A 104,239-nucleotide genomic window follows, 5' to 3' on the forward strand; every position below is an offset into this window, starting at 1 on the left:
CCGCCCCTTGTTTGCCGGAGACCCAGAAGTAAGGATACTGGGTTATGGGAAAGACGAAGAACGGAACACGTTATCCAGAGGAACTGCGCGCCCGAGCGGTGCGGATGGTTTTGGATCACGAGGCAGAATATGCGAGCAGATCGGCAGCAATCTTGTCGATTTCTCAGAAGGTTGGATGCAGCAGGGACAGCCTGCGCATCTGGGTCAAACAACATGAGACAGACACGGGTAAGCGTGATGGTCTGACGACGGTTGAGAGGGAACGCATCAAGGAACTTGAACGCGAGAACCGGCAACTGCGTCAGGCCAATGAGATCCTCAAAAAGGCATCTGCTTATTTTGCACAGGCGGAGCTCGACCGCCCATTCCGCAAATGATTGCCTTCATCAAGGAGCACCGAAGCGTGCATGGGGTCGAGCCGATGTGCCGTGTTCTGCAGATTGCCCCGTCGACTTTCTACGAGCATCTGGCCGTTGAACGCGAACCTGACCGTGCATCGGATCGCGCCAAGCGGGATGCGTATCTGCGCAAAGAGATGAAAGACGTTTGGGAGAAGAACAGATCAGTCTACGGCGCACGTAAACTGTGGCATGCAATGAAGCGCGAGAGGATCGATATCGCCCGCTGCACGGTTGAACGCTTGATGCGCCAGCTTGGTATTCAAGGCGTTCGGCGGGGCAAGAAGGTCAAAACCACCTATGGTCAGCCTGCCGATCAATGCCCACTGGACAAGGTTAATCGCCAGTTCCGGGCTGCGATGCCAAACGAGCTTTGGGTGTCCGACTTCACGTTTGTGTCCACCTGGCGGGGCTTCGTCTACGTGGGCTTTGTCATTGATACCTTCGCCAACCGGATCGTCGGCTGGAAAGCATCGACAACACAGGACACGCAGTTTGTCTTGGATGCGCTCGAACAGGCGATCCATGCGCGCAGACCTGCTGAGAAACTGATCCATCATTCAGATCGCGGATCGCAATATGTATCGATCAAGTACACAGAGCGTTTGGTCGATGCAGGATTGGAACCATCCGTCGGCAGCGTCGGCGACAGCTATGACAATGCACTGGCTGAGACAATCATCGGCCTGTTCAAAACGGAAGTCATCAACAGGCTGGGGCCATGGAAGTCCAAAGATCAGGTCGAATGGGAAACCCTGCAATGGGTCGATTGGTTCAATAGGGAACGCTTGCTCGAACCTCTCGGCTACATCACACCAATCGAAGCGGAGGAGAAATACGAACAAGCCTTGAAATCAAACAAAATCGCAGCTTGAAATACGAACTCAACAGTCTCCGGCAAAACCGGGGCGGTTCAAGTATATTGGCGTCGGGCACTCCGTAAAGTATCTGCAGAGTTGACGTATAGTTGAAGTTCAGAAAGCGCGCGCCGGGGTCGACGCAGTGCACCAATGGCACAGTGCGCGGTGCGGGTATCGGGAGGCCGCGTATCCATTCAGCGAAGCGCTTTCGCATCTTTGTTGCAAGACCTTCGACGATCTGCTCGATCTCATACTCGAAATTGTGATGGTCCGCGTCACTCCAATCATCGGCGCCATAAGAGACCAGGAAGTTTGTTGCATAATCAATGACCTGATCAGAGTCGAATGATGCTAGGCGGTCTTCGAACTCATTCCAGAAGTCTTTGTCAAAGAAGAGGTATTCGTCAATAAGACGATGCACATCCGGGTCTTCAGCTTCTAAATATCGACCAAAATCGCTATACCGTGAAGGTATCCCATGATGAAGGTCGAAGCCATTTCCAATAATGATGAGCCGGTGGGTCATGACTTCTGGGCTCGCCTGTGCAGTGCGGCTACATCCCCTATCCAATCGTCTAATGCCGCCACGACGATTTGACAAAGCCGTGCAAATTCTCGGATTTCGCTCCCCAGCAACTCTACTGTTTCGCCTAACCGCGTATTTCGCGCGTTCTCGGCAAATTTGGCGTCAACCACACCGAGATTGTGCCCGATGACGTGCCTTTTCTGGATGTTGAGTTCGAGCGCTTCCCGCTCCGCATCCGATAGTCCGTTGAACGGGTCGATGTTGAACTCTGCATAGCGTTTCTGAGCTTTTTCCACATTTTGAAAGTCGTTTCGGATGGCCTTGGTGGGAGCCGCACGGCTGGGGTCCAGAGAGACTTTGTGCGAATAAACCACCTTCTGAGCAGCTTCGAACGCTGTCAGAACGTCTTCGTGCGCGTTTCCCAGAAGGCGGTAGGCAAGTTCAGCTTGCTCTTCTCCCAGTCCTTCAGCGATCGAGACTTGCCGCCCAACCAACTCGACCTCTCGCGAGAAGTGCAGTGAGACGTTCGGGGCACCACAATCAGGACAATAAAGGGCAATCGCGTAGACACCGTAGTCGCGACCGCAGCAATCGCAGACTAAGAGACGCATGAGATCGCGTCTTCCAAATTGCGGCCTCGGGCGGCGGGTACGCGAGCCCGGTTTGTAAGTGATGCCGCCTCGGCTCTTTCTCGCAACCCCCTTGAGCATATCTGAGACGGCGTCTTGGGCATCTTGCATGGCAGCATGCTTGACGATCTTGATTGCAGCTTCCTTGTCCTTCGGATGCGTGAACTCGTCATCGTTGCCGACAACGCCACTGTAGGGGCATATTGTTTTGGACGAACCCGGTTCATGCATCATCCTTTCGCGCTTAGACTCCTCGGCAGCGGAATCGGCCACTTGTTCGCCAAGGACGAAATGTCGGGGGTGGGCGTCCTCGTTCGGAGAGAATCGATAAACCCGGCCCTCAGGTGTTTGAGGCAGTGGAATGGACAGTTGCATCTTCGACCGGGTGCCGCCGGTTTGAAATCTCTTGAGGTTCTTCATCTTCATCGGACGGCTCCTCCAGCTTTCAAATGATAACCCCTCGACAGCTTCTCATTCACGAGATTGGACAGCGCGATTTTCGCTTCAGCATCACCCCTGTACCAATCAAGCCGACGGCGACCGTGAGTTCGACGCCGACCCCACTGTCTTTCGACGCCAATCTCTCCAAACAGACTCTCTGTTAGCTGAACGCAGTAGAACCTATCCATATTCGCGTCCGGGTCCACGCGGGTCATATCAATCCTCATCAATCTCCTCCTCGGACATAGCCACGTACTCGCAACCAAAGCATTCCAGCCGGGGGTTCTCCTGATCGAGACCCCAACGACGCTTTGTGTAGAATTCGAGCGGCTTGCGAACGCGGATCTCGAGGCATTCGTCATCAAATCCAAACTCGATCCGGACGACACGCTTTTGGTCTTGTGTCAGGTCGCCATGCGGCCGCAGCTTTAAAACAGCCCAAGTGTACCAGTCATCGTCCCTCGGAACTCCGTCTGCATTGCGTCGCTCCGCGAAAGACTGGGTCGGATCGATGCGAGATGGAATAAAGTCGCGAAAACCTTGGCGGGTATAGCACCAGGCGCGCAGATGGAGGCGCACCCCGTCCGACGCGAAGCGCAAAGGCGCAATCCAACGGGTTTCCGGCTCCGGGTCGCGCATAGATTGGTAGACGATCTTGATCGCCTCCCCGGCCAGCATGGCACGATAGAGCGGCCTGAAAACGCGCACGTTCTGGGTGCGTTGGAGGTCTGGTAAGACGTCGTAGAAGGCACGCTTCTTGCCGCTGAGCAGCTCTTCGAGCTCATCTGTCGCCGCTCGCCCAGTCAGACGCGAGAAGTGCTCCGTCGTGAGATATTGTCTTGACGAAGCGTCGTACTCAAGACCGGCAGGCTTAGCAGCCTGTAAATACGTCTTGAAGTCTAGCGCGGCCTGAGGGTTCGAGATTCTGAAACGCTCGATAAGCGATCCGCGTGTCGCCGCGCCGTCCCAGAAGAGCAGGCGGTCCAGGTATTCTAGCCGCTCTTTTTGGGCGTGCTTCAGATCGTCAAAGGCCATGGTTCGAAACTATCTTGACTCTTTGGATTTGTCCATATTAAAAATATACGTATAAAAATTATTGGTGTAGAAATGAAAGTGCTCCACACAGCTGATTGGCATCTTGGAAAAACCCTGCGGGGCGTATCGCTGCACATGGATCAGGCGCACATTCTCGACCAGGTGTTCCAGACCATCGTTGATGAAGGCGTCGAGGTTCTGCTGATCGCTGGCGATGTCTACGACAAAGCCTCCCCATCCGAATCTGCGATGAAACTCTACAGCGATTTCCTGGAGCGCGTTCACGAAGAGACCGATGCGGCCATCGTTGTCATCGCCGGAAACCACGACTCTGGCCAGCGGCTTGGAACTGCGTCAAAGCTTTTCGACCGCCGACGTATTCTGGTCCGTGGCCCGATCGAGCGAGATGAGACGCCGCTGATCTTGGAGGATGCTCATGGCAAGGTGGCGATCTCGGCGCTTCCCTATGGAGAGATCTACGCCGCCCGTCGCGCCTTTGAGGCAGAAGGCATCCGGTCGCCGGAGGACGTTCTCCGGGCGCAGATCGAAGCCGCGAGAACGCGCGTGCCAGATGATGCTCGCTGGATCGTCGTGGCCCATGCTTTCGTAACAAACTGCCAACCGACGGAGACCGAGAGGCGGCTGTCGGTCGGTACGGTGGAGACCGTGTCGGCAGCGATCTTTGAAGGTGCGAACTACGTCGCGCTCGGCCACCTTCACCGTCCGCAAACCGCGGGTGGGAACACGATCCGATACAGCGGCTCGCCCTTGGCCTTCGGGTTCGATGAAGCGGGCACGACGAAATCGATGACCGTGTTCAATCTCGACGCGCACGGGCAAGTGATCGATCTGAAGATAGTGGATTTCGAGCCTTTGAGACAGGTGCGCGAGGTGCGTGGGCTTCTGGACGATCTCGTTTCCGAGGCGAAGGCCAATCCGAGCGAAGACTACATCCGGGCGATTCTGCTGGACGACGGGGCTTTGATCGAACCGGCCGCTCAGCTGCGGCCACACTATCCGAACATACTGCAGACCTTGCGAGAGAAAAAGCGGGACCTCGTAGTGAGTAGCGCCGGCCGGGCGCAGTCAAAGCTCGACGATCCCGTCGGCGTCATCGGAGAATTCCTGACATATGTCCGCGGCGAAGGCGCAACGGAACGTGAGGAAGGCGTAGTGAAGGGTGTTCTCGACCGCCCCGTGCTGGAGAATACGACATGAGGCCGATCCGGATTACGATGACTGCGTTTGGCCCTTACGCCGGGACCGAAGTAGTCGATTTTACGGCGGCGCTCGATGCCGGAATCTTTGGGATTTACGGAGAAACCGGTGCCGGAAAAACCACGATCTTCGACAGTATCTCTTTCGCCTTGTTTGGACAGTCCTCCGGGGCAGAGCGCAGCGCAGAGGATATGGTTTGCCATCACGCCCATGCAACCGACATCACGAAGGTCGAACTCGTTTTCGATCTCGGCAACGAACGGTATGTTGTTCAACGCGTTCCCAAGCAGCAGCGCGCGGCGCTTCGTGGGCAGGGCACAACGACCGAACCGCACCAGGCGTGCCTTTTCCGGGCGACCGGCATGTCACTGGACGAAATCGCAGGCGACAATCTCGGTGAGGTCCTGGCTGAGAAACAGGTCAACAAGGTCGATCCTGAGATAGAGGCGCTTCTGGGCTACAATGCTGCCCAGTTCCGTCAGATCGTTCTGTTGCCTCAGGGTGACTTCCGCAAAATCCTGACGGCGCCAAGCGATGAGCGCTCCCCGATCCTGAAGCGCCTGTTTGACGTCCAGCTCTACGAACGCTTTGCGGATCGCATCAAACGCGATGCCGCCGACATTTACCGTCAAATCAGTGATGAACGCGTCCGGCGCGACACGCATCTGGGTGCTCTGAGCGAAGAACAACTGGCCGACGAGCTTCGTTCGATGGGCGAAGAGGTCTCCGTACTCGAGACTGCCGTGAAAGCAGAGACCGATGCGCTGGTGCAATGTCAGAAGGTTTTGTCTGCTGGAGAGGGTCTGGCAGAAAAGTTCGAAGCGAGGGGAGCGGCTGAGACAGAGAAAGCAACGCTCGATGCTGCAAGTGAGGCGGTTGAAGAAACCAGGTCCCGTCTAAAAAAGGCGCGTGCGGCACAAACTGTATTGGTCGCCGAGTCTGCGATGCGGACCGCGGGCGAGGAGGCCGGTGCCGCTCAGACCCGTCACGCCACGGCTAAGGAAAGTTTGGCTTCTGCTCAATCGGCCCTGAGCGTGGCCCAAGAAGCGCTCAATCGGACGGAGCAGCAGAAGGATAGTCGCGACGCTGCCCATGCAAGAGTGCTAGAACTGCAACGCTTCGAACAAACGCTCGGCCAATCCCGCACCCTGTTGGAGGACCTTGAGGCGGCGAAATCTACAACGAAGGCAGCGGCTGAGAAGCAGGCTGTCGCAGAACGCAATCGGACGGACGCCGATCAAACACTTGCGACGCTCCGCAGCCTGCAGAAACAGCAGCCGACGCACGTGCGAGCCCTTCAGGAAGCAGGCAATGCGTTCACAACGGTGGAACGTGAAGTAGAGGCCTTGGGTCGTTTTGAAGTCGCGAAGTCCAAATGTAATGCGCGGGTAGCTGATGTTGAGAGGCAGCAAGCCGAGCACGAAAAGTGGAGAGCCCATCTCGAAGTCTGCAAGACCGCCCTGGAACGCGCGGAGCATGATTTGACCGAGATACAGGCGCTCCACGTGGCGCGAACACTTCTTCCGGGAGAGCCCTGTCCGGCATGTGGCTCGTTGGACCATCCCAATCCGGCGATCGGCGATCCGGAGCGCCGGGGTCGTCATGACCAGTTCGAGCAGGCGACGCGGGATCTGCGCGCCGCCGAACGTGATGAGGTCCAAGCGAAGACTAGACTTACCGCTGCGAAGTCCTCCCTGGCCGAACATCAGACCGAACTTGAAGCATTCGAGCCTCCAGTTCGGGATCGAAAGAGCCTCGATCTGGTTCTGGCAGAAGCGCTGGACAGGAAGACCGCACTGGAAGCAGATACCCGATTTGTCGATCTCGAAGACAAGATCGCCACTGCAGAAGTCTCCACGCAGGAGGCGGTTTCCAACTACGAGCGGGCACGTCAAGTCCTGTCGGAGGCCAGAGACGCGGAGACACGGGCACAGACGTCCTACGACACCCTACTGCGAGACGTGCCTGAGAACTGGCGGCAAGGAGATGTCTTGGCGACCGCACTATCGGATGCCGTAACCGCACGGAGTGAACTCGTTGCCGCTCACGAGAGAGCCGTAAATGGAGAAAAGGCGGCCGCTGTCGCCCTTAGTGCCGCCGAGCAAGGGGCTGCGAGTGCTGTCGTAGAGATCGAACGAACAGCCGAGGCCCTATCCAAGACTCAGGCGGAGTTCACACAGAGGCTTGCAGTGGTCGGGTTGGACGAAGCAGGTTTTCAAGTTGCAAGAGCTGACGTGGCGCAGTGCGATTCGCTCCAAGAACAGATCGACTCTTTCAATGAGCGCGCGGCTGCCAACAAGGCCCACCTTGAGCGGCTGGCGAAGGAAATCGGCGACCAAGACCCCCCGGACATCGAAACGCTAATAGCCTCGAGAGATGCCGCCCAATCGAAGCTGGAAACCAGCCAGCAGACCCAAACCCGTCTGAAACGGGACCAGGAAGCAAAGCTCGAGACACAACGTAAGGTCGAAGCGCATTCTGCTCGTATCACTGAACTGGAGGCGGAGTACGGTCCGGTCGGCGGCCTCGCAGACCTGGTCAACGGCAACAATGACCGCAAGGTCCGGCTCCCGGATTTCGCGATCGCCTCGATGTTCGATGAGGTGCTCGTCGCGGCCAACCAAAGGCTCGGGCCCATGACGGGCGGGCGCTATCAGCTTTTGCGTCCTGAAGATACCGTAGGGGGGCGACAAAAGCGCGGGCTGGACATTGCCGTCTTCGATGCCAACACGGAGAAGTCGCGACCCACAAAGACGCTATCCGGCGGCGAGGGATTCCAAGCCTCGCTTGCCCTTGCCCTCGGTCTCTCCGATGTCGTTCAGCAGAACAGTGGTGGGATCAAGCTCGATGCGATTTTCATTGATGAGGGCTTCGGCACTCTGGACGAAGACACCCTGAATACGGCGCTTGAGACGCTTTACGAACTGACCAACGACAAGCGGTCGGTGGGGCTGATCTCCCATACCGAGCAGGTGAAATCCATGATCACCGAAGGGTTTGACATCGAAGTCACGCCTTCTGGGTCCCACATCCATACGCGGAGATCCGCAGTATAACCACAGGAGTTCCCAATGCCGTATTCTACGAATCCCAAAGCCCAGCATGTCTGGAATAAAGCGCGCCCAGTCAAAGGAAAGAACCCAAACCTCTATCGACGGGATTCTCAGGGTAACGTGATCTACAAACCAGCCTACAACCGGAGCAGTCGTATGGGTTGGCAGGTTGATCATATTTGGCCACGATCTAAAGGCGGCTCGGATGCGGGAAGAAACCTTCAAGCCCTGCAAACGAGTGCCAATAAGCGTAAGTCCAACAAGATACCTGGAAGATCTAAGACTAGGTTTCGCAAGCGTCGGTGGTGACAGCCTGTGCCTGATGATGGACAGGATATGTCGTGCTGCATGATAGGAAAACTTCAGGTAGCGGAACATACAAAGATGTTGGTGGGGACGCATGGATATTGAGCGACTTGTTCGCGACAAGCTGATCTCTTTGTTGCAGAACGGGTTTGACTGTACACAAGAGGTTCAATTGCGCACGGTCAGTGGGCACAATGTGAGATGTGATGTTCTAGGGATCCCACGAAACGAAGAATTCTCGGGTTGCTGCCTGGCTTTCGAATGCAAACGTCCTAGCCAAGAATGGCACTACGCGCCTTGGTCACGAGCTATCAAACAGGCCTCAGACAACGTGGGGGCCGATGTCACTGACCAAAGGTTCCCTGATGCGGGAACCGTCACGGCCGCTTTTCTCTTTCCTGCACCTATGATTGTTCCACGAGGCAGTACGCAGCAAGCCAATGACTTGATCCGTGACGGATTTGAAGAGGCTGTGGCGGGGATGTTTCATCTCGCCCTGATGTTTCGAGTGGGAAAGGCTGGCACAACTAGTTTGGGGAAGGAAAGACAGTTGAGCTTAGTCCTTGGTCCAAACGAGATATGGAACGCGCGCAATGGCTTTACGAAAAATGGATACGATCTGCTGTTGAGCGGGAGACCGATTGGATCGAGCAATCGGAAATGAATGGTTCTGCTGACGCGCGTAGCCACCGCTCGTCCCGACTATTTGTATTTGGTAATGAGCACGGTTTCGACAATGGGAAGACACATTATCAGGTGGTAGTAGGTCGTGTCTGATCAACGCTAAAGACGACCGAAAACGGTTACCACATTGCCCAAACAGTGTTTTCTTGCGACTGCAATTGCAGGTTGTCGATCTGTTTCGTACCGTAGCCACCATCAAGATCAGTCTCGGTACGTGGGCTTCCTGCCCGCATCGGATGGTGTAACCTCCAGGCAAGGCGCAGCGCAAGAATGCACATTAAAAAGATCTACATAAAGAATTTCAAAAAGATACGGGACGACTATTTCGAATTTAACGACGACATCAACATTCTCGTTGGCGATAACGAAAGCGGCAAAAGCACGATCTTGGAGGCGATTGAGCTTTGCCTAAACTTGCGACATCGCGGTAAACCGCTTTCAACCAGTCTGTCCGCTGATCTATTCAGTGTAGACGCTGTCGCCGACTTTCTTGCCGGGCCGAAAGACCAAGGCTCCTTCCCGGAGTTACTGATTGAAGCCTACCTTGAGGGCGACAGCGACCTCAAGGGGAACAACAACACCCTAGGATCAAACTGCCCAGGTATCTTTGTCCGTGTTTTTTTTGATCCTGATCTGGCCTCTGCTTACCTCGAATACTCCAAGAAGCCCGAAGACATCCTTTCGCTTCCAATCGAATTCTATCGTTTTGAATGGTATGCTTTTTCTTGGGATAAATTATCGCCTTACAACAAGAGAATTTCCTGCCTGTTCGTTGATCCAACAGCGCTGCACCCAACAATGGGCGCACGGCGATACATTTCTGATATCCTCGAAACCGCTCTTGAGAGGGAAGACAAGACGCTCCTGAACACAAACTACCGACAATTAAAAAAGAAGTTTGACGCAGAGCCTGATGTCGTAAAGGTCAATAGCGAACTCGATAAGCAAGATGACATAACGGGTAAGAATCTCGAATTCTCAATCGAGAGTTCCCCTCAGACCAGTTGGGAAAACAATCTTCAGCTTACTCTAGATAGCATCCCTTTTTCGCAGATTGGACAGGGCGAACAACACCAAGTTCAGATGAAGTTGGCGCTGTGGAAGAAGTCAACAGCCGCCAATGTGGTAATGATAGAAGAGCCAGAAATTCACCTATCACATATGAATTTGGTAAAGTTGGTGAAGTTCATAGAAGACAGGCACCAGGGTCAGCAGATCTTTCTAACGACCCACAGTTCTTATGTTCTAAACAAGCTCAGCTTTGAGAAAATTTGCCTTTTGGCAGATGGCTACAAACGTTTGCATGAGATTGACCCCAAGACCGTGAAAACACTTAGGCGGCTACCAGGATACGATACATTGCGGGTCGTGCTCAGTAAAAGTGTGATCTTGGTTGAGGGCCCCTCGGATGAACTCGTCCTCAAGAAAATTTACCTCAAAAAATTCGGCAAGCTTCCCGAAGAAGACGGCATCGATATCATTGTCGTTCGTGGGATCGGCTTCAAAAACTTCTTGAACATTGCGCAGCATCTCGGAAATGCAGTGCATGTAGTCAAGGACAACGATGGAGATTGGCAAAAGAACATCGTGGATTGGAAGGCTCCATACGACGAGTATGGATTTATCAAGGTGTTCTCGCCCAAGCCTGCTCATGAAAACTCCCTGGAACCAGCATTCATTTACGCAAACTCAGGTTCACAGACTAAGTTGGATGTCTATGCCAAGGTGGTTTTGTCAACGCAAACATACAATGAATACGCCACTGGTGATTTGGCGGCGAGACAGGCTTTCCTAACCAATTGGTTCTCGGGCGAGGGAACAGGTGGCAGGAAGGTCGACTCCGCGATGCGAATCTTTGAATCGGACGATGAATTAACGGTACCGAACTACCTCATTGAGGCTTTGCATTTTGACTAAGGAGTTGATCATTGCGTGTGCTGGCGCGGGTAAGTCTGCCAAGATCATTAATGATGCCATTGCTCGGTATCGAGATCGGAAACGTTCTTTGATCTTGACGTATACCGATTGCAACCAACGCCAGATCATCCAGCGTCTTTCTTCCAAGTTGGGGGCCGTCCCTCCCGAAATCAAAGTCAAAGGGTGGTTTACCTTTTTGTTGGAGGACATGGTACGACCATATCAATCGTGCGTTCTAGAAGACAGAGTGAGCGGCCTAAATTTCAATGAAACTGATCCACACAAGCGAAATGGATACACTATTAGAGGCCGCGCTGAGCGCGCATCAGGCGGCAGCATCAACCAACAGCATTTCGTCACAAAAGAGACCCAAAAAGCCCACTCAGCATATCTGTCGAAGTTTGCTTGTAGAATTGCAGAAGAGACTAAAATCATAAGAAAGGTTGGGCGCAAATCCTACAAAGTTGGATGCGCAACCGAGCGCCTTGAAGAGATTTATGACGTCATCTTCATTGATGAGGTTCAGGATCTCGTCGGCTGGGACTTCGAACTGCTGCGGTTGTTCTCTGCATGCTCCGAACTAGACGTCATTTGTGTCGGAGATTTCAGGCAGACCATCTACCAAACCGCCAATGCTCAGAAGAAACCCAAGAGCAACGCTGAAAAAGTATCATATTTTCAGGACATCGGGTTTTCGCAATCCAGCCTGAATAAGAGTCGTCGTTCTGTCGCCTCCATCTGTACGTTTTCCGACAGAATACACCATGGCCTTGGATTTCGTTCCACAATCTCAGGCGTCGATGAGCGAAACCTACCAGCCGCGATTGCTGAGCATCTTGGCGTGTTCGCTGTGAAGAGAGCCGACTTCGAGGCTTACTACGAGCGCTATCGTCCTACTATTCTGCGGCAGAGCCATTCCACTGAGCAGCAGATTTGCTCAGGGCGCGAAGCGTTCAACTTTGGCAAGTCCAAAGGTATGACGTTTTGCCGAACACTTATTATTCCCACAGGACCGCAGAAAGCATTCTTGCAAGGCAACTCGAATGCAATTGCGGCTGGCTCTACTGACAAGGCAGTAAACGCATTCTACGTAGCCTCTACCAGAGCTCGATACAGCACCGGTTTCTTGTTAGATGAAGACGTTAGCATCGACGGCGTTACTGCATGGCGCCCGTAGTGCGGCAACGTCTATGTGAATGAGGCGACGCCTCCTTGTTGGCTGCTTCCATAGTTGAGGCCTCGTGCCTAGCTTCAGTTGCGCTGAACGTTGAGTATATCTGCTCGCTCTAGTGCTGATCGCAAGGCAGTGTTCGAAACCCGCACATAGATCTCCGTTGTCCTTAGGTTGGCATGTCCGAGCAGCGCCTGAACCATGCGGATGTCGGTGCCTTCCTCGATCAAGAGGGTCGCGGCAGAATGTCTGAACCGGTGCGGCGTCAGATGGGGTGCGATCCCTAAGCGATCTGACAGCACCCGAAGCCGTTTCCGAAAAGTTTGCGACCGAAGCCGACGACCAACAGCGTTCAGAAAGAGCGGCGACTTCCGCGAACTGTGCGTGGCCCGAAATGTGCAGTATTGCCGAAAGACCTCCTGCAACTCCGCATTCGGCACAAACACAATCCGCTCCTTGTTGCCTTTGCCGCGCACGATCATTTGGGCGGCGTCGGTGGAGACATCGCGGATCTTCAGGTTGGTGAGTTCACTGATCCGAAGACCGGTCACAATCAGCAGTTTGATGATCAAGATCGTGGCCTCCTGATCAGTGGCGATGGCTGAGTGAGCTGGCCGTGCACTGGTCGGCTCGGCTTCTGACTCCAAGACGGCTTTCAAGGTTTCCCGTTCTATCGGTCGAGGCAGGCGCCGTGGAATGCGGGCCGAAGCGCGGACGCCGGTAAATGGGGAGGGCAGGGCGCTGTTCCGATCTGCGCGCCAGGCGAAGTACGACTTGAGGGTGACGAGCCGCCGCTCGATGGTTGCGGGCTTGGCTTTCAGTTCATCGCGCAGATGACGATGGTAGGCGAGGATGTCGTCTTTCGATAGCGGATCCGAGAGCCTGTGGATCTGAGTGAAGCGCGCAAAGGTGCGCAGATCCTGGGCGTAGGCACGCAATGTGTGATGGCCGACGCCGCGTTCATCGCGGCGTGAGTTGACGAAAGCGGTGTGATCGAGATGGGACATGTTGGACTCCTGTTGAGGTGTCCTGCCAGTGCATCACAGTCTCGGGGATCGGCGAAATCGCCCGCCGAACCGGTAACGATAATGGAAATGTTATCGAACGCCACGCTTCAGTTCTTTAGACGCTCGTTCACACCGCGATGCCGATGACAGCAAAGGCTTGACTCGGGTCTTATTAAGGTAGTTGCGCAACGTGACTGATGACGAGAATTCTCTTTACTTGTAAAACTTCTTCGCCTGCGGATGGTCTTTGATTTGCTCGGGCCTGTAGGGTTTCATTTCCCCAACGTGTGACACAGCTTGCGCCTTGAGCCGTTCGAGAACGGATGGATGCAGTTTAAAGATGGGCTCAACTATACGCGGCTTGCTAGGCCACTTTTTCTTTATCGGCCCGAACTTGAACATGTAGGTTTCTTCATGTTGCATGGCCGTTGGATCCGGCGATCTGACCAGCATGTCTTCATTGATCTGTATTTCCGGCACACATTCCTGCAATTCTGTGACCATCCAATCCAGGGCGATATCGCTCAGGCGCGACTCCGGTTCCAGGTAGCTGCCGCCCACGTCACTGTGGCAACCGGAAAACCATACCTGCTTTAGCCACTCGGGCTTTCGCCCTACGGTCTTTTCGGCTTCCGCTCGCATTGCCCATTTTACTCTGGGAAAGTCTTTGCGATGTTCGTCGATCGCCAGAGCATGTCGAGCGAAACGGACATCAGAATCCAACCATTTGTCGTAGTTCTTGCGATTCCAGACGGCCCGATGCCCGTTTTTCCAAATGGCCCACCAGTCACGGGCGTTGGAAATTTTGAGCGGCTTGTCAGGATCGGGTGAAAAATACTTGAACTGCGACCAACGCAACTTTGCATACCAATAGGAGGTTATGCCCAATAGGACAGCGGGTGCCAGCCAAAATAACCAATGCCAAGACAGAAGAAGAGATACTGCAATCAAGCCCGCCATCATAATCAAACCCGCAACGATTAGATAACCCACGAGTACATTGCCAAGTGCTGCAACCGTATCGAAGACGCCAACGAATGTCGGTTGCACGTTTCCCTGAACGTCCTCGTCTGCATCTGGAACGAAACTCCCGTATTTGCGCCGAAACCGTCTGCCCAACTCTTCACGGTTGCTGAAATAGGGCTCCTGCCCGCGGGGATAGCCGTTTCCATGATTGTAAACATAGTTGACGGCATCGCTCGCGATTTTCCGTAGACGATCTCCATAGCGAGGAATTGGAGAGCCGTCGGGTATTTTTGTTGGTATACCGCAGAGGTTCATGACGTTTGTCACAGCTCTTGCAGTGTAGGCGCCGCGAGAAAAACCGAATACCAGTATGCGGTCACCGGGCTCGTAATATGAGATGATCTTTTCGTAGCAGTCGATCACGTTTTCATCGATGCCCGTACCAACTGCCGCTTCAAGCGTGTTTCGTATTCGTTTGAAAGTGAGGCCTCCAACTTCTCCTGCCCCAAGACCAGCGTCGTAGAAACAAACCTGATCACTTGGTTTGATGGGCGAGGAAGGTCCCGGCCTCATCGCTCGATACATCTTATAGACATTGGATAGACGTTGATCTGGTTTCAGACCCCCCACTTGGCCGGTCCCATCAGAGAAAATCAGTATGAGTTTTGACATCTGCTTGCCCGCCCGTCCTCGTTTTGATGTATCGATTCCTCAGAAATCCATGCCTTATCAACGTGGTTTTCGTTGGCTCAACTTAATAAAAAGGATAATTCCGACTATCCTTCTAAATGGGATTGAGAGATTCGATTTCGTTACACTTATTTCATTTGTTACACATATTTCACTTGCGTGGATAAGTCCAGCCGCCATATATGGTAGAAAAAGGAGGCCAGAGAGTTATGACCGCAGTGAACACAGACGCCGCTCAGAACGAGGTTCAGGGGCTTAAAGATCGGCTCCCGACGGAGGCTGAAATTGATAGTGCAGCACATGCCGCCACAGCGATTGCCGTGGCGATGGAGCTGGATGGTGGTTTGAAAATCTCCGGCGAGAATGGCGGCCCGGTGAAGATCGCGCCAGCCGTCGGTGACCTAATTATAGAGCTTCTTGGGCATGTTAGCGCCGGGAATATGGTTACATTGGTGCCGGTGAGCGCTATGCTGACAACTCAGCAGGCGGCGGATATGCTTAATGTATCCCGACCACATCTGACAAAACTGCTGAAGCAGGGCAAAATCCGGTTCGAAGAGGTAGGAAAACATCGCCGCGTACCACTACCTGCATTGATGCAGTACAGAGAAGAAAAGGCACGTCTGCAAGAAGAGGCGATGCAGGAACTCGCGCGCCTTGGCCAGGAGTATGACCAAGCGTGAGCCATGTAGCAAATCCCTTTGTCGTCGTTCTCGACGCAAATGTCTTGTATCCCTTCCGAACCAGAGATGTTCTCTTTACCTTTGCTCAGCATGGTTTGTTTCGAGCAAGGTTCACTAACCAGATCATGGATGAGTGGACCCGAAATCTGATTGAGAATAAGCCTGAGTTGAAAGACAGTGTGCGGCGCCAGGAGCGTGTAATCAGAGAAGTCTTCGAGGAATGTTTCGTTACCGGATTTGAACCGTTGGTAAGCGGCCTTAACCTGCCGGATAAAAATGATCGCCACGTACTTGCGGCAGCGATCAAATGCTCAGCTCAAGTCATCGTAACAGAGAATAAGAAAGATTTTCCGGAAGACATTTTGGAAGAGTACAGTGTCGAAGCCTTGAGTGCCGATGACATGCTTGCAAATACTTATGACTTGTTTCCGATAGATGGAGCCCGGGCCTTGAGAGCTGTTCGTCAACGGTACGGCAATCCACCCTTCACGGCGTCGGAATTTCTTCTGGATTTGACAAAGTGTGGCATGCCGAAACTAGCTGCCATGGCACGTTCTGGGATCGAGTATCTTTAAGTTTCACCCTGTGAGTGCATCAGCCGACAGTTACGAGTAAGGACGCCTAGAATGTTTATCGCCCAGCAGATGCTGTCCCTCCTGGAACACGGAGCCAAGTCGAACATTAGGATGGCCCTTGCACAGGTGGGACTTCTGTCGCGTTGGGTAGAGACAGCAAAACTCTTCCGAAGCGTGCTGGACGATTACGAGCTCTTTACCTTCGATCAGAGCGCTTTGGTTCCAGCCTCCGACATTCGGACCGACAACCATCGCGGATTGCTGGGGATCGCCGGTCATGTAACCAGGAAGCCGAGGCGCCTCTTTATCGAATGCTCACAATCCGATCTTGAGATCACGATGCCCCAGTTCGAGTTCAACTATGCGCTGCCTCCGGAGGAGCGGACAGGCAGATACGGGATTATAAAACGCCGGGGTGTCGTGATGGACATTCATGGAAATGGCACCTGCACGATCCAGACCATCAATCGCTCGGAATTCGAAGTAGAAAAGCGCCGAATGTTGAATGAGGGCCTCTCGCGAGAAGAGGTCAATTTTATCTCCAATATGGTGCAGCTTTCGCCATCCATGGGAGAGATCAAAGTTGACATGAACCGGGAGTTGGAGGTCACACATAAGGAATTCGTCTGCAATCTTCCCAAAGACCTCTCTAAGGCCGAGATCGAAGCCGAGTGGGCTCGCTACCAGGTCGATGAGAGATTTTGGGCGCAGACAAGTGAAACGACCTTGAACACGGACTATGCGGGCGGATTTCGCCCGCTCGAAGATCACATGGTCGAGTTGCTTGGCATCTTCCAGGCCGGGATCGCGATGGCGGCAGTGCTGGAGCTCAAGGGTACCGAGCAAACCCCCAGACCAGTTGTTCTCCCCCGTAAAACCGGCTCCGGCGCCAAGCGTCGTGTGCAAAACGGAACAAACTTAACCCAGGGCCCCCGGAAGAGGTCGATCAGCATCGTGACCATGCACCTTAGCGAGGAGATCCTGATTTCCATGAGAAACCGGGAGGATCGCGTTCCGAGGGACCCGCCAGCAGAAGGCCAAGGCACCTCGCGAGCGCTTCACTATGTCCGGGGCCACCTGTTCCTGGCTCGCAATGGACAGATCGTCTACCGAAAGCCCCACTTCAGGGGTCGGGCGGGACTCAGAACCCTTACTAAGGTTGTCGCTTGAAGCAAAGACTAAGGCTCGCGTCGCGTAAATGGCGATAGTAGCCGAGGAAATCGCCGGCCGGAACGGTCACGATAATGGCCCCGCTTATGATGATCGATTGGGGTGTGCTCACCGGTCCAGTTGTCTGCTTTCTTGTTGGTAGGTAAAGAATTCTACCGCTAACTCGACAAACCGCAGGTGGTAATCAGAATTCAACATCAGGTCCTGTTTGCACAGGACGACGGTTACTTCGTTTCAGTCAGGATAGCGAACGCTGGTCGAACTGCAATGCATGAGTATGTCGGAACGATTACGATGTATGGCATTGAGGACGACAGTATTGTCGATCCATGCAAGTCAGCAGTGAACATAAGTCTTCATGAGCCCACTCGGAAACGGCCTTAGCTGCTCTGGGCGCAAAGCGAAAGATCGCAGATCAATGAAAGCGCAGTGAAGGTTGCCCTCAAAAAAACCAACAATCGAACTTTCAGGAGACCCGGTACGCTGTTCCATTGCCGGAATCCACCTTACTCCTCGTGGATAGATGGTCCCAAATGCGCAGACGTAAGACAATTCCCTAATGGACTTTTTTTACGCATTCAGCGCTCCATCCGTATCCAAAAAAATAGCAACTTCACAGAGGCGCATTATCGAGATGGGAGGTGTTGGCCTCTATCTAGATAGAATTGAAGATTTTGACACGAGCTTGACTCGAATGCTCAATTGAAGAATTCTTCGGTCTGCGCGGCAGAGGTTTAAACTTAGCATTTCACCAGCAATTAACCGAACAAGGCCTCACTCTTATTTAGGCTTTGCCTAAAGATAATCTTCAACCTGGTGTTCCAGACATGAAAACAAAAAAACGGTCTCCGAAGAAAACACGAGTGACGTCCAGCCATTGGGGTGCCTTCGAAGTTATCACAGAAGGCAATCGGATTGTCGGCACCCAGCCGTTCGCTCACGATCCAATTCCCCCGCAAATTCCTGACATCGTTCCCGCCGCAGTGCATCACCGCTCGCGTGTCACACAGCCTTCGGTTCGCCGCGCTTGGCTCGCGCAGCGCGACAAGCTGCTACGTGGCAGAGACGAATTTGTCGAACTGCCATGGGACGAGGCTTTGGATATTGCTGCAGCCGAGTTGGACCGGGTGCGAACGGAGCACGGCAACGAAGCTATCTTCGGAGGCTCCTACGGGTGGGCGTCGGCGGGCCGGTTTCACCACGCGCTCAGCCAGGTGCATCGATTCCTGAATACTATGGGTGGCTATGTTTCCTCCTTCGGAAGTTATTCCACAGGTTGTGCCCAAGCGATCATGCCGCATGTGTTTGGTGTTAAATTTCTCAAATACACTTATGGGTCACAGCATAGTTGGCGCACCATCGCCCGGCATACCGAGACGCTGGTGATGTTCGGTGGGATTAATCTTAAAAACTCGCAAGTCAGCATGGGTGGGATCACGGAGCACGAGACAGCCGACTGGTTCAAGCGGTTTGCCGAAAAGGACGGGATGCGCTGCATCAATATAGGCCCGCAGCGTAGCGATGCTCCCGAAGGGTGTGAGTGGCTGCCGCTGCGCCCTGCCTCAGACACCGCCCTGATGCTGGCACTGGCCTGGGTGCTGGAAAACGAAGGATTGGTGGATCACGATTTTCTCGCGCGCTACACAACCGGATACGACCAGTTCCGACCTTACCTGATGGGAGAGGTGGACGGTATCGCCAAGACCCCCATTTGGGCAGCGCCACTTTGCGGGATCGACCCGGAGACGATCGTTGCACTGGCCAGGCGCATGGCGCGCACGCGCACATTGATCGCCGTGGCCTGGTCACTGCAACGGGCCGAACATGGCGAACAACCTTATTGGATGTCCGCCGTCTTGTCGGCCATGTTGGGGCAGATCGGTCTGCCTGGAGGCGGTGTGGGCTATGGATATGGGTCGATCGGTGGGATCGGCAAATCCCTCAACCGACTCAGCGGTCTGGCGCTAGACCAAGGGCAGAACCCGGTAGCTCGAGTAATTCCCGTGGCGCGGATCGCAGACATGTTGCTCAATCCTGGGCAACTCTTTGATTTTAACGGTCAGCGAGAGCCGTATCCTGACATACGTTTGATATATTGGGCGGGGGAAATCCCTTTCATCACCATCAAGACCTCAATCGCTTACACGAGGCCTGGTTGCGGCCCGAGACAGTCATCGTGCACGAGCCGTGGTGGACCGCCACTGCGAAGCGGGCCGATATCGTCTTTCCGGCCACTACCCCTTTTGAAAGGGAGGATATCGGGCGGGCAAATCTGGACAACTACCTGTTCTTTATGCCGCGCCTGATCGACCCGGTGGGCGCGGCGCGCAATGACTATGACATCTTTGCGGACTTGTCCGATAGACTGGGTACGCGAGAGGTCTTTACCGAAGGGCGCGATGTTGAGGGATGGCTACGCCACCTTTATGGAGACTTCAGGTCTGCGGCGGTCGAGGCCGGAATTGACCTGCCTGATTTCGATGGTTTGCGTTCGCGCAATTGGATGCACCTGCCGATTACGCCGGACGAGGATGTGCCGTCCGTCCTGTCGCGCTTCCGGGAAGACCCCGAAGGCCACCCGCTGACCACACCGTCAGGCCGAATTGAGCTGTTTTCCGAAACTGTGGACGGATTTGGTTACGAAGATTGCCCAGGGCATCCGGTCTGGTTACCGCCCTCGGAATGGCTGGGAACTGCGACTCGGCAGGCCCCACTGCATCTGGTGTCCCCGCAACCGGGTGACAAGCTGCACAGTCAAATGGAGGCCGCCTTGGCGGATGTTGAGGGCGCGCGGCCAGAGCGGATCGTGATCCACCCCGAGGATGCGCACGCGCGTGGTATTGCCATGGGCGATTTGGTGCGGGTGCACAATGCGCGTGGGGCGTGCCTGGCGCGAGCTCGGCTTTCGGATGACATTCGGGAAGGGGTGGTCGCACTGCCGACAGGTGCCTGGTATGGTGATCCGGGTGAAAACACTGATCCTCAGGGCAACCCCAACGTTCTGACGATGGATGTGGGGACCTCGTCGCTGGGACAGGGTTGCAGTGCGCACACCGCGCTGGTTGAGGTTAGCCTGTTGGAGTGATCAGGTCTAAGGATTCGTCATCCGGGGTGTTGCGCAGTCACGATGTCCGACAGAAGCGGCATCATCATTTTGAAAAGCTCGGCCTGAGAAGAGATCTGACACTTGCGATACAGCTGCTTGCGGAACACCTTGACCGTTTGTACGCTAATTCCGAGGCGGAGGCTGATTGACAGGGACGAGTGCCCCTTGAGAATGAGCAGCGCTACTTCCGCCTGTCGCGGGCTGAGTGACACGCCGCGTTTCCCCACCAGATGCCCGCGCAAGTCATGTTGCAGGCTCACATCGCTTTCGGGTTCACCGCTGCGGTAGTCCCGCCAGTGCTTTTCACACAAGGCGCAGACCACCGGGGAGAGCCGGCGCGCGGCGTCAATCTCACGTTTGGTAAAACGTCGGGACGAGGTGGCATCGCGACCGATGCTGATCTGGATGGAGAAATCGGGCCTTGGGTAGGTGGCAAAGACAAGCTCGTCGACCAAAGTGGTTTGTTTGAAATAGGTTGAATAGTACCGAGTTCGTAAGAATTGATCCGGAGCCACATCCGACAGCGCATAAAGACCGGGCGACGCACCATCCAGGTACAAAGTATAGAACGGATCTAGAAGGTATGCTCCGGCAAGGTAGTTAGAATCCAGTTTTTCATGGACCTCGGGTGCCATCGAGTTGCGATAGAGCGCCTTAGGGGGACGGTTGGCCGGGTAGACGAGGATCGTGTTGTTATCTGTGCGCACAAATGTCTCAAGCCATTTAAACAACGCCTGTTCGAAGTGATCGCCATGCAGGTTCGCAATTAGATCGCCCAGACGTTTCATGCTGGTGTTCCCGAAGCACAGATGCATACCCCTTTGGGGTTATACCCCTTCATACACCCATGAGTACACTTTTCAATACCTTGGGGGTGGTACGAGTGTGCCCGGTTTTCGGCAGCGATACTCGGCGGCCTTCCCGGGCAAAGAGACACCAAGGGAGGGCCAGCCAATGAAGCTTAATGCAACGACGGACGACATTCTGTCGGCGGACAATCACCTGATTCAATCCTTTTGCGATCTTGATGCTTTGAAGCAGAACACAGCCCGCACCGTGATAAACAGAGCAGAGGGCGCGTTTGTCTATGACAGCGACGGAAATGAATTGATTGACGGCATCGCGGGGTTGTGGTGCGTTAATGTGGGTCACGGGCGTCAAGAATTGATTGACGCAGTGACGCAACAACTTGGTCAACTGGATTACTACTCCACTTTCTACAATTTCACGCACCCATCGGCGGCCCATTTGGCCCAAAAGATAGCCGACCTTGCCCCTGCAAGCCTGAATCATGTCTATTTTGCCAACTCTGGGTCAGCCGCGAACGACTCAGCCATTCGCATCCTGCATCACTACAATGAGCGGCGAGGCAAGCCCGACAAGAAACGCGTCCTCAGCCGCCACGGTGCCTATCATGGCTCGACCTACCTTGCGATGGCAATGACGACGCCGGCCTTTTCTCAAACTTGGAGCAGCGCCAGCGACCTAGTACATCACCTCCGTTCGCCGCATCATTGGCGCGAGGGGGGCGGCATGACTGAGGCGGAGTTTCTTGATGCGCTGATGGAGGATCTGGAGCAATCAATCGCACATCTCGGTGCGGACAACATTGCGGCCTTTATCGCCGAACCGATCATGGGCGCGGGCGGTGTCATTGTGGCTCCAAAAGGCTATCATGTACGCTCCGCCGAAATTTGTCGCGCTAATGACATCAAGTATATCTCAGACGAGGTGGTAACGGCCTTTGGCCGCCTCGGGCACTTCTTTGCGTCGCAAGAGATGTTTGGTGTTGAGCCAGACATCATCACCTCGGCCAAAGGCCTGACATCTGGTTATCAGCCACTGTCAGCGACAATTATCTCGGATGAGATTTACGAAGTGATTTCTGCCCCGGGGGAGAAATTCTTGCACGGTTTTACCTATTCGGGCCATCCGGCAGCATCGGCAGTAGCTCTGGCCAATATTGAGGTGATGGAACGCGAAAAGCTGCCCGAACAGGTTCGAACCACCGGTAAGCAATTTGAGAGTACGCTGCGTGATCTCGGTGAATTGGATATAGTGGGCGAAGTGCGTGGCAGCCATTTCATGATGGGCATCGAACTCGTTAAGGATAAGGCCACCAAAGTTTCGTTCGATGACGATGTCGAAATCGGGGGTAAGGTAGCCGAGGCGGCGCAAAAACGCGGATTGATCGCGCGGCCCCTAGGCAACAGCTTGATCCTTTCACCAACACTGGTCATGCAGCCGGACCTGATTGAGAAAACAGGTGACATCCTGCGCGAAAGCATCACCGCTGTTGCCAAGACCGTCGGGCACTGAGCGCACAGCCTCAAGACAGACAAACAACAACAAAGGAGCTGTTATGCATTTTCACGCCGAAACAACGTGTTCTCGAAAGACTGGATGGGTGACCTCTGAGCTGTATTATTGGCACGACACACAAAACTGGTGCGGATTCATGGAGCCGAGTCTCGAGCTACAACCGGGTCTTCATTTTGAGAATCCCGAGACCAAGCGGCGTTTGCACAATCTGGTAGAGGCGACAGATCTTGCGCCTAAGCTGCATGCCTTTCGACCTAGGAAAGCATCAGATGAAATTATTAGAACGATCCATCCGCAAAGCCATATCGACCATATCGCGGCGGTCTGTGCTTCAGGCGGGGGAGATGCGGGTCAGCTGACACCGGTTGGCCCGGCCAGCCTTGATATCGCGAGGCTCGCCGTGGGCGGTGTGGTCGCCGCAGTCGACAACGTGCTAACAGGCGAATGGGACAATGCCTATGTTCTGTGCCGCCCTCCTGGGCACCATGCATTACCAGACGTTGCAATGGGGTTTTGCCTGTTCGCAAACGCTGCCATTGGCGTGAAATACGCCATGAATGTCCATGGCATTAAGCGCGTGGCTACGATTGACTGGGACGTGCATCACGGTAATGGCACCGAGACGATCTTCTATGATGATCCGTCGGTTTTGACGATTTCACTCCATCAAAACAACCTGTTCCCGCTGGATTCCGGCCCGATTGAGGCGTTGGGTGAAGGTGCGGGCAAAGGATTCAACCTGAACATTCCTCTGCCTCCAGGCACCGGCACTGGCGGTTACATACACGCCTTTGAAGAAGTGGTGATCCCGGCGCTGGAAGATTTCAAACCCGAGTTGATCATCATTCCCAGCGGTTTCGATTCTTGCGCGATGGATCCCTTGGGCATGCAGATGCTGAAATCCAGCGACTATGCCTTGATGACAACGCGCCTCATGGAAGTTGCGGACAAACACGCCAAGGGGCGGATTATAGTCACCCATGAAGGTGGCTATTCACCACAATACGTTCCCTATTGCGGTTTGGCTGTTCTCGAAGCGCTGTCCGGTACCAATAAGACATTCGAAGATCCTTTCAACGAATTCATCGGGTCTTACGGAGGTCAGACCATTAGTAAGGATCAGGAAGCCCTGATCCAAAGTGTCAAAGACATATTCTTCAAAACTTAAAAACTCAACAGAGGAGATCAATACAATGACAAAAGAAACACCGACCAAAATCCAAACGTCGCGCCGCAATTTCCTGCGCGGTGCGGGTGCCGTCACCGGATCAGCTGCGATGCTCGCCGGTCTCAACAGTACGGCCAGTGCGCAAGAAGGTGACCCGATCATCATCGGGTGCCCGGCCCCTCTGACCGGCATAGTTGCGGCAGACGGAATTGAATTTCGCAACGGTCTTGAAATGGCAGCGGAAGAAATCAATCAGGCGGGTGGTATTCTTGGGCGTCCCGTCGAGCTGGTCTTCGTAGACACTGAAAGCAAGGGTGACGACGTCGTAATCCAAGCCGCACAGCGTTTGGTCGATCGCAACAACGTGAGTGCAATCATCACTGGCTACAACCTTGAAACTGGGACTGCGATTCATGACATCGCAGCGGATGCCGGCATCCTCTATCTGCACGCGATGACAGTGGCAGTCCACGACGAGCTCGTGAAATCCGACCCCGACCGGTTCTGGGGCACGTTCCAAATAGACCCACCAGAAACCATGTATGGTGATGGGTTCCTCAAATACCTTGGTCAGATCGAGGAAAAGGGTGAATTTAAGCGCCCGAACAACAAACTGGCCATCATCAATGGTCCAGGCACTTATTCCGGCAACATCGCCAACGCCATCAATGAGGGCGCGTCGGAGTATGGCTACGAGATCTCGCTGTTTGACACAGTGAAGGTGCCGGTGACGGATTGGGGCCCAACACTGGCGAAATTGCGCGCAGACCCTCCTGCGGTCATTGCGATCACGCATTTCTATCCGCAGGACCAGGCACAATTCATGAATCAGTTCATGGCTGATCCGACTGACAGCCTTGTTTACCTGCAATATGGCGCATCGCTTGCCGCCTTCCGCGACATTGCCGGTGAAAATTCCGTCGGGACGATCTACGCCACTGTGATCGGCGCTCTGCAAGACGACATCGGCAACGCGTTTTCGAGCGCCTACAAAGCCAAGTTTGGCGACAACTCGTCGCCAAACAGCGGCGGTCAGACCTATCAGGCGCTGCATGCATATGCTGTTGCAGCAGCTTTGGCCGGTGGTCCGGGCGCTCCTTACGATGAAGATCAAAACCGGGCCGTGGCCGAGCGGATGCATTCCCTGATCTATCGTGGTCCAATGGGTACGCTGCGGATCCATGCCGAAACCCAATCGGCCGCGTCCTATCCCAATGAGACCAACGATCCGTCGCTCGGAATGCCGCATGTGTTCAGCCAGATTCACGACCCGGCGAAGGAAGGTGTGCTGATTGCGCCAGCACCGTATGACAAGTCGCCGTTCCAGACGCCACCCTGGATGAAAAGCTGACCCAGTTGGACAGCGGGCAAGATACCGTTCTGGAGTGTCGTGGCGTTGTAAAACGCTACGGTGCTCTGGCTGCTGTGGATGGTGTTGATTTCAACGTTAAGGTAGGGGAATGCGTTGGTATTGGCGGCCCTAACGGGGCTGGCAAGACAACTTTCTTCGACTTGATTAGTGGTCTTACACCGGTGACGGACGGTACGATTACATACAAAGGGTCTGATATTGTCGGAACTGCCCCACACTTACTTTGCCACCGGGGACTTGCCCGCACGTTCCAGCTCAACTCGGGTTTTGACGATCTGAGTGTGTATGAAAACGTCCTGGCCGCGCAGGCCTTCGGACGGCGCAGCGCGGGCGGTATAGTATTGGCCCACAAGGCGGACCATGAGGCGGCACGGCGCATTCTGGCTGACATCGGGCTCGAATGTATTGCCTCAGAGAAGGTGGCAGGTGTTTCTGTTCTGGCCCGCAAGAAACTAATGGTGGCAACTGCGTTAGTGAATGAGCCCGACATCATTCTCTTGGATGAACCAGTAGGAGGGCTGACGCCGCCCGAGATTGAGGAATTCATTGCGCTTGTACAGCGATTTAAGGCGCGGGGGTTGACACTAGTTTTCATCGAGCACGTGATGCACTTTCTGATGGCCGTTGCCGACCGCGCCATGATCATGCATCAAGGACAGATCATCTATGATGGATCCCCGCAAGGGTTGAGCACTGATAAGACAGTGACTGAGGTGTACTTGGGTTCCGCCGGGATCGGAGGTGCCGATTGAGCACTCTTCTAAAGGCAACAGATATCGTATCGGGTTACCTGAATCGGCCAGTGCTTCATGGTGTATCGCTCGAACTGGCAGCCGGCGAAGTACTGGCTTTCATAGGGCCAAACGGCCACGGCAAGACCACGCTCTTGCGCACATTGTCTGGCTTTGTGCCATTTCGAAGCGGAGAATTCGAGTTTGACGGTCAACGTCTTGAAAAAGCATCTGTTCATGACCGCGTCGGGGCAGGTTTGGTGCATGTACCACAAGGCGACCAGCTGTTTGCTGAAATGTCGGTCGAAGAGAATCTTTTGATGGGATCCTATTTGCTTAGGGATGGTGGTGAGATCAATCGCCGGCTGGACCAAGTCTTCACCCTTTTTCCAAAACTCAAAGACCGCCGTGGCCAGATGGCCAACGGGCTGTCCGGCGGCGAACGGCGCATGGTGGGGATTGGGCGTGGTCTAATGGCTGACGCCAAACTGTTGATGCTGGATGAGCCATCGCTTGGTCTCGCCCCTCTCCTGATCGAACAGATCTACGAAGCTCTGGGGGCTTTACGGGCAGAAGGTCGCTCATTCCTGGTGGTCGAAGAAAATCCCAGCCGTCTGTTGAATTTTGCCGACCGGTTTAGCTTAATGGATGCAGGGCATATCGTCTGGTCCGGCAACGCACAGGAAGCGCGCGCCTCTTCCAATATTCTGAAAACCTACCTGGGAGGGCACTGATTTGGAAATTGTCATCCAGATCCTCATCACTGGCCTTACTCTGGGGGCAATGTATGCGCTTGCCGCTGTGGGGTTGTCGCTGATCTACGGAACCCTGGGAATGTTCAATATGGCGCATGGTTTGTTTATGACACTAGGCGCCTATGCTGTATTTAGTCTTGCGCAGCTTACCGGGGTCCCGCTGATCCTTGGTATCCTGACGGCGATGACTGCGGGCGCCGTGATAGGGGTGCTGACTCATCTTCTCATCGTACGTTTCATGTTAAGCTCTGTGGAATTTGAAACGAATATTCTGGTCGCGACGGCCGGCCTGGCGATTCTGCTAGAAGATATCATTCTAAAGTTCTACGGCGGCTATCCCTATCCGCAGCCTGTGACTGTTTCAGGCAAAGTTTGGATCGGCGGTGTGGTGATGACTAACCAAGCGATAATCATTTTCGCGGTGGCGACTACATGCATTGGTGTCGTGGCCTGGCTCCTGCTCAAAACACGGTTTGGCCGAGCGATCCGGGCCACCGCAATGAATCGTGATGCCGCCCGCTTGATGGGGGTGCGTACTAATACGGTCTATCTTCAGGTCATGGCGCTGGCCGGCGCGCTTGCTGGAGTGGCCGGGCTGATGATCTCGACACAGGCAACGCTGTCGCCGCAAATGGGTGGCGATCCGCTTCTCAAGGCCTTCGTGATTTGCGTCGTGGCGGGGTTAGGAAATGTCTGGGGTGCAGGTGTTTGTGCCATTGTCCTTGCACTTATCGAAGCCGCCATCGGTTTCTATTTCGGTGTTCGGTTCGGATTTCCGACAATGCTCATGCTGGTCATCATTGTGCTGATCTGGCGTCCGTTGGGCCTTTTTGGCAAGGAAAGGGTGGTGCGGCTATGAGCATTTTGCAAAAACATCTTCTCATCGGACTGATGATCATAAGCGGTTTCGCCGCTCTACCGCTTGTGTTGAGCGAGCGATACCTTCTTGGCGAGGTTATTGTGTTCTTTATCTGGGGCATGGTCGCGATGAATTGGAACGTTCTGATGGGGCATGCAGGTGTGTTTTCTCTGGCGCAGATGCTGTTTCTTGCCTGTGGTGCGTATGGCGTGGCGATGGGTGTCACCTTTGCCTCTGTGCCGACTTGGGTGATGATTCCGATTGCGGCGATAGCCTCAGCGGCACTGGCATTGGCGATCGGCATGGCCTGCCTGCGGCTGACTGGGGCTTATGTGGCACTGCTCACCTATGCTATCGCGGAAATGACCCACGTTCTTATCATTACCGATACCGAATGTTTCTCGTTGGTGGCCAACAACTGTCAGCAACTGTTCGGTGGGTCGACTGGATTTTCCCGCTTTGAGGATTTTGGATTTCGCCCGCTACTCAAACGCCACTGGATACTAGGCAACTATTACGTTGTTCTCATCGCCTTCGCCATAACTGTCCTTACGGTTGTTGTGATCATTCACGGCCGTCTTGGTCTGGCCTTCCGCGCCATCCGTGACAACGTGGGCTACGCCAGCAGTCGCGGTATTGATCGCAAGAAGTATCAGGTCGCAGCCTTTGCCATCACCGCTCTGTTGACTGGCTTAGCTGGTGGGGTCTACGCCGCCCACTTCCGCTTTGCCGGACCAAGCCTGTTTGAGTTCTCAAGCCTGATGTTTGTGCTTGCCATGGTTGTTGTTGGTGGGCTTGGTTCGACTTGGGGGCCGCTTGTGGGCACCGGGTTGATGATGGTTGTCGTAGAAGTCTCTAAGGAAATGGGAGACGCGCGCAACCTTGTTCTGGGGCTGGCTCTGATCCTGTTTGTCATCTTTTTGCCCAAGGGTTTGGCCCACGGTGCAACGCTGGTGCGAAAAAGGATTTTGCAAGCTCGACGATCCTATCTTCCGGCTGATCCCCAAGAGTGACAGCTATGCCTCTGTGATCGAGCGGCATGTAAGTGGAATTCCATTTCAGGCTCCGCTTTGACTGTGAGGTACGTGGACCAGCGGGTGCACTGAATCTGGTTCCAAAAAGACCCGAACCGCTGAAACTTGGCAGGCCTGAATCTGGGACGCGGTGGCGGCCAATGTCCTGCTTGACATGACCGAACGATGGATAGTGGCTGTGTGAACCGCCCCGGTTTTGCCGGAGACTGTTGAGTTCGTATTTCAAGCTGCGATTTTGTTTGATTTCAAGGCTTGTTCGTATTTCTCCTCCGCTTCGATTGGTGTGATGTAGCCGAGAGGTTCGAGCAAGCGTTCCCTATTGAACCAATCGACCCATTGCAGGGTTTCCCATTCGACCTGATCTTTGGACTTCCATGGCCCCAGCCTGTTGATGACTTCCGTTTTGAACAGGCCGATGATTGTCTCAGCCAGTGCATTGTCATAGCTGTCGCCGACGCTGCCGACGGATGGTTCCAATCCTGCATCGACCAAACGCTCTGTGTACTTGATCGATACATATTGCGATCCGCGATCTGAATGATGGATCAGTTTCTCAGCAGGTCTGCGCGCATGGATCGCCTGTTCGAGCGCATCCAAGACAAACTGCGTGTCCTGTGTTGTCGATGCTTTCCAGCCGACGATCCGGTTGGCGAAGGTATCAATGACAAAGCCCACGTAGACGAAGCCCCGCCAGGTGGACACAAACGTGAAGTCGGACACCCAAAGCTCGTTTGGCATCGCAGCCCGGAACTGGCGATTAACCTTGTCCAGTGGGCATTGATCGGCAGGCTGACCATAGGTGGTTTTGACCTTCTTGCCCCGCCGAACGCCTTGAATACCAAGCTGGCGCATCAAGCGTTCAACCGTGCAGCGGGCGATATCGATCCTCTCGCGCTTCATTGCATGCCACAGTTTACGTGCGCCGTAGACTGATCTGTTCTTCTCCCAAACGTCTTTCATCTCTTTGCGCAGATACGCATCCCGCTTGGCGCGATCCGATGCACGGTCAGGTTCGCGTTCAACGGCCAGATGCTCGTAGAAAGTCGACGGGGCAATCTGCAGAACACGGCACATCGGCTCGACCCCATGCACGCTTCGGTGCTCCTTGATGAAGGCAATCATTTGCGGAATGGGCGGTCGAGCTCCGCCTGTGCAAAATAAGCAGATGCCTTTTTGAGGATCTCATTGGCCTGACGCAGTTGCCGGTTCTCGCGTTCAAGTTCCTTGATGCGTTCCCTCTCAACCGTCGTCAGACCATCACGCTTACCCGTGTCTGTCTCATGTTGTTTGACCCAGATGCGCAGGCTGTCCCTGCTGCATCCAACCTTCTGAGAAATCGACAAGATTGCTGCCGATCTGCTCGCATATTCTGCCTCGTGATCCAAAACCATCCGCACCGCTCGGGCGCGCAGTTCCTCTGGATAACGTGTTCCGTTCTTCGTCTTTCCCATAACCCAGTATCCTTACTTCTGGGTCTCCGGCAAACAAGGGGCGGTTCACAGACGGGCCGGGTGTGCCTCCGCCAACAGCAGCGATGAGTGATCCGGCTATGCTGTCGATGCCGTCCAAAATAGTTGAAGAGAGCGCATTAAACTGGGTCCAGTTCTGCGCAAATATCCCTATCAGAATTATTTTGACACCAAGCCAAAAAGCCGTCCGTCCATCCATGGCCCGATATTGGAACACCATGTTGATGCAAACGAGGATGACGACGAGACTGACGGCCACAGTCGTTATCGTTCCAACTGTTGCGGCCACCGCTCCAAACTGTGTCTCGGCTGAGTCTTCCAAGAAGCCTTGGGCGGTATCAACAAGGTATGAAACGACGCTCATGACCTTCTCCTAAATCACCAGTTGCCTTCTGCTTCACAGAGTTCCTGGACGGAACGACGCAAGGCAGAGCCTTGATCTTGAAAATCACGGCGGGTTTGCATCGCCTCGAACTGTTCGAGATGAAGGAAGTTGTCGTTGTAGTGCTGGACAGCACTGGACCATGGCGGAAACAAGGTTTCGCACCTGCAATCACCAGAGGCAGCGACACGCTGGTATCCTTCAAGACGGTAGATCGACTGGATTAGAAGCCGTTTGTAGCTCTCTCGCACGTGCAGATTTTGCACCCATTCAGGTTCGGGCGGGCGCTTCTGACAGAACTCATACTCGCTGTCCATTGCGGGTACCAAGCCCTGAGCAAAGGCAGTCGCCGAGGAAAAACTAATCGCCGCCAACAGGAGTAGGTTGCAGATCTTCATGCCCGCTTCTCCACTTTTGGCTGCATTTCCTCTTCGGAAAATTCATACTGCAAGAGAACCGTATAAATCGGCTGATGGCTCTGAAATTGCGTCATTGAAACAATTTTCCAGCCGTCCAGCGTGTAATTAGCGATCTCGTCTTCCATCTGCTGGTGGCTGAATTTTTTGCCACCGGTGAACGTCAGAATCTTTGGCATGTAACTTTTCATGTATAGGCCTCCTTTTCCAATTCAATGCCGGGCAAATAGAACTCCGTGATCCCCCGTTTTCCGTCTTCACGTCCGACTTGAATGATCACATCGATGGAGCTTTCGATGTAGTCTATCATGTCGCGATAAGGGATCGGGACCTCGGTCTTGAGGGCTGCGATGGCCAGGCGTTGGACTGCCAATTGGGGGGTTTCGGCGTGGAGAGTGGCCATCGAGCCGCCATGACCCGTGTTGATGGCTTCCAGAAAGGTCATGGCCTCTTTCCCGCGGACTTCGCCCAGGATGATACGGTCAGGCCGCATACGGAGGCTGGCGGTGAGCAACACGTCAGCCGTCTGGTTCATGGCATCTCGGTTTGAGATCAACGTCACGGCATTCGGCTGTTTCGGCAGAAGCTCGGCGGCTTCTTCGATCGTCACGATCCGTTCTTCGTCGCTTACGTAAGAAAGGATTATTCGAGCAGCGACGGTCTTACCAGTGGAGGTGCCGCCCGAGACGATCATATTGAGCTTGTTCTCGACGCAATGTGAAATCGCCGCATCGATATCACCGCTGACGACCACCTCGCGGAGTTGGCGGTTCTTCTCCTGACGCAACTCCTCCAACTTCCGCTCTTTGCCGTAGAGGAACCCCAGTTCGATGGACTCAAGCGGCAGGCTCGAGAAGAATCGCAGGCTGATCGACATGCCACGGCTGACGGCAGGGGGTGATGACCTGGGCACGGATCGGTCGGTCGCGATAGGCGATCGAGACGGATACTATGGGCCGGTCCTTGGAGAGGGGCGTGGCGGCGTCAGAGGCGATCTGGTTGCCTAGGTCCTTGATCTGATCCACGGTAAAGGTCTGACCGAGACGATGCATGAAGTGATCGCCCTGGAACTCGCCCCAGCAGGACCCGTCCGGATTGATGCAGATCTCGATGACATCCTCGCGTTTGGCGTCTTCCAGTTTGTCGATGGAGGCTTGGAGATAGCTGAGCGACATGTCAGAAAATCTCCAGATCGCGATCCACCATGACGATGATCCGCGCGCCTTGGTCGACATAGATGACAGGGCCGATCGAGAGGTATTCGCCGATCACGCTGTCGGTGGCATCCGCCAGATCGTCGCCGATGTCTTCGAGGACTTCTTCTGCGAGTTCGTCCTCCGTCTCGTTCGCCACCAAGGTGGGTGCCGCGGAGATCAGCGAGATGAGCGCGGCCGAGCCGAAGCGTTCGGCAAATCGCGTGTCAACAAAGCCTGTGGTGCCCGAGCGACCGAGCTCGTCGGCCCCGAAAGCGCTGATCTGGATCGTCTGGTCGCTCGGCAGGATGACCCTGTCCCAGGCGATGGTCAGACGGCGTTGCGCGATATCGGCGCCTGAGCGATACCGCCCGATCAGCCGGGATCCCGCGGGGATGAGAAGCCGCGCGCCGTCGTAGCTGTAGACATTCTCGGAGGTAATTGCGCGGACCTGGCCGGCCAACTCGCTAGTAATCGCGGTCTCGAGCGCGGCCTGGATCACCGTCCCCTGAATCACGGTGTTCGACGGGTTCGCGATGACCTCCGATTGGGTGACGGGGCTCGGGAAGGCCCCGTTCAGGACGAAGTCGGTGACTTCGCCGAAGGTACGTTCTGCGAGTTCGGTACCATCTGTGCCGCCAGTCGTGCCGCCGAAGGCGATGACGGGGGAGAGGATGCGGCGCTCCTGGAAGGCGCGCTCTTCCTCGGCCTCCGAGGCGGTCTGCAGTTCTGCCAGTTGGGCGGTCAGCGCGTTGATGGCCTCCTCTGCTGCCGTGTTTTCTTCGACCACCGGATCCGGGGCGTTCCGAAGCTCTTCGATCTGCGCTTGGAGCGCCGCGATCTGGGCGAGCAGTTCGGCACTCGGTTCCGGTGCCGGGGCAGGGACTTCCACGATTTCCGGTTCCGGCGGGGCAGGCGGCACGAAGGGCTCGATCGTGCCGAACCCATCCCCCTCCGGCTGGAACTCGTCTGGTGTGGCCGTGGGCAGGGCTACTTCCTCTTCGGGCTGGTTCAACAGGTAGAGGACGGTGCTGCCGAGACCGACGAGCGCGACGACAAGAAGGGCCGTCAGAGGCGAGCGGCGGGTTGTGGTCCCCGGGCTGCCCGAGGCGCTCGCCTCAAGCCGGGCGAGGCGTTTGGACATGTCAGGTTGGTTCGGCCTGTCGCTCATCACGTGCCTCCCGTCAGCAAATTGGCTTGAATGCAGACGACGGTATCGCCGAGGCGCAGCACCCATTGGGCATTCACGCCCGAGACCCGGATCACGCCGGGTTCGGTGGCTTGCGTATTGACGGTGCGCTCGCGCCCGTTCGCGTAGCGGAAGATCGCCGGGACAGGCGCATTGCGCGCAAACTGGAAATACGTGAACGTGCCATCGTCCCATACGCGCGCGGGCGTGATTTCAGTGCGGTCGCTGGCTCCATAGTTGTAGTTCGGAGCTTGAGCGGCGACTGCATTCTGGGGGCGGCGCTCTTCATTCGGATAGTGGAACTGCACCACGTAGAAGGTCGGCGTCGAGACTTCCTGGACGTTGAAATAGTAGCTGCGCCGGTTGGTATAGACGGTGACGTTGGTATGGACGCCGCGGGCGAGTGGCTTGATCGCGAAGGCCTGACCGCCGGGCACGCCGTCGAGCTCGAAGCCTTCGGTGTCGCCCGCAAGGATCGAGCGGATGGTTTCGCCTTCGCCGAACTCGATGGTGGTCACATGGGTGAGCGAGACGTTCAGGCGAAAGACCTGGCCTTCCTGATAGGTGGCAATCCGGACCCGTGCGTCATTGGGGCCGCGCCGCGGAGTAGCCTCGGCAAGTGCGATAGAGGCGGTGAAGATTAAGATCAAGATGCCAAGTCCAACGCGTGCCATATCAGTTCTCCAATCTGTCGGACCGGATCGCGTACTCGATCACTGTGAAGCCAAAGGGGTTGGTCCAGACCTGATCGATCGTGCGTGCGGTCTCGGGTCGGAACTCAAAAAGGAGCGTTGCGGTGAAGAGGCCCGCTTGGACGCCTTGTATCGAGGTAAGCCGTTTGCGTAAGCGGACCGTCGCGCGGTTGTCACCGATCAGGTTGATGCTCAGAACTTCTACATCGAGCGTGGAATCCTCGCCGTAGACCGTAGGTGGATATTGCTGGTTCGCGCTGTTCCATTGTGCCCGGACAGAGGTTTCTGCCCGGCCATCGGAACGTTGCAGAACGCTGCGGATCCGCAGATCATTGTCGAGCTGGTTATAGACCTCGCGGTCGGTCACATAGCGGAAAATCTCTGCTTCAATCACGGCCTGATTGCCGGTCACTTGCGTGGCCCCGACAGAGGCCTCAGGCAGGGCAAACCCGGTCTCGGGATCGTAGGGCACAACAACCGGCGGCGGATCGACGTCGAGAATGGCGACCATCACTGCGCCGAGGCAACCGACCAGCCCGAACATGATCCCGAGCAGGCCCAATCGCTGCCAAAGCCGTTCGCGACGCAGCGCCCCGTAGACCAGTTCCTCCTCAATAATTTCGCGTTCGCTGTTCAAAGTCTCGTGCCTCGATGGTCAGTCGCCCAGATCCGGAATGGTGAATTCCATGAAGTTCTGTTCCTCGGCGATGGTGGCGGCATCGATGACGCCGCCGGTGCCGTGGCCCACGGTCTGCACGGCCTCGAGCTGCCACATGGCAACAAGCGCGATGGCGAGTTCGGCGGTGACGCGGGTGTTGAGATCGACACTTTCCTTGAGCTCGTCCATGTCGTCGATGAGACCGACGAGCCGCTCCACCCGTTCGAGCGACTGGCCCGCATCGTCGTAGCTGTTCTGCGCGGCAGCCGAGACAAGCGCGCCGGTGGTCGCTTGGGTCGCGATGCGCTCTGCGCCTGCGTTGCCGCTGGTGGCCATCTCCCGGAGTGTGTCGTCGTCGAAACCAAGCTCGGCCAGGACACGGTCCATCTGGGTTTCGATCTCTGAAGCACCAGAGCCGCTGAGCCCCGAGAAGTCGCCTGTGCGAATGGCCTGGATCGTCGCCTGGATGTCCCCAAATTCCTGATCGAGGATGCCATTGAGTTCAGCTTCCATTTCAGTGGCGATGACTTCGGGGAGTTCCGCGAGGCGGGTCAAAGCCTCATAGGTGCGCTGAAGCTCGGCCAGTTGATCGGTAAGTGTGGTGAGTTGTTCGCGCAGCTGCAGGAGCTGCTCGTTCTGCAAGAGCTCGTCCTCGATCATCTGGCGCAATTGCTGGATGTTTTGGGCGATGTTCTGGGTGTCGACGACCGGGACGCCTTGTGCCATCCCGATTGAGGGTATCAGAGTAAGTGGCGTGACGATGCCACCGAGCGGCAGCAAAGCTGTCAAAGTGAGTATGCGTAGGGTCTTGAGACGCGGTTGGGCGGGCATCAGTCCAGCTCCTCTATGATGAAGGTCATGAAGTCTTGTTCCTGAATGCGGGCGGCAGCGAGCCGCATCTGCTCGGCGCTAAGAGGCTGCGTGCGGGCGGCCTGGAGACGCGTCATGGCAGCGATGAGCCGGACCAGTTCGGCCCGTGCGTAGGTGTTGAGCGCCATGGACTCCTGCACGTCAGTAGTGCTGCCGATCCGGGTCACGATATCGCGCACGCGAAGGGCGGCCTGTCGGACCGCGGTGGGGGAGTTGCTGCCGTAGAACGCTGCGCCTGCACCGGTGAGTGAGAGGTTCGAGTTGGCAAGCAGGGCCGGGTCGATGGTGCCGAGCGCCTCTATCCCCCCGATGCGGGCAAGGTATGCATTGTACTGCTGAGGGATGACGGTGACGTAGTGCTGGGTTTCCCGGAAAGGCGGGACGCCGCCATATTCGATCACGCGACCCGGCCCCGCATTGTACGCCGCAAGCCCGAAGATGATGTTACCATCGAAGCGCGCGAGCTGGTTTGAGAGATACCGCGCACCGCCGTCGACCTGCAGATAGGGGCTCGTGCGGTATTCCGGGTTGATCCCGAGATCGCTGGCGGTCCCAGGCATGATTTGTGTGAGCCCGTAGGCGCCCACGGGGCTTTCAGCACGGATCACGAAGCGGCTCTCCTGCCAGATCAACGCCTGGAGAAGCGCGCGCCACTGGACGACCGAGAGACCGGCGGCAGAGACACCGGGCCGCCCGTGGGTTTCCTGGGCGACGCGGATGATCAACTCTTCGATGTTTTCGGCGGCGTCGCCGAACATCTGATCACCGGCGGGATTGGGGTCGATCTCGGACGTCCCGTAGACAGCTGCGGCTGAGCGGTCGGCATCTCCACTTCCGTTTTCGAGGTCCGTGACCACGCCGGTGATCGATGCGTTTTCGAAGCTGGTCTGTGCGTCAAGAATTGCATCGAGCACCACAAGCTGCTCGCGTTCGATTGCGGTGATCTGTTCCTGGACAGTCAGCGTCTCGCGCTGCACCGCCAGATCAGCTTCGCGGTCCGCCGTCTCGATCAGATCGCGCGCGGTTAGCCCGCTATCATTGACCGGCACACCCTGGGCCAGCGCGGCAGACGACATGCCGATCAGTAGGAGCGTCGCGACGAGACGGTTATTCATTGGCAACGTCCTCGAGATCAGGACCACGAAGCACCTCGAAATCGCAGTCAAGTGGGGCAGGGCCTTGGGAAACGAAGGCAAAGCAGTTTGCCTGTGGTTCGCGGTAGTTGGAGCAGGCTGCAGCGGCACAGAGCAGCAGGGCGAGAGAGATTGTCTTCATGGCTGGAGCCTCCAAAAATCAGGTCGGTCGCGGTAATCGGCGCCGACGAGTTTTTCGCCTGCTTCCATGCCGCCAAGGATTGTGAGGTTGGGCCCGAGGGCGGTCAGGTCAGCATCGACGACCACCGAGCCCTGATCATCGCGTATGAGCGCGAGCCGGGAATGTGTGCCGGTGTTCAGCAGCGTATCGAGCTCTTTCTGGTAGAGATTGAGCATCTGATAGTCCGACGCATTGGCCCGGATGTTCGGCAGCAGCACTTGGGTTGGCACGGCCTCGACAATGGTCTTGCCCGTCCGCGTGCGTTCGAGCTGGCTCGCGTATTGGGTCATCATCACGGCCACGGTGTTCTGTTTCCGGGCCGTCACGAGCCATTGCGACAGCCGCTCCGCAAAATACGTGTTGTCGAGCGCCTTCCAGGCCTCATCGATGATGATGATCGTGGGCTGGCGGTCTTCGATCTTCCGTTCGATCCGGCGGAAGAGATAGCTCAGGACTGCCATGCGTTCCTTGTCGCTTTCGCTGTCGAGGATGCCCGTGAGGTCGAAGCCGACCATGTCGCCGTCGAGCGAGAAGGTGTCCTCGAGGCTATGACCGAAGATCCAGCCAAACCGGCCTTTCTCGGCCCATTCGAGCACCCGCTGGTTCAGATCCCCATCATCATCCATGGACATGAAGAGCGAGGCGAAGTTTTGCCAGTCGCGTAGACCCGGGTCGGTGGCTTGGGCGTTCTGGCGCACACACTCCATGATCCGGTTGGTTTGCGCCGGCGTCAGTGGCTTGTCTTCGCGGTGGAGCAGCGAGCCGAACCAGTCGGCGAGCCAGGCAATCCCACGGCTGTCAGTTTCGGTCCAGAGCGGATTGAGACCTGTCGGCATACCGCCCTCGATCGTCGTGTAGCGCCCACCATTGGCGCGCACGGCCATTTCCATGCCCTGCCGGTAGTCGAAGACGAAGACCCGCGCCCCGGCGCGCTTGGCTTGTGTCATCAGGAAGGCGGCCAAGACCGACTTGCCCGAACCCGGGCGGCCCATGATCAGAGTATGGCCGCTGGTGGGTTCTTTCTCCGGTGACCCGGCCTCGTGAAAAGAGAAGCGGTAGGCGCTCTTTTCCGGCGTGGGGAAGAGCGAGATCACCTTGCCCCAGGGCACTTCGTTTGCCTGCTTGCCAAGTTGCGTCCGGTGGAAGGCCGCGAAATCCGCAAAATTGCGGTTTGTGATAGTGCTAGGGCGGAGCCGTTTGGGCTGATTGCCCGGGTGCTGGCTGAAGTAGTGCGTATTGGCTCCGAGGCGGTCGCTCACCATTGTGACGCCTTCGGAGGCGGCGGCCGGCGTTCACGATCTCGGCGCCGAGGGTTTCCAGGGCGTCGAGCGTTTCGGCAAAGACAGTGACCACCATATGGTGATCGCCCATGCTGGCCCGTTTGGCTTCGAGATCATCAGCGAGAAAGGAGAGGTTTTCCCGGAGCGACATCGCGGCATCATCAGCCGCCTGCATCTGCTTCATCAGCCGCTTGATCCGCGAGATCGTCATGTTGGTGTTCACGGGCGTGAAGGAGTGTGTGACGATCATATCGACGGGCAGGTTGAGCGTGTCGAACATGGTGCAGCGTGTCTGCTCAGAGTAATCCTTGATCGAGTAGCTCTTGCCGTAGCGGCGGCCAGCGACGCCCTCGCTCAGCTCAAAATTATCGCCAAAGAAGGTCACGCGGGTGTTCGCGGCCGAGGAGGCCAGGAAGCCGAACTGCGAGGTATGGTAAAGCGGGCGTTCCTGGCCGGTGTTCAGGGCACCGAGGAAGCCGATCAGGTCCCCGGTCTCGGCGGAGAGCACGGACGGCTTCAGTTCAGTGAGACCAGAGGTGAAGATCCCGACCGCTTCATTCAAACGCCGAAGTCGCTTCGCTGTGTCGTCCCTCAAGCGTTCGGGGGACGGGCTTCGCATGAAGCTGAGGAAGCTTTTGGTTGGCGGGCGGTGGATGACGGTCAGCGTGAGCGTCTTGTCGCGTAGCCCGCTCGTTTCCATCTTCCCGCGCCACTGCGCATCCACCATGGCCGCGAAGGTATCACCTTCGATGGGCTCAAGGTCGACCTGGATGCCCTTGGAGACCTTGTGGACGTAGTAGCTGAATTCTTCACCGAGCTGTGCGACGATCCGGGCGAACAGCGCGCGCACCTTGTCGAGGTATTCGTCATCCTTGGTGTAGCTGTTGACTCCGGTGATCCGGATGCACTGGAAGAGCTCGTTCACTCGCGTTCGCACAGTGCGATCATCGACGAGACTTACGAATGGCAGCATATGTGCGAGGTGCCGTTCGTTCTGAAACCATTTTGGCATCAGCGTGCGCTCATCACGCTCGCCGCGTTCGCTGACGTCATCACGGGGCATAGCTGTCTCCCCCATGGGTTTTGCGGTTTCGGGTGGGCGGGGTTTCCTGAAGCGTGGTCATCACCACATCGATGAAGCGCGGATCCCAGTCTGCGGCCTTCCAGAGGATCGGGTAGAGAACGGCTGCGATGCCAAGGACGGCGAAGCTCTGAATCCAGACGAAGAGCAGGACGGAGCCGAAGAGCCAGACCACGGCATACATGATCGGCAGGCCGAAGAATCTCGGCGGGCGCACGAGGCCAAAAAAGGGGGGACCGTTCCGCCACGCCAACCTCCTCAGCTGAAGACCGCGGCCACGATTGTGGGCGCGGCAGCAACACCTGCGATGCCGACCAGAACCCAAAGGGCCTGGCGCAGGTCGATGATGTTGAAGAACCAGCTGAGGAAGACACCGATCACGGCGAGCGTGGCGATGACGACCCCAAGCGGCCCGGTGAGCGCATCGACAATGCCTTGCAGGAGATCCTGGATCGGCGACAGGTCGATGGATTGCGCCATGGCTGGTTCGGCCAGGGCAAGGAATACCGTCAGAACGGTCAGCAATGGGGGGTACGGCCTCATGAGGTCTCTCCTTCCAGCCTGTTGAACACGGCCAGCACCCGCTGAACGTGGTTTTGCGTTTCTCGATAGGGGGAATGCCATCATGCGCGCGGACGGCGTCGGGACCGGCGTTATAGGCCGCCAGCGCCAGTCGCGCGTCCCGGAAGGTCTCGAGCTGTGCGGCCAGATACCTTGCGGAGCCATCGAGATTGGCGCGCCAGTCAGATGGATCGACGCCGAGGAGGTCTGCCGTTTCTGGCATTAACTGGCCGAGGCCAATCGCCCCAATCCGCGACCGGGCGTTCGGATTGTAGGCGCTTTCGATTTCGATATTGGCGCGAAAGAGGAGGCGCCATTCCGTCACCGACAGGCCGGATCTACGCAAACCCTGATGCCCGGCATAGCGGAGCGCGGTCTCGTCGATCGCGGCGAGGATGTCGGGGCGCGGGGCGATCGCTGCGACACGAAACGTGCCATCGCCCGACCCAAGCGCAGCCTCGCCGCTATCTCCAAAGATATGGAGGGGCACGTCAGGATCGCCTTGGCCGATCCCGTCATTGTAGCTACGTGCGAAACTGTCTTGGGAGTTTGACGGGGAAAGCGAGCCGTCGCTTTCCATCGTGAAGACCATTTGTGCAGGTGCGGCATGTGCCGCGAGCAGCAGAAGAACGGCGCTAGCCGTCGCTGTCGTCGTCGGGCGTGTCAGCCAAGGTATATGTCCAGCGCTGTCCTTCGTAGACCGGGAAGGCCACCACCGAGAATCCGAGATCAATAAGGAAGGAGGTGAGGCCGGTGACGGTCTTGAAGACCCTGAGCTGGATGAAATCGCCATCGGGACGGGCTCGAGCGGTGACGAGTTCTTTCTCAGCACCATCTTCGTTGACAGCCCTGAGCAACCAGACGCCATGCCACACGGAGTTCTTCCGGTAGGCATCCTGCTTGCACACGACTTCGACACTGTATCCGGATTCAACGAGCATCTTGAATCCCGCTTCTGTAACCACATTCGGCGCTTCTTTTTGTAAATCTATCGCCACGGCGCGCTCTTCCTGTCTTTGGGCGCACCGGAGCAATTGGTTCCGATGAGCCATGATTACAATAATACTGTTTTGTTTGCAAGATGCGGTTTTGTCTTGCGCAAGCTTTCGCTTGACGCCAGTATTACGCATGGCGAGCGGCTTTCCTCAAGCATCGAAGGTCTTTACCTATGCGCAAACAGATCACCAGTATCTGCTATATTGCTGTATTTTTGTTCATATGGCTTCCAGGGGTTGCGATGGCACAAAGTTGCTATGCGCCGGAACGGCCCTTCGTGCCGACCGATGCCAATGACATTCGCGAATACGGAGACCTGATTCGGTCTGACATTGATCTCTATATTCAAGACATCCAGGCATACTTCCGCTGTCTAGATGGGGAACGAGTGCGGGCCTTTGAAGAGGCGCGGGAGGTGAGCGAAGACTACGGACGGTTTCTGCAGATTGTTGGCGAGTGAAGCTGGTCGCGCAGTTCGAGCTTGCAGGTATTCTTAAGAAATAAGGGCAGTTTGAGTTTAGTGGATTGACACTCAGACGGTCACATTGTTCATGTTATGTTCTTATCCCATAAGAACTATTATGTTAAGAGCGTGCGCCATGCTCGCTGTGCCATGCCGACTTATTTGCGAGCATACGCAGCATTTTACCAGAAGTTGTCCAGTAAGTAGTATGCAAGTGATTCACTTAGACGCTTGTCAGCAACATGCTCGTTTCGCTGTCATAAATGTTATCGATCTGACGTACTTCCCTCAGTGTTCTGTCAAATTCCGCCAAGGTCGCCACCCGGATTTCTGCAACCAGGCCCCACTTTCCGCTGGTGGTGTGAACGCGGCGCAATTCCGGTAGGCGGCGCAGGTTGGTGATGACTTGCGTGGTGCTTTTGCCGGATATCTTAATCATCATGATCGCGTTGATCTGACCATCCTCATAATCTTCGCGGACCCGCGCAGTGAACCCGAGCAAGGCCCCGGATTGCAACATGCGGTCAAGCCGGTTTTGCACCGTGCTGCGGGACACTGACAGGATATCCGCCAGTTTGGCGACCGGTGCGCGCCCATCCCGCATGAGCAGAGCAACCAGTCGGCGATCAAGGTCGTCAAATCTGTGTTTATCGAGCTTGTCGGAATCCATGACATCGCAATAGTTAGAGCTTACCTACACATAATGTATGAAAATGCAGCAAAATGACAGCCATTTGAGCATTTCCTCTACATTCTGAAAGTCAAAAATACCTGTGACCTTACAGGAGACGCCCCATGACCATTTCCAAGAGCCTGCAAGCCCCTTCATCCGTTGTGATGGTCCGACCGCATCATTTTGCGGTCAACTCGGAGACATTCGACAACGCGTTTCAATCCGCCACGCCATCCTCAGCTGATGATGCCACCCGTGCCTATCGGGAACTGACCGAGGCGGCTGACATATTGCGGTCCCACGGGGTCGATGTGCTTCTGTTCGACGGAGAAGACCCCAGAACACCAGACTGCGTGTTTCCGAACAACTGGTTTTCCACCCATACCGGTGGTCACATCGCCGTCTACCCGATGATGGCCCCGAACCGCAGATTGGAACGGCGTGCGGATGTGCTCGATATGCTGAAAACCAATTTCCGAGTGCAAGATGTCATGGATTATTCTGGTCTGGAACATGATGGCCTCTACCTCGAGGGAACCGGCGCGATGGTGCTCGATCATGTGGACCGAATTGCCTATGCGGTCGAATCCGAGCGGACGAGCCAAATTGCGCTGGAGCGATTCTGCACCCATTTCAACTACGAGCCGATGGCTTTTCGCGCCGCTGATGCGCAAGGTCGGGCCGTTTACCACACCAATGTCTTGATGTGCATCGCGACTGAATTTGTCCTGATCGGCAGCAGTATGATCGAACAAACCGCGCGTCGCGATGAGGTGCTGCAACGTTTGAGCCAATCGGGGCGGTCGGTTATCGAATTGACCGAAGACCAGATCAGCAAATTCGCCGGGAACGCAATTGAGCTGCAAGGTGCTTCCGGGCGCATTCTCGCGCTTTCCGAGACGGCTTTGAACGCGCTGGACGCCGACCAAAAGGCCTTGATCTCTGACAGCGCGACACTGGTCTCTCTGAGCATCCCGACCATTGAGCTATCAGGCGGGTCAGTGCGCTGTACGATAGCAGGAATTCACCTGACGCCACGCGCGTAGCTGCAATTTGGATAACTGCGGCGGCTACAGGATTGGGCAAATTCTCGTCGATGATGGACGTGATTTTGGGTGACGTCTGGCCTTTGCACGCCTTGTTATCAGAACGGACAGGTTTGGCTGATGCCGAACGCAGCGTACCAGCGTCAACTTCGAAGCCAGAAGGCGAGCGTCATCCCAAGACCGATGACGATTACAGTCATACGTATGAGTTTGACCGGCATTTTTCGCGCAATCCGCGCACCGGCGTAGCCCCCAGCTGTTGCCGCCAACATCATGATTGCGGCTTGCTTCAGGAAAACGATACCGGCCAACAGGAAGGTTACCACGGAAGCCGCAGATAAAATGAACGACAGGGCGTTTTTGAGCCCGTTCATCAAATTGATGTCCCGAAACCCAAGCCCCGAAAAAAGTGATAGAAGAAGAATGCCCAGGCCACCGTTGAAATAACCCCCATAGGTTGTGACAGCGAGGGTGGCTGCTGTTTTTCCGAATGTTGTGGGCCCGGCCTCTGTGCGTGTCCAGTCGCAGATCTTATGGTCCAGCGCGAAAAGAACGGTGGCAAAGAGCAACAGCCATGGCACGACAAAGCTGAAAAGCTCTGAGGGTGTCACGAGCAACAACACTGCACCTGCGATGCCCCCTGCGATGGAGAGACCGAGGAAGTAGATCAGCTCACGCCTATCAATCGCTTTGATTTCCGGCAGAAAGCCAAGCGCGCTGCTGAGATAGCCGGGGAAAACCGCGACTGTGCTGGTCGCATTGGCCGCAATCGGCGGCACGCCCACGAAGACCAATGCCGGGAACGTCAGAAAGCTGCCGCCCCCGGCGACCGCGTTCAGCACCCCCGCCAAGAACGCCGCAACGGCAATAATTGCCGCGTCAAGCATTCTGCATCAGATAGTCATATGCCGAAAACGCAAAGATATCGACGAGCGTTTTGAGTTCGTCAATCATGATATATTCATCCGGCGCGCCCAGATTATGTGGCGTGAGGCCGCAAACCACGGTTGGCACGCCGGCGTAGCGATACAGTCGCGCGTCGGAGGCCCCTACCCGCATGGTCACAGCTGGTTCCCGACTTAAGATCTTGGTGCAGTTCTTCCGCAATGTTTCGATTACGGGATGATCCGGCGCGGTCCAGCTGGGTTCGAACCGGCGGGTTACTTCCAATGTGACCCCGTCAACATCAGCGCAAATGCGCGTCATTTCAGCCTCGACATCAGCGACACTTACGCCAACCGGAAGGCGAATATCGCATGTGAATTCCGCCCTGTCCGCCACAAGGTTGGACAACCGCCCGCCCGAGAAGGTGCCGAATGTCACGGTCACGTTTTTGAGGACCTCGGTTTCCCCCGTACCCGAGATGGCTTCCGACTTCTCCGACCATCGATCAATGAAGGGGATCACATTGCTGCTGGTGACATCAACCGGGAAGTCGCGCAGAGTCTTCACGGCGTCCATGACCGAGGTAAGTTTTTCGATGGCGCTGTCGCCCTTGTGTACATGGGCGGCATGGGTTGACGTGCCGGTCGCGGTCACTTTTGCCCAGACCATCCCCTTTTCGCCAAACCGCAACACATCCGGCGATCCGACGTCCCCGCATATCATTGCGTCCCCCTTTGCGTGCGGGACGGTATCAAGCAGGAATTGGGTGCCTTTCAGACCCATCGATTCTTCATCACCGGCGAAGGTACATACGATCTCTCCGGGGAAGTCGGCACCCGTTTCCGCCAGACATTTCAGCGCCATGAGGCTTGCGGCAATGCCGCCCTTCATGTCGGAGATGCCAAGACCATAGGCCTTGTTTCCTTCAACCTCACCTTCGGGGTTGCGCGCCCATCCAGACAGGTCGCCTACCGGAAAGGTGTCCATATGGCCGTTGAAGATCAGACGCTTGCCTGGTCTGTTCCCCCGCAGGCGCAAGACGAGATTGTGAATGGGTTCCTCAGAAATATGTCTTTCGGTTTCAACGCCGGGGATCGACGCGGCGATTGCTTCGATGGCATCTGCGACGCCACGCACGTCGCCTTCGGGTTGCGGGCTCTTGATGCGCACCAGCTTCAAGGCCAGGTCCAGAACACCTTCACGGTTTTGCCCCAACCACACGTCAATTTTGTCCCGCATGGTTGTTTCAATTTGGGTGGTTGTCATATCAGGCCCTTACCGACAGTTGTTCGTTATTCTTCAATCGGCGACGCTGCATCACGATAACAGCTGCGTAGGCGAGCAGACCGAAGATATAGATGATCTCTTTCGGCATCCGACCGGACTGTTCCAAGCCCACTGCGGTGACATAGTCCCCCCATGTGATACCTAGCTTCTCTGCGGCACCGTTGAAAGCGATGTCAGTGACACTGAACCGCCCGTCTTCCTCAGGGCTGATGCTGAGGCCGACCGCTTGCAAAACGTTGTCCGAAGCCTCACCAGCCGTCGCGGTGAACAGCTTGTAGCGGTCACCGTATTCCGTCTCGCGCGAGACATAGAGCCGGACCTTTTGATCTGCACTGATCGGCGTATCTCCTGCAAGCACCTGTTCGAGCGGCGCATCACTGAAGGCAGGGCTGAACCTGTCGAGCACGAAATCCGGGCGGAACAGGCTGACGACAACGAAGATCAGAAGCAATGCCTCAATGAGTTTCAGGCGCACAAACATCCACTGCAATGTGAGCGAAGAAAACGCGAAGATTGCAATCAGTGACACCACAAAGACCAGGATCCCGTGCCAGATGCTCTCGACACCCACCAGCAACAGTTCTGGGTTGAAAATGAACACGATAGGAAGGATTGCGGTGCGGATCGCGTATTTGAAAGACTGCACGCCCGTTTTCATGGGATCCGCGCCAGAGATGGCCGATGCCGCAAATGCGGCAAGACAGACGGGCGGCGTCGCATCTGCCATCAACCCGAAATAGAAGACGTAGAGATGCACAGCGATCAGCGGCAGAACAAGCCCAGAGGCATTGCCAAGTTCGACCATGACCCCTGCCATCAGCGAAGCGACGACGATATAGTTTGCCGTTGTCGGCAGGCCCATGCCCAAAATGATGCTGACCACAGCCACCAATCCGAGCAGAATGTAGATATTGCCTTGGCTGAGCGCCTCAACAATGCCGAGCATGGCGTTGTTAAGGCCGGTCGAAGACACGATACCCACGATGATGCCTGCCGCCCCAACGGCTGCCGTGACGCTGGTCATGGATTTGGCACCGGCCACCAACGAGTAGAACACGATGATCGCGCCTGACCGGATCCCTTTGAGCGGCGACAACCGGTGCTGACGTGCCAAAATGATCTGTTGAATGATGATGATGCCGGCCATCATCATGATCGACCAAAATACGGCGCTGCCCGGACTCCAGCGCTTGACCAGCAGCAGATAGACCAGCATCCCAATAGGAATGAGGAAATAGGCCCCCTCTTTCATCGTCTTGGCCATTGCGGGAAGATCCGCCTTTGGCAGCCCGACCAAACCCAGTTTGAGGCTTTCCAGATGAGAGATGTAAAACAGCGACAGATAAGCGATGAAGGCCGGTATCATCGCATGAACGATCACATCGTAATACGAGATGCCGATAAATTCCGCGATGATAAAGGCGGAGGCTCCCATGATTGGCGGCATGAGCTGACCATTGATCGAGGCCGACACCTCGATGGCGCCTGCCTTGTCTGCCGGAAAGCCGGTTTTCTTCATGACCGGGATCGTGAAGGCCCCTGTGGTGACCGTGTTAGCAATCGACGAGCCAGAGATCATGCCCGTCATGCCAGACGCAAGAATTGCGGCCTTGGCGGGCCCGCCACGATACTTGCCAACGGCCGCAAAGGACAGATCGAGGAAGAACTTGCCCGCGCCAGCCGTATCCATGAAAGCGCCGAACAATACGAACAGAAACACATAGCTGAGGGAGACGGCAATCGGGATGCCGAAGATCGCTTCACTCGTCAGCCAGTTATATCCAACAAGGCGAGAGACCGAGACGCCGCGATGAGAAATGATGTCAGGCATGTACGGGCCAAACAGCGCGTAGACCATGAAGACCCCGCAGACGATCACCAGCGGAAGCCCCACACCACGACGCGTGGCCTCCAACAGCAAGGCCATCCCAATGGCAGATATCAGAACCTCAATCGGGATGCTGAGGCCAAGAAAGTCGACATTGAGCAGGATGCCAGCGCGCAGAACGATTCCGTCATAGCCAAAATACACATAAAGCGCGCTTGCGGCAGCAATGCCTGCCAACACAAGGCTCATCCAGGACCTGCCGGGCTGGGCTTCTTCGAATTTGGTCGGGAAAAGCAGAAAACACAGAAATAAACCGAATGCGAGATGGATCCCGCGGGCTGGCAGATCGACAAAAATGCCCCAACCCAGCGAGTAGGGCAATGGCGACGCGATCCAGAGTTGGTACAATGACCAAAGGGCGGCAACAGCGATGAACGTTTTCGGCCAAGGGCCAAAATAGTCCTGTCGCTCGACTTTCAGCGCATCATCAACCGCTGCCTGTTGCAGTGATTTATCGGTCATAAGTGTGTCCGGAAGCTAAAGGAGGTGTCTCTGCCCTATGGGGCAGAGACCGGTCTGGCATTGAGCTACAGGGAGAAGAAGCTACTCGATCCAGCCCTTTTCGCGGTAGTATTTTGCAGCACCCTCGTGCAGCGGTGCCGAGTTCCCGTTGTGGATCATGCTTTCCGGCGTGAGATTGGCGAACGCCGGGTGCAGACCCCGGAAATCGTCAAGGTTTTCAAACACGGCGCGCACCACCTCATAGACCAGCTCTGCATCAACGCTTTCGTGGCTGACAATAGTGGCGTAGCCGCCGAAGGTGGTCACATCGTTTTGCTGCGAAGAATAAACTCCTGCAGGAATTTCAGTCTTCGCATAGAAGGGCCGCTCGTCGATCAACGCTTGTTCCACCTCGGTATCAAGGCTGACGATCTGCGCCCCACACCCTTCGGTTGCGACCGCAACGCCAGAGTTGGGCACACCGACCACATAGGTGAACGCGTCAATATTGCCGTCGCAAAGCGCGTTGGAATGCTCTGACGATGTCATTTCGGTCACAAGGCCAAAGAAGTCCCTGTCGGTTCCGTACCGTTCCATCAGCAGTTCCGTGGTGCCACGTTGGCCTGACCCTGGATTGCCAATGTTCAGCCGCTTGCCTTCAAGATCCATCCAGGAGTTGATGCCGGAATCTGCCGAAACGATCAGTTGAAACGGCTCGGGGTGGACGGAAAACACGGCCCGGAACCCTTCGTCGTTGACCACCTTGTCGGACTCGCCGTTGACCGCATAGTGCTGCCAATCGGATTGTGACACGCCCAGCTCAAACTCGCCTTGCGAAATCTGGGCCAGATTATAGGTCGATCCGTTGCTTGAAGGTGCCGCACACCGATACCCGTGCTGCCGGCCCTCTTTTCGGCCTTCAGCGGCTTCCTTGTGGATCATCCGGCAAATCGCGTTGCCGGCCACGAAATAGACCCCCGTTGGGCCGCCTGTCCCGATGGTGATGAACTTGGTTTCTGCTTGCACCGACGCCGTTGTACCGACTGACATCAAGGCAGATATGGCTGCAGCTGTGAGATATTTCTTCATGAACGCCCCCTATGAATTTTCAGCTTGATCAAGACCACGGTAGGGGACAGCCGTCTATCATATCCAATAATTTTACTTCATCAAACTATAATTTTTAATTATAATATGCCTCTATGCAGATCCGAGAAATCGAGTGTTTTCAGGCAATCATGACGGCGGGGACGATGACCCGGGCGTCGCAAATGCTTGGAATTTCGCAACCCGCTGTCAGCAATACGATCGCCACTCTAGAGCACCGGCTGGGATTCAAGTTGTTCTTGCGAAAGTCGGGCCGCCTTCAGCCCACGCCTGAGGCATTGATCTTCAATGAAGATGCACAACGGATGCTTGAGGCCGTCGTTCGCACCAATGAGGCTGCGCTGAGGTTGCGCCATGGAGAGCGCGGGCATCTAACCATATCGGCCTTTCCCGGCGTCTCAATCCGGGTGCTGCCCGAAATTATCGGCCGCTTCCTTGAGACCCGGGAGGATGTCAAAATCCGGCTCTTGTCGCGCAGTTCGCATATCGTGATTGAGCAGCTTCCTTCCCAGATGTTCGACATCGCGATCGCTGAACGGCCGTCGCAATTCGTCGGCGTCGATGCAGAGACGGTTTCCTATGAATGTTGCTGCGTCCTTGCAAAAGACCACCCTCTTGCGAGGCATGACGTCTTGACACCTGAACTTCTGGATGGTGTTCCGTTTGCCGCTCTGTTCCGCGACCACATGACGACTTACCAGCTAAGGCAGGCCTTCTCCGCTGTGCAAGCAGTGTGGAATGTGACGCTTGAGGCTCAGTATTTTGCGTCCCTGATTGAATATGTACGTGCGAGCAATGCCGTCGCGTTGATTGACCCAATCAACAGCCAGGGGTTTACAGAAGGCCTTGTGACGAGGCCATTCAAACCAGCTGTGCAGTATCAAATCGGTGTTTTGACCCCTCAGGATAAGCCGCTCTCCAAGGTTGCTGAGAGCTTCCTGGAGCATCTTCGGGTCGAGCTCCGGCGGTAAAGAGGCGGTCAACTCGGGTAGATCAGTGAGGTGCTCCTCGTTTCCTGGACACCTGCCTTCTTCAGTTTGCGCTGCCTGTTTTCGAAGTCAACGGGCGACAGCATTACACTGTTCATATGCTCGCGTATTGGGTTGGAAAATAGCTCGATATATTCAAACACATCACGCCTTACCTGATCCCTTGTCCTGTATCGGTCCGCCTGATCTTCTCCCGTTTCAGCCGTTGGAAGACATTGGAAGCAATTGGAGAGAAGCAGCCCTTCGCGCGGATCGCAGCAAAGATTCCAGGGCAGGCCATAGTAGAGGTTTCAAATTCTTACTGCATGTCCTCGCAGCAAAAGAAGTTAGGAGTTGGGTGGATAACTCGGACCCGGTTCACTCGCACCAATCGAACAAGGCTCTGGCCATCATCAAATCGAGATGCGCACCGCCGCCATTCTTGAACAGAGTGATGGTATCGGGGTCGTCCCGGCCAGCGCGGCGCTGTGTCAGGTCGTAGAGATCACCGCGCAAATCGGCCCTCGTAATTGTGCCGTCGCGCAGTGGGATCAGCAGTTCTCCGATGTGATCAAGGGTGGTTTCATAGCTATCGACAAAAATCTTCGAGCGCCTCAGCAGCGTGTCGTCCGCTTCGCGCATGTCGGACTTGAACGCGCCGATGAGATCCACATGGGTTCCTGGCTTAACCCAGTCTCCCATCAGGATCGGTTGTCGGCTCATTGTCGCGGTAGAAATGATATCCGCCTCATGCGCTGCGCTCTTCAGATCGATGGCCGGTTCGACCACGAACGGACGACCTACGTGACGCGATGCCAACGCGCGGCTCTTTTCGATGTTCCGCCCCCAGATCATGACGCGTTCAAGGTCTGGGAATAGGGTTGAATAGGCATCGATTAGGCTATCAGCTACGACACCAGTCCCGGCGATGAGAAGCGCCTTGCTGTCTGGTCGGGCCAGAAGTAACGCTCCATAAACCGAATCTGGGGCCGTTTTCCAATAGGTCACGAGACCACTGTCGATTACCGCCAAAGGTGCGCCGGTTTGATCGTCGAATACCAGCATCGCGCCTTGTACGGACAGACGTTTGTGTTTGGCGTTGCCGGGAAAGACAGTGAAGGATTTTGCCCCGATGCCGAAGCCGTCAATCCAGGCCGCGCGATTGACGAAGGCGTCCGTTTCTCTGTTCAGAAATTGGTCGGCTATCTTTGCGCGAGGCCGATCGTGCCCCCGCGCAATCGCCTCAACGGCTTGCTTCCAGCCGAAGCCGGGCGGCAGGGATGCAGCAGTAATGAATGGTATGGTAGAGCTCATCGGACTACCGACGCGCGGCGACAACTATGACCTCGACCTTGTAGTCCGGCGTCGCCAGCCGTGCCTCACCGCAAGCACGGGTTGGGGCGTGGCCCTCGGGTACCCAAGCATCCCAAACTGCGTTCATTTCTTCGAAGTCCGCCATATCTGCCAGCCAAATGGTGGCCTGCAGCAAATGCGCGGTGTCTGAGCCAGTCTCTTCCAGCAACCGTTCGATTGAGGCTAGGCAATCCTGCGTCTGCTGGGAAACACTTGCCCCCGGGCTGCCGACCTGTCCGGCAAGATAAATGGTGTCGCCATGGATAACGACCTGGGACATGCGAGTTCCGGCTTGGGAACGGGATATAGGTGTAGTCATGAGTTTTGCCCTTTTTTGGATTTCAGGTATTTGAAACGAGTTTGAGACCAATTATCCCGGTAAGTATCAGCGCTACGCAGAAAACCCGTGCAGCCGTTGCCGGTTCGGCCAGGTAGATAACGCCGAAAACAACCGTGCCGATCGTGCCGATGCCAGTCCATATCGCATAGCCCGTGCCCAGAGGGATGCTGCGAAGCGCCAGCCCAAGAAGGATCAAACTGACGAGCATCGCCGCCACCGTCAGAACGGAGGGCAAAGGTCGCGTGAAACCTTCGCTGTATTTCAACCCCACGGCCCAACCGACTTCAAAGAGGCCTGCTAGGAAGAGAAACAACCATGCCATCCATCTGATCTTATGTCGTGGGGGAATTCACGTTTGCGCGTTCGAACATGCCGAAAAGGTCACGCGGATCGTCCGGGTCTGCAACCATGTCCAGGTTGTCGAAAAAGGATGTGCCCTGTATCGCCCGGAGTACGTATCGCAGCGCGCTGAAATCTTCGATCGCAAAGCCGACACTGTCAAAGAGCGTGATCTGTTTGGCGTCTGTGCGACCCTTGGCTTTGCCGGAGATCACCTGCCAAAGCTCCGTCACCGGGTAATCGCCTTCAAGCTGCTGAATCTCGCCTTCGATGCGGGTCTGCGGCGGATATTCTACGAAAATTTCGGAGCGTAGCAAGATGTCGCTATGCAACTCGGTCTTGCCTGGGCAATCGCCCCCAATCGCATTGATATGCACACCGCTGCCGACCATGTTGTCGGTGAGGATCGTGGCATATTGTTTGTCCGCAGTGCAGGTTGTGATGATCTCCGCACCCAGGATAGCGTCTTGGCTGGAGGTGCATTGCACGGCATTCAATCCGCGCCGCTTGAGGTTTGTTGCGCAGCGTGCGGTTGCAGATGGGTCAATGTCATACAGCCGGACCGTATCGATGCCACAGATTGCCTGAAATGCCAGACACTGGAACTCCGACTGTGCGCCGTTGCCGATCATCGCCATCGTGCGCGCACCCTTTGGGGCCAGATGACGCGCGGCCATGGCGGAGGTCGCGGCAGTGCGCAGCGCAGTCAGGAGGGTCATTTCCGACAGCAGAATCGGATAGCCAGAATTCACACCGGCGAGCAGGCCGAAGGCGGTGACAGTCTGCAGACCTTCATGCGTGTTCTTTGGATGGCCGTTGACGTATTTGAAGCCGTACATATCGCCGTCGGATGTTGGCATCAGTTCAATCGCGCCCACGTCGGAATGGCTGGCGACACGCGGGGTCTTGTCGAACAATTCCCAGCGTTTGAAATCAGCCTCGATATCGGCGGCGAGGTCGGTCAGCACGTTCTCAATGCCGATATGATGGACAAGACCCATCATGTTTTGGACAGAAATGAAAGGCACGTAAGCAAGTTCAGACGGCAGCGGGGGCATTTGTATTTTCTTTCTGGCTTATGGCCATCAGGATGCCGGAGGTCAGGATCACTGCGATCCCCGCCAAGGCAAGTGGATTAGTCGCCGTGCCCCAAAGCACAAACGCCCAGAGGCATGCGAAGATCAGGAACGTGTATTCGAATACTGCCACCACAGCCGGATTCCCGATCCGGTACGCCTGGGCGATCAGTGTAACGGCAACAACAGCGCCGGCGGCCTGAAACAGGGTCAGCCAGAGAAAGCGTGCGCTCGGTGGAGACCAGGGTGCGGTGATGAAGGTATCGCCAGGCCAAAACGTGACGACGATCAGCATGACCAGACCGGCCGCGCCGATGGTAGCAAAGATTCCGATCGCCAGCGCAATTGCGCTTTCCTCTCTGCACCAGTGACGGGTGAGCATCATGCCCAAGCCGTAGAATAACCCGGCAGACAGTGGCATCAGAGACAATGTTGTCAGGTTGCCAAAGTCGGGCTGCAACAACATCAACGCGCCCGCAAAGCCGATCACCACCGCGAAGGCGCCCATCCCGCCGATCTTTTGACGGAAAAAGATAACCGATAGCAGCGCTACCCAGAGCGGTGCACTGAACAGGCCAGCTCCCGCCTGTGATACGGGCAAGGCGCCGAGCGAGGCGAAATAGATCAAGAGCCCAACCGACACCGCAAGGCTGCGAACAACCAGCCGAGGTACATTGACCGGGCGGATCACACGCCTCGATATCCGTGCGGCTATCAGCAGCAGCGGGATGGCGAACAGGGTACGAAACACCTGAAATTGCCATAAACCCGCTTCCTGGCTAACGACGCCGACGAAGTTGTCGATGAAACTGAGGATGGCGGAGGCTGCCATCGCCAACCCGACCGCCATCAACGTCTTGTCAGGCAGCATGGGTCGCCGCTTGTTTCAGCATCGCGTCCAAAACCTCATCAAGCCCGCGCACGGCGCCGTGTTGGAGATACTCGACCGCATTGAGCGAAGCCTGATGCGCCGCGAGACTGGATCCGGCGACGCAATCCTCTATCACCCGGCAGAAATAGTCGCCTTGGTGGGCGTCGACAAAGGTGTAATGCACACAGACATCCGTCAAACCGCCAACCAGGATGAGGGTTTCGGCCTTCAGCCCCTTGAGCAGGATTTCCAGGTCAGTGCCGTAGAAGGCCGAATAGCGGCGTTTGGAAATGCGGTAGTCATCTGGACGCATTCCCAGTTCTTCTTCAGCGAAGTCAGTCAGCGGGTTGCTGTCGAGGCAATGTACATCCTCGTCGCCGTCGGTTTCGCGGCCCATGTCGATCAGGTTGGCGCGGTGGATTTCCTGTATGAAGATCACAGGTATGCCGACCTCGCGCGCCTTGTCGATGGCGACCTTTGAGCGCGCCATCCGCTCTGCGTAGTCAGGCATGTGGGCGATGGCGCGCTTGTCGTCGGGAATGGGTGCAAAGGTCGACTTCTGGATGTCGATGACGATCAAAGCTGCGCGGCCTTCGATCAAATCGCGTTTCTTGGAGATGGCCATGGGAATACCTTTCGATGTGTGTGACTCGATGTGAATGTTTCGCTGTGCGCCAGGTCAGGCTGGCGCCTCGACTTTTGACGGCTTGGCCTCAACGCGCGGGCGCAAGTGACCGAGAAAACGCTTTTCGGCCAGCTTGAACAGAATGGAGATCAAGAAGACGATGGCCATGTAAAACACCATCGCGGTTAAGAAGCCTTCATAGGCCAAGTAATAGCGCCCGTTCAGCCATCGCCCGACACCCAAGAGATCCTGAAGGGTCACCGTACTTGCGATGACCGACCCGTGCAGGGTGAAGATGACCTCATTCGAATAGGCCGGGAGTGCACGGCGAAAGGCATTCGGCAGGACCACCAGCCGCATCCGCGTAAAGGGCGACATGCCGCAGGCTTTGGCGGCCTCGATTTCGCCGCGGGGCGTGGTTTCGATGGCTCCGCGTAAGAATTCTGTCGTGTAGGCTGCTGTATTGAGCGTGAAGGCGATCATCACGCACCACCAGGGGCTGGACAGGATCGGATCCCATAGGAAGCTGGTACGGACGGCTTCAAACTGACCGAGGCCGAAATAGAACAGGTAGACCTGCACCAGAAGCGGTGTTCCGCAGAATATGTAGGTGTAGATTCGGATCGCCGGGCTGAAGAATGGTTTACGATAGGCTCGCGCGATGGCCAGTGGCACAGCGATCAATCCGCCCACCAGAAGCGCTAGGAACGTCAGTTGCAGCGTCACCAGCGCACCTTCAAAAAACCGGCCGATATTGTCGTAGATCAGCAGGAAGTTGATCGGCGAGACGTTTTCGCTGATATGCGTTAGGTATTCGAGGAAGGTCCGTTCAGGTTCCATGGCTCAGGCCCTTCTCACGCCAGCGGAGTATCTGCGGTCAATCCAGCGCAGGATCAGATCCGACACTCCGGTGATGATCAGATAGATCACCAGCACCGCAATCATGAAGGTGAAAAGCTGATGGGTGGACCGGCCCGCCGAAAACGCATTCCACACCAGATCATGCAGCCCGATGACCGACACCAGCGCGGTGGATTTGACCAAAACCAGCCAGTTGTTCGTAAAACTTGGCAACGCAAAGCGCACCATCTGCGGCCAAGTCACGATACGGAAGATCTGCCCCGGTGACATGCCTATGGCTTTGCCTGCTTCGATCTGGCCGGTCGGAATGGCGAGGATCGCGCCGCGGAAGGTCTCAGTCATGTAGGCGCCGAAAATGAAGCCCAACGTCAGCGTCCCGGCAACGAACTGGTTGATCTCGACATAGCCCCAAAGTCCGGTCAAGGCACCAAGCTGGCTTACCAAAGTCTGACCACCAAAGAAGATCAGCATCATCAACACCAAATCGGGCACGCTGCGCACAAAAGTTGTGTAGATACTGCCGGCACGCCGGATGCCGCGTATTTGTGACAGCTTTGCAAAGGCACCCATCAGCCCGAGAACGATCGAAAGAAGCAAAGACAGGACTGCCAACGAGATTGTGACAATCGTGCCTTCGATCAGGATCTGTCGATATTCGATTATCACGTCCATGGGTTCGGTCCGTCATCCGGCGAAAAGAGAGTGGCAGGGACCGGAACGGCCCCTGCCCTTATGCGGGGTTATTTGCCGTAGATGTCGACGTCGAAATACTTGTCGTTGATCGCGGCGTAGGTGCCGTCTGCGCGGATCGCCTCGATGGCCGCGGTCAGCTCGCCTGCAAGTGGATCACCCTTGCGCACGGCAATGCCGGTGCCTTCACCAAGGCATTCAGGATCATCCACGTTCTCACCGAGGAAGGCAAAGCCCTCGCCCTGAGGCGTATTCAAAAAGCCATCCATGGCCTGCAGCGTATTGTTGAGCTGCATGTCCAAGCGACCTGCCACGAGATCAGCAAAAACGTCCTCTTGCGTGTTGTAGAGCCGCAGGTCGGCGTTCGGAAAAGCCTTCTCGACGTGACATTGCAGCGTGGTGCCACGCAGAACGCCGATCTTGACTCCATCGGTACCTTCGACGGTCATGTCGAATTCTGCGCCTTCTCGGGCAATGAAGCGAGATGGCGTATCATAGTATTTCTCGGTGAAGTCCACCTGCTTCTTACGGTCTTCGGTGATCGACATGGAGGCGACGATGGCATCGTATTTACGCGCCTGTAGCGCCGGGATCATCCCGTCCCATTCCTGTTCAACCAGTTCGCATTCACGCTCGAGCTGCGCGCAAAGCGCCAGCGCTATATCGATGTCGAATCCCGAAAGCGTACCATCGGCTTCCTTCATCGAAAATGGGGGATAGGCACCTTCGACACCGATGCGAAGTGTGTCTGCCGCCGCAGCGCCCCCGATGAATGTCATCGCGCAGGCGACTGTTGCGAGGAGTGTTTTCTTGAAGCTCATTTTTTGATTTCCCTTATTTGGACTGAGTTGAAAGGACCTCCCGGTTAGTGCCGGGTGTTCGAGAGGAACTCTTTGAAACGTGTCGATTTCGGGTCGGTAAACATCTGGTCTGGGTGACCCTGTTCTTCGATCAAACCCTGGTGAAGGAAGATCACCTGTGACGAGACATCTCGTGCAAAGGCCATCTCGTGCGTCACCACAACCATGGTGCGCCCCTCTTCAGCCAGCGACCTGATGACTTTCAGCACTTCACCCACCAATTCCGGATCGAGCGCAGAGGTCGGTTCGTCAAACAACATCACTTCGGGTTCCATTGCCAGGGCGCGGGCAATTGCCGCGCGTTGCTGCTGACCACCGGAGATATGTGCCGGGAAGTAGTCACGCCGCTCGTACATGCCGACGCGCTCAAGCACTTCGTGGGCTTTTTCGGTGGCCTCGGAGCGCGACTTTTTCAAGACGTGCATCGGCCCGGCAATGACGTTTTCCAGCACGGTCATGTGTGACCAGAGATTGAACGACTGGAAAACCATTGCGAGCCGGGCGCGAATACGCTCGACTTGGCGGGCATCGGATGGCTTGAACACGCCATGACGGTCGGTCGTCATCTTGATCTCTTCGCCATGCACGCTGATTACCCCGGAATTCGGCGTCTCAAGCAGGTTGATGCAGCGCAGAAACGTGCTTTTTCCTGATCCCGAAGATCCCAAGAGAGAAATCACATCTCCCTGACAGGCGCGGAGCGACACACCCTTAAGTACTTCCAACGCGCCAAAGGACTTGTGCAGATCGGTGACCACAAGCGAGGCATCGGCGGAAGAAGGAGTGGTGATATCAAGCATATGGCGTCCGTCTGGTGTTGGTGTTTTCTGAGGGATGGTAGCCGTCCACCGAGGTTTCGAAAAACGCATATAACTTGCCCTCAGCGAAGCTTTTCGCTACGCTGAGGGCATGGGAAACGCGCTCCGACATATGAATGCACTGCCTGTCTTCGAGGCAGCTGCACGGCATTCGAGTTTTGCCAAAGCCGGGGCCGAACTGAACGTCAGTCACAGCGTCATTAGCCAGCACATCCGCAATCTGGAACAGTGGCTCGGCACCGATTTGTTTGTTCGCCACGGCAATCGCGTTGAGTTGAGCGATGAAGGGCGTAACTTGTTGCCGCAGATCGCAAGTGGGCTGCAAACCTTGACCGACGCTTGCGAAACGGTGTTGCGGAAAACCCAAGCGGGCATCGTCGTTGTCAGCGCAGAGCCGGCGTTCGCATCACTCTGGCTGCGGAAGCGGATTACGGAGTTCTGCGAACTCTTTCCGAGAGTTGAAATTGACTTGCGTCCGGCGTGGACACCCGCCCAGATCGGCGATGGCCATGCGGACATGATCATTCACTTCGAGACCCGGATTCCCAAACGCGGAGTGGACCGAGACAACCTTTTCCCGATTGATGGATATCCCGCGGCAACAACCGACGTCCGCGATGCACTGCCACTGGTGGGATCCGCAATTGACTGGCACCGCGCTGAGCTTGTGCACGACAATGGAAAGGAGACCTGGCACAAGTGGTATGCAGCACATGAGCCCAAAAGCGAGGGTTGGCGCAAAGGCCGCATCCATTCGGACCTGTCACTTGCAATTGATGCGGCAGTGGACGGCGAAGGCGTCATCCTTGCGGATGACATACTTTGCCAGCGCGAGATTTCTTCGGGGCAGTTGGTGCGTCTTGACGACCGTTCGGTCCGATGCATCTGGTACCAGATTGCAATACCTAGAGGCACATCAAAGTCAGCGGCGTCGTCGTTCTTTAGAGATTGGCTAGTAGGCCAGACCCAAGACCTTCGCGAATGAAATCGAGCCCTTCGCGACCTATCTGCAAAACGCATACCAGCCCTGCAAAAATGGCACTTCTATAGACTCAAAATCAGGCCTACGTGCGGCTCAGGAAACATGCACATAGCCTCGGAGCCAAGAAATGTCTAACACCCTGAAAATCATGAAAGAAGCATCCATCATGATCGCGCTGACAATCGCAGTGGTTGCCGGCAACGTCACGCTCATGGTGATGTAAATTCAACAGGATTGGGTCGGTTCTTCGCGAGAAGAGAGAAGGCCTGATACTGTTGCAGCTTATGGGCTGTGCGGGTGACCATCCGCGCAGCCATTTTTCTAATCTTCGAACTCTCCTCTGCAGTCAGCCTCACCTCGCCGGTTGCAACACCCAGCGATAACACCGGTAAGCAGTTTCAGAAGAGAATTGTGCAATCGCATCTTGGCCACATGCTGCCAAAGTAACGGCGCGCTTGGTGTCCGAATAAATGTTGGCAGATGAGCCAACTCACTCGCCCGACTTGGTCATACATCGTATCGATTCCAACACGAATTGGGTGATCGGGATGTCTTCTTGACAACTAGAGCAAGAATTGGTCAACGGCTTTGCCCTGACCTTGAAGTCCCCATAAACCTCTTTGTTCATAATGGCTTGGTCGCCTTTGCACGCTCGCGGCATTCCCTAAATGAAGGTTCATAGACATCTGGCTTGTACCGCTTCGCAAACAAAAACTTGCCACATTGGAGTTTATTGCCCTATGCTTGACCGTAGGGTAGCCTATGTTCTTACTGCTGCCGCCAAAAAAAATAGCTCTATCAACCGACAGGAGGACTAAATGTCATTCACTTCTCGCCTTACAATGATGACTGCGGCGGCAGCTCTGCTTGCATCAGCTGCAGTAGCAGACACACGCCTACGGATCGCCGGAACAGTGCCCGCTGAGCATTTCGGGAACGCTGTTCTTGAACAGATGGCAAAGGACATTGAAGACGCGGGCGTAGGTCTCGACGTCAAATACTTCCCCGCAGGCCAACTTGGCTCAGGTGAAGAGCTGCTTGAAAGTGCCATCCGTGGTGAAGTGCAGATGGTTCATGCGACCGTCTACGCGCAAAAGGACCCACGCCTGGAGATCAACAGCCTCCCTTTCATGGTCACCACCAAAGCAGAGCTCGATGCGGTCTATGGTGACCCAGACTCGGAATATAACAAGATTTTGGAAGAGATTCTGACCTCCTTTGGCATTCAGCCACTCGGGACAATTGGCGAAGGCCTTATCGGCATGATCGCGACCCAGCGTCCGGCTGACCCGACGAACATCGGCAGTCAGGGCATGAACGTCCGTGCCTGGTCGTCACAGATTGCAAAGCAAACGATGGAAGAACTCGGATACAATGTGACAACTCTCAATTGGGCGGAAGTCTTCCCAGCTGTTCAAGCTGGAACTATCGATGGTGCCATCTGCTGTACGCCCGAATGGGCCTATACGACTTTCGCCGCCAGCGGCGTTGGCAACACCTATGTGCCTTACAATGCCTTCATCGAAAGTACGATGATCTATGCCAACAAGCGCTTCTATGACGGTCTGACCGATGAGCAGCGCGAAGTTGTTGCAAGGGAATCTGCAGAAGCCGCTGCTGAGATTAGCAAGCTGGCCTGGGAACGGAGCCAGGGCTTTGTGGAACAGTTGAAAGCAGCTGACTGGGAAATCGTCGAGTTCTCGCAGGAAGAACGTGACGCCATCAAGGCGCATATTCAGGCAACAGTTTGGCCAAATGTGGCAGACGTTGTCGGACAGGACATTCTTGATCGCCTGACCGCAAACTGAAGCCTCGTGAAGTGGGTCGCTCTCCCCGGCCCACTTCGCCAATCCTGGAGCGGTCCCCGTGATAGAACTCGCTGATCAATTGCCTCCGAGAGTCGGGGCAACCGTCAAACAATTGTTGAAGATCAAGTCATTCTTTCTGATCATTTCGACCTTCATTCTGGCACTCACCTTTTTCTTGGTCGTTGTTTTTCGCTACATCCTCGAGAGCGACCTCTTTGCTTACGAAGAATGGCTTCTGCCAATGTGTTTTTGGCTGTTCTTTCTCGGCAGCGCAGTTGGCACTTACGACGATACGCAGATCAAGGCGGACATCCTCGAGGAGTGGTTCAAGAATCCCCGCGCCATTTGGATGCGTCGTGTGATCCTGACTGCAATCGAACTGATTATTACGATCTTCCTTGTTTATTGGGCCGTTCTCATGCTCCGTGACGAGCTGGCGTCCTATCCGCAATGGCAGACGACCATCGCATTGCGTATTCCCTTCTTTGTCCCGCGTCTGGGTATCTTTGTGGGTCTTGTGTTCATGGCGCTCTACAGCGCGCTCCACCTCTACGTCCTTCTGAAACTCGGCGTTGATGCTTTTGCCAAACAACTTGAGGCCGATGCAGAAGCCAAGCGCGTTGAACGGGAGGCCGAGCAATGATTATCGCATTTTCCGTTTTGCTGATCTGTGTTCTGCTCTTTGCAGGCATCTCCGTACCGTTGGCCTTTGGCGGCGTGCTGATCTTTCTGGCCTACACTGGTGGTCATGATGTCTCTGGTTTTATGCCCACCGGGCATTGGAAGCTGAATACCGTCGTCATCCTCGTGATCCCGCTCTTCATCCTTGCAGGCGATATCATGAAGAACGGCCGGATTGCCGCTCCGATCGTTGACTTGGCCGAAATGCTGCTTGGGCGTATCCGTGGTGGTCTTTCTGGCGCATCGGTGGTGGCAAGTGCAATGTTTGGTGCCATCTCTGGCAGCGGTGCTGCCACATTGACGTGCATCGGCGCTGTTATGATGCCGCATCTTCGCAGGGCGAAATATCCAGAAGGCTTCTCTGCTGCGCTGCTGGTTGCCGCCAGCCCGCTTGGCCTGCTCATTCCACCAAGCTCTGCGCAGTTGATCTACGCCTGGTTGACGCAGCAATCCGTTCTAAAGTGTTTTCTGGCAACGGTTCTTCCAGGGATTATCGTCGCTTCGCTGCTCGTGATCATCAACCTCATCATGATGCGTAAACAGACCGATATTGTCCTACCAGAACATCAGGAACAATTCGTCAAAGCCTTCAGCAAGAAATCCTTGGCGGCCTTCCCGGCGCTGATGATGCCCATCATCATTTTGGGCGGCATCTATGGTGGCATCATGACGCCTACTGAGGCCGCTGGTGTTGCCGTGATCTACGCAATCCCGATCGGGTTCTTTGTCTACAAAGGGCTAAACTGGAAGATCTTTATGGACACGTTGAAGGAATCATCCGTCACGATTGGTGTGGTCATGGTGATGATCTTCATGGTGTTGATCGTCAGCCGATTCCTGATCTTCGAAGACATCCCCGGATTGGCACAGGACTTGATCTTCTCGATTTCGGACAACCCGGTTGTGGTGCTCTTGATGATCAACCTCACAATGATCCTCATTGGCATGATCATGGATGACTTCAGCGGTCTGATCTTGAGCGCTACTTTGCTCTTGCCGATTGCCACGAGCGTCGGCGTGGACCCAATCCATTTCGCGGCGATCCTCGGTGTGAATCTTGGCATGGGAAACATCACACCGCCGACTGCGCCGCTGTTGTTCCTCGGAGCACGTGTAACGGGTGCACCGGTGCAGAAAATGCTTGGGCCGACGATGATTTTCATCATCTTCGCTTGGTTGCCGACGCTTGCGCTCACAACCTTTGTGCCCGGCGTGGCGCTTTGGTTGCCTGAGCTGTTGCTCGGATAAGAGAGGGAGCGGTATTGATGACGCGGCACTATTCTGCTCTCTCACTCCTTCGAGAAGGTCTCAAAGGGCATACAGGCTGGGCCCCGCTTTGGCGGAGCCCAGCACCCAAAGACACCTATGATGTCGTCATTGTCGGCGGCGGGGGCCACGGGTTGGCCACGGCCTATTATCTGGCCAAGAACCACGGCGTGACCAATGTCGCCGTGATCGAGAAAGGCTGGCTTGGTGGGGGCAATACCGGGCGAAACACGACCGTTATCCGCTCCAACTATTTCTACCCTGAAAGCACGGCGCTGTATGATCTTTCGGTGCGGCTCTATGAAGGCTTGTCGCGCGACATCAATTACAATGTGATGTTCTCTCAACGCGGCATGATGGTGCTGGCCCATTCCGATGCAGAAATGGAAATGGCTGCACGTACGGTCAATGCCATGCAACTGGGTGGCGCGGATGCCGAACTTCTGGGCGCCAAAGAGGTCCAGAAAAAAGCACCCGTCCTGAATTTCCGGAACGATGCACGTTATCCGATCCATGGTGCGATTTTCCAGGGACGGGGCGGCACCGGACGTCATGACGCTGTGGCCTGGGGCTATGCGCGTGCGGCGGACAGACTTGGTATCGACATCATTCAGAACTGCGAAGTGACCGGGTTTCTGATTGAAGGCGGTGTCTGTAAAGGCGTCGAGACAACTCAAGGCCTGATCCGGGCGGGCAGCGTGGGCGTTGCCACTGCGGGACATTCATCCGTACTTGCCAAAATGGGCGGCTACAAATTGCCACTGCATTCCTATGCGTTGCAGGCCTTCGTCACAGAAGCGATCAAACCCTTCATGGACACCGTTGCCTTCTCTCCCATGACGGGAAGCTATTTCAGCCAATCCGACAAGGGCGGGTTGGTGATTGGTGGCGGGCTTGATCGGGTTCCATCATACGGCCAGCGTGGCAACATGCCGATGCAGGAAACGGTATTGGCCGGCATCATCGACATGGCCCCTGCCCTCGCCAAGGTGAAGCTCTTACGCCATTGGGCGGGGATCGTGGATGTCAGCCCCGACAGCTCCCCATTAATCGGGCCGTCCGGGACTGAGGGGATCTATATCAATTGCGGATGGGGCACGGGCGGGTTCAAGGCCATTCCGGCGGGCGGATACCTCTTTGCCCATTTGCTTGCCAATGGCGCGCATCACGACATCAGCCGACCCTTTGATCCAGGTCGGTTTAACACCGGTCACCTCATCGATGAGGCCGCTGGTTCTGGCATTGCACATTGAGGATAGAATTGAATGCAGCAGTTCCCCTGCCCCTTTTGCGGATTGCGCGACGAGCGAGAGTTTCACTTCGCCGGTGAAGCCGGGAAAACCCGACCGGACACAACCAAAGAGATCAGCGACGCCGATTGGACGGCGTATCTGTATTACTGCACCAATGCCAAGGGTCCATCCCGCGAAATCTGGGTGCATACAACCTGCCAGGAATACTTTGCCATGACGCGGGACACGGTCTCGATGGAAGTCCTATCGACGGAAGCCTTGAACGAGGATGCGGCATGAGCGGGGTGCGGATCAAAGAAGCAGGTCTGATTGACCAAAGCAAACCCATCAAGTTCACCTTTGATGGCAAGACCTATCGTGGATTTGAAGGTGATACGGTCGCGTCCGCTTTGTTGGCTACTGGTCTGCGCGTCTTTGCGCGCAGTTTCAAATATCACAGGCCACGCGGCGTTTGGGGGGCCTGGTCAGATGATCCCAATGCGATTGTCGATATCGCGTTGAATGGAATTTCCTATCCCAATTGTCAGGCCACGACGACGGCTCTGGCCGAGGGCATGGAGGTCCGCTCGATCAATGCCTGGCCGTCGGCAGAGCGCGATGTGAAAGGCATTCTGGACCTGGCACACCGGTTCCTGCCGGCCGGGTTCTACTATAAGATGTTCATGTGGCCCGACTGGCACCTGTTTGAGCCAATGATCCGCAAGATGGCCGGTCTCGGAACGCTCGAAAGAGAAGTGTCGGACCAGTTCCAAGCCTCAATCCTGCACGAACATTGTGATACACTTGTGGTCGGAGGGGGCCCTGCCGGTTTGACGGCAGCGCGCGTGGCCGCCGAAGCGGGCAAGTCGGTTACGCTGATCGATGATCACGCGGAACTGGGGGGCAGTCTTTTCCGCATGGCCAACGCCAGTGGCTTGAACGCCTCGGATTGGGTCGCGGAACAAACCGTTGCCATCCAAACTGCAGGCGGTCGCATCCTGACCGCTACCACTGCCATCGGTGTCTACGACCACCGCATGATGTCGCTGGTCACAGATCGCGGTTTGGGCACAGCACCTATCATGCGTAAAATGCGGGCCGATCACGTCATCATCGCAACCGGTGCCATTGATCGACCCGTTACCTTCGTGAACAATGATCGCCCCGGCATCATGTCCGTTGATGCGGGCATTGAATACCTTGCGCGCTATGGAGTTCGGGCGGGAGGGAAAATTGCCATTCTGACCAACCGTCCCGATATGGCGGCGAACCTTGCGCAGTTAGAGGCAGCTGGCGCGTCCATCACTGTCGTGGACGCCGCTACGGTGCACATCCAAGCGACCGGCACAAAGTCCGTCACAGGCCTCGTTGCCGGTGGGAAGACCATCAGCTGCGACACAGTCTTGGCCTCGGCCGGACAAACCCCACTTATTCACCTTTGGCGTCATGCCGGTGGCAAGCTCGCGTGGGACGAGGACCGGCAAACTTTTATTCCGTCGGAAGGCCCGAACTGGATGCGCGTGATTGGCGCTGCTGCAGGCAAGTTTGATTTTGATGTTGCAGTTCAAGAAGCCACAACAGCGGCCCTGAAGGCCCCCGCCCCGCCGCGTTCAATCTACAAAGTCACGCCCCTTAAACCCGACTTGACGGGCAAGGGTCGGCAGTGGATCGATTTGCAACACGATGTCACGCTCAAGGACGTGGCGCTGGCACACCGCGAAAATATGGTTTCGGTCGAGCATCTCAAACGGTACACGACACTAGGAATGGCTGGGGATCAGGGCAAGACGTCTAACATCGCAGGCCTCTCGGCGATGGCCGAGCTAAAGGGGCAGAGCATCCCTGAAGTCGGCACGACGACCTTCCGCCCGCCATTTGTTCCGGTCCCGCTTGAAGCGTATCGCGGGGCGAAACGTGATCGGCAGATGGCCCCGCTGAAACGCCTTGCGCTTGAACCGGAGCACCGCGCGCTTGACGCTGCGATGGGGGAATATGGCGGATGGCTGCGGCCGGCCTGGTATGGCGGTGATGACGAAAAGACGGCAGTCGTGCGCGAATGTAAGATTGCCCGCGAAGCTGCCGCGATCATGGATGGGTCGGCTCTGGGTGCTATCGAGGTGATCGGCCCGGATGCACGAGACTTCGTCAATTTCGTCTACTACAACACCATGTCCAACCTGAAACCGGGGCGAGATCCGCTACGGCTTCATGCTGAGCGAGTCCGGGTTGGTCTTTGACGATGGGGTGATGGCCTGTGTCGACGATACGCGCTTCATTATTTCCTGCTCGTCTTCGCACGCAGACGCGGTCATGGCACATCTTGAGCATTGGCGGCAGGATTCCTTTGATCCCAAGCGCGTACATATCCACGACACGACAGTGAACTGGTCCACGGTGACAATCGCAGGTCCAAAGGCGTCAGACATCGTTGCAGAGCTCGGCGTGCTCGAGAACTTGCGCGACTTTCCACATATGTCGCTCAGATTTGGAGACTTTGAGGGCGAAGAAACCCGTGTCGCCAGGGTCAGCTTTACGGGCGACACGAGTTTTGAGATCTCGGTTCGCAACGACCATGCGACAGCGCTTTGGCGTAAGACGTTGGAAATTGGAACGAAACACGGCGCAGGCCCAGTTGGGGCAGAAGCCCTGACGGTTCTGCGTGCTGAAAAAGGCTACATCCTCGTAGGCAAGGATACTGATGGCGAAACCATGCCGCACGATCTGGGCTTTGGAGCACCACGTCTCAAGAAATCCGCGGCCTTCGTAGGCGACAGGAGCCTACATTCGGAAAAAGCCAACAGTGCAGCCCGCAAGCAGCTTGTTGGCCTCATCGTCAAGGATGGTGAGCCAATGCTCCCTATTGGTGCCCACATAGTGCGCAACAAAAACGGCAAACGCCGCTCTGTCGGCTATGTCACCACTAGTCACGATAGCCCAACATTGGGTCGGCCAATCGCCCTTGCCCTTTTGGAGGGTGGTGAACACGCGATGGGAGAACCAGTCGATCTTTGGCACTTGGGCCAAGCTCGCAGTGCCAAGATAGCGACGTCCTGCGCCTATGATCAAGAGGGGGCACGGATTGATGCGTGATGATCGCAACAGATGGCCCGTCGCGGTAGAATCTGAACGACCGAACTTAGTTCGTGACACGATCTCTTTACGCTATGTATCTCCGGCCAGACAAACCGTCATCAGCGGTAGCTTCGAAGACTGCTTGGCTCTGAGTGGACTTGAAACAGCTGTTGGCGGCGGCTCCGGTTTTGCCAGTGGCGAAACTTACGCTCTGCGTCAAAGACGTGATCGTGTTGTTGTGGTCAATGGCCCTGACATTGCCGATGGCTGGCATTCTGCGCACAACGTTGGGGTGTCGGACATGACATCGGCTTATTCTGTGATCGAAATGACCGGGGCCAGAGTCGAACAGCTGATCGCAACTGGAACCGAATTTAATGGTGATCACGCGTCGGCCTCCGTTTCTCGGCTTTGGCATGGTTTTGGCGTCCTTCTCTATCGGCACGGAGCGAAGGACGTGTTTCGGATGCATGTCCGAAGCGCGCTTGCTGAGGCGGTATGGGACATGTTTGAGCGTCAGATCGACAGTCTGGCCAGTGTCTGGGCCGATCAAAGAGATATTGGTGAGATGACAAAGGACATGGACGGCGCTAAATTGACCTGCAAAGAAGCAAGTTAAAAGAAAAGGATAGGGACTTCAGGTGAACGCCAGAAAAAGAGCACCAAAATCCGGCACGATCTCGGCTCAGGATTGGATCGATGCTTCGCGCGCCGTCTTGATCAAGCGCGGGATATCGGCGGTCAAGGTTGAACCTCTTGCAAAGAAACTTGGCGTGACCCCAGGCAGCTTCTATTGGCACTTCAAGAACCGTGATGCCCTTTACCGCGCACTGCTCAAAGACTGGCTGGCCACAAATGTGCATCCGTTTATCGAGGCACTGGAAGAAGCCGCAGAATGCCCCAAAGCACAGTATCTTGCGCTCGCATATGTCTGGGTATTGAGCCCTCAATTCGATGCACCGCTGGACGTTGCCATTCGAGAATGGGGGAAAACCTCCAAACTCGCGGCGCGCACCATGAAATATGTCGATCACAAGCGCATATCGCTTTATCAATGGGTGTTCGAAGGTTTTGGACATGATCCGATGTCTGCCATCGTCCGTGCGCGCACCATGTATTTTCACCAGATTGGCTATTATGCGATGCGTGTTGATGAAGACCCGGACAAGCGTCTCCTTCAGATCCCCCACTACGCCGAAATCATCGCCGGAGACACCTGGCTTCGTGATCTTGAAACGCCCGAAGCGATTGAAGCGGCTCTTGTTGAATTTCCGCGGCGAGAGAGCCTCGCAGATCGGATCGCGCGCCGCCGCCACGCTGGGGTCAGCTAGCTTTGCAGGTCCGGAAAGACGTGAGTCTGTTTGACCACGCCGTAGACGAAGCTTGTATCGATTGAATTGATACAGCCTATCTCGTGCAGGCGCTGGCGCACAAACCGCTCGTAATCCTCGAGATCTTCAACCACAACACGTAGGAAATAGTCAGCCGCCCCAGTCATCACAAAGCACTCGAGAACTTCGGGGATCTTACAGACTTCTGCCTCAAAAAGTTGAACTGTCTCGCCAGTGTGCGCGTTCAATGTGACCCGGACAAACACCATGATTGGAAACCCGTAAGCCTTCGCGTCGACATCGATGCTGTAGCCTTTGATGACACCATTCTGCTCAAGGTTGCGTAGCCTTCGCAGGCAAGGTGACGGGGACAAGTTGACGTTCTCGGCAAGATCGAGATTCGTGATGCGCCCGTTCTTTTGAAGAGCGCGAATGATCTTGCGATCCGTAGCGTCAATTTTGGCTTCTTTTGGCATAAAATGCTAATCTCACTATTCTTTGGGGCTAATATAACAACCTAATGCCTTTTGATCCATCCTAATATGCCTGACGTGTCAGGAGGATAGATCATGCAAACGGACAGGACAGGCTTTTCGACGCGGGCGATCCATCATGGGTATGATGCCGCAGCGCATCAAGGATCTCTCAACCCACCGGTCTATATGACATCGACGTTCACGTTTGAGACTGCCGAGGCTGGCGGGGCAATGTTCGCAGGGGAGCAGGCAGGGCACTTTTACAGCCGCATCTCAAATCCGACGCTCGACCAGTTGGAGCAGCGTATCGCAAATCTTGAAGATGCAGAGGCAGGTCTGGCCACCGCGTCGGGTATGGGGGCGATCAGTTCGGTATTCTGGACGTTCGTTGCCGCTGGCGACGAAGTCATCATCGATAAGACGCTCTATGGGTGCACCTTCGCCTTTCTGACTCACGGGCTGCCAAGGTTTGGTGTGACCGTCACGCCGGTTGATCTGACCGACCCTGCCAACCTGGAAAGTGCGATCACAGACCGCACCAAAATCGTTTACTTCGAGACCCCCGCAAATCCCAACAACCGTCTTGTGGACATCGCCGCAATTTCCCGGATCGCCCATGAGAAGGGTGCGAAGGTGGTTGTCGACAACACCTATGCGACGCCTGTCCTGACGCGACCGTTGGAACATGGCGCGGACATCGTTCTACATTCAGCGACTAAGTACCTTGGCGGCCATGGTGACCTGGTGGCAGGCCTCGTTGTTGGGTCCACCGAAGATATGAAACAGATTCGGCTTATCGGGCTGAAGGATATGACTGGGGCAGTTATGGCGCCCTTGACCGCCATGCTAATCCTACGCGGTTTGAAGACGCTCGAGCTGCGGGTCGAGCGGCACTGCCAATCGGCCAGGCGCATCGCGCGAATGCTGGAAGAGCATCCGGCCGTGGAGCGCGTGCACTACCCCGGTCTTGATAGCTTCCCACAGGGCGACCTTGCGCGCCGTCAAATGTCGGATTTCGGGGGCATGATCCCGTTTGAGGTGATCGGAGGCAAGGCTGGCGGTATCGCAATGATGAACCGCCTCAAGCTTATCCAACGTGCTGTGAGCCTCGGGGATGCTGAAAGCCTGATCCAGCATCCTGCATCAATGACCCATTCCACCTACACACCAGAAGAACGCGCCGAACACGGGATTGCTGAGGGTTTAGTACGCCTCTCCGTCGGTCTCGAAACCGCTGACGATTTGATTGACGACCTGATGGCGGCGTTGTCGCAACACAACGCCATTGCTGCCGAATAACGCTTACGTGCGGAGGACCCTATGACCGAAAAACGACTCTACGGCGATGCCACGAGCCAGCCTGCGAAACGCCAGACAGGGCGCTGGATCAACGAGCTGGACCGTGCCCGCAAATCGGGTCCCTTTCTGGAGGCACATCCCATGGACAACATGGGCATGTCGACCAAGGCTGTCCACGCGGGCACCCATGACGATCCGCGCACCGGTGCTGTCGGCACACCTATCTACCAGACATCGACCTTCATTCTGCACGAGGAGACCTATGGGTCGATCGAAGAGGGGTTCGGACGCGATCGCTTCATTTACACACGCTATGGCAACCCGTCCCAATGGGCTGTGCAAGAAAAACTGGCGACGCTCGAGGGCGCGGAAAGCGCAATTGTCTTCAGTTCCGGTATGGCGGCGATCACCGCAGCCGTGATGGCCATGGTCGATAAGGGCGCACATGTGGTGGCGGCAAGCGACCTTTACGGCGGCACCTATAACCTCTTCAATCAGGAATTTCCGTCGCTGGGGATGTCGGCAACCCTGGTCGACAGCTATGACCTCGAAGCCATCGAGGCAGCGATCCAGCCGAATACCCAGATCCTCTATTTCGAGGTGATCACCAATCCGGTGCTCAAAGTGGTCGATATCCCCGCGCTGGTGGATATCGCAAAACGGCACAACTTGCGCCTGATCGTGGACAGCACCTTTGCCCCTCCCCCGGTGATGAAGCCGTTGGAGATGGGCGTCGATCTTGTTGTGCATTCTGCCTCCAAGTACCTTAACGGCCACTCCGATCTCATCGCCGGTGTTGTGTGCGGCCCCCGCAAATTGGTCGACATGATTTGGCCAAGACTGCTCAACTATGGCGGCTCTCTCGACCCTCATGCTTGCTTCTTGTTGGAGCGCGGGCTCAAGACGCTCGATATTCGTATGAAGGCCCATGAAGCCTCGGCAACCGCCCTGGCGGAGTTCCTAGAAACGCATCCGGCCGTTGAAAACGTGCTCTATCCTATGCTGCCCAGTCACCCCGATCACACGCGCGCCAAAGAGCTGATGAAGATGGGGACGGGCAATGTGACTTTCTTTGTGAAAGGGGGCGATCAGGCAGCTCTTACGCTTATGGATAAGCTGCACCTGCCAAAACAGGCCACGAGCCTTGGGGGCATCGAAAGCCTGATCAGCCTGCCCTTTAACTCCTCACAGGCGACAATGACCAGCCGCCAACGTGCTGACATTGGCATTCACCCTGGCTGTGTCCGACTCTCTGTTGGTATCGAAGACCCCGCCGACCTGATCGCTGATTTTGATCAGGCTCTTACCGCCATTTCCACTATGAAAGGGGCCGCATAGTGCGCAACTCCATCCCCACCGCCGCCCTCAGTGAGTTCGTCAACGAAGTCGCAGGCAATCCCGAAGAAGGTCTGATGAGCTATGGTATCGAGGTCGATTGGGAAAGCGGCACCCGTGCGCGCACGTCTACCAAGCCGATGCTTGTCGGCCCCCACAAGGTCAGCCGTTCCTTTGTCTGGAAAGCGGATGAACCGCGCCAATTGATGGGCAACAACCACGGGCCGAACCCGCAGGAACTGCTGCTGTCAGGCCTTGGGTCCTGCATGATGGTGGCCTTTGTTGCGGGTGCGACAACCGAAGGCATCCAGCTTGAATCGGTGAAAATCGACTTTGATGGCACGCTGGACCTGCGTGGTTTTATGGGGCTCGGCACCAACGCGCCCGTCGGCTTCCCGGAGATCCGTTACACGATCCATGTGACCGGTGATGGCACGCCCGAACAGTTTGAAGAGCTTCACAAGAAGGCCGTCAAACACAGCCCGAATGCCCAGACGATTATCAATCCTGTCTCTTTGTCAGGCGATATCGTTGTGAGCCAGATCGAAGACTAAGACCCGACCGGGAGTCCCGCCATGACCGTTTCGCGCAATCATCTGAAGACCGTAGAACAACTGTTGCTGTGGCATTCGCATTGGATGATCCACCACGCCAACCATATCCGGCCCAAGGTCGACGGGATCAAGATCGGCGGGCACCAGGCCTCGTCCGCGTCCATGGTGTCGATCATGACGGCGCTCTATTTCTCGGCCTTGCGGCCCGAAGACCGCGTGGCTGTCAAACCCCACGCCTCGCCCGTGTTTCACGCCGCACAATACCTGATGGGCAATCAGACCCGCGAAAAGATGGAAGACTTCCGGGGTTTGGGTGGGGTGCAAAGCTATCCATCGCGTACCAAGGATATCGACGATGTGGATTTCTCAACCGGTTCTGTTGGTTTGGGTGTTGCGATCACATCCTTCGCGTCGATCATTCAGGATTACATCGCGGCCAAGGATTGGGGCAAAGGTGCGCCAATGGGGCGCATGGTCGCCTTGGTCGGGGATGCCGAGCTGGACGAGGGCAATATCTATGAAGCTCTGCAAGAGGGCTGGAAGAACGACCTGCGCAACACGTGGTGGATCATCGACTATAACCGCCAGTCGCTGGACGGAATTGTCCGTGAAGGCTTGTTCGAACGTGTCGAGAAGATCTTTGATGCGTTCGGCTGGGACGTGGTGCGCGTCAAGCACGGCGCTTTGCAACGCGCGGCCTTTGAGGAACCGGGCGGCGATAAGCTGCGCGACTGGATTGATGCTTGCCCCAATCAGGAATACTCGGCTCTGACCTTCATGGGCGGTGCTGTCTGGCGCAAGCGGCTCATGGACGATTTGGGCGATCAGGGCGATGTCACAGCGCTGATCGACCGGCGCAGCGATGACGAATTGGCCGCGCTGATGGAAAATCTCGGAGGCAACTGCGTCTCCACGATGGCCGACACCTTCGATGCCATCGACCACGACCGGCCAACCTGTTTTCTGGCTTATACGATCAAGGGCTGGGGGACGCCCATTGCCGGGCACAAGGACAACCATGGCGGCTTGATGAACAAGACCCAATTCGCGGAATGGCAAAAGCATATGGGTGTGGCAGAGGGTCAGGAATGGGAGCGCCTCGCAGGTGTCAAGGATATCGCGGCCATAGAGGCCTTCCTCAAGGAGGCTCCATTTTTCGCCAGCGGTCCGCGCCGCTTCAACGATGCCAAGATTGCCGTTCCTGCAATCGACTTCAGCAGCGACCGCGAAATCTCCACTCAGGCTGCCTTCGGCAAGATCCTTGATGATCTCTCCAAAGGTGACAGCGATTTGGCCGCGCGGATCGTGACAACTTCACCCGATGTGACGGGAACGACGGGCTTGGCGTCCTGGGTCAATCGTCGCAAGCTATTTGCACGCGCGGAGCAGGCGGATGCCTTCATCGAACACCGCATCCCTTCCACGGCGAAATGGGCCTTCACGCCAGAAGGACAGCATATCGAGCTTGGCATCGCCGAAATGAACCTGTTCCTGCTTCTGGGCGCTGCGGGCCTGTCGCATTCGCTCTTTGGCAAGCGTCTTTTGCCGATCGGTACGGTCTATGATCCCTTCGTACATCGTGGTCTCGATGCCATGAACTATGCTTGTTACCAAGACGCGCGGTTCATGATCGTCGGCACGCCCTCGGGTGTGACGCTTGCGCCCGAAGGCGGTGCGCACCAGTCCATCGGAACACCCCTGACCGGGATGAGCCAGGATGGATTGGCGAGCTTTGAGCCGGCCTTTGCCGATGAGCTGGCCGTGATCATGGAATGGGCCTTTGACTACATGCAACGCGACGGTGAGGGGGATCCCGATGAGCGTACATGGCTTAGGGATGAGACCGGCGGCAGCATCTATCTACGCCTGACGACAAACCCGATTGAGCAGCCTGGCAAACGTCACGACGACGCCTTTCGGCAAGGTGCCATCGATGGGGCCTACTGGCTGCGCAAGCCGGGACCAAACTGCGATGTTGTGATCGCCTATCAGGGTGCAGTGGCCTCTGAAGCGATCAAGGCAGCGGGCATGATCGGCGAAGGACGACGCGACATTGGCGTGCTGGCTGTGACCTCAGCGGACAGATTGAACGCGGGTTGGACAGCCGCGCAACGCGCGCGGTCACGGGGTAACGACCGGGCAAAGTCACATATCGAAACACTCATGGGAGACCTGCCCCCTCACTGCAAGATTGTCTCGGCGATTGATGGCCATCCTGCGACGCTGGCTTGGCTAGGCGGCGTGGCGGGTCATCAGACCATTTCACTGGGTGTGGAGCACTTTGGTCAAACCGGGACAATCGGCGATCTCTACAAACATCACGGGATCGATGCCGCGTCTATCGTGGAAAAAGTGCAAGGATTGACGGACGGTCGGCATATCCAGATTTCTGCGGCTGTTTGAGCGCGCCTACATCATTGCCTGGTGGACTAAAGGAAAGGAGGACTGCGACAAGCATGGTCACTTTCTATAGGTGCACCCTGCCCGCGGCCATCTAAGGCCAGGCGTCTGCGTGAGGCGCATGTATGCCCACTAAGCCTTGGTGTTTATTGCCGCTGTGATTTCAGATCATCAGAACCATTCGAACGCGATCTTCAAGATCGTCCAGGAGGCGTTCCGCGGTCCAACCCGCGCGGCTACGATGAACGTGACCCTGACGCATGTCATGGAGTAGTCGTGCTCGATCCTGGGATGGGAAGTCCTTTGGCAAATTGCCATGTGATTTTTCTTTTTCGAACCTTGCGGCAAGCCGAGTGTCCGTTTCCTGAATAGCCTTTTCCATGCGCTCCGCTACGCCCTCAACCTCACCCACAGTTGTGGCTACGCAGGACGCCAAAAAACAACCGCGCGGGGCACCCTCTTGCTGGGTGGAGTGTGAAACGACGGATGTCAGAAAGCCGCGGACGGCATCCTCAATCGATGCCGCGCCCTCAAAGGCAACGATCGGTGCGCAACCATCGACATCGGCGTAGCGGTCGATGGTCTTGAGGTAGAGCTCACGCTTGTCGCCAAACGCCGCATATATGCTTGGCCCGCTGATTTTCATCGCGGCGGTCAGGTCTTTCATGGAAGTTGCGGCATACCCCTTTGTCCAAAAAGCGTTCATCGCTGCCATCAGCGCTTCGTTCTCGTCGAATGTACGCGGCCTTCCTAATTTTTTTGTATCGTTCAAAATAAAAGTCCTTGACTGCCTTTGCGCTTTATTTATGTATCGATTGATAGATAAGTCAAGGAGCCCATTCATGTCATCCATAAAGCCCGCGCCCGGTGGATCATTTCCGGCTGTCGAAGTCCCCTCGCTCGACGGAGGTAGCATTCGGTTGGGTGAGGCGAGCGACGGATACGATTGGCAATTGATTGTCGTCTATCGCGGCAAGCACTGCCCGATCTGCACACGCTATTTGCGCGAAGTGAACGAGATCGTCCGATCGCTAAAGGAACTGCGTATCGAAGTTGTTGCGGTCTCTGCGGACAGCAAGGAACGGGCCACCAGTCAGATTGCCGACGTCTCCCCGAGTTACCCGGTCGCCTATGGCCTGACAATCGACCAGATGCAGGCGCTTGGCCTTTATATCTCCAGCCCGCGCCATGGCATTGATGTGGAGGGTCCATTTGCTGAACCGGGTCTTTTCGTGGTGAACGAGGACCGCGAGTTGCGCATGGTCGATGTTTCAAACGCCCCTTTCCTTCGCCCTCAGCTACCATCCGTGGTCAGTGGCCTCCGGTTTATGCGTAGGATGACTGAGGCGTTCCCGGCGAACGGTACATACGCTTGAAACACCGCCGACCCAATAATCCCCGAAAGGACACTTCAAATGACCATGACACCTGATCATGCAAATGCTGCGGCCGTGAAGGCGACACTCGATGACCTCATCAGTGGCGTTTCAGGGCATTCATTTGATGTGCTCGATCGCATCTATCACCGCGACATGCGCACCTACCTCTTGGCGGATGGTGGCGTTCTGATGCAGAATGACAAACTTGGCTTCATGGAGCACGTGAAAAGCGCCATGGCCCAGATGGGCGACCCGAACCCTTGGGCGGAATATCACCTGGTCGAAGCTGATGACACACATGGGCATATCCTGATCAGCCGCAAGAACAACGTCACAAATCGCAAGCAACTGCTGACGTTGAGCATCGACTTCGTGCTTGAGGATGGCCGCTGGCAGATCATTCGCGAAGTCATCATGACCCGAAACGATGATGCCTAACCAACTCCCCTCTCAAAATGTTCACGAGGGAGTCGAGGTTCCCCCTTTCATAAATAGGAAATTGCACATGAGAACTCTTCTACCTTTAGCCTCTTGGGCTATGACCACATCGATTGCACTTGCCGATGAAAATGCCGCCTCAAACCTGAACGCCGTTAATGATCGTTTCAACGAGGCGGCCGCAGCCCACGACGCTCAAGGTCTGATCGAGCTTTACGCTGATGACACGCTCTGGATTGCGCAAGGCGCGCCAGTAACGCAAGGTCTTGAGGGGCCGAGACAGCTCTTTGAATTCGTCACCGCGAACAAGGGAAACGTTACCCATACGCTTGACCACCTTTTCGTGTCAGAGGATGCAACGCTGGCGGTCATGATCGGCTCGGTTGACGCTGTGATCGAAAGTCAGGGCATGGACGCTACGGGTACGTATCTTTTCGTCCTGGAACCTGAGGATGACGGCTGGGAAATCGTCACCGACATGTGGCACCAACACGCACAACAGTAATGGCTCGGATGAGCCAGCCTGAAAGGCCTGGCTCATCCATCATATTCCATAGCAGTGCTTGGAAGAAACAACTCCAACGGCTGCTTAGGTGGACATCTTGAGGTTTGAAAGCCCTCGCTTCCATGTGAATGGTCGCGCGTTGTACTTGGCTCCATAATTGCGCTTGGATCGCGCTATAAATTGACACTACGCCAGTGTTCGGTTTGTCGCGGATCTGAACTAAGTCAAAAGAGCCCGGATTTCTTCTGATGCCTTCGAATTTATGATCTCGTTGAAACGCGCGGTAAATGGTTCAATCTCGTAAATTGAATCAATCTGCCCCAGGACCCTATCGTTTTCATGAAGCACAAGGATCGTCGGATATGCTTGGATCCCCAATTCAGCTGATTGCGCATAACTGGCGGCGACATCCGGGGTGTCCTCCGTGGCACCGGCAATCGCGTCAGTATCGAGCGCAGGGAACCCGTGGGCGGCGCTGATGTCATCGTAGGTTGCCGCGAGATTGACGTCTTTTCCCTCAAGAAAATGTGCATCCTGCAAGATATGGGCAAACTCAAGCGCCCGATCCGGGACCAGTTTTTTCATCTGCAGGATCGCAAGACTTGGCGGCGCAGAGATGCTCAATGGCGCATCTTCTTGCTGCAACATGTCCCGGAACGGCTGACCAATCGCACGGCCGGTCACCCCTGTCATTTTGACCTCAGCTTCGGCAATATAATCTGCCATGTCAGCGTAGCTGCCGACCCGCTCACCTTTGACAAGACCACCTGAGATGACATTGATTTCGATGTCAGGATGAGCTGCGGCAAATGCATCAAGCGTCGGGGTAAACCCAAAACACCATCCGCAGAGGGTGTCATGACCATAGATGAGTTTGATCTTTTTCATTCGTTATTCTCCAATCGTGAAGAAGTTTCAGTTTTTTCAGAGACATTTGCTGGGATGCGGCCACCAACAGACAGCCCCACTGGAAATGGGAGCCGTCTGGATCGCTTGTTTCGGCTACTCGATCCCTCTGGCAGCAAGGAAGGTCTTGATCGTTGAAGCAATGAACGGTCCCTCTTCCTCCAGTGGGAAGTGGCCTGTGTCCAGAAGATGGATCTCAACGTCCGATACGTCTGCGGCGTAGCCTTCCGCTCCCGCAGGCGCGAAGAACGCGTCATTTTGGCCCCATGTCACCAGAACTGGCGGCTGGTGTTCACGGAGGTAGGCCTGCCATGTGGGATAAGCTGCGATGTTGCTGGTGTAGTCCGTCAGGAGGTCCAGTTGCGCCTGATGCTGCCCCGGGCGCGAGACACGCTGAAAGTCCAAAAACCAGTTATCGGGCAGGATACCATCCGGGTTTCGCGTGCCGTGCGTATATTGCCACTTCAGCGCTTCGAGGTTGAACAGGTTCGCCGCGACCTGGGCGTCGACCTCAGGGGTGCGGTTTTCCCAAAGGGCCTGCAGCGGTTCAGACGCAGCCGGGTTCACACCTTCAATGTAGGCATTGCCGTTTTGAACCAACAAAGCCGTCACGCGTTCAGGATGTTCTAATGCGATCCGGAAGCCAACTGGTGCGCCGTAATCGTGTAAGACAAGTGCATATTCGGTGATGCCGCGTTGTTCGATGAACGTGTCCATGGAGTTGGCAAGATTGTCGAAGGTATAGTCAAAGTCGTCCGGCGACGGGAATTCACTGGCCCCGAAGCCAGGATAGTCCGGTGCGATCACGTGGTAGTCCGCGCTCAGGTCCCGCAACAGGTTCCGGTACTGGTGCGATGAGCTGGGAAACCCGTGCAGCATCACAATCGTAGGGTTCGCGGGGTCGCCGGCTTCCCGGTAGAAGATGTCGACGTCATCGACGTCTTCAAAGCCATAGGTTGTCGCGGTGGTCTCAGCATAGGCGGGCAGCGCCAGCGATCCAACCGCGGCGAATGCGGCTGCAAATAGCATTGCGGCACCCTTATGTGCGTCCAATGAGGTTGAGACGCTTTGGGTTTGTTCAGTACGTTTCATAGTTTTTCTCCTGATTGTATGCGGCAGGCGATCGACAGGATCACGCTGCATTACCCATGACCTCAGCCACGGTTTTGATTTTTGGGAAGCCATTCAGCGCCTCTATCCGTGCAAGCCAGGCCCGCACATTCGGGTAATCAGCCAGCGAAATTCCAGTCTCACTGGTCGCGGCGATGTAGCCGTAGTTGGCAATATCCGCGATCGTTGGGGCCGTACCGACAAGCCAGTCATTCTGCGCCAAATGCGGCTCAAAGAGCGTCTTCATCAGCATATGGGTCTTTTCAACGGCCCAATCAAAGTCGATGGGAGCGCCAAAGAACTTTGAGATACGCGCACCGCACGGACCCTCAAAAACTTCCTTTACGCTCGTCGCGAGCCATTCCTGGACCTTGCCAGCAAGCTCGGGATCATTGGGCAGCCAGGACCGGGCAGGATCATACTGAAGGGCCAGATAGGTCAGGATGGCGGTTGAATCGCGCAAGACCACATCGCCGTCCTGAAGGGTGGGCACTTGGCCCAGCGGATTTAGTTTCAAATACTCAGGTTGCTTGTGCGCGCCGCTTTGCAAATCAACGATGACGTTTTCATAATCCAAGCCCAGAAGTGACAGCATGGCGCTCGCCCGATGTGCGTGACCGGAGACGGGATGATCATAAAGTTTCATGTCGTTATCCTTAGGATTTGAAAGCTGTGGAGTGATCCGACACCCATTGAGAGAAGGATGTCAGTTTGATGTTGAAACGGTCTTCGATGGCGCCGGCATCGGTAACGAAGCCCGGTTGGAACTGATCGGGATTGGCCTGAATGCCGCCGTACATGCCGGCGATCATACTTGCGACATGCGGGCTTCCCATCTTGGCCAGATGAGCTTCAAACTCGGCAGCGGGCATCGTTTCAAACGCCAGATGCTGGCCAAGCACATCGCCCATGATCTGCGCAAGATCGTCGCCATCAAGTGCTTCGGGACCGCCGAGGGTGAGCACTTCGTTGGGTAACGCGCCCTTAAGGGCCTTATCAGCGACCCGCCCGAAATCGGCCGCAGCGCCCCACTGCATCTTGAAGGTTGCCGGCGTTGGATAAGGCAATTTAGTTTGCGCAAGACCGGCGGTGGTCCAGGGGCCAAGCAGGTTTTCCATGTAAGTGACGGGGGTCAGACCAAGGAACGAAAACCCGCCCTCTTGCAACGCTCGAAGCAATACAGCCCCTGGATCAGTCGTAGAAGAGGGGTCCATGATCGGACCGCCCGTGTTCCAGACGATTTTCTTGACACCCGTTGTTCTGGCGGCTCTCAGCGCGTTCATGCCATAGGCATTCCGGTCATCATCGGGATCGGTGATCAGCGGCACATGCAAGAAGAGCGCATCCCGCTTGTCACTGGCTTCAATCAGCGCTTCCTGATCCGCCATGTCACCAATAATGGCTTCGACACCAGCGGCTCTCCACCGTTCGGCTCCGGCCTCGGATCGGGTGAAGACACGAACGTCATGCCCGGCATCGACCAGCGCCTGCGTTCCGGCCGCCATCTGCGCGCCGTTGGCGCCAAATGCAAGAATTTTAAGGGCCATGAGGTTAATCCTTTTCTGGAGTGAGGTCTGGATTGACGGGAGAGTGTTCTACAAAGGTCCACCGAAGCGGCGTGGCCTTTGTGGTGCGGCGAACGCCGCTGATTTGGATGCGCAATAGGCGCAGAGCACCGGGGGTTTGGGCAACCTCGTCAGCGTCTTTGATTAGCGAGGCTTTGCCGTGCAGATGCAGCTGGTCACCGGTTTTAAAGTCGACAAAAAGCAGCCCTGCATCAGGGTTCAAAAGTAGGTTGCCGAAGGTGTTGAACAGGTTGTTGCCCCGATAATCCGGTATGGTGATCTGCGACGGGCTGTCCACTGAGACAAATCCTGGCTGGCCGCCGCGATGATTGACGTCGACACCCTCATAAGGTGCGCCTGATCCATCCTGCACGTAGGACGCGATTAGGAACGTGTCTGCGGCTTTGATGAGGGATGTATCGTAGGCGTTGAGTACATCACGCTCTTCGAATTCGCCCCCGGCGATGGGGTGCTCTCGCTCGGATATCTCGCGCAGGTTGATATATTTCGGACAATTACCGTAGCTTTGCACCACAGTAATCGTGACCGAGACGTCATCCAGATCGGTGATTTTGCCATGCATACGGTTGCGCCGCTGATTGGACAGATCCAGCCCCACAACGCCGACCGCCTGCCCCAAATCCAGCGCATCGAATGCAGGTGTTCCGGCACGGTCGCCCGTTTGGATCACCAGCGTTTTGGGACCGGGCGATGAGGCGAACCCCACAGAACCGGTCATGATAGAGGCATGGGGCAAGCCTTTTGCATCCACCGTGCCCAGAAAGATGTATTCAAGCCCCTCAAAAAACGCCCGATGTTGATCCGGCATGAAGTCATTCATCAGGTGCCGGGTCATCACCGCGATTTTCTCGCGATCACCGGTTTGCTCTTGCAAACGCAATTCGCCTTCGTGGAAATGCTCAGGTGTCATCGGAAGCTCCGTTTCAAGAGGAATTATGCGAGGCTTGGCGGGCCGTTCGGGCAATCGATCAGATAGCCCCAGCCGCCGTTCTCCAGCTTCTTGGCCACTTCGGTGGACTGGCCTTCCGCCATGACGGTGCCGTCCGGGGCGACGACGCTCCAGTTTGCGCGCACCAAAGCAATGTCGCCGATGATGACTTCGCTGAACACGTCGCTCTTGATTTCGGGCCGAAGGTCCATGAAACCCTCAAACGCGGCGCGTGCGCCGGCAATTCCGGTGGCTGGCGGCTGATCGGGCGGAAAGAACACCTGACAGTCTGGGTGGAACATGGAGGCGATGCCGTCGAGGTCACCTTCTTGCAGATAAGCACTGACGCAGTGGGCAATCTCACGGGGTTGGTGGGCAATACGTTTGGTCATGGTGTTCACTTTCATTTGGTGTGTGTGGAGGGTGGCAAGTTTAGAAATCAAAGGAGCCAGCGGCTCTCACGTTCTCTGGCAGCCAGGTTTCTTGGATGTGGAGCCAAGTGACCGGCGTCGTCATTTCCATCAGAACCGTCGTGATCCGGGCGTTGTTGGCATTGGCGGAGAGGGTCGCGCCGGTTTGCCATTCAGTGTAAGTTGCCAGCACCAGGTTCTCGCGCTCATAGCGCACATCCACGTCGCGGATCTGAATGCGGAATTCGGAGTTCGATCCGTAGCCGCGTGCAAAACCCTCTTTCAGAACGGCCCCGGTCATCACTTGTCCTTCTGGCGGAATGAAATGCACGTCCTCATGCAGGCGCGACAGGAAACGCGGTTCAAGCTGGTCACGATCTGCAGTGCCGTTGAACCATTCGGTGAAGAAATCATGCAGGTCGACGATTTCTTTTGTGACGATTTCCAAGGTTGTCATCAGTACAGCTCCGGTTAAGGCGTGAAAATTCTGGCCGCGCCATAACAGCGCGACCAAGGGAGGTTTTAGGCAGGACCGTTGTTGTCCAGATCAAGGAACATCTTCCACGCACCGCTCTCGTCGCGTTTGTAGCCCAGCACCAAACGGCCCTCTGGCTTTTTGACTTCGCCGGTCTCGCGCATTTTCATGGTGCCGTAGAAACGGCCGGATACGATTGCGGTGTCGCCGTAGAATTGCAGGTCTTCGATGTCATAGCCGGAGGTGATTTCGGCGGCAGCAATGCGTGGGTTGTACTTGTCACGGATGGCTTGGGTACCGACGGTGACAGGCTGGCGCTCGTTTACGGTCATAACATCGGGGTGGCATGAGGCGACCATCCGTTCGATGTCGCCGCCATCCAGGCCGCTGTTCCATTCATTGATAGCGGCTTCAATTTCTTCACGTTCGGTCATGGTCTTACTCCGATGTTTTAGGTTGGTGGGCGGTGAAAAACTGACCAACGATCATTTCGTCGATCTGGCCGAGGAAGGCTTGCGTGGCCGGGCGCTCCGCAAATTGCGGCGTCACGCGTTTGGCAGTTTCATGATCGGGGAAGGTGAAAATGTCGGCGTAGAGCGTGTCACGCGACTGGTCTGTCGTGACCAGCGTTTCCCAGGACATGACGCCCTCAAGTGCGACAAAGTCAGCCCGCGCGGCCTCGCGGATGGCATCGACATCGTCTCCCTTTTTCATCTTCAGGATGAATATTTCGGTGATCTTGGACATTTCGCTTTCCTTCTGATTACGGCTTGCAATGAAGTTAGGCCATTGCTATCGTAAGGATAACCAAGCAATATCCTAACACAGTGATCGAAAAAACGAACAATGAGCAGAAGCAGTTTTGGAGATATCCGCGTCTTTGTTGAAGTCGCCCGACGAGGTGGCTTTCGTGCTGCTGCAGAACACCTGCAACAGGCGCCTGCATCGGTAAGCGAAGCGATCCAGCGTTTTGAGGACCGGCTTGGTGTGCGCCTGTTTGAAAGATCGACACGATCCGTCGCCTTAACCCCAATCGGCGAACAATTCTATGCGCGCAGCCTTCCAGCCATTGCTGAACTGGAAGGTGCGATGAGCGATCTTGATGATCAAAAGGATGAGGTCAGTGGAACGCTGCGCCTGTCTGCCCCCTACAGCGCAGGGCCGTTTTTTCTGGATGATCTTGTCGCCCGGTTTGCAGCCGCCTACCCCGCCGTCGATATCGAATTGATTTACGATGATAAGAAAGTTGATCTACTGACCTCGGGCATTGATGCTGCCATTCGGTCCAACACATTGCTCGGCCCTGACACGCATGCAGTTGCCGTGGGCCCCGAGCTTTCAATGGCGATCGTTGCCTCAAAGGACTATCTGGCCGCCAAAGGTACACCGATAGAGCCGTGCGACATTCTGGAGCACGATGCGATCTGTTACGCATTTGGCGTCGGCGGCCACCATGCCCCTTGGGGTTTCGTCGGACCAGACGGGCCGTATACCATGCAACCCAAGCCCCGATTGGTCGCAAACGATATGCGGTCCCTATTGCACTATGCCCGCCACGGGCTGGGTCTCGCCTATGTCTACGCAGAGATTGCCGCCCCGTATGTGGCAAATGATGGACTCATTACAGTGCTCGAAAAGCATCTGTCATCCTTACCGCGTTACTCACTGAACTATCGCAGTAAACGTCATATGACGCGACGTCTCAGAGCATTTGTGGATTTGGCGAAAGAGTGCAAGACGCTTCATAGTACGCCGACAAGGATGACAGACGTCTGCGGAGTCAAATCAACCAATCAATCGTAGATCACATCTGATACTGCACTCGCTTTCCAGCGTGGAACTCGCTCGCCGGTGTTCCATTCGTACAGCCATCCAACCAAATCTCCAGTCTCTTTGTCCAGAATACGATTGATGGCGCGTGCGTGAAGCCGCTTTGGGTTCTTACCCGTAGGTCGTGTATTTCGCGGACGAACTGGCACGTTCAAAATGACAGTCGCACTGCCAAGTTTTCCAGAAATGTTGTCACCTTTGGGCATATTTTGTTCCCCAGTTTAAATGATCCACATGAGCAAGAACCCCCGCCTCCGCAGGAATAATCGGCGGGACTCCGCTTCGCGTCTTAGTTGTGATTACTAGAACTGATATTGCACGATAAACTACGCAAAGAGGCGCGAAAGAACGCGAAAAAGGCGCGTAAGATATTGATAAAAAACGGTAGATTCTTTGCGAAACCGCAACAGACAGAGGCGAATTTTAAGCAGCTTTTTGCTCGCTTAGCGGCAGCAGGTGCGGGGCGTCCGGTCGATAGTGACGGCTTCGCAGACGGTCCGTGGACGCCTGAACTGCTCGCAGACGAAATTTCTGCGATTGAGGGGAACGACGACGGCGTGGAACTCCGATCGGTTCAAGTCTGGTTCCAGGACAATGACAATGGTATCAGCGATGCAAATATCCGGTGGCTCGCGCGCGTCTTTGGCTGCGGTGATCCCGAAGCTGCTAGCCAGTGGCAGGCAGAACTGAAGGCTGCAAAAGAGCGATTAGCGAGCGAAAGGCGTGCGAAGAAGCGCCATCGATCTAGTTCTCGCGACAAATTAGATGACCCGAAACGGGCCGCGCGAACTACTGCTCCACAAATTGAAGCGATTATTTCTAACAATGAAATCAATTTGGATGAGCAGCTCTTACTGCAAGCAAAGACGTTTGCTGAAAAATGTGAACGGTTGCTCAGCGGGGCCACTGCGCTAAATTTGCAATTTGGCTATTTGCTCGCGTTCTGCGGGCTGGGCCTTATGAACTATGTTTTTGGGACACTGAGTGTAACTTACAGCCCGCAAGAAGGCCTAGATAAACAAGTCGGGTTCGTCTGGGCCCCCACCCTCACAGTACTTCCGCTCATCACGCTCCCGGCGCTCATTTTCTTCGTGAGCAACATGAACACCTATTGGCGACGCACAGGACGGGCGAAGTGCATCTCTGATCGTGTTATGTCCATCAACCCGAACAGCAACGCCGCATGGTATGCCAAGGTGAACGATTTTTCCTTCTCGTTCTGGGCAATCGCCCTCTTTTCATTCCTTTTTGTGTTTGGGTTTCAGTGGACCGGTATCTATCTGCCCGCCTATCATTCAGGTGACAGTAACGGCGTGCAGATCGACCGATACCTCGTTGCACTTGTAAGGCCGGACGTCATTTCCATTCCGCAAGCCATTGTGCTATCCGCCGTCGGCTATATCTACACCGCGTCCTACATCTCGATCTTCATGTTCGGATTGTTGTTTTCGATTATTGTGACCCTCGATTACGAGGACATTTGCACAACTGCAGAGCTGGAGGGCTCTGTGGTCGATCGCGCGCAGCTCCGTAAAGAGGGCCAGAAGATCGTTTGGGCTGTTTTTCGCGTCGTGGTCTTTGCGCTTTGGCTGGCGACATTGGTCAAGTTGCAGATCACGTATCTTCAATCGGACAGCAAAGACTTTGTGACGTGGCTGCGTGTCGATGCAGCAACTGCTTTTGGTGCGAGCATTCCGCCCAACGGATGGTTAGACAATAGTTCCATCAGCCACTTCACAACCTTCATGATGATGGTGGTGACGGTCACGATTTTCATTGTCTGTGTAATGAAAATGAGAAGTATCTTCAACAGATTGGCGCTGTACGACAGCGACTATCCCTTCACGCGAGACAAGCCGGCGATCACCAGCATGTTCCTGGTGATCATTCTGTTGTCGATAAACCTGGTGCTAGTGGGTCGCCTCAATGGGTTTTCATTGGTGCTCGCAGCGAGTGCGGTTGCGTCGGTGTATGTTCTTGCCGGTCCGAAATTACGAACATTCTAGGTGGGTAAATGGAAGAAGCAAAATTCTATAAAGAGATAGCCGAGGGTCCATCATCTGCGGGCGCTTACTGGATACAAACCGAAGACAAAGTCCGCCTGAGAGTTGGCGCTTATCACAGTCTGGGCGACAGCAAAGGGACGATCCTGCTGATGCTCGGTCGGTTTGGCTACGTAGAACGATATGGCCGCGTGGCGCAGAGTTTCGCAGACAACGGGTTCTCGACAGTCGTTGTAGATTGGAGAAGCCAAGGTCTTTCAGATCGCATGGCGGATGACCCGCAAGCTGGTCACATCCACCACTTCTCGGACTACCAGAAAGACGTGTCCGCGATGATGCAGGTCGTCGAAAACCTGGAGATGCCGAAACCCTACTACCTTGTCGGCGTTTCCATGGGCGCGTGCATCGGGCTCAGATCCATGCTCGATGGTTTGCCAGTGGCCTCAGCTGCGTTCATTTCTCCAATGTGGGGTATCAAAATGTCCGCAGTTCAAAGGATCGCGGCGTGGCCTTTGTCATGGGCGGCAAAGGCAACGGGCCAAGGCCACCGCTATGTGCCGGGCGAAAGTGGAGAGATCTACGTCCTCGAGACGCCTTTCGAGGACAACAACCTGACGCATAACGCTGGCATGTATGACTATTGGGTCGAGCAAGCCAAAAGCGCGCCCGAGTTGCAGATCGGCGGACCAACAATGACATGGTTGTTCGAAGCGCTGTCAGAGTGCCGTAACCTATCCTCCGCTCCCTCCCCAAACATAGCCTGCATCACTTTCTGTGGCGAGCTTGATCGCTTGGTCGACAATGACTCGATCAAAGCGCGCATGGCGAAGTGGCCAAATGGCGAATTTTCGATGATCCGAAACGCCAAACATGACGTTCTGACTGAGATCCCAGAGATTGGCGGCGACGTGATGAGCCAGATCTTTGCGTTCTTCTCAAAAATGGAAATACAAGGACAAACCCATGAAAATGTTTGAAGACGCTGCCCGCAGCCTAGCGGATGGCAAGCCGATCCTTCTCTACGATTTTGACGACAGAGAAGCCGAAACCGACCTCATCTATCTCGCTGAAAATATCGACGAAAGAGCCGTTGCCGATTTGCGCCTGAATGCAGGTGCACCGTTGACCGTCTACATCAGTTGGGACATGGGCCAAGCCCTCGGCTTAGATACATATCTCGACTTCGTGTCCGAGAATGCCGACGCGGACTCAATCTATGGGGCGCTGTCCAAACCCACTCCCGGCTTTGACCCTCGATTTTCCATCACCCTGGATTTCAGGGAGAACAAGACAGGCTGCTCCCATGTGGAGACCGCACGCACAATTCGTGAGCTTTGTGCGTTGCTGAAAAGTGGCGATGCCGAGAAGTTTGCTGAGCTGTTTCGCGCGCCAGGCCACATTCCCCTCATCATTGGCTCAAAAGGGCTTCTGAAAGAGCGCAACGGGCACACAGAACTGATCATGGCCTTTGCGATCAACCAAGGTCTGTTTCCGATGGTTGTCGCGTCCGAGATGATCGATGCCGACTCCGGCCATTCGACGTCTTATGCAGATGCTCGCAAGTATGGTGAAAAGCGCGGCCTTGATTTCATTGGCGGGATTGAGCTCATGGAGGTCTATGGATGACCGACACCTCCACAGCAGAAAAAACTCAAATCCCTGATGTCACCGCTGCAGAACCAATTCCGGCTTCGGCTATGTCCGAAGTGAACCGTTTATTGGGCAACGGGGATCTCTACCGCTACACAACCGCTGAGTCTCCCGTCACGCAGCTTGAGCGTGAGTTCGCCGCAAAGATGGGCAGTCGCTATGCGCTTGCTGTCTCGTCTTGTTCAGCGGCGTTGTTCATATCCTTGAAGGCTCTAGACCTACCACCTGGCGCCAAAGTCCTGATTCCCGCCTTTACCTTTGTGGCTGTGCCCTCGGCAGTGGTCCATGCAGAATGCGTGCCCGTCTTGTGCGAATGTGGTTCGAACTACCGAATAGATTTGGATGATTTCCATCGCAAACTGCCTAGCGTGGATGCCGTTCTGATCAGTCATATGCGGGGCCACACATCCAATATGGATGCCATTATGGCGGCATGTGACGCGGCAGGAATCCCCGTGATCGAAGATGCTGCCCATTCGCTCGGAACGACTTGGGACGGGCGCAAGGTCGGAACGATTGGCAAGATCGGCTGTTTTTCCTTCCAGTCCTACAAGCTTTTGAATTCAGGTGAAGGCGGGATCCTGGTCACCGACGATCCAGACCTGATGGCGCGTGCGATCATGATGCACGGCTCCTACGAAGATAAGTGGCAACACCATGATATCCCGTCTGAGGCTATGGACCGCGTCCAAAACAATCTGCCCATGTTCGGATTACGCTTGAACACACTCTCCGCCGTCCTGATCCGTGCCCAGATCGAGCATTTGGACAGCCGCGTGCTTGATGGTCGTCGCAATCATGATCACGTGGCCAACCGCTTGCGAGCCATCAATTCTGTTGAGGTGCCACCGGCCTACCCCGCCGAGCAGCGCGCTCCAGATTCCTTGCAGTTTAATCTGCCGCATATCTCAGATGACGCACTCGATGCCTTCGTCGCTGGAGCGAACCAGCGCGGTTTGCATATCCAGGTCTTTGGGCGCTCAAAGAACAACTCGCGAGCTTATTGGAATTGGGGTTTTCTGGACGATGTCCCGGATTTCCCCCAAACCCGGGCGATGCTCATGCGGGCCTGTGACCTCCGACTGCCTGCACGGCTATCGTTGGCCGAATGTGATCTCATCGCCGACACACTAATCGCGGTCTTAGAGACGGCAGTCGACACGCATTGATGTCCAAGCCCTTCTGGGTGTGAATTTAGCGGGGCGTTTTTTCCTACAGTGATTGATTGGATCATCTTTCTGCCAGCCTGCTTTGCGCTGAATCTTGCCTGTGGGCCGAGCAATCTGTTGGCAATGACCAATGGTGCCAGATCGGGCATTGGATTTGCTCAGAAAGCAGCAACCGGCAGGCTGATGGTTTTTGTTCCCATGATTGCAATTAGCGCTTTGGGGTTTGGGCTCATTCTCACGGCCTCACCCTTCGTGTTTGGCATCAGCAAACTGATCGGCGCGGCCTACATCATCTGGCTTGGCATCTCACTTTGGCGAAGCGCAAGTACCATCAACCCAGATGAATTTCTGGGTGAAACGTCTTCAATGGGAAGTGCATTCAGGGCAGAAGCTTTGGTGGCCCTCAGCAATCCCAAAGCGATTTTGACATTTGCTGCATTCTTTCCACAGTTCGTCGCTGTTGAAGCCTACTGGCAAAGCTATGCACTGCTTGGGGTTGCGTTTCTTGTCATGGAAGCGGTCGCGATCCTGGCATACGCATCTGGCGGCCAGCTTGCATCGACCTTTGCCGCCAGCAAAATCCCAACACTCCAGCGCATATCAGCGGCCGTGATGTGTGTGTTTGGCGCTTTGATCCTGGTTACCCCGCAACCAATCGCGCCATAACCTCGCCCCTCCTACTGAAGCAACGCGGCGCGGCAAACCAAAAGGATTTGCCAAAACATTATTATTTCGCCAAAACCGTAGTATTGTAAGATATCATACACCGCGCGCACAAGGAGGCCCCATGCTGAAACAGCTCAGAAACACAGCCTTGACCGTTGCAGCGCTCACAGCAGCCAGTCTCACTGCCGCACCGCAACGCGCCGAAGCACAAACCTATCAAATCGATTGCGCAATCCTCTTGTGCTTGTCCGGAGGGTGGCCCGCATCGGTCCCTTGCACAAGAGCACGCGCTGAGTTCATCCGTCGCATCACTCCCTGGCCCGTGGAGCCTCCACTGCAAATTTGGCGGTGCCCCATGGGTGCAGCTTACACTGTTGATCCCAACACACTGACCAGCGAACGGATTTATGAAATTCTGTTTGAGCTAGAACAACGTGCCCCTCTGCAGTCCTTCCCTGTGGATGAGGCAGGCACCCCTGTCACTGGCATTGATGGCCGGTTGGCCGGGGCCCCTGCCCCGACATTCCAAGCGCCCCCACTCACGGACGGCTTGGAGCCGCAACGCGCTGTCGTTCGCTTGTCGGGCGGCGACGCGGCTCCACTGCCGGAGGGCTTTGCCCTTCAGCTTGTTCAGGATCGTGCAGACATCGATATCAGCGGCGCAGAGTTCAATTTTGTGCGCAGCATCCGCGTCTTTGATGCACGATATGTCCGCCAACATGAATCTGGGCGTGACGGTGACTGCAACCGCTATGCCACGATCTATCTCGGCACCTACGGCACACAGGGCGATTTCTCATGGCGCCGGTCATCAGTTGGCGCTTTGCCGGAGGCGCATGTCGGAACAGAACGTTACGGCGATACTTGTCCAAGCATTTTTCACCGGTCGGTTTTCGTCGAATGGCGTGATTATGAAGGGAATTACGGTTACGAGCAGGTGAGCTACTAGATGTGGTGGCCCTGATCCGCGACAAAACCGTATTTACGGCAGGCAGCTAGAAATAGTATGCCTGTTGTACAAAACAAGAATCGAAAGGGGGCAGCGAGCAGCAGCTGAAAAAGCAAACCCCCCGCAAGGCGGTGAACCTTCCGGGGGAGCTGTGCATCAGAGCGCCAACTCTGAGATCTCTTAGAACAAGATTAGCATAGCACCCTCTGAATCATGCAGGCAAGAAAAAACGCATTTGTGCGCCCAGAGAAGTTTTGCCTGCCGCTGTCTTGTCCAACGAGCAGACGAGAGGACAAGAACATGAGAACAGAACTGTTCCCTTCCCTTCCACAGGGATTTTCGAGACGCGACGTGATCGCGCTAATGGCCGATATCGGCCGCGACATTGGCCTAGGCCCAAGACTGACAGACATTCTCACGCGGCTGATCGGGTGCACCGATCCCGACGCGTGGATCGACCCAACAAAGGAGCCGATTTTCTACGGGCGCCAAGAGAGCTTCGCCCAGAAGCTAGGCATCTCAACCCGTCAGCTCCGCACACATGAAAAGACTTTACTGAAGCATGGTCTCATGGAACGCCGCACCGCGGTCAACGGAAGCCGGCACGGCAGCACTGGCCTCGGTCTCGTCCTGACCCCACTCATCGAGATGTTCACCCAGCTTCTTGAGGTGCGCGAAGCACGCAATGCCCGCTATGCCCGGATGAAGACCCTGAAAGCCACACGCAGCGTCCGGTGGGCCACATTCCGCGACGAGCTGGCGCGCTTGTCAGCAGAAGATCTGCTTTCTGACGACGTTCAGGAGATGATTGCAGAACGCGAGACCTGGCCCCGCACCGACACGCTCCTAAGCATGGGCGAAGCCCGGCTTTCTCAGCACATCGACGCCGCCACTGAGCTGTGCATAAGACTCAGCAATTGGATTGAAACTGTCTAGGCCCCTCATACAGTACCACTAATTTGGCGTTTCTCTAATAAGGTTTCTGGTACTGGCGGGCGCATGCCTAGGGCATGATGTGGCCGGATTTGGTTGTATTGTCTGAGCCAGACATTGATGGCGACCTGGGCTTGTTTGGTGCTGTGGAACCATTCGGCGTTGAGCACTTCGCGACGGAGTGTTCCGTTGAAGCGCTCGTTGTAGCCGTTTTCCCAGGGTGATCCTGGGTAGATCTGCATCGGTTGGATGCCAACGCGTCTGAGCCAATCCTGAAGCGGTGCAGCGATGAACTCCGGGCCATTGTCTGAACGGATGACCTCTGGCTTGCCATGCTTCATCAGCAGCCGGTGCAGAACATCCAGAACATCATTTCATTCATCTTGGGTCGCACCGCCACGCAGAGCGCCTCACGGGTGTATTCATCGAGCACCGTGAGCATCTTGTAGGGTCGTCCATTGCTCAGTTTGTCATGTACAAAATCAATCGCCCAGACATGGTTGGGGTGCGTGGGCCTCAGCCTGATGACAGAGCTGTCCTTATGATAGAGCCGCCGTCGCTTCTTGTGCCGATGGGGCAGCTGCAAGCCTTCTTCACCCCATAAACGCTCAACCTTCTTGTGATTGACCTGCCAGCCTTCCATGCGCAGCAGGGCAGTCACCTTCCGATACCCATATCGCCCATATTGCTTGGCCAGCCGGATCATCGCCAAGCGCATGGCATCGTCATTCTGAGGTTTGGCCTGATATCGCAGGCTGGACCGTGCCACGCCAAGCACAGCGCAGGTTCGACGTTCCGATATGTCCAGCTTTTGGCGGGTGTGAATGACCGCCTGACGAAGCTCAGCCCGCGTCAGGCCTTGGGCTTTAAATGATCCAGGCTCTCCTTCAGGATCAGCTTGTCGAGCTGCAGGTCAGCGACAATCTTCTTGAGTCGCTCATTCTCTTTCTGCAACGCTCGCATCTCTGACAGTTGAGGCCGACCCATCCCACCAAACTTCTTACGCCAGTAGTAACATGTCTTGTCCGAGATTCCTGCTTTCCGACACGCGCTCACAACATCCATGCCATCATGCAAATGCACGTCAATCTCGCGCAATATCTTCAGCGCATCCTCATCCGAATACCGCTTCCGAGCCATCTTCCATCCCTCCTGTGACACACAAATAGTGGCACAGTTTTACGGGGCTAAGACAGTCGCCGCTATCGCTCGTGCCTTCGCGGTCAATGAAATGCACGTCTACCGCCGCCTTGCCTTGGCGCATTTGCCGGAGCCGGTGCTGGACGCCCTTGCGGCCAATGAAATCAGCCTTTCGAACGCCGCCGCCTTTACAGTCGGTAATGACGAGAAGGTCATGCTCGAAGTGCTGGAACAGGCGCTGGTTGGCAACTACAGCGACCATCACATCAAGCAGGCCCTCAAACCGGATTCCCTGCGCAACACCGACCAGCGCGTGATTTATGTCACCGAGGCAGGCTATGACGAGGCTGTGCGAGGTGAATTGGTCCGGTTCCTTGCCGCTCAATTCAAAGAGGGCGACGAGAAGCTGACTGCGCTGGTGGCGAAGGCCACGAAGCCCAAAACCCGCGAGGTTTGGACGCCGACAGCCGCCAATTTCTTTGGCCGCGTGGGCGGTCCCTACATGGTCGAGATTTGGCGCGATCTTCTCGAGCTGGCCGAGAATCACCCGACCGTCACGACCTTTGCAAAGCTGAAAAAGGGCGAGAAGGCCAAGAAGCTGGAAGACCTGTTCAGGCAATCCGACTTGCGCAGCGCCCTTGGCGTGACCGAGGCCCAAGCGGCCAAGATCGACGCATGGCTTCCCGAAGGCATGGAGTGAGAACAGAGGCAGGGCGTTCGCGCCCTGCCCCATTCCCGACATGAGAGCAAAAATGACCGCTTCAATCCTCGAAATGACAGTCTCACGCGGGAAACTCTGGGGCGCTACCTATACATGGTCAGAGGCCATCAAGAACCATGCTGAGGCATCGCATGATGGGTGCTGCCGCTTCATCGTAACGAAGAACGGGATTTGGCTGGAAGGCGATGACAGACATCGCAGCTATCGCACGAAGCTGCCGAAAGGGGCTGAGAGCCACGCGCGCGCCTGTATTGCCGATGAAAAGCTTGTTCAAAGCAGGCGCGACCCGCGCCTTTGGGTCGGCGCGCGTTACACGTGAGGGTCAGGGAAATGCGGTTCAAGAGAACACCCACATTCGCGTTTACGGACACGCCACGCAAACGCGCCGCCCTTCGGCGCAAGCAACAACGGGAGCGGGACGCCCTGCCGCTCTTTGCCGCGCAGGTTGCGGAGGAGCAGCCAAGCTAGGACGAGGAAATGGCCCGCCGGGCCATCTTGTCCGACACGCAGGAGGCTCGGTGGCGTGCGGATCGTGCCGCCGCGTGGCGCAAAGCCCGCCGCATGATCGACAGCCTCCCCGCCGAGGAAGGCTGCGCGATCCGGCGCGTCTGGGACTGCGCCCCCTAGCAACGTGCGGGAGTGGTGCGATTGCGGCTATGTGCTGAACGGGCGGCGGCTTTCGCACAAGCGCAACTGCGATCTGGAAACTCACGGCATGTGTATGCCACTCGATCTGATCTATCGCGAGACCGAGCTTGAAGCGGTCGATCTGGCGCTCTGGTTCTACCGGCATGGTCCCATTGGCATCCGTCGTCCGCAGCGCGGACATCGAGGCGATCACCCGTCTACGCCGATCTTTCAGGCACTCATGAACCGGCGTGCAGCCCTGGCGCGAAGCCAGGACGACATCCCCGAAGGCGACAACTGGCGCGCTGCTCATGACAACACCAACTGAGAGTTTCCAATACTTGTGGTTAGGATCAACTTGGCCCCGCTTCGGCGGGGTCTTTTTTTTGAGAGGCCGTGAAGTTTGACCCCTATGTTCACGTAGATTGCCTATTCCGGCAGGATCTCCGACCCTTTCGGGTGAAGCAGCCCTTCATTCAGCACACGGCGAAATAGGAAAAAGAGCCCAATTTGACCGATGCTGCGCTTTGCTCCAATGTCCGCTTTACTGGCTACTGAACTCGCAACCAACCCTGATTTCAATCGTTGGAAACCTCGAAGAATGTATCATCAGATTTCAAAGGAAGACTTAGCGCTTAGGCTAAGCAAGCTACCAAGGTTTTCACTGGCTCAGCTTCCAACACCACTTCAGCAACTAACGAACTTTGGGACTACCTTTGGAGGACTTAACCTTTGGATGAAGCGGGATGACCTGTCTGGGCTGGAAGGTGGCGGAAACAAGACCCGAAAGCTCGAATTTGTTGTAGGCGACGCAGTCCAACAAGGTTGTGACATGTTGGTGACCGTTGGCGCAATTCAATCCAACCACACGCGGCAAACCGCTGCATCGGCTGCAAAAGCCAATCTGAAATGTGCACTGCTACATTGCGCTTGGACGAAAGACGCAGGACCACACTACCGCGAGATTGGAAATGTGTTGCTCAGTAGTCTTATGGGAGCTGAACTATATGTCGACGAAACCGAACGGCCTATCGAGGATCAGGGGCCGCTAGGTGCATTCATGGCGCATCTCACCGCGCAGGGTCATAGGCCTTACCTGATCCCGGGCGGTGCATCGGAGCACCCTTTGGGCAGCATGGGCTATATCAATTGCGCCTTGGAGATCGCAACGCAGACAGAGCAGTTAGGAATTGAATTTGACTATCTCGTTCACACAACCGGATCGAGCAGTACACAAGCGGGGTTGCTCGCAGGGTTCAAGGCCCTTGGTATCAAGACACACATCATCGGGGTTGCCGACGATGGTGAGACACAGATCAAAACCAAGCGCGTTCGTGAGTTGGCCAATGAAGCTTTGCAAACACTAGAATTGCCGGCCTTGGTCAACGCCGAGGATGTGGAGGTAATCGCCTCCAACGATGCTGACTATGGGTATGCGGATTCTGCAATCAAAGAGGGTATACGTTTGATGGCAGCTAAAGAAGGGATTATCGCGGATCCCGTCTATGAGGGACGGGCAATTCGAGGGGTGATCGACCTCCAAGCGTCAGCACGTTTCCCTCCTGATGCAAAAGTCTTGCTAATGCATCTAGGAGGTTCACCGGCAATTCATGCCTATGCCGGGCAGTTCGATACTGTGGAACTGACGCCATTCAGTGGTGACTGACAGAAGCAGAGCGACACTTGGGTCAAACTGGACAAGCGGACGTTGGATAACTTGCGTAATATGTCTGGTTTGTTCCGCAAAGCGGTCGCGTGTTTGCAGTCGCAATGAATGTCTGCTTCGGTGATCTGAGGTTGTACCGATCGATCGTTCTTTGCCCATGAACGCCGACTTCGACTTGTTACAGGTTGCTCATAGTGCCGGAGTTGCAAGGCATTCTTTTTGCAGGGCCTGCCCTGAACACTAAGGGCGGTTGCCAGAATTGTCCCCTGCCCTTCGGGCATTCCACGCGTAACATAATTCAGGCCTCTGCCCTTCTCCGCTCCGCCTTCGGTGTGTTCAGGCCGTAGGCCTTTGCACTCTAACCATCATTGCAGCACTAAATGAAGGAGCACAGCAATGACCACCAACTGCATCAAATTCGAAGGTGCCGATATCAAGGCCGCCGGGGGTTTCGGTTCGATCTCCACCCTCACCGTCGGCATCGACATCATCGTCGAGCCTGTTGCCAGCGTCAATCCCATGGCTCCTACGCACCGCTTTTTCGGTCGTTCGCTACGTGGCCGATTGTTCGAAAGTGGCGGTATCTGGAAGAAGCGTCATCGTGAAAGCGGTGCTGACTATTTCACGCTGATAATCCGCGATTACAGCTTCAACGCCGATCCCGGCAATGTTGCGAATCAGGAAGATGCCGTGCTTCAGGCAATGATTCTCTTGGGGGTCGAAAGAAGTCTGAGCACAGTTCCCGGCGGGGCAATCTGCCTCGCTGGGGGGTTTACAGCTGTAAACTTGCATGGTTTGATGGACAGCGAATATAGTCCAATCTGCCAACTTAGACACTAAATAGGCGAAAATTCTTGACTTAAGTGGGTGAATCACACCTTTTATCCCCAAGTGGCGCGTAAAAAGCCACATGTTTGAATTTGGGGCAACCACATGATTCCAGTGACACCGCTTAATACCGAAAGACCATCAGCCCTCGCAACCGAAATTTCCGAACGGCTGAACGCAGCGATCAGAGAACACCTTCTTGCAGCTTTCGCACCAGACAACACCAAGTCGTTGCGTGCCTTCTCCGCTCCGGAGGTCGCTGAGTTGTTGGGAGTATCTGGCCAGTTCATGCGCAAAGTGCACGCCGAGGGAACGGTTCCTGAGCCAAGCGACATCCGTGGTGGCCGCCGGTATTACTTCGCCCAAGAGATTTGGAACGCCCGAGAGATCCTTGAGCGCTCGTCTCGTACGAAAGGCCGGTACGTGCCCTGCCGTTCCCCTGCAGAGAAGCTCCAGGTTTGGCAGCTGATGAATTTCAAAGGAGGCAGCAGTAAAAGTACCACGACCATTCACCTTGCCCATTTTTTTGCGCTACGTGGCTACAGGGTACTCGCTGTGGACCTTGACCCGCAAGGCTCGCTTACATCAATGTGCGGGATTAGTCCGGAGATCGAGTTTGATGGTCTGACGATCTACGATGCAATTCGTTATGATGATCCGGTGGACATGGCGGAGGTCGTGCAGCCAACCTATTTCCCGGGGCTATCAATCGCTCCGTCGCGGCTGATCCTTTCCGAGTTTGAAACGGAATCTGCGGTTCATTCGAACCCGGACCACCCTTTTTTCACACGTATTCGGAATGCACTTGCTCAGGTAGAAGGCGATTTTGATTTGGTTCTCGTGGATAGTCCGCCGCAGCTTGGTTTCCTGACAATTGCAGGTATGGCGGCAGCGAGTTCGCTGCTTGTGCCCCTCACCCCATCCATGTTGGACGTGTCGTCCACAGCTCAGTTTCTCGAACTTGCGGGAGCCTACATGGGGGTGATCGAAGACGCGGGTGCTAGCCTGCAATATGATCACTTCAAGTTTTTGATCACCCGTGACGAACCAACCGATGTACCTTCGCAGCAGCTCACATCCTTCATGCGCGCCTTATTCCAAGATCGGGTTATGTCAGCGACGGCGTTGAAGAGCACAGCAATCAGCGATGCTACGATGCTCAAGCAGTCGATCTATGAGGTCGTTCGTTCCGAGATGACGCGAGCGACATACGATCGTGCCAAGGGTTCTATGGATGCCGTTGGAGAAGAAGTCGAGATCATGATCCATCAAGCATGGGGACGTTCATAATGGCCAGGAAATCACTCCAAGAAATGTCCGGCATCGCTAGTACGATTGCGCGGTCCGGCGCAAAGCCAGCGGACAAAATAGCAAAGACAAGTGCTCCGGCTCTTGGTGCGCTGCAGGGGTCACTTGCCGCAATTCGTGAAATTGATCCGGATCTCATAGATGATTGGGGGCCTATCGACCGGCTCAACGAGTTTACAGTTGTAAACTCTGAGGATGACGGCGAAGGTTTTGATGCTCTCAAGAACAGCATTCAGGAAGGTGGACAACAGGTCCCAATCCTTGTTCGAAAAGCGAAGTCTGAGGGCCGATATGAGGCTATCTATGGTCGACGGCGACTAAGAGCCTGTCGGGAACTTGGCATCAAAGTTCGCGCCAATGTTCAAGACATAGATGACCAAACTGCGCTGCTCGCAAAAGGTTTAGAAAACGCCGCTCGCCGCAACCTTTCGTTCTACGAAAAAGCGCGATTTGCAGAGGCAATCCTTGAGGCTGGTCACGCTACCCCTATGGTGCGGCAGGTTTTGAGCCTATCCGCCTCGGGTCTCTCGCATTTGATGAAAGTGATTCAAAACGTACCGGTCAAAGTAGGTGATCTTATCGGGGCTGCTCCGAAATCTGGTAGACCCAAATGGACCGCACTTGCGGAGTTTTTCATCTCAAAAAACTCACAGAGAAGGCAGCCATTTCCATTCTGCAGAAGTGCGGAAAGGAAGTCAGTTCTGATGATCGACTGGATTTGGTGTTGAAAGAAGCTTCCAAGCGAGGTGCGAGGCAAGGCAGTGGCTCCTCGGAGGTGACACCGGTTGAGGGTGTGACGATCAAGACACGACGCGGATCGATATCGATGTTGGCCAAGAAATCGGGTGCTAACGCGAAGTTTGCGGAATGGCTCGACGACAACCTGGCTGAAATCATGAAGAAATCCTACGCCGAGTTTACAGCTGTAAACCGGACGGATGAGAACTGAGGACGAGCAGAAAGGAGGAAGGCGAGCAAAGAAAACCCCCGAAACCGGAGCTTCGAGGGCTGCTGCGCAGAGCGCAATTCTTAGATTAGACACCTAGAATCTAGCAGTCACCGAATCATCACACAAGAGAAAACGCTCCTGAGCGAATAGGTTTTCTTTGTCTGCTGGCAAAAAATGAAAAAATTCAACGATGCTCCGCACGGAGCGACTGGGACAGGCATGCCTCAGAACGGGGAAGGTATGTCCAACATCAACCAATCTTCGGGATGGCGTAAAGCAACGGCCGGACTCGCCGTCGCTGAGCAACTTGCCCAAGCCGGTGAACGGGTAGCTGTACCCAAAACACAGGCCTTTGTGGCCGTGAAGCGCGTGGGCGCTCATATTGGCCTCAAGGCCGGCGACATGCTGCTTCTGGATACGCTTGGGGCCTTCACACAGGCCCAGGACTGGGAAGAGGGGCGTCGTCCGATCGTTTGGGCGTCCAATGCCTATCTGATGGAGCAAACAGGCTTCTCGCTCTCGGCGCTCAAACGCCACGCACGACGCCTGGCCGAGATCGGCGTGATCTCCTTCAAGGACAGCCCCAATGGCAAACGCTGGGGCCGCCGGGACGCGGACGGCGTGATCATCGAGGCCTATGGCTTCGATCTGTCGCCGCTATCGGCTCGCGTCGAAGAGTTCGAGCAGCTCCAAGCCGAATTGCAGGCCGAGCGTGAGCTCTGCCAGCGCCTGAAGCGCCAGGTCACGGTTGCGCGCCGGATGATCCGCGCGCGGATCGAGTCAGCCGTCAGCGGCGCGCTGAGAGGTCCGTGGGCGCAGTTCACCGACCACTTCGAAGAGCTCCTGGACCGCCTGCCACGCCGCATTGTGGCCTCTGAGACGCTCGAACGCCTCCTGGCCTGGTTTAGGGAACTCCAAGAACGCGTCGAGGCGGCTTACCTCAAGGCAACGCGGGCAAATGTGGTTGTGGAAAACGCGGCTGAAACCAGCGAACAAGTTACTGAACAGACTCAAGAAATGAACCCCAGGGAGGACATTTCTGACCCTCATATACTAATTACAAACCAACTTAATCCTGTAACCTGTAAATGCTCTAAAAAAGAGAACGCGGCGGGCGTAGTGCCCAATGCGATACCGGAAGAGCAAGTGGATAGGGAGTTGGAAGATTGGGTGGACGAAACCCGCAAGAAACGCGGTGCAGCGCTTGATTTGCCGACAGTGATGCAGGCTTGTCCCGAATTCGCGACTTGGGCACGCAACATGGGCGGGTATTTGAAGGATTGGGGCGATCTGCACCGGGTTGCCGTGCAGCTGAGACCGATGATTGGCGTCTCGGAGCATGCCTGGAACCTCGCGCAAGACAGACTTGGGCCTCAAATCGCCACGGCAGCGCTGGTTCTTACCTTCGACAAGCATTGCGCCGGTGAAGTGGCTTCTCCCGGCGGCTATCTGCGAGGGATTGTCCAAAAAGCCGGGGCAGGGGAGTTGCATCTTGAGCGCAGCTTCTATGGCAGGCTCAGCGGACAGGCGGCGTAATGGGGCAGCGGATCAGAGCCCCGCGGCCTTGGTCAGGTTCACCCGGAACCGGTCCCGGCGGCGCTGGTAGCGGCGGGTCATTTCCGCCGAGGCGTGCCCGAGCTGCTTCTGGACATAACGTTCGTCGGCTTCCGCTGAACTGGCCAGACCCGCGCGCAATGAGTGGCCGGAAAACTGCGCCAGGCGGTCTTTCTCGGGCAGCTCGGCGCGGATGCCGGATTTCAACACGGTGGTTTTGATGAGACGGGCGACATGTTTGTCCGATAGACGCGCTTCCAGGGCCATTTTGCCGTTGCGCGAGGTGCGCACGAAGACCGGCCCGAAGTCGATCTTCGCAAAGTGCAGCCATTGCTCGAGCGCATGGACCGGGCAGGTTTGTTCCGAGGATCCACGTCCGATTTCCACCTCGCGCCAACCGGTCTTTGCGTTCAGCGTCAGAACCGCGCCGTCGTCCAGGATTTCAATCCAGCCGCCAGAATCCGGGGTGTCGTCTTTCCCGACATCAAGGCTGACGATTTCGCTACGCCGCAGTCCGCCGGCATATCCGAGCAGCAGGATTGCCCGGTCCCTGAGTCCACGCAGATCGAAACCCAGGGTGGCGACCATGGCGAGGATATCCTCGGGCAGGATAGCCTCTTTCTGTACTGGCGGGCGCGCATGCTTGCGCTTGATTCCAGCCAGCACGGTGGCGATGTGGCGGTCCTTGCGATCGAGTGAAAACCCACGCTGCGCATAGTTCCAGGCTAGGCCGGACAGGCGGCGGTCTATGGTGCTCACTGAAAGGGCAGGGGATCCATTGGTCGGCGCGGCCAGGTCGGTCAGATAAAGTCCGATCATCTCCGGTGACGGGGGCAGGGGATCCGTTCCCTTCAGCCTGCACCAGCGTGCGAAGTGCTTCCAATCGGCGGCGTAGGCCTTATTGGTGTTCTCGGCCGTCGAGGCCACCGCGTAGTCCCGGGCGGTGTCTACCAGCCGATCGAGGTTGCCGGACCCTGCCACATGGGAAGGGAGAGTCAGAGTCTCGCCAGTAGGCGGGTCTCTCTCGTCGCTTTCGTTGGGTGGAGGCCCAGCTTTTGGCTCTGAGCGCGATTTCTCGATGTTTCCTGACATGTCGCTGAGTATATTCTTTAACGTCCGATAAGGCAAACTTATTGGACATAGCAGAACACTGCAGGGTGGGGCGGTTTATGCACTATATGGTAGGCAAAAGCGCCGTGACAGGATAGTGTTGTGGTATGACCTATCAGTCCACGACCATCTCTAACGACTTAGATACCCTACCGAAGCTGCCTTCGTGGGTCACCTCCGGGCGTGCGGAAACCCTTGAAACTGTGGCTTTTCGGTCTGGCGCGGCGCTGACGGTGCTTGATCAGCTCGTAAGTGATCAACGTCATGGCGTGCCGGTCAAACTGCTCGCGAACCGGCTGGCCCTGAGCGCGGCGACGGCGACGTCAAAACTGGAAGGACGGCTGGCGCGAGAGGCGGATATTCGCGACGCCTACCACCTGACGCCGTCGGGCGAAGCGCGCGGCCCGGATGGCGATCTGTTGGCGTTCTGGCGCGAAGGTGCACGCTTGCGGGCAGGCGGGGCCGGAGAGACCGCCGACTTCGTTGATGCGGACTTCGCGGGCGAAGTGGACGTCTGGCTTGATGCGGGTTTAGAGCGGGCCAGGACCCATGGGCCGTTGGCCGGATGTGTGGCTGTTCTTCGTTTCGTTCTGGAGGCCGATGACCGAGCCGAGCGGGTTGCCTGTTTGTTGTCTGATATCGTCCTTGCACGTGCGCTGAACTGGAAAATCGTGTTGCCGATCACGGCACAGCACCTGACCAAGACGGCGCTGCGGGACCTGGTCGCAGAAGGGCAGGAGGCCGAGCTAGTGGCGCAGACACGGATCCTGGAGTCCATCGAAGAGAAGATCCGACTTGCGCGGGACCTAGCCCGTCGCGCCGAAGCGCTTCGTGCTGTGGCTCCAAAACTCCGGTCGAAAGGATCGGACGCTGCCGTCGACCTGTTCTTGGCCGAGGCTGCCGTGGCCCCGGCGTCGATGCTTTCACCGCATGTCCAAGGGACCACCATTCCGATGACCGACCGCGCGGCGCGGCGGTTCTGCGATCGGCTTGTCGAGCTCGGGGTTGCAAAAGAGCTGACCGGTCGCCCGACGTTCCGGCTCTACGGGATTGCGCCATGAGTGTTGCTGCCAAAAGGAAGTTTGCCGACGAAGACGCAGCGGTCTTCGACCGCGAACTCGACGAGCTGCCGCAGGATCTGCGCTGGCGCGAATGGATGGGGCGGATCGAGGCTGTGTTGTTTGCCAGCGCGACACCGGTGGGTCGCGACGACCTAGCGCGCGTGGTGGGGCACGGGGTCTCCGTCGAGATACTGATCGACGACATCCAGGCCGAACTCTCTGGGCGCCCATACGAGCTCGCCCAGGTAGCGGGCGGCTGGATGTTCCGCACCCGGACCCAGTTCGCCGATGCCATCAAGGCGGCCGCCGATCTTGGAGACCAGGCGCTCGCCTTCACAGAGATGGAGATGGGTGTGCTCTGCGCCATCGCCTACCACCAGCCGATTGACCGGGCGGGATTGAAGGACATCTTCGGCAAAGAGGTCAGTCGAGATCTGCTGGCACGGCTGCGCTACAAAGACTTGATCGCGAGCGGCCCACGTTCACCGCGGCCGGGCGCGCCGCATACCTTCGTGACGACGGAGACGTTTTTGGTGACGTTTGATTTGCAGACATTGCGCGACCTGCCAGAGTTGGATTTGGGTGTTGGAAACGCAGATGAGGCGACACAGACAGTTCAAGTCTGAAGCTCTTCGCTTTCAATTGGTCGGGCTTTGACTTTCAATCAGTCGGAGATGTGAGCAGGTTTTACGTGCAAATGCACAGCAGATTTTACGTGTGTTTGCACAACATAAAAAACGTGTATACAAACTACACACTTTACGTGTAAATGAACGAAAATGAATACGCGTGAATCACCGACAACTACTTTAGGAATGTGGCCCTCGTACAATGGCGTCCCCGAACGAAAAACTTGCAGCCTCGCTGGAACTTCTCAAGGAGCGACAAGCGGAACACGGCAACGTCCTGCGGAGCAGTGAGCTCAGCCGAACCCACAGAGAAAGGCTCAAGAAGAATGGCTTCCTGAGCGATGTCATTTTGGGTTGGCTGATCGTGACCCGACCACAGGACAAACCGCATGACTCAACCTTTTGGTACACATCGTTCTGGGATTTCTGCCGCCGGTACTGCCACGAACGCTATGGTCTGGAGTGGTGCTTCTCGTCTGAGCAATCTTTGCTTTTGCATGCCGAGAGTACGCACATTCCGAAGCAAGTGATCGTTTGGACACCCAAGGGGTCTGGCAACAACACGGTGCTGCCGTTCGACACCTCGCTGTACGACCTCAAGAAGGACCTGCCTCCGAAGAGTGACATCGCAACAAAAGACGGGCTGTTTGTTCTGTCCGTCGAAGCGGCACTGATCAACGCCCCCGAAGCATTCTACCGATCCTACGCAATGGAAGCGCAAATTGTCTTGAGCGGTTTGAAGAACACAGGTCCTCTGCTTGTCAAATTACTTGATGGTGGTCACGTTTTGGCGGCAGGGCGGATCGCGGGTGCTTTGCGTCGCGTGGGACGCGATAGTGAGGCTGACACCATTCTCAAGAAGATGAAGGCCGCTGACTATGATGTCCGGGAAAGGGATCCTTTCGCGGATGTTGCCCAAGTGATGCCTCTTGAGGTCGGCAGCTCACCACTCGCGGCTAGGATCAATGCGGCATGGGACACCCATCGCGATGCCATCGTGGAGATATTTCCGGACGAACCAGGTATGCCAGACGACAAGGATGCTTATCTTGCGAAGATCGACGACATCTATGTCAATGATGCCTATCACTCGCTGTCGATCGAAGGCTATTCCGTCACCGAGGAGTTGATCGAGCAAGTGCGGCAAGGGTCCTTTGACCCTCTTGGAAACGCGGAACACAGGAAGGATGTCGACGCGCTTGCCGCCAGCGGCTACTGGCAAGCCTTTCAAGCCGTCCGGGCTTCGATAGAGAAAATACTATATGGAGAACCGGCGGGGCAGGTGGTTAGACTGGATCATGACGCGTGGTTTGAAGAGCTGTTCCGCCCGTCTGTGACAGCTGGCATCTTGAAGGCAGGCGCATTGGCGGGCTACCGCAATCATCCCGTCTATTTACGGGGTTCGAGACACACGCCGCCGCGGGTAGAAGCGATTGCCGACGGTATGGCGACACTGTTCGAACGGCTCGAGAATGAGGATTCCGCAGCAGTTCGCGCCGTCCTGGGTCACTGGTTGCTTGGTTATGTCCACCCTTATCCTGACGGCAACGGACGGATGGCGCGGTTTTTGATGAACGCAATGTTCGCATCCGGCGGCTACTCTTGGACAGTCATCGATGTTGATCATCGAGCAGCATACATGTCGGCGCTGGAATGCGCGAGTGTTGGGGGAAACATCGTACCGTTCGCTCAGTTGGTTGAGGATCGGATGCGCTGGTCAGGATCGCTTGCAACGCATTAAAACTGACCGAAAGCTGGGGTTCGATGACGTTTTTCTCTGATGCAGGCGAAGCCTTTGACAAAACCAGATAGGGCTAATTGTCGTCCATTCACTACTCTTTGAAATATGAAAAGTGGGGTACGGTTTGAACCAATCGAGAACAGCATCTGTATCGACACTTGAAC

At 55.9% G+C, this 104,239-nt stretch carries 110 protein-coding genes, 5 pseudogenes and 2 other annotated features; of the genes and pseudogenes, 60 read left to right on the forward strand and 55 right to left on the reverse strand.

Annotated elements, in window-relative coordinates; translation table 11 throughout:
• Positions 1-44 precede the first annotated feature (44 nt).
• Positions 45-1,273 (forward strand): IS3 family transposase gene (locus RZS32_RS18380; protein ID WP_422395913.1). Its coding sequence is split into 2 segments (ribosomal slippage): positions 45-339 and positions 339-1,273, totalling 1,230 coding nucleotides; the frame shifts between segments, so codons are not numbered across the junction.
• Positions 332-448 (forward strand) — a sequence feature (AL1L pseudoknot). (Overlaps the previous gene by 117 nt.)
• Here RZS32_RS18380 and RZS32_RS18385 read toward each other — a convergent pair.
• From RZS32_RS18385 to RZS32_RS18400, 4 genes are read right to left on the reverse strand one after another with little or no spacing between them, the layout of a single operon-like run.
• Positions 1,209-1,784, reverse strand: coding sequence for a bacteriophage abortive infection AbiH family protein (locus RZS32_RS18385; protein WP_317054353.1), 576 nt, complete (start codon positions 1,782-1,784; stop codon positions 1,209-1,211). The genes RZS32_RS18380 and RZS32_RS18385 overlap by 65 nt on opposite strands.
• A complete protein-coding gene (locus RZS32_RS18390) occupies positions 1,781-2,839 on the reverse strand; it encodes a hypothetical protein (RefSeq protein WP_317054352.1) in 1,059 nt (352 codons plus the stop codon). Before RZS32_RS18390 ends, RZS32_RS18385 begins: the two co-directional genes overlap by 4 nt.
• Positions 2,836-3,081 carry a WGR domain-containing protein gene (locus tag RZS32_RS18395; RefSeq protein WP_339106926.1) on the reverse strand — a complete coding sequence of 82 codons (246 nt, stop codon included), beginning with the start codon at positions 3,079-3,081 and terminating at the stop codon, positions 2,836-2,838. The genes RZS32_RS18390 and RZS32_RS18395 overlap by 4 nt, the downstream gene beginning before the upstream one ends.
• Positions 3,071-3,889, reverse strand: coding sequence for a WYL domain-containing protein (locus RZS32_RS18400; protein ID WP_317054351.1), 819 nt, complete (start codon positions 3,887-3,889; stop codon positions 3,071-3,073). Before RZS32_RS18400 ends, RZS32_RS18395 begins: the two co-directional genes overlap by 11 nt.
• A 72-nt stretch (positions 3,890-3,961) precedes the next feature.
• On the opposite strand from RZS32_RS18400, the gene RZS32_RS18405 reads away from it, so the two are divergent.
• The 6 genes from RZS32_RS18405 to RZS32_RS18430 all read left to right on the forward strand — a co-directional run bounded on the left by RZS32_RS18405 (position 3,962) and on the right by RZS32_RS18430 (position 12,244).
• Positions 3,962-5,107: an exonuclease SbcCD subunit D gene (locus RZS32_RS18405; RefSeq protein WP_317054350.1), complete on the forward strand. Its 1,146-nt coding sequence runs from the start codon at positions 3,962-3,964 to the stop codon at positions 5,105-5,107.
• Positions 5,104-8,163, forward strand: a complete 3,060-nt coding sequence (locus RZS32_RS18410) for an SMC family ATPase (RefSeq protein WP_317054349.1) — start codon at positions 5,104-5,106, stop codon at positions 8,161-8,163. The genes RZS32_RS18405 and RZS32_RS18410 overlap by 4 nt, the downstream gene beginning before the upstream one ends.
• A gap of 153 nt (positions 8,164-8,316) precedes the next feature.
• Positions 8,317-8,469 (forward strand): HNH endonuclease domain-containing protein, encoded by a 153-nt coding sequence (locus tag RZS32_RS18415; RefSeq protein WP_339106931.1) that lies wholly within the window; start codon positions 8,317-8,319, stop codon positions 8,467-8,469.
• A gap of 91 nt (positions 8,470-8,560) precedes the next feature.
• Positions 8,561-9,130 carry a hypothetical protein gene (locus RZS32_RS18420; RefSeq protein WP_317054347.1) on the forward strand — a complete coding sequence of 190 codons (570 nt, stop codon included), beginning with the start codon at positions 8,561-8,563 and terminating at the stop codon, positions 9,128-9,130.
• 290 nt (positions 9,131-9,420) lie between these two features.
• Entirely contained in the window at positions 9,421-11,067 is a 1,647-nt protein-coding gene (locus RZS32_RS18425) for an AAA family ATPase (RefSeq protein WP_317054345.1), read from the forward strand.
• Complete coding sequence (locus RZS32_RS18430; RefSeq protein WP_317054344.1) at positions 11,060-12,244, forward strand: UvrD-helicase domain-containing protein; 1,185 nt, start codon at positions 11,060-11,062, stop codon at positions 12,242-12,244. The genes RZS32_RS18425 and RZS32_RS18430 overlap by 8 nt, the downstream gene beginning before the upstream one ends.
• 74 nt (positions 12,245-12,318) lie before the next feature.
• Here RZS32_RS18430 and RZS32_RS18435 read toward each other — a convergent pair whose 3' ends face one another.
• Positions 12,319-13,245 carry a tyrosine-type recombinase/integrase gene (locus RZS32_RS18435; RefSeq protein WP_317054343.1) on the reverse strand — a complete coding sequence of 309 codons (927 nt, stop codon included), beginning with the start codon at positions 13,243-13,245 and terminating at the stop codon, positions 12,319-12,321.
• 213 nt (positions 13,246-13,458) lie between these two features.
• Positions 13,459-14,883, reverse strand: a complete 1,425-nt coding sequence (locus RZS32_RS18440) for a DUF2235 domain-containing protein (RefSeq protein WP_317054342.1) — start codon at positions 14,881-14,883, stop codon at positions 13,459-13,461.
• A gap of 227 nt (positions 14,884-15,110) precedes the next feature.
• On the opposite strand from RZS32_RS18440, the gene RZS32_RS18445 reads away from it, so the two are divergent.
• The 5 genes and pseudogenes from RZS32_RS18445 to RZS32_RS18465 all read left to right on the forward strand — a co-directional run bounded on the left by RZS32_RS18445 (position 15,111) and on the right by RZS32_RS18465 (position 20,414).
• Positions 15,111-15,584 carry a helix-turn-helix domain-containing protein gene (locus tag RZS32_RS18445; RefSeq protein ID WP_317054341.1) on the forward strand — a complete coding sequence of 158 codons (474 nt, stop codon included), beginning with the start codon at positions 15,111-15,113 and terminating at the stop codon, positions 15,582-15,584.
• A complete protein-coding gene (locus RZS32_RS18450) occupies positions 15,581-16,159 on the forward strand; it encodes a PIN domain-containing protein (protein WP_317054340.1) in 579 nt (192 codons plus the stop codon). Before RZS32_RS18445 ends, RZS32_RS18450 begins: the two co-directional genes overlap by 4 nt.
• 51 nt (positions 16,160-16,210) lie before the next feature.
• Positions 16,211-17,329: a hypothetical protein gene (locus RZS32_RS18455; protein WP_317054339.1), complete on the forward strand. Its 1,119-nt coding sequence runs from the start codon at positions 16,211-16,213 to the stop codon at positions 17,327-17,329.
• Positions 17,330-18,156: 827 nt separating this feature from the next.
• A pseudogene (locus RZS32_RS18460) lies at positions 18,157-19,218 on the forward strand (molybdopterin-dependent oxidoreductase); the annotation flags it as partial.
• Between the two features lie 266 nt (positions 19,219-19,484).
• Entirely contained in the window at positions 19,485-20,414 is a 930-nt protein-coding gene (locus tag RZS32_RS18465) for a molybdopterin dinucleotide binding domain-containing protein (protein ID WP_317054337.1), read from the forward strand.
• 17 nt (positions 20,415-20,431) lie between these two features.
• Here the strand turns inward: RZS32_RS18465 and RZS32_RS18470 are convergent, their stop codons facing one another.
• On the reverse strand, positions 20,432-21,223 hold the full coding sequence (locus RZS32_RS18470; protein ID WP_317054336.1) for a helix-turn-helix transcriptional regulator: 792 nt from the start codon (positions 21,221-21,223) through the stop codon (positions 20,432-20,434).
• A 166-nt stretch (positions 21,224-21,389) separates the two neighbouring features.
• On the opposite strand from RZS32_RS18470, the gene RZS32_RS18475 reads away from it, so the two are divergent.
• The 7 genes from RZS32_RS18475 (at position 21,390) to RZS32_RS18505 (ending at position 28,655) form a co-directional block, all read left to right on the forward strand.
• Positions 21,390-22,754 (forward strand): aminotransferase class III-fold pyridoxal phosphate-dependent enzyme, encoded by a 1,365-nt coding sequence (locus RZS32_RS18475; protein WP_317054335.1) that lies wholly within the window; start codon positions 21,390-21,392, stop codon positions 22,752-22,754.
• Between the two features lie 139 nt (positions 22,755-22,893).
• On the forward strand, positions 22,894-23,925 hold the full coding sequence (locus RZS32_RS18480; protein ID WP_317054334.1) for a class II histone deacetylase: 1,032 nt from the start codon (positions 22,894-22,896) through the stop codon (positions 23,923-23,925).
• A 25-nt stretch (positions 23,926-23,950) separates the two neighbouring features.
• Complete coding sequence (locus RZS32_RS18485; protein ID WP_317054333.1) at positions 23,951-25,276, forward strand: ABC transporter substrate-binding protein; 1,326 nt, start codon at positions 23,951-23,953, stop codon at positions 25,274-25,276.
• 5 nt (positions 25,277-25,281) lie between these two features.
• Complete coding sequence (locus RZS32_RS18490) at positions 25,282-26,049, forward strand: ABC transporter ATP-binding protein (protein ID WP_317054332.1); 768 nt, start codon at positions 25,282-25,284, stop codon at positions 26,047-26,049.
• Positions 26,046-26,762 carry an ABC transporter ATP-binding protein gene (locus tag RZS32_RS18495; RefSeq protein ID WP_317054331.1) on the forward strand — a complete coding sequence of 239 codons (717 nt, stop codon included), beginning with the start codon at positions 26,046-26,048 and terminating at the stop codon, positions 26,760-26,762. Before RZS32_RS18490 ends, RZS32_RS18495 begins: the two co-directional genes overlap by 4 nt.
• A 1-nt stretch (position 26,763) precedes the next feature.
• Positions 26,764-27,642, forward strand: a complete 879-nt coding sequence (locus RZS32_RS18500) for a branched-chain amino acid ABC transporter permease (protein WP_317054330.1) — start codon at positions 26,764-26,766, stop codon at positions 27,640-27,642.
• Entirely contained in the window at positions 27,639-28,655 is a 1,017-nt protein-coding gene (locus RZS32_RS18505) for a branched-chain amino acid ABC transporter permease (protein ID WP_339106929.1), read from the forward strand. Before RZS32_RS18500 ends, RZS32_RS18505 begins: the two co-directional genes overlap by 4 nt.
• A gap of 243 nt (positions 28,656-28,898) precedes the next feature.
• Here the strand turns inward: RZS32_RS18505 and RZS32_RS18510 are convergent.
• The 16 genes and pseudogenes from RZS32_RS18510 to RZS32_RS18585 form a co-directional block, all read right to left on the reverse strand.
• Positions 28,899-30,127 (reverse strand): IS3 family transposase gene (locus RZS32_RS18510; protein ID WP_422395913.1). Its coding sequence is split into 2 segments (ribosomal slippage): positions 28,899-29,833 and positions 29,833-30,127, totalling 1,230 coding nucleotides; the frame shifts between segments, so codons are not numbered across the junction.
• Positions 29,724-29,840 (reverse strand) — a sequence feature (AL1L pseudoknot). (Overlaps the previous gene by 117 nt.)
• Positions 30,128-30,176: 49 nt before the next feature.
• Positions 30,177-30,509: pseudogene (locus tag RZS32_RS18515) on the reverse strand (type IV secretion system protein); the annotation flags it as partial.
• 14 nt (positions 30,510-30,523) lie between these two features.
• Positions 30,524-30,925, reverse strand: coding sequence for a hypothetical protein (locus RZS32_RS18520; protein WP_317054327.1), 402 nt, complete (start codon positions 30,923-30,925; stop codon positions 30,524-30,526).
• Entirely contained in the window at positions 30,922-31,134 is a 213-nt protein-coding gene (locus tag RZS32_RS18525) for a hypothetical protein (RefSeq protein ID WP_317054326.1), read from the reverse strand. Before RZS32_RS18525 ends, RZS32_RS18520 begins: the two co-directional genes overlap by 4 nt.
• Positions 31,131-32,118, reverse strand: a pseudogene (locus RZS32_RS18530) (ATPase, T2SS/T4P/T4SS family). Before RZS32_RS18530 ends, RZS32_RS18525 begins: the two are co-directional and overlap by 4 nt.
• Position 32,119: 1 nt before the next feature.
• Complete coding sequence (locus RZS32_RS18535) at positions 32,120-33,307, reverse strand: TrbI/VirB10 family protein (RefSeq protein WP_317054325.1); 1,188 nt, start codon at positions 33,305-33,307, stop codon at positions 32,120-32,122.
• On the reverse strand, positions 33,307-33,999 hold the full coding sequence (locus RZS32_RS18540) for a TrbG/VirB9 family P-type conjugative transfer protein (RefSeq protein WP_317054324.1): 693 nt from the start codon (positions 33,997-33,999) through the stop codon (positions 33,307-33,309). The genes RZS32_RS18535 and RZS32_RS18540 overlap by 1 nt, the downstream gene beginning before the upstream one ends.
• Position 34,000: 1 nt before the next feature.
• On the reverse strand, positions 34,001-34,654 hold the full coding sequence (locus tag RZS32_RS18545) for a virB8 family protein (RefSeq protein ID WP_317054323.1): 654 nt from the start codon (positions 34,652-34,654) through the stop codon (positions 34,001-34,003).
• Positions 34,655-34,672: 18 nt separating this feature from the next.
• Positions 34,673-35,506 (reverse strand): type IV secretion system protein, encoded by an 834-nt coding sequence (locus tag RZS32_RS18550; RefSeq protein ID WP_422395974.1) that lies wholly within the window; start codon positions 35,504-35,506, stop codon positions 34,673-34,675.
• A complete protein-coding gene (locus tag RZS32_RS18555; RefSeq protein ID WP_422395976.1) occupies positions 35,506-36,621 on the reverse strand; it encodes a lytic transglycosylase domain-containing protein in 1,116 nt (371 codons plus the stop codon). The genes RZS32_RS18550 and RZS32_RS18555 overlap by 1 nt, the downstream gene beginning before the upstream one ends.
• A 31-nt stretch (positions 36,622-36,652) precedes the next feature.
• Positions 36,653-36,820, reverse strand: a complete 168-nt coding sequence (locus RZS32_RS18560; protein ID WP_317054322.1) for a hypothetical protein — start codon at positions 36,818-36,820, stop codon at positions 36,653-36,655.
• Positions 36,817-39,202, reverse strand: a pseudogene (locus tag RZS32_RS18565) (type IV secretion system protein B4). Before RZS32_RS18565 ends, RZS32_RS18560 begins: the two are co-directional and overlap by 4 nt.
• Positions 39,192-39,404, reverse strand: a complete 213-nt coding sequence (locus RZS32_RS18570) for a type IV secretion system protein VirB3 (protein ID WP_422395975.1) — start codon at positions 39,402-39,404, stop codon at positions 39,192-39,194. The pseudogene RZS32_RS18565 and the gene RZS32_RS18570 overlap by 11 nt, the downstream one beginning before the upstream one ends.
• A 74-nt stretch (positions 39,405-39,478) precedes the next feature.
• Positions 39,479-39,763, reverse strand: a complete 285-nt coding sequence (locus RZS32_RS18575) for a TrbC/VirB2 family protein (RefSeq protein ID WP_317054320.1) — start codon at positions 39,761-39,763, stop codon at positions 39,479-39,481.
• Positions 39,760-40,373: pseudogene (locus RZS32_RS18580) on the reverse strand (lytic transglycosylase domain-containing protein). Before RZS32_RS18580 ends, RZS32_RS18575 begins: the two are co-directional and overlap by 4 nt.
• Positions 40,374-40,416: 43 nt before the next feature.
• The gene (locus tag RZS32_RS18585) at positions 40,417-40,911 is read right to left on the reverse strand and encodes a hypothetical protein (RefSeq protein ID WP_317054318.1); all 495 of its coding nucleotides are present in this window, start codon (positions 40,909-40,911) and stop codon (positions 40,417-40,419) included.
• Between the two features lie 107 nt (positions 40,912-41,018).
• On the opposite strand from RZS32_RS18585, the gene RZS32_RS18590 reads away from it, so the two are divergent.
• Positions 41,019-41,237 (forward strand): hypothetical protein, encoded by a 219-nt coding sequence (locus tag RZS32_RS18590; protein WP_317054317.1) that lies wholly within the window; start codon positions 41,019-41,021, stop codon positions 41,235-41,237.
• Positions 41,238-41,463: 226 nt separating this feature from the next.
• Here RZS32_RS18590 and RZS32_RS18595 read toward each other — a convergent pair whose 3' ends face one another.
• Positions 41,464-41,910: an Lrp/AsnC family transcriptional regulator gene (locus RZS32_RS18595; protein WP_317054316.1), complete on the reverse strand. Its 447-nt coding sequence runs from the start codon at positions 41,908-41,910 to the stop codon at positions 41,464-41,466.
• 125 nt (positions 41,911-42,035) lie between these two features.
• Between RZS32_RS18595 and ctlX the strand changes: the two genes are divergently transcribed.
• The gene (ctlX, locus tag RZS32_RS18600) at positions 42,036-42,959 is read left to right on the forward strand and encodes a citrulline utilization hydrolase CtlX (RefSeq protein WP_317054315.1); all 924 of its coding nucleotides are present in this window, start codon (positions 42,036-42,038) and stop codon (positions 42,957-42,959) included.
• 143 nt (positions 42,960-43,102) lie between these two features.
• On the opposite strand, the gene RZS32_RS18605 is transcribed toward ctlX, so the two are convergent.
• The 4 genes from RZS32_RS18605 to RZS32_RS18620 all read right to left on the reverse strand — a co-directional run bounded on the left by RZS32_RS18605 (position 43,103) and on the right by RZS32_RS18620 (position 48,549).
• The gene (locus RZS32_RS18605; RefSeq protein ID WP_317054314.1) at positions 43,103-43,846 is read right to left on the reverse strand and encodes a sulfite exporter TauE/SafE family protein; all 744 of its coding nucleotides are present in this window, start codon (positions 43,844-43,846) and stop codon (positions 43,103-43,105) included.
• Positions 43,839-45,110, reverse strand: a complete 1,272-nt coding sequence (locus RZS32_RS18610; RefSeq protein ID WP_317054313.1) for a M20/M25/M40 family metallo-hydrolase — start codon at positions 45,108-45,110, stop codon at positions 43,839-43,841. The genes RZS32_RS18605 and RZS32_RS18610 overlap by 8 nt, the downstream gene beginning before the upstream one ends.
• A gap of 1 nt (position 45,111) precedes the next feature.
• Positions 45,112-47,481: a TRAP transporter permease gene (locus RZS32_RS18615; protein WP_339106930.1), complete on the reverse strand. Its 2,370-nt coding sequence runs from the start codon at positions 47,479-47,481 to the stop codon at positions 45,112-45,114.
• A gap of 81 nt (positions 47,482-47,562) precedes the next feature.
• Positions 47,563-48,549, reverse strand: a complete 987-nt coding sequence (locus RZS32_RS18620) for a TAXI family TRAP transporter solute-binding subunit (RefSeq protein ID WP_317054416.1) — start codon at positions 48,547-48,549, stop codon at positions 47,563-47,565.
• A 113-nt stretch (positions 48,550-48,662) separates the two neighbouring features.
• Between RZS32_RS18620 and RZS32_RS18625 the strand changes: the two genes are divergently transcribed.
• Positions 48,663-49,538: a LysR family transcriptional regulator gene (locus tag RZS32_RS18625; protein WP_317054415.1), complete on the forward strand. Its 876-nt coding sequence runs from the start codon at positions 48,663-48,665 to the stop codon at positions 49,536-49,538.
• A gap of 8 nt (positions 49,539-49,546) precedes the next feature.
• Here the strand turns inward: RZS32_RS18625 and RZS32_RS19055 are convergent, their stop codons facing one another.
• From RZS32_RS19055 to RZS32_RS18675, 11 genes are all read right to left on the reverse strand, one after another.
• Positions 49,547-49,831, reverse strand: a complete 285-nt coding sequence (locus RZS32_RS19055; protein ID WP_422395977.1) for an IS3 family transposase — start codon at positions 49,829-49,831, stop codon at positions 49,547-49,549.
• An 82-nt stretch (positions 49,832-49,913) separates the two neighbouring features.
• Positions 49,914-50,849 carry an ornithine cyclodeaminase family protein gene (locus RZS32_RS18630; protein WP_317054414.1) on the reverse strand — a complete coding sequence of 312 codons (936 nt, stop codon included), beginning with the start codon at positions 50,847-50,849 and terminating at the stop codon, positions 49,914-49,916.
• A gap of 4 nt (positions 50,850-50,853) precedes the next feature.
• Positions 50,854-51,207, reverse strand: a complete 354-nt coding sequence (locus RZS32_RS18635; RefSeq protein ID WP_317054413.1) for a RidA family protein — start codon at positions 51,205-51,207, stop codon at positions 50,854-50,856.
• Positions 51,208-51,229: 22 nt separating this feature from the next.
• Positions 51,230-51,550 (reverse strand): quaternary ammonium compound efflux SMR transporter SugE, encoded by a 321-nt coding sequence (gene sugE, locus RZS32_RS18640; RefSeq protein ID WP_317054412.1) that lies wholly within the window; start codon positions 51,548-51,550, stop codon positions 51,230-51,232.
• Positions 51,551-51,560: 10 nt separating this feature from the next.
• Positions 51,561-52,625, reverse strand: a complete 1,065-nt coding sequence (locus RZS32_RS18645; protein ID WP_317054411.1) for an ornithine cyclodeaminase — start codon at positions 52,623-52,625, stop codon at positions 51,561-51,563.
• Complete coding sequence (locus RZS32_RS18650; RefSeq protein ID WP_317054410.1) at positions 52,606-53,514, reverse strand: DMT family transporter; 909 nt, start codon at positions 53,512-53,514, stop codon at positions 52,606-52,608. The genes RZS32_RS18645 and RZS32_RS18650 overlap by 20 nt, the downstream gene beginning before the upstream one ends.
• A complete protein-coding gene (locus tag RZS32_RS18655; RefSeq protein WP_317054409.1) occupies positions 53,504-54,139 on the reverse strand; it encodes a cysteine hydrolase family protein in 636 nt (211 codons plus the stop codon). Before RZS32_RS18655 ends, RZS32_RS18650 begins: the two co-directional genes overlap by 11 nt.
• Positions 54,140-54,193: 54 nt before the next feature.
• Positions 54,194-54,979: an ABC transporter permease gene (locus RZS32_RS18660; protein ID WP_317054408.1), complete on the reverse strand. Its 786-nt coding sequence runs from the start codon at positions 54,977-54,979 to the stop codon at positions 54,194-54,196.
• 3 nt (positions 54,980-54,982) lie between these two features.
• Positions 54,983-55,666, reverse strand: a complete 684-nt coding sequence (locus RZS32_RS18665) for an ABC transporter permease (RefSeq protein WP_422395978.1) — start codon at positions 55,664-55,666, stop codon at positions 54,983-54,985.
• Positions 55,667-55,740: 74 nt separating this feature from the next.
• The gene (locus RZS32_RS18670) at positions 55,741-56,511 is read right to left on the reverse strand and encodes a transporter substrate-binding domain-containing protein (RefSeq protein ID WP_317054407.1); all 771 of its coding nucleotides are present in this window, start codon (positions 56,509-56,511) and stop codon (positions 55,741-55,743) included.
• 44 nt (positions 56,512-56,555) lie between these two features.
• Positions 56,556-57,350 carry an ABC transporter ATP-binding protein gene (locus RZS32_RS18675; protein ID WP_317054406.1) on the reverse strand — a complete coding sequence of 265 codons (795 nt, stop codon included), beginning with the start codon at positions 57,348-57,350 and terminating at the stop codon, positions 56,556-56,558.
• A gap of 130 nt (positions 57,351-57,480) precedes the next feature.
• Between RZS32_RS18675 and RZS32_RS18680 the strand changes: the two genes are divergently transcribed.
• From RZS32_RS18680 to RZS32_RS18725, 10 genes are all read left to right on the forward strand, one after another.
• Positions 57,481-58,353, forward strand: a complete 873-nt coding sequence (locus RZS32_RS18680) for a LysR family transcriptional regulator (RefSeq protein ID WP_339106915.1) — start codon at positions 57,481-57,483, stop codon at positions 58,351-58,353.
• Between the two features lie 815 nt (positions 58,354-59,168).
• On the forward strand, positions 59,169-60,158 hold the full coding sequence (gene dctP / locus RZS32_RS18685; protein WP_317054404.1) for a TRAP transporter substrate-binding protein DctP: 990 nt from the start codon (positions 59,169-59,171) through the stop codon (positions 60,156-60,158).
• A gap of 58 nt (positions 60,159-60,216) precedes the next feature.
• On the forward strand, positions 60,217-60,801 hold the full coding sequence (locus RZS32_RS18690) for a TRAP transporter small permease (protein ID WP_339106916.1): 585 nt from the start codon (positions 60,217-60,219) through the stop codon (positions 60,799-60,801).
• Complete coding sequence (locus RZS32_RS18695) at positions 60,798-62,087, forward strand: TRAP transporter large permease (RefSeq protein WP_317054402.1); 1,290 nt, start codon at positions 60,798-60,800, stop codon at positions 62,085-62,087. The genes RZS32_RS18690 and RZS32_RS18695 overlap by 4 nt, the downstream gene beginning before the upstream one ends.
• Before the next feature lie 17 nt (positions 62,088-62,104).
• Positions 62,105-63,358 carry a sarcosine oxidase subunit beta family protein gene (locus RZS32_RS18700; protein ID WP_317054401.1) on the forward strand — a complete coding sequence of 418 codons (1,254 nt, stop codon included), beginning with the start codon at positions 62,105-62,107 and terminating at the stop codon, positions 63,356-63,358.
• Positions 63,359-63,370: 12 nt separating this feature from the next.
• Entirely contained in the window at positions 63,371-63,637 is a 267-nt protein-coding gene (locus RZS32_RS18705) for a sarcosine oxidase subunit delta (RefSeq protein WP_317054400.1), read from the forward strand.
• The gene (locus RZS32_RS18710) at positions 63,634-65,574 is read left to right on the forward strand and encodes a 2Fe-2S iron-sulfur cluster-binding protein (protein ID WP_339106917.1); all 1,941 of its coding nucleotides are present in this window, start codon (positions 63,634-63,636) and stop codon (positions 65,572-65,574) included. Before RZS32_RS18705 ends, RZS32_RS18710 begins: the two co-directional genes overlap by 4 nt.
• On the forward strand, positions 65,546-66,427 hold the full coding sequence (locus RZS32_RS18715; protein ID WP_339106918.1) for an aminomethyltransferase family protein: 882 nt from the start codon (positions 65,546-65,548) through the stop codon (positions 66,425-66,427). Before RZS32_RS18710 ends, RZS32_RS18715 begins: the two co-directional genes overlap by 29 nt.
• Complete coding sequence (locus RZS32_RS18720) at positions 66,420-67,028, forward strand: hypothetical protein (RefSeq protein ID WP_317054398.1); 609 nt, start codon at positions 66,420-66,422, stop codon at positions 67,026-67,028. Before RZS32_RS18715 ends, RZS32_RS18720 begins: the two co-directional genes overlap by 8 nt.
• 22 nt (positions 67,029-67,050) lie before the next feature.
• Complete coding sequence (locus RZS32_RS18725) at positions 67,051-67,740, forward strand: TetR/AcrR family transcriptional regulator (RefSeq protein WP_317054397.1); 690 nt, start codon at positions 67,051-67,053, stop codon at positions 67,738-67,740.
• Here RZS32_RS18725 and RZS32_RS18730 read toward each other — a convergent pair.
• Positions 67,737-68,216 carry an Lrp/AsnC family transcriptional regulator gene (locus RZS32_RS18730; protein WP_299210655.1) on the reverse strand — a complete coding sequence of 160 codons (480 nt, stop codon included), beginning with the start codon at positions 68,214-68,216 and terminating at the stop codon, positions 67,737-67,739. The genes RZS32_RS18725 and RZS32_RS18730 overlap by 4 nt on opposite strands.
• A gap of 93 nt (positions 68,217-68,309) precedes the next feature.
• On the opposite strand from RZS32_RS18730, the gene RZS32_RS18735 reads away from it, so the two are divergent.
• The 4 genes from RZS32_RS18735 to RZS32_RS18750 are packed head-to-tail and all read left to right on the forward strand — an operon-like array spanning position 68,310 to position 73,807.
• Positions 68,310-69,515 carry a methionine gamma-lyase gene (locus RZS32_RS18735; protein ID WP_317054396.1) on the forward strand — a complete coding sequence of 402 codons (1,206 nt, stop codon included), beginning with the start codon at positions 68,310-68,312 and terminating at the stop codon, positions 69,513-69,515.
• Between the two features lie 21 nt (positions 69,516-69,536).
• Positions 69,537-70,853, forward strand: coding sequence for a trans-sulfuration enzyme family protein (locus tag RZS32_RS18740; protein WP_317054395.1), 1,317 nt, complete (start codon positions 69,537-69,539; stop codon positions 70,851-70,853).
• A complete protein-coding gene (locus RZS32_RS18745; RefSeq protein ID WP_317054394.1) occupies positions 70,853-71,404 on the forward strand; it encodes an OsmC family protein in 552 nt (183 codons plus the stop codon). Before RZS32_RS18740 ends, RZS32_RS18745 begins: the two co-directional genes overlap by 1 nt.
• Positions 71,405-71,425: 21 nt before the next feature.
• Positions 71,426-73,807, forward strand: a complete 2,382-nt coding sequence (locus RZS32_RS18750; protein ID WP_317054393.1) for a 1-deoxy-D-xylulose-5-phosphate synthase N-terminal domain-containing protein — start codon at positions 71,426-71,428, stop codon at positions 73,805-73,807.
• Positions 73,808-73,967: 160 nt separating this feature from the next.
• Here the strand turns inward: RZS32_RS18750 and RZS32_RS18755 are convergent, their stop codons facing one another.
• Complete coding sequence (locus RZS32_RS18755) at positions 73,968-74,657, reverse strand: TetR/AcrR family transcriptional regulator (RefSeq protein WP_317054392.1); 690 nt, start codon at positions 74,655-74,657, stop codon at positions 73,968-73,970.
• Between RZS32_RS18755 and RZS32_RS18760 the strand changes: the two genes are divergently transcribed.
• The 3 genes from RZS32_RS18760 (at position 74,647) to RZS32_RS18770 (ending at position 76,126) form a co-directional block, all read left to right on the forward strand.
• Complete coding sequence (locus tag RZS32_RS18760) at positions 74,647-75,180, forward strand: peroxiredoxin-like family protein (RefSeq protein ID WP_317054391.1); 534 nt, start codon at positions 74,647-74,649, stop codon at positions 75,178-75,180. The two genes, RZS32_RS18755 and RZS32_RS18760, sit on opposite strands and share 11 nt — an antisense overlap.
• Before the next feature lie 39 nt (positions 75,181-75,219).
• Positions 75,220-75,621 carry a hypothetical protein gene (locus tag RZS32_RS18765; protein ID WP_317054390.1) on the forward strand — a complete coding sequence of 134 codons (402 nt, stop codon included), beginning with the start codon at positions 75,220-75,222 and terminating at the stop codon, positions 75,619-75,621.
• A 67-nt stretch (positions 75,622-75,688) separates the two neighbouring features.
• Complete coding sequence (locus RZS32_RS18770; RefSeq protein WP_317054389.1) at positions 75,689-76,126, forward strand: YybH family protein; 438 nt, start codon at positions 75,689-75,691, stop codon at positions 76,124-76,126.
• Between the two features lie 219 nt (positions 76,127-76,345).
• Here RZS32_RS18770 and RZS32_RS18775 read toward each other — a convergent pair whose 3' ends face one another.
• The 9 genes from RZS32_RS18775 to RZS32_RS18815 form a co-directional block, all read right to left on the reverse strand.
• Positions 76,346-77,014: a DsbA family protein gene (locus RZS32_RS18775; protein WP_317054388.1), complete on the reverse strand. Its 669-nt coding sequence runs from the start codon at positions 77,012-77,014 to the stop codon at positions 76,346-76,348.
• A 114-nt stretch (positions 77,015-77,128) separates the two neighbouring features.
• Positions 77,129-78,124 carry an alpha/beta fold hydrolase gene (locus tag RZS32_RS18780; protein ID WP_317054387.1) on the reverse strand — a complete coding sequence of 332 codons (996 nt, stop codon included), beginning with the start codon at positions 78,122-78,124 and terminating at the stop codon, positions 77,129-77,131.
• Positions 78,125-78,164: 40 nt separating this feature from the next.
• Positions 78,165-78,788, reverse strand: coding sequence for a glutathione S-transferase family protein (locus RZS32_RS18785; RefSeq protein ID WP_317054386.1), 624 nt, complete (start codon positions 78,786-78,788; stop codon positions 78,165-78,167).
• 10 nt (positions 78,789-78,798) lie between these two features.
• Positions 78,799-79,689: an SDR family oxidoreductase gene (locus RZS32_RS18790; RefSeq protein WP_317054385.1), complete on the reverse strand. Its 891-nt coding sequence runs from the start codon at positions 79,687-79,689 to the stop codon at positions 78,799-78,801.
• Between the two features lie 4 nt (positions 79,690-79,693).
• Positions 79,694-80,638, reverse strand: coding sequence for a pyridoxamine 5'-phosphate oxidase family protein (locus RZS32_RS18795; protein WP_317054384.1), 945 nt, complete (start codon positions 80,636-80,638; stop codon positions 79,694-79,696).
• 23 nt (positions 80,639-80,661) lie between these two features.
• Positions 80,662-81,048 (reverse strand): YybH family protein, encoded by a 387-nt coding sequence (locus tag RZS32_RS18800; protein ID WP_339106919.1) that lies wholly within the window; start codon positions 81,046-81,048, stop codon positions 80,662-80,664.
• 40 nt (positions 81,049-81,088) lie between these two features.
• The gene (locus RZS32_RS18805; RefSeq protein WP_317054382.1) at positions 81,089-81,523 is read right to left on the reverse strand and encodes a hypothetical protein; all 435 of its coding nucleotides are present in this window, start codon (positions 81,521-81,523) and stop codon (positions 81,089-81,091) included.
• A gap of 65 nt (positions 81,524-81,588) precedes the next feature.
• Positions 81,589-81,975 carry a YybH family protein gene (locus RZS32_RS18810; protein ID WP_317054381.1) on the reverse strand — a complete coding sequence of 129 codons (387 nt, stop codon included), beginning with the start codon at positions 81,973-81,975 and terminating at the stop codon, positions 81,589-81,591.
• Positions 81,976-81,979: 4 nt separating this feature from the next.
• Positions 81,980-82,288 (reverse strand): hypothetical protein, encoded by a 309-nt coding sequence (locus tag RZS32_RS18815; protein WP_317054380.1) that lies wholly within the window; start codon positions 82,286-82,288, stop codon positions 81,980-81,982.
• Between the two features lie 99 nt (positions 82,289-82,387).
• Here RZS32_RS18815 and RZS32_RS18820 point away from each other — a divergent pair, with 99 nt between their 5' ends.
• The gene (locus RZS32_RS18820) at positions 82,388-83,344 is read left to right on the forward strand and encodes a LysR family transcriptional regulator (protein ID WP_317054379.1); all 957 of its coding nucleotides are present in this window, start codon (positions 82,388-82,390) and stop codon (positions 83,342-83,344) included.
• Here the strand turns inward: RZS32_RS18820 and RZS32_RS18825 are convergent.
• On the reverse strand, positions 83,335-83,577 hold the full coding sequence (locus RZS32_RS18825; RefSeq protein ID WP_317054378.1) for a hypothetical protein: 243 nt from the start codon (positions 83,575-83,577) through the stop codon (positions 83,335-83,337). The genes RZS32_RS18820 and RZS32_RS18825 overlap by 10 nt on opposite strands.
• Before the next feature lie 108 nt (positions 83,578-83,685).
• Here RZS32_RS18825 and RZS32_RS18830 point away from each other — a divergent pair, with 108 nt between their 5' ends.
• The 7 genes from RZS32_RS18830 (at position 83,686) to RZS32_RS18860 (ending at position 90,744) form a co-directional block, all read left to right on the forward strand.
• Complete coding sequence (locus RZS32_RS18830) at positions 83,686-85,377, forward strand: RcgA family putative transporter (RefSeq protein WP_317054377.1); 1,692 nt, start codon at positions 83,686-83,688, stop codon at positions 85,375-85,377.
• Between the two features lie 8 nt (positions 85,378-85,385).
• On the forward strand, positions 85,386-86,351 hold the full coding sequence (locus RZS32_RS18835) for an alpha/beta hydrolase (RefSeq protein WP_317054376.1): 966 nt from the start codon (positions 85,386-85,388) through the stop codon (positions 86,349-86,351).
• Positions 86,338-87,000 (forward strand): 3,4-dihydroxy-2-butanone-4-phosphate synthase, encoded by a 663-nt coding sequence (locus RZS32_RS18840; protein ID WP_317054375.1) that lies wholly within the window; start codon positions 86,338-86,340, stop codon positions 86,998-87,000. Before RZS32_RS18835 ends, RZS32_RS18840 begins: the two co-directional genes overlap by 14 nt.
• A complete protein-coding gene (locus RZS32_RS18845; protein WP_317054374.1) occupies positions 86,997-88,193 on the forward strand; it encodes a DegT/DnrJ/EryC1/StrS family aminotransferase in 1,197 nt (398 codons plus the stop codon). The genes RZS32_RS18840 and RZS32_RS18845 overlap by 4 nt, the downstream gene beginning before the upstream one ends.
• A 48-nt stretch (positions 88,194-88,241) precedes the next feature.
• The gene (locus RZS32_RS18850) at positions 88,242-88,859 is read left to right on the forward strand and encodes a LysE family translocator (protein ID WP_317054373.1); all 618 of its coding nucleotides are present in this window, start codon (positions 88,242-88,244) and stop codon (positions 88,857-88,859) included.
• Positions 88,860-88,980: 121 nt separating this feature from the next.
• Positions 88,981-89,808, forward strand: a complete 828-nt coding sequence (locus RZS32_RS18855; protein ID WP_317054372.1) for a hypothetical protein — start codon at positions 88,981-88,983, stop codon at positions 89,806-89,808.
• A 300-nt stretch (positions 89,809-90,108) separates the two neighbouring features.
• On the forward strand, positions 90,109-90,744 hold the full coding sequence (locus tag RZS32_RS18860; RefSeq protein ID WP_317054371.1) for a helix-turn-helix domain-containing protein: 636 nt from the start codon (positions 90,109-90,111) through the stop codon (positions 90,742-90,744).
• A 5-nt stretch (positions 90,745-90,749) separates the two neighbouring features.
• Here the strand turns inward: RZS32_RS18860 and RZS32_RS18865 are convergent, their stop codons facing one another.
• The 3 genes from RZS32_RS18865 to RZS32_RS18875 form a co-directional block, all read right to left on the reverse strand.
• Positions 90,750-91,082: an integrase core domain-containing protein gene (locus tag RZS32_RS18865; protein WP_317054370.1), complete on the reverse strand. Its 333-nt coding sequence runs from the start codon at positions 91,080-91,082 to the stop codon at positions 90,750-90,752.
• Entirely contained in the window at positions 91,082-91,510 is a 429-nt protein-coding gene (locus tag RZS32_RS18870) for an IS3 family transposase (protein ID WP_317054369.1), read from the reverse strand. The genes RZS32_RS18865 and RZS32_RS18870 overlap by 1 nt, the downstream gene beginning before the upstream one ends.
• Before the next feature lie 83 nt (positions 91,511-91,593).
• Positions 91,594-91,881 (reverse strand): transposase, encoded by a 288-nt coding sequence (locus tag RZS32_RS18875; RefSeq protein WP_317054368.1) that lies wholly within the window; start codon positions 91,879-91,881, stop codon positions 91,594-91,596.
• A gap of 28 nt (positions 91,882-91,909) precedes the next feature.
• On the opposite strand from RZS32_RS18875, the gene RZS32_RS18880 reads away from it, so the two are divergent.
• From RZS32_RS18880 to repC, 10 genes are all read left to right on the forward strand, one after another.
• Complete coding sequence (locus RZS32_RS18880; RefSeq protein ID WP_339106921.1) at positions 91,910-92,581, forward strand: hypothetical protein; 672 nt, start codon at positions 91,910-91,912, stop codon at positions 92,579-92,581.
• A gap of 52 nt (positions 92,582-92,633) precedes the next feature.
• Positions 92,634-92,921, forward strand: a complete 288-nt coding sequence (locus RZS32_RS18885; RefSeq protein WP_317054366.1) for a hypothetical protein — start codon at positions 92,634-92,636, stop codon at positions 92,919-92,921.
• 11 nt (positions 92,922-92,932) lie between these two features.
• Positions 92,933-93,070, forward strand: a complete 138-nt coding sequence (locus RZS32_RS18890) for a hypothetical protein (protein WP_317054365.1) — start codon at positions 92,933-92,935, stop codon at positions 93,068-93,070.
• A gap of 253 nt (positions 93,071-93,323) precedes the next feature.
• The gene (locus tag RZS32_RS18895; protein WP_339106922.1) at positions 93,324-93,557 is read left to right on the forward strand and encodes a hypothetical protein; all 234 of its coding nucleotides are present in this window, start codon (positions 93,324-93,326) and stop codon (positions 93,555-93,557) included.
• A gap of 189 nt (positions 93,558-93,746) precedes the next feature.
• Entirely contained in the window at positions 93,747-94,895 is a 1,149-nt protein-coding gene (locus RZS32_RS18900) for a 1-aminocyclopropane-1-carboxylate deaminase/D-cysteine desulfhydrase (RefSeq protein ID WP_317054363.1), read from the forward strand.
• A 396-nt stretch (positions 94,896-95,291) separates the two neighbouring features.
• Positions 95,292-95,735, forward strand: coding sequence for a DUF736 family protein (locus RZS32_RS18905; protein ID WP_317054362.1), 444 nt, complete (start codon positions 95,292-95,294; stop codon positions 95,733-95,735).
• 93 nt (positions 95,736-95,828) lie between these two features.
• Complete coding sequence (repA, locus tag RZS32_RS18910) at positions 95,829-97,013, forward strand: plasmid partitioning protein RepA (RefSeq protein ID WP_317054361.1); 1,185 nt, start codon at positions 95,829-95,831, stop codon at positions 97,011-97,013.
• Entirely contained in the window at positions 97,013-97,759 is a 747-nt protein-coding gene (locus tag RZS32_RS18915; protein WP_339106923.1) for a ParB/RepB/Spo0J family partition protein, read from the forward strand. Before repA ends, RZS32_RS18915 begins: the two co-directional genes overlap by 1 nt.
• The gene (locus RZS32_RS18920; RefSeq protein ID WP_339106924.1) at positions 97,756-97,980 is read left to right on the forward strand and encodes a hypothetical protein; all 225 of its coding nucleotides are present in this window, start codon (positions 97,756-97,758) and stop codon (positions 97,978-97,980) included. The genes RZS32_RS18915 and RZS32_RS18920 overlap by 4 nt, the downstream gene beginning before the upstream one ends.
• Positions 97,981-98,220: 240 nt before the next feature.
• Positions 98,221-99,516, forward strand: coding sequence for a plasmid replication protein RepC (gene repC, locus RZS32_RS18925; protein ID WP_317054359.1), 1,296 nt, complete (start codon positions 98,221-98,223; stop codon positions 99,514-99,516).
• Between the two features lie 12 nt (positions 99,517-99,528).
• Here repC and RZS32_RS18930 read toward each other — a convergent pair whose 3' ends face one another.
• A complete protein-coding gene (locus RZS32_RS18930) occupies positions 99,529-100,626 on the reverse strand; it encodes a tyrosine-type recombinase/integrase (protein WP_317054358.1) in 1,098 nt (365 codons plus the stop codon).
• A gap of 125 nt (positions 100,627-100,751) precedes the next feature.
• Between RZS32_RS18930 and RZS32_RS18935 the strand changes: the two genes are divergently transcribed.
• The 3 genes from RZS32_RS18935 (at position 100,752) to RZS32_RS18945 (ending at position 104,075) form a co-directional block, all read left to right on the forward strand.
• On the forward strand, positions 100,752-101,705 hold the full coding sequence (locus RZS32_RS18935) for a DUF1403 family protein (protein WP_317054357.1): 954 nt from the start codon (positions 100,752-100,754) through the stop codon (positions 101,703-101,705).
• Positions 101,702-102,331 carry an SMC-Scp complex subunit ScpB gene (gene scpB, locus RZS32_RS18940; protein WP_317054356.1) on the forward strand — a complete coding sequence of 210 codons (630 nt, stop codon included), beginning with the start codon at positions 101,702-101,704 and terminating at the stop codon, positions 102,329-102,331. The genes RZS32_RS18935 and scpB overlap by 4 nt, the downstream gene beginning before the upstream one ends.
• Positions 102,332-102,821: 490 nt before the next feature.
• Positions 102,822-104,075 (forward strand): Fic family protein, encoded by a 1,254-nt coding sequence (locus RZS32_RS18945; RefSeq protein ID WP_339106925.1) that lies wholly within the window; start codon positions 102,822-102,824, stop codon positions 104,073-104,075.
• Positions 104,076-104,239 lie beyond the last annotated feature (164 nt).

The sequence above is a fragment of the Roseovarius sp. W115 genome (genome assembly GCF_032842945.2).
GTDB classification, from domain to species: Bacteria; Pseudomonadota; Alphaproteobacteria; order Rhodobacterales; family Rhodobacteraceae; genus Roseovarius; species Roseovarius rhodophyticola.

What these genes read in the sequence shown, in the direction of transcription:
- RZS32_RS18585 (WP_317054318.1), bottom strand. Translation starts at nt 40,911, where the DNA reads ATGCGTAATACTGGCGTCAAGCGAAAGCTTGCGCAAGACAAAACCGCA.
- RZS32_RS18705 (WP_317054400.1), top strand. Translation starts at nt 63,371, where the DNA reads ATGCAGCAGTTCCCCTGCCCCTTTTGCGGATTGCGCGACGAGCGAGAG.
- RZS32_RS18930 (WP_317054358.1), bottom strand. Translation starts at nt 100,626, where the DNA reads ATGTCAGGAAACATCGAGAAATCGCGCTCAGAGCCAAAAGCTGGGCCT.
- RZS32_RS18865 (WP_317054370.1), bottom strand. Translation starts at nt 91,082, where the DNA reads ATGAAGCATGGCAAGCCAGAGGTCATCCGTTCAGACAATGGCCCGGAG.
- RZS32_RS18845 (WP_317054374.1), top strand. Translation starts at nt 86,997, where the DNA reads ATGACCGACACCTCCACAGCAGAAAAAACTCAAATCCCTGATGTCACC.
- sugE (WP_317054412.1), bottom strand. Translation starts at nt 51,550, where the DNA reads ATGGCATGGTTGTTTCTCTTCCTAGCAGGCCTCTTTGAAGTCGGTTGG.
- RZS32_RS18795 (WP_317054384.1), bottom strand. Translation starts at nt 80,638, where the DNA reads ATGACACCTGAGCATTTCCACGAAGGCGAATTGCGTTTGCAAGAGCAA.
- RZS32_RS18620 (WP_317054416.1), bottom strand. Translation starts at nt 48,549, where the DNA reads ATGAAGAAATATCTCACAGCTGCAGCCATATCTGCCTTGATGTCAGTC.
- RZS32_RS18590 (WP_317054317.1), top strand. Translation starts at nt 41,019, where the DNA reads ATGGCACAAAGTTGCTATGCGCCGGAACGGCCCTTCGTGCCGACCGAT.
- RZS32_RS18480 (WP_317054334.1), top strand. Translation starts at nt 22,894, where the DNA reads ATGGAGCCGAGTCTCGAGCTACAACCGGGTCTTCATTTTGAGAATCCC.
- RZS32_RS18715 (WP_339106918.1), top strand. Translation starts at nt 65,546, where the DNA reads ATGCTGAGCGAGTCCGGGTTGGTCTTTGACGATGGGGTGATGGCCTGT.
- RZS32_RS18650 (WP_317054410.1), bottom strand. Translation starts at nt 53,514, where the DNA reads ATGCTGCCTGACAAGACGTTGATGGCGGTCGGGTTGGCGATGGCAGCC.
- RZS32_RS18645 (WP_317054411.1), bottom strand. Translation starts at nt 52,625, where the DNA reads ATGCCCCCGCTGCCGTCTGAACTTGCTTACGTGCCTTTCATTTCTGTC.
- RZS32_RS18780 (WP_317054387.1), bottom strand. Translation starts at nt 78,124, where the DNA reads ATGAAACGTACTGAACAAACCCAAAGCGTCTCAACCTCATTGGACGCA.
- RZS32_RS18595 (WP_317054316.1), bottom strand. Translation starts at nt 41,910, where the DNA reads ATGGATTCCGACAAGCTCGATAAACACAGATTTGACGACCTTGATCGC.
- RZS32_RS18835 (WP_317054376.1), top strand. Translation starts at nt 85,386, where the DNA reads ATGGAAGAAGCAAAATTCTATAAAGAGATAGCCGAGGGTCCATCATCT.
- ctlX (WP_317054315.1), top strand. Translation starts at nt 42,036, where the DNA reads ATGACCATTTCCAAGAGCCTGCAAGCCCCTTCATCCGTTGTGATGGTC.
- RZS32_RS18550 (WP_422395974.1), bottom strand. Translation starts at nt 35,506, where the DNA reads ATGCCCGCCCAACCGCGTCTCAAGACCCTACGCATACTCACTTTGACA.
- RZS32_RS18540 (WP_317054324.1), bottom strand. Translation starts at nt 33,999, where the DNA reads ATGGCACGCGTTGGACTTGGCATCTTGATCTTAATCTTCACCGCCTCT.
- RZS32_RS18435 (WP_317054343.1), bottom strand. Translation starts at nt 13,245, where the DNA reads ATGTCCCATCTCGATCACACCGCTTTCGTCAACTCACGCCGCGATGAA.
- RZS32_RS18760 (WP_317054391.1), top strand. Translation starts at nt 74,647, where the DNA reads ATGTCATCCATAAAGCCCGCGCCCGGTGGATCATTTCCGGCTGTCGAA.
- RZS32_RS18855 (WP_317054372.1), top strand. Translation starts at nt 88,981, where the DNA reads ATGCTGAAACAGCTCAGAAACACAGCCTTGACCGTTGCAGCGCTCACA.
- RZS32_RS18575 (WP_317054320.1), bottom strand. Translation starts at nt 39,763, where the DNA reads ATGAGGCCGTACCCCCCATTGCTGACCGTTCTGACGGTATTCCTTGCC.
- RZS32_RS18410 (WP_317054349.1), top strand. Translation starts at nt 5,104, where the DNA reads ATGAGGCCGATCCGGATTACGATGACTGCGTTTGGCCCTTACGCCGGG.
- RZS32_RS18400 (WP_317054351.1), bottom strand. Translation starts at nt 3,889, where the DNA reads ATGGCCTTTGACGATCTGAAGCACGCCCAAAAAGAGCGGCTAGAATAC.
- RZS32_RS18675 (WP_317054406.1), bottom strand. Translation starts at nt 57,350, where the DNA reads ATGCTTGATATCACCACTCCTTCTTCCGCCGATGCCTCGCTTGTGGTC.
- RZS32_RS18875 (WP_317054368.1), bottom strand. Translation starts at nt 91,881, where the DNA reads ATGGCTCGGAAGCGGTATTCGGATGAGGATGCGCTGAAGATATTGCGC.
- RZS32_RS18610 (WP_317054313.1), bottom strand. Translation starts at nt 45,110, where the DNA reads ATGACAACCACCCAAATTGAAACAACCATGCGGGACAAAATTGACGTG.
- RZS32_RS18625 (WP_317054415.1), top strand. Translation starts at nt 48,663, where the DNA reads ATGCAGATCCGAGAAATCGAGTGTTTTCAGGCAATCATGACGGCGGGG.
- RZS32_RS18720 (WP_317054398.1), top strand. Translation starts at nt 66,420, where the DNA reads ATGCGTGATGATCGCAACAGATGGCCCGTCGCGGTAGAATCTGAACGA.
- RZS32_RS18405 (WP_317054350.1), top strand. Translation starts at nt 3,962, where the DNA reads ATGAAAGTGCTCCACACAGCTGATTGGCATCTTGGAAAAACCCTGCGG.
- RZS32_RS18825 (WP_317054378.1), bottom strand. Translation starts at nt 83,577, where the DNA reads ATGCCCAAAGGTGACAACATTTCTGGAAAACTTGGCAGTGCGACTGTC.
- RZS32_RS18455 (WP_317054339.1), top strand. Translation starts at nt 16,211, where the DNA reads ATGTTTATCGCCCAGCAGATGCTGTCCCTCCTGGAACACGGAGCCAAG.
- RZS32_RS18805 (WP_317054382.1), bottom strand. Translation starts at nt 81,523, where the DNA reads ATGACAACCTTGGAAATCGTCACAAAAGAAATCGTCGACCTGCATGAT.
- RZS32_RS18740 (WP_317054395.1), top strand. Translation starts at nt 69,537, where the DNA reads ATGACCGAAAAACGACTCTACGGCGATGCCACGAGCCAGCCTGCGAAA.
- RZS32_RS18915 (WP_339106923.1), top strand. Translation starts at nt 97,013, where the DNA reads ATGGCCAGGAAATCACTCCAAGAAATGTCCGGCATCGCTAGTACGATT.
- RZS32_RS18695 (WP_317054402.1), top strand. Translation starts at nt 60,798, where the DNA reads ATGATTATCGCATTTTCCGTTTTGCTGATCTGTGTTCTGCTCTTTGCA.
- RZS32_RS18425 (WP_317054345.1), top strand. Translation starts at nt 9,421, where the DNA reads ATGCACATTAAAAAGATCTACATAAAGAATTTCAAAAAGATACGGGAC.
- RZS32_RS18680 (WP_339106915.1), top strand. Translation starts at nt 57,481, where the DNA reads ATGAATGCACTGCCTGTCTTCGAGGCAGCTGCACGGCATTCGAGTTTT.
- RZS32_RS18860 (WP_317054371.1), top strand. Translation starts at nt 90,109, where the DNA reads ATGAGAACAGAACTGTTCCCTTCCCTTCCACAGGGATTTTCGAGACGC.
- RZS32_RS18755 (WP_317054392.1), bottom strand. Translation starts at nt 74,657, where the DNA reads ATGGATGACATGAATGGGCTCCTTGACTTATCTATCAATCGATACATA.
- RZS32_RS18505 (WP_339106929.1), top strand. Translation starts at nt 27,639, where the DNA reads ATGAGCATTTTGCAAAAACATCTTCTCATCGGACTGATGATCATAAGC.
- repA (WP_317054361.1), top strand. Translation starts at nt 95,829, where the DNA reads ATGATTCCAGTGACACCGCTTAATACCGAAAGACCATCAGCCCTCGCA.
- scpB (WP_317054356.1), top strand. Translation starts at nt 101,702, where the DNA reads ATGAGTGTTGCTGCCAAAAGGAAGTTTGCCGACGAAGACGCAGCGGTC.
- RZS32_RS18440 (WP_317054342.1), bottom strand. Translation starts at nt 14,883, where the DNA reads ATGTCAAAACTCATACTGATTTTCTCTGATGGGACCGGCCAAGTGGGG.
- RZS32_RS18790 (WP_317054385.1), bottom strand. Translation starts at nt 79,689, where the DNA reads ATGGCCCTTAAAATTCTTGCATTTGGCGCCAACGGCGCGCAGATGGCG.
- RZS32_RS18810 (WP_317054381.1), bottom strand. Translation starts at nt 81,975, where the DNA reads ATGACCGAACGTGAAGAAATTGAAGCCGCTATCAATGAATGGAACAGC.
- RZS32_RS18840 (WP_317054375.1), top strand. Translation starts at nt 86,338, where the DNA reads ATGAAAATGTTTGAAGACGCTGCCCGCAGCCTAGCGGATGGCAAGCCG.
- RZS32_RS18415 (WP_339106931.1), top strand. Translation starts at nt 8,317, where the DNA reads ATGGGTTGGCAGGTTGATCATATTTGGCCACGATCTAAAGGCGGCTCG.
- RZS32_RS18785 (WP_317054386.1), bottom strand. Translation starts at nt 78,788, where the DNA reads ATGAAACTTTATGATCATCCCGTCTCCGGTCACGCACATCGGGCGAGC.
- RZS32_RS18710 (WP_339106917.1), top strand. Translation starts at nt 63,634, where the DNA reads ATGAGCGGGGTGCGGATCAAAGAAGCAGGTCTGATTGACCAAAGCAAA.
- RZS32_RS18800 (WP_339106919.1), bottom strand. Translation starts at nt 81,048, where the DNA reads ATGACCAAACGTATTGCCCACCAACCCCGTGAGATTGCCCACTGCGTC.
- RZS32_RS18815 (WP_317054380.1), bottom strand. Translation starts at nt 82,288, where the DNA reads ATGTCCAAGATCACCGAAATATTCATCCTGAAGATGAAAAAGGGAGAC.
- RZS32_RS18485 (WP_317054333.1), top strand. Translation starts at nt 23,951, where the DNA reads ATGACAAAAGAAACACCGACCAAAATCCAAACGTCGCGCCGCAATTTC.
- RZS32_RS18935 (WP_317054357.1), top strand. Translation starts at nt 100,752, where the DNA reads ATGACCTATCAGTCCACGACCATCTCTAACGACTTAGATACCCTACCG.
- RZS32_RS18630 (WP_317054414.1), bottom strand. Translation starts at nt 50,849, where the DNA reads ATGAGCTCTACCATACCATTCATTACTGCTGCATCCCTGCCGCCCGGC.
- RZS32_RS18775 (WP_317054388.1), bottom strand. Translation starts at nt 77,014, where the DNA reads ATGAAAAAGATCAAACTCATCTATGGTCATGACACCCTCTGCGGATGG.
- RZS32_RS18420 (WP_317054347.1), top strand. Translation starts at nt 8,561, where the DNA reads ATGGATATTGAGCGACTTGTTCGCGACAAGCTGATCTCTTTGTTGCAG.
- RZS32_RS18660 (WP_317054408.1), bottom strand. Translation starts at nt 54,979, where the DNA reads ATGGAACCTGAACGGACCTTCCTCGAATACCTAACGCATATCAGCGAA.
- RZS32_RS18535 (WP_317054325.1), bottom strand. Translation starts at nt 33,307, where the DNA reads ATGAGCGACAGGCCGAACCAACCTGACATGTCCAAACGCCTCGCCCGG.
- RZS32_RS18730 (WP_299210655.1), bottom strand. Translation starts at nt 68,216, where the DNA reads ATGCCAAAAGAAGCCAAAATTGACGCTACGGATCGCAAGATCATTCGC.
- RZS32_RS18770 (WP_317054389.1), top strand. Translation starts at nt 75,689, where the DNA reads ATGAGAACTCTTCTACCTTTAGCCTCTTGGGCTATGACCACATCGATT.
- RZS32_RS18520 (WP_317054327.1), bottom strand. Translation starts at nt 30,925, where the DNA reads ATGAAGATCTGCAACCTACTCCTGTTGGCGGCGATTAGTTTTTCCTCG.
- RZS32_RS18900 (WP_317054363.1), top strand. Translation starts at nt 93,747, where the DNA reads ATGCTGCGCTTTGCTCCAATGTCCGCTTTACTGGCTACTGAACTCGCA.
- RZS32_RS18895 (WP_339106922.1), top strand. Translation starts at nt 93,324, where the DNA reads ATGCCACTCGATCTGATCTATCGCGAGACCGAGCTTGAAGCGGTCGAT.
- repC (WP_317054359.1), top strand. Translation starts at nt 98,221, where the DNA reads ATGTCCAACATCAACCAATCTTCGGGATGGCGTAAAGCAACGGCCGGA.
- RZS32_RS18605 (WP_317054314.1), bottom strand. Translation starts at nt 43,846, where the DNA reads ATGCTTGACGCGGCAATTATTGCCGTTGCGGCGTTCTTGGCGGGGGTG.
- RZS32_RS18820 (WP_317054379.1), top strand. Translation starts at nt 82,388, where the DNA reads ATGAGCAGAAGCAGTTTTGGAGATATCCGCGTCTTTGTTGAAGTCGCC.
- dctP (WP_317054404.1), top strand. Translation starts at nt 59,169, where the DNA reads ATGTCATTCACTTCTCGCCTTACAATGATGACTGCGGCGGCAGCTCTG.
- RZS32_RS18615 (WP_339106930.1), bottom strand. Translation starts at nt 47,481, where the DNA reads ATGACCGATAAATCACTGCAACAGGCAGCGGTTGATGATGCGCTGAAA.
- RZS32_RS18750 (WP_317054393.1), top strand. Translation starts at nt 71,426, where the DNA reads ATGACCGTTTCGCGCAATCATCTGAAGACCGTAGAACAACTGTTGCTG.
- RZS32_RS18765 (WP_317054390.1), top strand. Translation starts at nt 75,220, where the DNA reads ATGACCATGACACCTGATCATGCAAATGCTGCGGCCGTGAAGGCGACA.
- RZS32_RS18525 (WP_317054326.1), bottom strand. Translation starts at nt 31,134, where the DNA reads ATGAAAAGTTACATGCCAAAGATTCTGACGTTCACCGGTGGCAAAAAA.
- RZS32_RS18470 (WP_317054336.1), bottom strand. Translation starts at nt 21,223, where the DNA reads ATGAAACGTCTGGGCGATCTAATTGCGAACCTGCATGGCGATCACTTC.
- RZS32_RS18735 (WP_317054396.1), top strand. Translation starts at nt 68,310, where the DNA reads ATGCAAACGGACAGGACAGGCTTTTCGACGCGGGCGATCCATCATGGG.
- RZS32_RS18570 (WP_422395975.1), bottom strand. Translation starts at nt 39,404, where the DNA reads ATGTATGCCGTGGTCTGGCTCTTCGGCTCCGTCCTGCTCTTCGTCTGG.
- RZS32_RS18670 (WP_317054407.1), bottom strand. Translation starts at nt 56,511, where the DNA reads ATGAGCTTCAAGAAAACACTCCTCGCAACAGTCGCCTGCGCGATGACA.
- RZS32_RS18890 (WP_317054365.1), top strand. Translation starts at nt 92,933, where the DNA reads ATGCGGTTCAAGAGAACACCCACATTCGCGTTTACGGACACGCCACGC.
- RZS32_RS18635 (WP_317054413.1), bottom strand. Translation starts at nt 51,207, where the DNA reads ATGACTACACCTATATCCCGTTCCCAAGCCGGAACTCGCATGTCCCAG.
- RZS32_RS18905 (WP_317054362.1), top strand. Translation starts at nt 95,292, where the DNA reads ATGACCACCAACTGCATCAAATTCGAAGGTGCCGATATCAAGGCCGCC.
- RZS32_RS18475 (WP_317054335.1), top strand. Translation starts at nt 21,390, where the DNA reads ATGAAGCTTAATGCAACGACGGACGACATTCTGTCGGCGGACAATCAC.
- RZS32_RS18700 (WP_317054401.1), top strand. Translation starts at nt 62,105, where the DNA reads ATGACGCGGCACTATTCTGCTCTCTCACTCCTTCGAGAAGGTCTCAAA.
- RZS32_RS18445 (WP_317054341.1), top strand. Translation starts at nt 15,111, where the DNA reads ATGACCGCAGTGAACACAGACGCCGCTCAGAACGAGGTTCAGGGGCTT.
- RZS32_RS18385 (WP_317054353.1), bottom strand. Translation starts at nt 1,784, where the DNA reads ATGACCCACCGGCTCATCATTATTGGAAATGGCTTCGACCTTCATCAT.
- RZS32_RS18560 (WP_317054322.1), bottom strand. Translation starts at nt 36,820, where the DNA reads ATGAAGACAATCTCTCTCGCCCTGCTGCTCTGTGCCGCTGCAGCCTGC.
- RZS32_RS18395 (WP_339106926.1), bottom strand. Translation starts at nt 3,081, where the DNA reads ATGAGGATTGATATGACCCGCGTGGACCCGGACGCGAATATGGATAGG.
- RZS32_RS18555 (WP_422395976.1), bottom strand. Translation starts at nt 36,621, where the DNA reads ATGTCGTCTGCCGCGCTGGCCCAGGGTGTGCCGGTCAATGATAGCGGG.
- RZS32_RS18655 (WP_317054409.1), bottom strand. Translation starts at nt 54,139, where the DNA reads ATGGCCATCTCCAAGAAACGCGATTTGATCGAAGGCCGCGCAGCTTTG.
- RZS32_RS18885 (WP_317054366.1), top strand. Translation starts at nt 92,634, where the DNA reads ATGACCGCTTCAATCCTCGAAATGACAGTCTCACGCGGGAAACTCTGG.
- RZS32_RS18390 (WP_317054352.1), bottom strand. Translation starts at nt 2,839, where the DNA reads ATGAAGATGAAGAACCTCAAGAGATTTCAAACCGGCGGCACCCGGTCG.